General features: G+C 38.9%; 123 protein-coding genes (2 of these 123 cut by a window edge). 85 read left to right on the forward strand and 38 right to left on the reverse strand.

Features of this window, described 5'->3' with window-relative positions:
- The 4 genes from ACZ48W_RS10760 to ACZ48W_RS10775 all read left to right on the forward strand — a co-directional run.
- Positions 1-126, forward strand: the 3' end of a protein-coding gene (locus ACZ48W_RS10760; RefSeq protein WP_464827685.1) for an IS110 family RNA-guided transposase. 1125 nt of this gene lie to the left of the window's left edge; the window shows 126 of its 1251 coding nt (coding positions 1126-1251); its start codon lies beyond the left edge, outside the window; it ends in the stop codon at positions 124-126.
- Between the two features lie 289 nt (positions 127-415).
- Positions 416-1045 (forward strand): NAD(P)H-dependent oxidoreductase, encoded by a 630-nt coding sequence (locus ACZ48W_RS10765; protein ID WP_464828443.1) that lies wholly within the window; start codon positions 416-418, stop codon positions 1043-1045.
- Positions 1045-1644: a trimeric intracellular cation channel family protein gene (locus ACZ48W_RS10770; protein ID WP_464828445.1), complete on the forward strand. Its 600-nt coding sequence runs from the start codon at positions 1045-1047 to the stop codon at positions 1642-1644. The genes ACZ48W_RS10765 and ACZ48W_RS10770 overlap by 1 nt, the downstream gene beginning before the upstream one ends.
- A gap of 13 nt (positions 1645-1657) precedes the next feature.
- Positions 1658-2563 carry an alpha/beta fold hydrolase gene (locus ACZ48W_RS10775; RefSeq protein WP_464828446.1) on the forward strand — a complete coding sequence of 302 codons (906 nt, stop codon included), beginning with the start codon at positions 1658-1660 and terminating at the stop codon, positions 2561-2563.
- A gap of 4 nt (positions 2564-2567) precedes the next feature.
- Here the strand turns inward: ACZ48W_RS10775 and cutA are convergent, their stop codons facing one another.
- Positions 2568-2888 (reverse strand): divalent-cation tolerance protein CutA, encoded by a 321-nt coding sequence (cutA, locus tag ACZ48W_RS10780; protein WP_464828447.1) that lies wholly within the window; start codon positions 2886-2888, stop codon positions 2568-2570.
- A 32-nt stretch (positions 2889-2920) separates the two neighbouring features.
- Between cutA and ACZ48W_RS10785 the strand changes: the two genes are divergently transcribed.
- Entirely contained in the window at positions 2921-3475 is a 555-nt protein-coding gene (locus tag ACZ48W_RS10785; RefSeq protein ID WP_464828449.1) for a methylated-DNA--[protein]-cysteine S-methyltransferase, read from the forward strand.
- Here the strand turns inward: ACZ48W_RS10785 and ACZ48W_RS10790 are convergent.
- A complete protein-coding gene (locus tag ACZ48W_RS10790) occupies positions 3465-4178 on the reverse strand; it encodes a hypothetical protein (RefSeq protein ID WP_464828450.1) in 714 nt (237 codons plus the stop codon). The two genes, ACZ48W_RS10785 and ACZ48W_RS10790, sit on opposite strands and share 11 nt — an antisense overlap.
- A gap of 16 nt (positions 4179-4194) precedes the next feature.
- Positions 4195-4518: a hypothetical protein gene (locus ACZ48W_RS10795; RefSeq protein ID WP_464828452.1), complete on the reverse strand. Its 324-nt coding sequence runs from the start codon at positions 4516-4518 to the stop codon at positions 4195-4197.
- A 134-nt stretch (positions 4519-4652) separates the two neighbouring features.
- Between ACZ48W_RS10795 and ACZ48W_RS10800 the strand changes: the two genes are divergently transcribed.
- The 7 genes from ACZ48W_RS10800 to ACZ48W_RS10830 all read left to right on the forward strand — a co-directional run bounded on the left by ACZ48W_RS10800 (position 4653) and on the right by ACZ48W_RS10830 (position 10506).
- Complete coding sequence (locus tag ACZ48W_RS10800) at positions 4653-5114, forward strand: 23S rRNA (pseudouridine(1915)-N(3))-methyltransferase RlmH (RefSeq protein WP_464828453.1); 462 nt, start codon at positions 4653-4655, stop codon at positions 5112-5114.
- A gap of 10 nt (positions 5115-5124) precedes the next feature.
- Positions 5125-5481, forward strand: a complete 357-nt coding sequence (gene dksA, locus ACZ48W_RS10805) for an RNA polymerase-binding protein DksA (RefSeq protein ID WP_464828454.1) — start codon at positions 5125-5127, stop codon at positions 5479-5481.
- A gap of 10 nt (positions 5482-5491) precedes the next feature.
- Entirely contained in the window at positions 5492-6523 is a 1032-nt protein-coding gene (locus ACZ48W_RS10810; RefSeq protein ID WP_464828456.1) for a hypothetical protein, read from the forward strand.
- The gene (locus ACZ48W_RS10815) at positions 6520-7473 is read left to right on the forward strand and encodes a tRNA dihydrouridine synthase (protein WP_464828459.1); all 954 of its coding nucleotides are present in this window, start codon (positions 6520-6522) and stop codon (positions 7471-7473) included. Before ACZ48W_RS10810 ends, ACZ48W_RS10815 begins: the two co-directional genes overlap by 4 nt.
- Before the next feature lie 64 nt (positions 7474-7537).
- On the forward strand, positions 7538-7954 hold the full coding sequence (locus tag ACZ48W_RS10820; RefSeq protein WP_464828460.1) for a hypothetical protein: 417 nt from the start codon (positions 7538-7540) through the stop codon (positions 7952-7954).
- Between the two features lie 235 nt (positions 7955-8189).
- Positions 8190-9236, forward strand: coding sequence for a ribonuclease T2 family protein (locus ACZ48W_RS10825; RefSeq protein ID WP_464828463.1), 1047 nt, complete (start codon positions 8190-8192; stop codon positions 9234-9236).
- The gene (locus tag ACZ48W_RS10830) at positions 9226-10506 is read left to right on the forward strand and encodes an ATP-dependent DNA helicase (RefSeq protein WP_464828465.1); all 1281 of its coding nucleotides are present in this window, start codon (positions 9226-9228) and stop codon (positions 10504-10506) included. The genes ACZ48W_RS10825 and ACZ48W_RS10830 overlap by 11 nt, the downstream gene beginning before the upstream one ends.
- An 86-nt stretch (positions 10507-10592) precedes the next feature.
- Here ACZ48W_RS10830 and ppsA read toward each other — a convergent pair whose 3' ends face one another.
- The 5 genes from ppsA to ACZ48W_RS10855 form a co-directional block, all read right to left on the reverse strand.
- Positions 10593-13013, reverse strand: a complete 2421-nt coding sequence (gene ppsA, locus ACZ48W_RS10835; protein WP_464828467.1) for a phosphoenolpyruvate synthase — start codon at positions 13011-13013, stop codon at positions 10593-10595.
- A 17-nt stretch (positions 13014-13030) separates the two neighbouring features.
- Positions 13031-14428, reverse strand: coding sequence for an MBL fold metallo-hydrolase RNA specificity domain-containing protein (locus tag ACZ48W_RS10840; protein ID WP_464828469.1), 1398 nt, complete (start codon positions 14426-14428; stop codon positions 13031-13033).
- Positions 14429-14584: 156 nt separating this feature from the next.
- A complete protein-coding gene (locus ACZ48W_RS10845; protein WP_464828470.1) occupies positions 14585-15112 on the reverse strand; it encodes a methyltransferase family protein in 528 nt (175 codons plus the stop codon).
- 86 nt (positions 15113-15198) lie between these two features.
- Positions 15199-15381, reverse strand: coding sequence for a hypothetical protein (locus ACZ48W_RS10850; protein ID WP_464828471.1), 183 nt, complete (start codon positions 15379-15381; stop codon positions 15199-15201).
- Positions 15382-15460: 79 nt separating this feature from the next.
- Positions 15461-16141, reverse strand: coding sequence for a diacylglycerol kinase family protein (locus ACZ48W_RS10855; RefSeq protein WP_464828472.1), 681 nt, complete (start codon positions 16139-16141; stop codon positions 15461-15463).
- Between the two features lie 99 nt (positions 16142-16240).
- On the opposite strand from ACZ48W_RS10855, the gene ACZ48W_RS10860 reads away from it, so the two are divergent.
- From ACZ48W_RS10860 to ACZ48W_RS10880, 5 genes are all read left to right on the forward strand, one after another.
- Positions 16241-16885: a paraquat-inducible protein A gene (locus ACZ48W_RS10860; RefSeq protein WP_464828474.1), complete on the forward strand. Its 645-nt coding sequence runs from the start codon at positions 16241-16243 to the stop codon at positions 16883-16885.
- Complete coding sequence (locus tag ACZ48W_RS10865) at positions 16882-17481, forward strand: paraquat-inducible protein A (RefSeq protein WP_464828476.1); 600 nt, start codon at positions 16882-16884, stop codon at positions 17479-17481. Before ACZ48W_RS10860 ends, ACZ48W_RS10865 begins: the two co-directional genes overlap by 4 nt.
- Complete coding sequence (locus tag ACZ48W_RS10870; RefSeq protein WP_464828477.1) at positions 17482-19122, forward strand: PqiB family protein; 1641 nt, start codon at positions 17482-17484, stop codon at positions 19120-19122.
- A complete protein-coding gene (locus ACZ48W_RS10875) occupies positions 19122-19685 on the forward strand; it encodes a PqiC family protein (protein WP_464828479.1) in 564 nt (187 codons plus the stop codon). The genes ACZ48W_RS10870 and ACZ48W_RS10875 overlap by 1 nt, the downstream gene beginning before the upstream one ends.
- Positions 19686-19921: 236 nt before the next feature.
- Entirely contained in the window at positions 19922-20545 is a 624-nt protein-coding gene (locus ACZ48W_RS10880; RefSeq protein ID WP_464828481.1) for a porin family protein, read from the forward strand.
- Between the two features lie 111 nt (positions 20546-20656).
- Here ACZ48W_RS10880 and ACZ48W_RS10885 read toward each other — a convergent pair whose 3' ends face one another.
- Positions 20657-21361: a response regulator gene (locus tag ACZ48W_RS10885; protein WP_464828483.1), complete on the reverse strand. Its 705-nt coding sequence runs from the start codon at positions 21359-21361 to the stop codon at positions 20657-20659.
- Positions 21358-23214 (reverse strand): 7TM diverse intracellular signaling domain-containing protein, encoded by a 1857-nt coding sequence (locus tag ACZ48W_RS10890; protein WP_464828486.1) that lies wholly within the window; start codon positions 23212-23214, stop codon positions 21358-21360. The genes ACZ48W_RS10885 and ACZ48W_RS10890 overlap by 4 nt, the downstream gene beginning before the upstream one ends.
- 156 nt (positions 23215-23370) lie before the next feature.
- On the opposite strand from ACZ48W_RS10890, the gene ACZ48W_RS10895 reads away from it, so the two are divergent.
- Positions 23371-24438: a hypothetical protein gene (locus ACZ48W_RS10895; RefSeq protein ID WP_464828488.1), complete on the forward strand. Its 1068-nt coding sequence runs from the start codon at positions 23371-23373 to the stop codon at positions 24436-24438.
- Positions 24439-24445: 7 nt separating this feature from the next.
- The gene (locus ACZ48W_RS10900) at positions 24446-25318 is read left to right on the forward strand and encodes a radical SAM/SPASM domain-containing protein (RefSeq protein ID WP_464828490.1); all 873 of its coding nucleotides are present in this window, start codon (positions 24446-24448) and stop codon (positions 25316-25318) included.
- A gap of 3 nt (positions 25319-25321) precedes the next feature.
- Here the strand turns inward: ACZ48W_RS10900 and ACZ48W_RS10905 are convergent, their stop codons facing one another.
- Positions 25322-25873 (reverse strand): lipid-binding SYLF domain-containing protein, encoded by a 552-nt coding sequence (locus tag ACZ48W_RS10905; RefSeq protein WP_464828491.1) that lies wholly within the window; start codon positions 25871-25873, stop codon positions 25322-25324.
- An 82-nt stretch (positions 25874-25955) separates the two neighbouring features.
- On the opposite strand from ACZ48W_RS10905, the gene ACZ48W_RS10910 reads away from it, so the two are divergent.
- Both ACZ48W_RS10910 and ACZ48W_RS10915 read left to right on the forward strand, forming a co-directional pair.
- Complete coding sequence (locus ACZ48W_RS10910; RefSeq protein WP_464828493.1) at positions 25956-26240, forward strand: hypothetical protein; 285 nt, start codon at positions 25956-25958, stop codon at positions 26238-26240.
- Between the two features lie 31 nt (positions 26241-26271).
- Entirely contained in the window at positions 26272-27186 is a 915-nt protein-coding gene (locus ACZ48W_RS10915) for a histone deacetylase family protein (protein ID WP_464828495.1), read from the forward strand.
- Positions 27187-27256: 70 nt separating this feature from the next.
- On the opposite strand, the gene ACZ48W_RS10920 is transcribed toward ACZ48W_RS10915, so the two are convergent.
- The gene (locus tag ACZ48W_RS10920) at positions 27257-28504 is read right to left on the reverse strand and encodes an OmpP1/FadL family transporter (protein WP_464828496.1); all 1248 of its coding nucleotides are present in this window, start codon (positions 28502-28504) and stop codon (positions 27257-27259) included.
- 125 nt (positions 28505-28629) lie between these two features.
- Here ACZ48W_RS10920 and ACZ48W_RS10925 point away from each other — a divergent pair, with 125 nt between their 5' ends.
- A complete protein-coding gene (locus ACZ48W_RS10925; protein ID WP_464828498.1) occupies positions 28630-28950 on the forward strand; it encodes a putative quinol monooxygenase in 321 nt (106 codons plus the stop codon).
- A gap of 33 nt (positions 28951-28983) precedes the next feature.
- Here ACZ48W_RS10925 and ACZ48W_RS10930 read toward each other — a convergent pair whose 3' ends face one another.
- Positions 28984-29577, reverse strand: a complete 594-nt coding sequence (locus tag ACZ48W_RS10930) for an adenylate kinase (RefSeq protein ID WP_464828499.1) — start codon at positions 29575-29577, stop codon at positions 28984-28986.
- 88 nt (positions 29578-29665) lie between these two features.
- Positions 29666-31420: an aspartate--tRNA ligase gene (gene aspS, locus ACZ48W_RS10935; RefSeq protein WP_464828501.1), complete on the reverse strand. Its 1755-nt coding sequence runs from the start codon at positions 31418-31420 to the stop codon at positions 29666-29668.
- 228 nt (positions 31421-31648) lie between these two features.
- Between aspS and ACZ48W_RS10940 the strand changes: the two genes are divergently transcribed.
- On the forward strand, positions 31649-32521 hold the full coding sequence (locus ACZ48W_RS10940; RefSeq protein ID WP_464828503.1) for an NAD(+)/NADH kinase: 873 nt from the start codon (positions 31649-31651) through the stop codon (positions 32519-32521).
- On the forward strand, positions 32518-34047 hold the full coding sequence (locus tag ACZ48W_RS10945) for a DNA repair protein RecN (protein ID WP_464828505.1): 1530 nt from the start codon (positions 32518-32520) through the stop codon (positions 34045-34047). The genes ACZ48W_RS10940 and ACZ48W_RS10945 overlap by 4 nt, the downstream gene beginning before the upstream one ends.
- Before the next feature lie 24 nt (positions 34048-34071).
- Here ACZ48W_RS10945 and ACZ48W_RS10950 read toward each other — a convergent pair whose 3' ends face one another.
- Positions 34072-34704 (reverse strand): Hpt domain-containing protein, encoded by a 633-nt coding sequence (locus ACZ48W_RS10950; protein WP_464828507.1) that lies wholly within the window; start codon positions 34702-34704, stop codon positions 34072-34074.
- Positions 34705-34828: 124 nt separating this feature from the next.
- On the opposite strand from ACZ48W_RS10950, the gene ACZ48W_RS10955 reads away from it, so the two are divergent.
- The 11 genes from ACZ48W_RS10955 to mrdA all read left to right on the forward strand — a co-directional run bounded on the left by ACZ48W_RS10955 (position 34829) and on the right by mrdA (position 43116).
- Complete coding sequence (locus ACZ48W_RS10955) at positions 34829-35599, forward strand: TatD family hydrolase (RefSeq protein WP_464828509.1); 771 nt, start codon at positions 34829-34831, stop codon at positions 35597-35599.
- 12 nt (positions 35600-35611) lie between these two features.
- A complete protein-coding gene (locus tag ACZ48W_RS10960; RefSeq protein WP_464828511.1) occupies positions 35612-36712 on the forward strand; it encodes a lytic transglycosylase domain-containing protein in 1101 nt (366 codons plus the stop codon).
- Positions 36713-36812: 100 nt separating this feature from the next.
- Positions 36813-37598: a septal ring lytic transglycosylase RlpA family protein gene (locus ACZ48W_RS10965; protein ID WP_464828513.1), complete on the forward strand. Its 786-nt coding sequence runs from the start codon at positions 36813-36815 to the stop codon at positions 37596-37598.
- A 27-nt stretch (positions 37599-37625) separates the two neighbouring features.
- Positions 37626-38198, forward strand: a complete 573-nt coding sequence (gene hisB, locus ACZ48W_RS10970) for an imidazoleglycerol-phosphate dehydratase HisB (RefSeq protein ID WP_464828515.1) — start codon at positions 37626-37628, stop codon at positions 38196-38198.
- Positions 38195-38692 (forward strand): KdsC family phosphatase, encoded by a 498-nt coding sequence (locus ACZ48W_RS10975; protein WP_464828516.1) that lies wholly within the window; start codon positions 38195-38197, stop codon positions 38690-38692. The genes hisB and ACZ48W_RS10975 overlap by 4 nt, the downstream gene beginning before the upstream one ends.
- Positions 38683-39195 (forward strand): hypothetical protein, encoded by a 513-nt coding sequence (locus ACZ48W_RS10980; protein WP_464828517.1) that lies wholly within the window; start codon positions 38683-38685, stop codon positions 39193-39195. The genes ACZ48W_RS10975 and ACZ48W_RS10980 overlap by 10 nt, the downstream gene beginning before the upstream one ends.
- A 44-nt stretch (positions 39196-39239) precedes the next feature.
- Positions 39240-39704, forward strand: coding sequence for a lipopolysaccharide transport periplasmic protein LptA (gene lptA / locus ACZ48W_RS10985; RefSeq protein ID WP_464828518.1), 465 nt, complete (start codon positions 39240-39242; stop codon positions 39702-39704).
- On the forward strand, positions 39701-40342 hold the full coding sequence (gene yihA / locus ACZ48W_RS10990) for a ribosome biogenesis GTP-binding protein YihA/YsxC (RefSeq protein ID WP_464828519.1): 642 nt from the start codon (positions 39701-39703) through the stop codon (positions 40340-40342). Before lptA ends, yihA begins: the two co-directional genes overlap by 4 nt.
- Positions 40339-40803 carry an N-acetyltransferase gene (locus ACZ48W_RS10995; protein ID WP_464828521.1) on the forward strand — a complete coding sequence of 155 codons (465 nt, stop codon included), beginning with the start codon at positions 40339-40341 and terminating at the stop codon, positions 40801-40803. The genes yihA and ACZ48W_RS10995 overlap by 4 nt, the downstream gene beginning before the upstream one ends.
- A 16-nt stretch (positions 40804-40819) precedes the next feature.
- A complete protein-coding gene (locus tag ACZ48W_RS11000; protein WP_464828523.1) occupies positions 40820-41275 on the forward strand; it encodes a hypothetical protein in 456 nt (151 codons plus the stop codon).
- On the forward strand, positions 41272-43116 hold the full coding sequence (mrdA, locus tag ACZ48W_RS11005; RefSeq protein WP_464828525.1) for a penicillin-binding protein 2: 1845 nt from the start codon (positions 41272-41274) through the stop codon (positions 43114-43116). Before ACZ48W_RS11000 ends, mrdA begins: the two co-directional genes overlap by 4 nt.
- Before the next feature lie 5 nt (positions 43117-43121).
- Here mrdA and ACZ48W_RS11010 read toward each other — a convergent pair whose 3' ends face one another.
- Both ACZ48W_RS11010 and ybeY read right to left on the reverse strand, forming a co-directional pair.
- Positions 43122-44054: a calcium/sodium antiporter gene (locus tag ACZ48W_RS11010; RefSeq protein WP_464828527.1), complete on the reverse strand. Its 933-nt coding sequence runs from the start codon at positions 44052-44054 to the stop codon at positions 43122-43124.
- Between the two features lie 37 nt (positions 44055-44091).
- On the reverse strand, positions 44092-44538 hold the full coding sequence (gene ybeY / locus ACZ48W_RS11015; protein ID WP_464830506.1) for an rRNA maturation RNase YbeY: 447 nt from the start codon (positions 44536-44538) through the stop codon (positions 44092-44094).
- Between the two features lie 59 nt (positions 44539-44597).
- Between ybeY and queC the strand changes: the two genes are divergently transcribed.
- Positions 44598-45269 (forward strand): 7-cyano-7-deazaguanine synthase QueC, encoded by a 672-nt coding sequence (gene queC / locus ACZ48W_RS11020; protein WP_464828529.1) that lies wholly within the window; start codon positions 44598-44600, stop codon positions 45267-45269.
- Between the two features lie 65 nt (positions 45270-45334).
- On the opposite strand, the gene ACZ48W_RS11025 is transcribed toward queC, so the two are convergent.
- The 3 genes from ACZ48W_RS11025 to ACZ48W_RS11035 all read right to left on the reverse strand — a co-directional run bounded on the left by ACZ48W_RS11025 (position 45335) and on the right by ACZ48W_RS11035 (position 46839).
- The gene (locus ACZ48W_RS11025) at positions 45335-45784 is read right to left on the reverse strand and encodes a hypothetical protein (protein WP_464828531.1); all 450 of its coding nucleotides are present in this window, start codon (positions 45782-45784) and stop codon (positions 45335-45337) included.
- 80 nt (positions 45785-45864) lie between these two features.
- On the reverse strand, positions 45865-46227 hold the full coding sequence (locus ACZ48W_RS11030) for a hypothetical protein (RefSeq protein WP_464828533.1): 363 nt from the start codon (positions 46225-46227) through the stop codon (positions 45865-45867).
- Between the two features lie 120 nt (positions 46228-46347).
- Positions 46348-46839: an asparaginase domain-containing protein gene (locus tag ACZ48W_RS11035; protein WP_464828535.1), complete on the reverse strand. Its 492-nt coding sequence runs from the start codon at positions 46837-46839 to the stop codon at positions 46348-46350.
- Positions 46840-46922: 83 nt separating this feature from the next.
- Here ACZ48W_RS11035 and fabI point away from each other — a divergent pair, with 83 nt between their 5' ends.
- The 6 genes from fabI to ACZ48W_RS11065 all read left to right on the forward strand — a co-directional run bounded on the left by fabI (position 46923) and on the right by ACZ48W_RS11065 (position 51909).
- Positions 46923-47750 (forward strand): enoyl-ACP reductase FabI, encoded by an 828-nt coding sequence (gene fabI, locus ACZ48W_RS11040; RefSeq protein WP_464828537.1) that lies wholly within the window; start codon positions 46923-46925, stop codon positions 47748-47750.
- 96 nt (positions 47751-47846) lie between these two features.
- Complete coding sequence (locus tag ACZ48W_RS11045; RefSeq protein WP_464828539.1) at positions 47847-48626, forward strand: TrmH family RNA methyltransferase; 780 nt, start codon at positions 47847-47849, stop codon at positions 48624-48626.
- Between the two features lie 162 nt (positions 48627-48788).
- A complete protein-coding gene (locus ACZ48W_RS11050; RefSeq protein WP_464828541.1) occupies positions 48789-50072 on the forward strand; it encodes a DUF2130 domain-containing protein in 1284 nt (427 codons plus the stop codon).
- 39 nt (positions 50073-50111) lie between these two features.
- Positions 50112-50267, forward strand: coding sequence for a hypothetical protein (locus ACZ48W_RS11055; protein ID WP_464828542.1), 156 nt, complete (start codon positions 50112-50114; stop codon positions 50265-50267).
- Positions 50268-50269: 2 nt separating this feature from the next.
- On the forward strand, positions 50270-50686 hold the full coding sequence (arfB, locus tag ACZ48W_RS11060) for an alternative ribosome rescue aminoacyl-tRNA hydrolase ArfB (RefSeq protein ID WP_464828544.1): 417 nt from the start codon (positions 50270-50272) through the stop codon (positions 50684-50686).
- Positions 50687-50778: 92 nt separating this feature from the next.
- Complete coding sequence (locus ACZ48W_RS11065) at positions 50779-51909, forward strand: DUF3800 domain-containing protein (RefSeq protein WP_464828545.1); 1131 nt, start codon at positions 50779-50781, stop codon at positions 51907-51909.
- Positions 51910-52234: 325 nt separating this feature from the next.
- Here the strand turns inward: ACZ48W_RS11065 and ACZ48W_RS11070 are convergent, their stop codons facing one another.
- Both ACZ48W_RS11070 and ACZ48W_RS11075 read right to left on the reverse strand, forming a co-directional pair.
- Entirely contained in the window at positions 52235-53830 is a 1596-nt protein-coding gene (locus ACZ48W_RS11070; protein WP_464828216.1) for an IS1182 family transposase, read from the reverse strand.
- Between the two features lie 123 nt (positions 53831-53953).
- On the reverse strand, positions 53954-54301 hold the full coding sequence (locus ACZ48W_RS11075; RefSeq protein ID WP_464828547.1) for a NifB/NifX family molybdenum-iron cluster-binding protein: 348 nt from the start codon (positions 54299-54301) through the stop codon (positions 53954-53956).
- Between the two features lie 129 nt (positions 54302-54430).
- Here ACZ48W_RS11075 and ACZ48W_RS11080 point away from each other — a divergent pair, with 129 nt between their 5' ends.
- The 6 genes from ACZ48W_RS11080 (at position 54431) to ACZ48W_RS11105 (ending at position 63820) form a co-directional block, all read left to right on the forward strand.
- Positions 54431-54733: a hypothetical protein gene (locus ACZ48W_RS11080; protein WP_464828548.1), complete on the forward strand. Its 303-nt coding sequence runs from the start codon at positions 54431-54433 to the stop codon at positions 54731-54733.
- Positions 54734-54904: 171 nt separating this feature from the next.
- Positions 54905-55186 carry a DUF4389 domain-containing protein gene (locus tag ACZ48W_RS11085; protein ID WP_464828549.1) on the forward strand — a complete coding sequence of 94 codons (282 nt, stop codon included), beginning with the start codon at positions 54905-54907 and terminating at the stop codon, positions 55184-55186.
- A 258-nt stretch (positions 55187-55444) separates the two neighbouring features.
- Positions 55445-56716, forward strand: coding sequence for a CAP domain-containing protein (locus ACZ48W_RS11090; protein WP_464828550.1), 1272 nt, complete (start codon positions 55445-55447; stop codon positions 56714-56716).
- A gap of 321 nt (positions 56717-57037) precedes the next feature.
- A complete protein-coding gene (locus tag ACZ48W_RS11095) occupies positions 57038-61405 on the forward strand; it encodes a PAS domain S-box protein (RefSeq protein ID WP_464828551.1) in 4368 nt (1455 codons plus the stop codon).
- Positions 61405-62925 (forward strand): HD domain-containing phosphohydrolase, encoded by a 1521-nt coding sequence (locus ACZ48W_RS11100; protein WP_464828552.1) that lies wholly within the window; start codon positions 61405-61407, stop codon positions 62923-62925. Before ACZ48W_RS11095 ends, ACZ48W_RS11100 begins: the two co-directional genes overlap by 1 nt.
- Positions 62926-63040: 115 nt before the next feature.
- Entirely contained in the window at positions 63041-63820 is a 780-nt protein-coding gene (locus ACZ48W_RS11105; protein ID WP_464828553.1) for a Spy/CpxP family protein refolding chaperone, read from the forward strand.
- Positions 63821-63834: 14 nt separating this feature from the next.
- Here the strand turns inward: ACZ48W_RS11105 and ACZ48W_RS11110 are convergent, their stop codons facing one another.
- Entirely contained in the window at positions 63835-64932 is a 1098-nt protein-coding gene (locus ACZ48W_RS11110; RefSeq protein ID WP_464828555.1) for a TRAP transporter substrate-binding protein, read from the reverse strand.
- A gap of 64 nt (positions 64933-64996) precedes the next feature.
- Here ACZ48W_RS11110 and ACZ48W_RS11115 point away from each other — a divergent pair, with 64 nt between their 5' ends.
- The 3 genes from ACZ48W_RS11115 (at position 64997) to ACZ48W_RS11125 (ending at position 67552) form a co-directional block, all read left to right on the forward strand.
- Positions 64997-65647, forward strand: a complete 651-nt coding sequence (locus ACZ48W_RS11115) for a class I SAM-dependent methyltransferase (RefSeq protein ID WP_464828557.1) — start codon at positions 64997-64999, stop codon at positions 65645-65647.
- A gap of 207 nt (positions 65648-65854) precedes the next feature.
- The gene (locus tag ACZ48W_RS11120) at positions 65855-66400 is read left to right on the forward strand and encodes a hypothetical protein (protein ID WP_464828559.1); all 546 of its coding nucleotides are present in this window, start codon (positions 65855-65857) and stop codon (positions 66398-66400) included.
- Between the two features lie 333 nt (positions 66401-66733).
- The gene (locus ACZ48W_RS11125; RefSeq protein ID WP_464828562.1) at positions 66734-67552 is read left to right on the forward strand and encodes an SIR2 family NAD-dependent protein deacylase; all 819 of its coding nucleotides are present in this window, start codon (positions 66734-66736) and stop codon (positions 67550-67552) included.
- 15 nt (positions 67553-67567) lie between these two features.
- On the opposite strand, the gene ACZ48W_RS11130 is transcribed toward ACZ48W_RS11125, so the two are convergent.
- Positions 67568-69199, reverse strand: a complete 1632-nt coding sequence (locus tag ACZ48W_RS11130) for a phosphoethanolamine transferase (protein WP_464828564.1) — start codon at positions 69197-69199, stop codon at positions 67568-67570.
- Between the two features lie 216 nt (positions 69200-69415).
- On the opposite strand from ACZ48W_RS11130, the gene ACZ48W_RS11135 reads away from it, so the two are divergent.
- Entirely contained in the window at positions 69416-69991 is a 576-nt protein-coding gene (locus ACZ48W_RS11135) for a ComF family protein (protein ID WP_464828566.1), read from the forward strand.
- A 13-nt stretch (positions 69992-70004) separates the two neighbouring features.
- Here the strand turns inward: ACZ48W_RS11135 and ACZ48W_RS11140 are convergent, their stop codons facing one another.
- A complete protein-coding gene (locus ACZ48W_RS11140) occupies positions 70005-70154 on the reverse strand; it encodes a hypothetical protein (protein WP_464828567.1) in 150 nt (49 codons plus the stop codon).
- Between the two features lie 642 nt (positions 70155-70796).
- Here ACZ48W_RS11140 and ACZ48W_RS11145 point away from each other — a divergent pair.
- Together ACZ48W_RS11145 and ACZ48W_RS11150 are read left to right on the forward strand one after the other, a co-directional pair.
- Positions 70797-71123: a hypothetical protein gene (locus ACZ48W_RS11145; RefSeq protein ID WP_464828568.1), complete on the forward strand. Its 327-nt coding sequence runs from the start codon at positions 70797-70799 to the stop codon at positions 71121-71123.
- Between the two features lie 15 nt (positions 71124-71138).
- Positions 71139-72248, forward strand: coding sequence for a hypothetical protein (locus ACZ48W_RS11150; protein WP_464828570.1), 1110 nt, complete (start codon positions 71139-71141; stop codon positions 72246-72248).
- 148 nt (positions 72249-72396) lie between these two features.
- Here the strand turns inward: ACZ48W_RS11150 and ACZ48W_RS11155 are convergent, their stop codons facing one another.
- On the reverse strand, positions 72397-73500 hold the full coding sequence (locus ACZ48W_RS11155) for a M20 family metallopeptidase (protein WP_464828572.1): 1104 nt from the start codon (positions 73498-73500) through the stop codon (positions 72397-72399).
- 100 nt (positions 73501-73600) lie between these two features.
- On the opposite strand from ACZ48W_RS11155, the gene ACZ48W_RS11160 reads away from it, so the two are divergent.
- The 6 genes from ACZ48W_RS11160 (at position 73601) to ACZ48W_RS11185 (ending at position 82220) form a co-directional block, all read left to right on the forward strand.
- On the forward strand, positions 73601-74503 hold the full coding sequence (locus tag ACZ48W_RS11160) for an ATP-grasp domain-containing protein (protein ID WP_464828574.1): 903 nt from the start codon (positions 73601-73603) through the stop codon (positions 74501-74503).
- 12 nt (positions 74504-74515) lie between these two features.
- Complete coding sequence (locus tag ACZ48W_RS11165) at positions 74516-75949, forward strand: ATP-grasp domain-containing protein (protein WP_464828576.1); 1434 nt, start codon at positions 74516-74518, stop codon at positions 75947-75949.
- Between the two features lie 129 nt (positions 75950-76078).
- Positions 76079-78655, forward strand: coding sequence for a M14 family zinc carboxypeptidase (locus tag ACZ48W_RS11170; RefSeq protein ID WP_464828578.1), 2577 nt, complete (start codon positions 76079-76081; stop codon positions 78653-78655).
- A 47-nt stretch (positions 78656-78702) separates the two neighbouring features.
- On the forward strand, positions 78703-80088 hold the full coding sequence (locus ACZ48W_RS11175) for a hypothetical protein (RefSeq protein WP_464828580.1): 1386 nt from the start codon (positions 78703-78705) through the stop codon (positions 80086-80088).
- Between the two features lie 182 nt (positions 80089-80270).
- Positions 80271-81275 (forward strand): AAA family ATPase, encoded by a 1005-nt coding sequence (locus tag ACZ48W_RS11180; protein ID WP_464828581.1) that lies wholly within the window; start codon positions 80271-80273, stop codon positions 81273-81275.
- A gap of 72 nt (positions 81276-81347) precedes the next feature.
- Positions 81348-82220, forward strand: coding sequence for a hypothetical protein (locus ACZ48W_RS11185; RefSeq protein WP_464828582.1), 873 nt, complete (start codon positions 81348-81350; stop codon positions 82218-82220).
- Between the two features lie 155 nt (positions 82221-82375).
- Here the strand turns inward: ACZ48W_RS11185 and ACZ48W_RS11190 are convergent, their stop codons facing one another.
- Positions 82376-82633: a hypothetical protein gene (locus ACZ48W_RS11190; RefSeq protein ID WP_464828584.1), complete on the reverse strand. Its 258-nt coding sequence runs from the start codon at positions 82631-82633 to the stop codon at positions 82376-82378.
- Positions 82634-82761: 128 nt separating this feature from the next.
- On the opposite strand from ACZ48W_RS11190, the gene ACZ48W_RS11195 reads away from it, so the two are divergent.
- Positions 82762-83301 carry a putative iron-sulfur cluster-binding metallochaperone gene (locus tag ACZ48W_RS11195; RefSeq protein WP_464828585.1) on the forward strand — a complete coding sequence of 180 codons (540 nt, stop codon included), beginning with the start codon at positions 82762-82764 and terminating at the stop codon, positions 83299-83301.
- Here the strand turns inward: ACZ48W_RS11195 and ACZ48W_RS11200 are convergent.
- From ACZ48W_RS11200 to ACZ48W_RS11215, 4 genes are read right to left on the reverse strand one after another with little or no spacing between them, the layout of a single operon-like run.
- Positions 83291-83473, reverse strand: a complete 183-nt coding sequence (locus ACZ48W_RS11200; protein WP_464828587.1) for a hypothetical protein — start codon at positions 83471-83473, stop codon at positions 83291-83293. The genes ACZ48W_RS11195 and ACZ48W_RS11200 overlap by 11 nt on opposite strands.
- Positions 83474-83497: 24 nt before the next feature.
- Entirely contained in the window at positions 83498-84298 is an 801-nt protein-coding gene (locus tag ACZ48W_RS11205; protein ID WP_464828589.1) for a metal ABC transporter permease, read from the reverse strand.
- Entirely contained in the window at positions 84295-85098 is an 804-nt protein-coding gene (locus tag ACZ48W_RS11210; RefSeq protein ID WP_464828590.1) for a metal ABC transporter ATP-binding protein, read from the reverse strand. The genes ACZ48W_RS11205 and ACZ48W_RS11210 overlap by 4 nt, the downstream gene beginning before the upstream one ends.
- A gap of 1 nt (position 85099) precedes the next feature.
- The gene (locus ACZ48W_RS11215) at positions 85100-86002 is read right to left on the reverse strand and encodes a metal ABC transporter solute-binding protein, Zn/Mn family (protein ID WP_464828591.1); all 903 of its coding nucleotides are present in this window, start codon (positions 86000-86002) and stop codon (positions 85100-85102) included.
- A gap of 36 nt (positions 86003-86038) precedes the next feature.
- Here ACZ48W_RS11215 and ACZ48W_RS11220 point away from each other — a divergent pair, with 36 nt between their 5' ends.
- On the forward strand, positions 86039-87292 hold the full coding sequence (locus ACZ48W_RS11220; RefSeq protein ID WP_464828593.1) for a vWA domain-containing protein: 1254 nt from the start codon (positions 86039-86041) through the stop codon (positions 87290-87292).
- 65 nt (positions 87293-87357) lie between these two features.
- On the opposite strand, the gene ACZ48W_RS11225 is transcribed toward ACZ48W_RS11220, so the two are convergent.
- Positions 87358-88209: a cation diffusion facilitator family transporter gene (locus ACZ48W_RS11225; protein ID WP_464828594.1), complete on the reverse strand. Its 852-nt coding sequence runs from the start codon at positions 88207-88209 to the stop codon at positions 87358-87360.
- Between the two features lie 280 nt (positions 88210-88489).
- On the opposite strand from ACZ48W_RS11225, the gene ACZ48W_RS11230 reads away from it, so the two are divergent.
- The 4 genes from ACZ48W_RS11230 to radC all read left to right on the forward strand — a co-directional run bounded on the left by ACZ48W_RS11230 (position 88490) and on the right by radC (position 91684).
- On the forward strand, positions 88490-89596 hold the full coding sequence (locus ACZ48W_RS11230) for a MotA/TolQ/ExbB proton channel family protein (protein WP_464828595.1): 1107 nt from the start codon (positions 88490-88492) through the stop codon (positions 89594-89596).
- 4 nt (positions 89597-89600) lie between these two features.
- Positions 89601-90776, forward strand: a complete 1176-nt coding sequence (locus ACZ48W_RS11235; RefSeq protein WP_464828596.1) for an OmpA family protein — start codon at positions 89601-89603, stop codon at positions 90774-90776.
- Positions 90766-90939 carry a hypothetical protein gene (locus tag ACZ48W_RS11240; RefSeq protein WP_464828598.1) on the forward strand — a complete coding sequence of 58 codons (174 nt, stop codon included), beginning with the start codon at positions 90766-90768 and terminating at the stop codon, positions 90937-90939. The genes ACZ48W_RS11235 and ACZ48W_RS11240 overlap by 11 nt, the downstream gene beginning before the upstream one ends.
- A gap of 85 nt (positions 90940-91024) precedes the next feature.
- On the forward strand, positions 91025-91684 hold the full coding sequence (gene radC / locus ACZ48W_RS11245; protein ID WP_464828599.1) for a RadC family protein: 660 nt from the start codon (positions 91025-91027) through the stop codon (positions 91682-91684).
- Here radC and mltG read toward each other — a convergent pair.
- Positions 91632-92732: an endolytic transglycosylase MltG gene (mltG, locus tag ACZ48W_RS11250; protein WP_464828601.1), complete on the reverse strand. Its 1101-nt coding sequence runs from the start codon at positions 92730-92732 to the stop codon at positions 91632-91634. The genes radC and mltG overlap by 53 nt on opposite strands.
- Positions 92733-92990: 258 nt before the next feature.
- Here mltG and ACZ48W_RS11255 point away from each other — a divergent pair, with 258 nt between their 5' ends.
- The 13 genes from ACZ48W_RS11255 to ACZ48W_RS11315 all read left to right on the forward strand — a co-directional run bounded on the left by ACZ48W_RS11255 (position 92991) and on the right by ACZ48W_RS11315 (position 106872).
- Positions 92991-93578, forward strand: coding sequence for a restriction endonuclease subunit S (locus ACZ48W_RS11255; RefSeq protein WP_464828603.1), 588 nt, complete (start codon positions 92991-92993; stop codon positions 93576-93578).
- A 4-nt stretch (positions 93579-93582) separates the two neighbouring features.
- On the forward strand, positions 93583-95070 hold the full coding sequence (locus ACZ48W_RS11260; RefSeq protein WP_464828604.1) for a type I restriction-modification system subunit M: 1488 nt from the start codon (positions 93583-93585) through the stop codon (positions 95068-95070).
- A complete protein-coding gene (locus tag ACZ48W_RS11265; protein ID WP_464828606.1) occupies positions 95067-96074 on the forward strand; it encodes a virulence RhuM family protein in 1008 nt (335 codons plus the stop codon). Before ACZ48W_RS11260 ends, ACZ48W_RS11265 begins: the two co-directional genes overlap by 4 nt.
- Positions 96071-97291 (forward strand): restriction endonuclease subunit S, encoded by a 1221-nt coding sequence (locus ACZ48W_RS11270; RefSeq protein ID WP_464828607.1) that lies wholly within the window; start codon positions 96071-96073, stop codon positions 97289-97291. The genes ACZ48W_RS11265 and ACZ48W_RS11270 overlap by 4 nt, the downstream gene beginning before the upstream one ends.
- On the forward strand, positions 97288-98331 hold the full coding sequence (locus ACZ48W_RS11275) for an ATP-binding protein (protein WP_464828609.1): 1044 nt from the start codon (positions 97288-97290) through the stop codon (positions 98329-98331). The genes ACZ48W_RS11270 and ACZ48W_RS11275 overlap by 4 nt, the downstream gene beginning before the upstream one ends.
- A gap of 107 nt (positions 98332-98438) precedes the next feature.
- Entirely contained in the window at positions 98439-98663 is a 225-nt protein-coding gene (locus tag ACZ48W_RS11280; protein ID WP_464828611.1) for a hypothetical protein, read from the forward strand.
- A complete protein-coding gene (locus tag ACZ48W_RS11285) occupies positions 98660-99337 on the forward strand; it encodes a transposase (protein ID WP_464828613.1) in 678 nt (225 codons plus the stop codon). Before ACZ48W_RS11280 ends, ACZ48W_RS11285 begins: the two co-directional genes overlap by 4 nt.
- A 116-nt stretch (positions 99338-99453) precedes the next feature.
- On the forward strand, positions 99454-100164 hold the full coding sequence (locus ACZ48W_RS11290; protein WP_464828616.1) for a DUF3800 domain-containing protein: 711 nt from the start codon (positions 99454-99456) through the stop codon (positions 100162-100164).
- Positions 100165-100272: 108 nt separating this feature from the next.
- Positions 100273-100497 (forward strand): hypothetical protein, encoded by a 225-nt coding sequence (locus tag ACZ48W_RS11295; RefSeq protein WP_464828618.1) that lies wholly within the window; start codon positions 100273-100275, stop codon positions 100495-100497.
- Positions 100494-101891: a hypothetical protein gene (locus ACZ48W_RS11300; protein WP_464828620.1), complete on the forward strand. Its 1398-nt coding sequence runs from the start codon at positions 100494-100496 to the stop codon at positions 101889-101891. Before ACZ48W_RS11295 ends, ACZ48W_RS11300 begins: the two co-directional genes overlap by 4 nt.
- A 201-nt stretch (positions 101892-102092) precedes the next feature.
- Positions 102093-102803: a DUF3800 domain-containing protein gene (locus tag ACZ48W_RS11305; protein ID WP_464828616.1), complete on the forward strand. Its 711-nt coding sequence runs from the start codon at positions 102093-102095 to the stop codon at positions 102801-102803.
- A 108-nt stretch (positions 102804-102911) separates the two neighbouring features.
- Complete coding sequence (locus tag ACZ48W_RS11310; RefSeq protein WP_464828622.1) at positions 102912-106151, forward strand: type I restriction endonuclease subunit R; 3240 nt, start codon at positions 102912-102914, stop codon at positions 106149-106151.
- Positions 106144-106872 (forward strand): M48 family metallopeptidase, encoded by a 729-nt coding sequence (locus ACZ48W_RS11315; RefSeq protein WP_464828624.1) that lies wholly within the window; start codon positions 106144-106146, stop codon positions 106870-106872. Before ACZ48W_RS11310 ends, ACZ48W_RS11315 begins: the two co-directional genes overlap by 8 nt.
- On the opposite strand, the gene rraA is transcribed toward ACZ48W_RS11315, so the two are convergent.
- On the reverse strand, positions 106873-107355 hold the full coding sequence (rraA, locus tag ACZ48W_RS11320; RefSeq protein WP_464828626.1) for a ribonuclease E activity regulator RraA: 483 nt from the start codon (positions 107353-107355) through the stop codon (positions 106873-106875). It lies immediately after the preceding gene.
- A gap of 97 nt (positions 107356-107452) precedes the next feature.
- Here rraA and glmS point away from each other — a divergent pair, with 97 nt between their 5' ends.
- Genes glmS through ACZ48W_RS11345 form a run of 5 tightly spaced genes read left to right on the forward strand, consistent with a single transcriptional unit; the run spans position 107453 to position 112581 of the window.
- A complete protein-coding gene (gene glmS / locus ACZ48W_RS11325) occupies positions 107453-107857 on the forward strand; it encodes a methylaspartate mutase subunit S (protein WP_464828628.1) in 405 nt (134 codons plus the stop codon).
- Positions 107854-109215, forward strand: coding sequence for a methylaspartate mutase (locus ACZ48W_RS11330; protein WP_464828630.1), 1362 nt, complete (start codon positions 107854-107856; stop codon positions 109213-109215). Before glmS ends, ACZ48W_RS11330 begins: the two co-directional genes overlap by 4 nt.
- Positions 109212-110381: a glutamate mutase L gene (locus ACZ48W_RS11335; RefSeq protein ID WP_464828631.1), complete on the forward strand. Its 1170-nt coding sequence runs from the start codon at positions 109212-109214 to the stop codon at positions 110379-110381. The genes ACZ48W_RS11330 and ACZ48W_RS11335 overlap by 4 nt, the downstream gene beginning before the upstream one ends.
- Positions 110382-110390: 9 nt before the next feature.
- Positions 110391-111959, forward strand: a complete 1569-nt coding sequence (locus ACZ48W_RS11340; protein ID WP_464828632.1) for an AMP-binding protein — start codon at positions 110391-110393, stop codon at positions 111957-111959.
- A gap of 10 nt (positions 111960-111969) precedes the next feature.
- Positions 111970-112581 carry a class I SAM-dependent methyltransferase gene (locus ACZ48W_RS11345; protein ID WP_464828633.1) on the forward strand — a complete coding sequence of 204 codons (612 nt, stop codon included), beginning with the start codon at positions 111970-111972 and terminating at the stop codon, positions 112579-112581.
- Positions 112582-112638: 57 nt separating this feature from the next.
- Here the strand turns inward: ACZ48W_RS11345 and ACZ48W_RS11350 are convergent, their stop codons facing one another.
- From ACZ48W_RS11350 to ACZ48W_RS11365, 4 genes are all read right to left on the reverse strand, one after another.
- Positions 112639-112887: a hypothetical protein gene (locus ACZ48W_RS11350; RefSeq protein ID WP_464828634.1), complete on the reverse strand. Its 249-nt coding sequence runs from the start codon at positions 112885-112887 to the stop codon at positions 112639-112641.
- A gap of 109 nt (positions 112888-112996) precedes the next feature.
- Positions 112997-113446: a YaiI/YqxD family protein gene (locus tag ACZ48W_RS11355; protein WP_464828635.1), complete on the reverse strand. Its 450-nt coding sequence runs from the start codon at positions 113444-113446 to the stop codon at positions 112997-112999.
- On the reverse strand, positions 113443-113637 hold the full coding sequence (locus tag ACZ48W_RS11360; protein ID WP_464830507.1) for a YwbE family protein: 195 nt from the start codon (positions 113635-113637) through the stop codon (positions 113443-113445). The genes ACZ48W_RS11355 and ACZ48W_RS11360 overlap by 4 nt, the downstream gene beginning before the upstream one ends.
- A 7-nt stretch (positions 113638-113644) precedes the next feature.
- Positions 113645-114142, reverse strand: coding sequence for a hypothetical protein (locus tag ACZ48W_RS11365; protein ID WP_464828636.1), 498 nt, complete (start codon positions 114140-114142; stop codon positions 113645-113647).
- Positions 114143-114262: 120 nt separating this feature from the next.
- Between ACZ48W_RS11365 and ACZ48W_RS11370 the strand changes: the two genes are divergently transcribed.
- Positions 114263-114629: the start of a fatty acid desaturase family protein gene (locus ACZ48W_RS11370; RefSeq protein WP_464828637.1), read on the forward strand. 890 nt of this gene lie beyond the right edge of the window; 367 of the gene's 1257 nt are visible here — the first part of the coding sequence; its start codon is at positions 114263-114265; its stop codon lies beyond the right edge, outside the window.

Genomic DNA, 114629 nt, shown 5'->3' on the forward strand with positions numbered 1-114629 from the left:
TCTTCGGGTAAATCCAAGAAAGAAGCTTTAATCATTATCTCCAAGAAAATAGCAGCGATCATGTATTCCATAGTCAAACACAATGAACCTTATCAAGCCCATAGAGTATTTATCCCCAACAGGTAAATATTCCCGTTAGTTTTAGCACTTGTGAAAACAATGAGTTTTTAATGAACATTGACCAAATATTGTTTTAGTATCTATTTGATCATTTGAATATTCTTTTCAAATACTCAAATAATCCAACAGGATACCTCTGTCTATAAAAAACAGCTATTGGTTTAAGCTATTCTTTATAGGATGGTTTATTGAATATGGAGAGTATTTTAGTATAATTTGTTATAAAAGAGGAAAATTTTCTTATAAATGAAAAATGAACTTTTTAATGCCAGTATATTAAATTAAAGGATACGCAATGACCAATGATTTTACAAAAGCGATGGATTTCAGACATGCCTGCAAAGTGTTTGATGAGAGTAAAAAGATAGATGATGAAACGATGCACTATATTCTGGAAGCAGGACGAAAGTCACCTTCTTCTTTCGGGATGGAAGGATGGAAGTTTTTAGTCATTACAAATGAAGCGTTGAAAGAGAAGTTGCGTCCAGAATGTTGGAACCAGATACAGATAACTTCCTGTTCCCACCTGGTCGTTATTTTAGCAGCCATAGAAAATGTGAAGCCAGAGAGTGGCATACCTGCTAAACGATTTGCCAGACGCCCATTATCAAAAGAACAATTAGACGGCTACATCGACCTCTATTCAAAACATCTCAAAGAGACGCTCAGTACAGATAAGAATATTTATGCATGGACAGCCAGACAGACCTATATCGCACTGGGCAATATGATGACAGCAGCAGCTTTTGCAGGGGTAGACTCCTGTCCTATAGAAGGGTTTGAAAAAGAGAAGGTCGAAGATATTCTGGGCCTGGACAGAAGCAAGTATCGGGTTTCTGTACTGCTGCCTTTCGGATACAGACTGAAGGAACAGTCAGAACAGCTCAGACTGCCGTTCGATGAAGTGGTAGAGTTCATCTCCTAATGTTTGAAATAGCAGAATACATCGGTATCATCGCTTTTGCGATCTCCGGATTTTTTGTTGCAGTAAGAAGTAAACTGGATTTTCTAGGTATACTGATATCGGTTTTTTTAACCGCACTCGGCGGTGGTATTCTTAGAGATATTGTTGTAGATAAAACACCTTACACTTTTACACATAATGTCCCGGCTGTCATTATCATCATCGTTATGGTGTTGCTTATACTCTTTAAATTTCACAGAAGAGACAGCATAGAGAACAGACCTCTGTTTATACTCAGCGACTCCATAGGACTGATCTCTTTCAGTATCACAGGAGCGCTTATAGCCATAGAACAGGCATTGAACCTTACAGGAGTACTGGTCCTCTCTTTTGTAACGGCTGTAGGCGGGGGGATCATCAGAGATGTGATCATCAATGAAATACCCTTTGTATTCAAAACAGGGTTTTACGGTACGATATCACTGTTGGTAGGGGCTAGTTTGTATCTGTTGAACTCTCTGGAAATGATGTACTTTTATCCTATCACTGTTATTTTTATACTGGGTGTCCTGCTTAGGATCGTAGCGTATTATAAAAAATGGTCCATACCATTGATATAAAAAAGGTGAGGTAATGATAGAAGAGTGTTTAGATCAAAGGGTAACACTGCCTGACGGAAGAGTATTGGGGTATGCTGAAGTAGGTGATCCAAAGGGAAGGCCTCTTTTTCTTTTTCACGGGTTGAACTCTTCCCGCCTGGAAGTGCATATTGCACATGAGAAAATGAAAAAAGCAGGAATACGGGTCATAGGGACGGACAGGCCGGGTATAGGGCTGTCTACTTTTCAGGATGAGCGTCAGATATTGGACTTTGTAGATGATATCATATATCTGGCAGACAAACTTCATATAGATGATTTTGCTGTGATGGGTATTTCGGCAGGTACACCGTATGCTTTGGCTTGTGCATACAAAATACCCCAGCGGATATTGTTTTGCAGTATTATTTCCGGTATAGCCCCTGTTTTTGAATTTGGTACTGAAAAGATGCTCAGAGAGAACCGTATTTTCATTTTCATCGCACAGACAATCCCATGGTTCGTGAGACCGGTATTCTGGTATCTGGAAGGACGCTTCAGTCAGGATGATGCAAAAGCGGACCAATTCCTGGAAAATATTCTTGTCTCTTTGGATGATGTAGATAAAAAACTCGTAGAGAATGAAAGCAGTAGAAAAATGTTACTTGATACTTTCAGAGAGTCTTACAGACAGGGTAGTAAAGGTGTAGCTTGTGACGGGATACTTACATTTGGCAAACCATGGGGTTTTTTGCCTGAAGAGATAAACAGTTCTCCTATATTCCTATGGCACGGAGAAAAAGATCTGGCTGTACCGGTTTCTATGTCGAAAGCAATGGCAGAAAAAATTTCAGGTGCAGTATTTAAAGTATATCCGAATGAAGGACATCTCTCCATTGTCTTTGATCAGATGGATGAAATTATCGATGAGCTTTTAAAATCATACAACAGGATTGAATAAGATCTTATTCTATCTCTTTTTCTATCCACTCAAGGTACTCAGGATTTGCATCGAGGATGGGTGTCATAATGATCTCCGGTACATCATAAGCGTGTAATGCCTCTATCTCTGCTTTGATCTCTCCAAATAAAGAGACTTTGCTTTTCATCTGTAACACGGTTTCATGACTTTTTTCCAGAACACCTTGCCAGTGATATTGACTCTGGATCGTGTGACTTTGCACACAGGCGACCAGATGTTTTTGAAGCAGTGTATCAGCGATGAGGTTTGCAATGTTCTCATCATCTGTTGTTGTACTGATAATGCAGAATGTATTTGTTTTCATAGGTTATTCTATCAGATTTAGTATAATGTCTTATGAAAGAAAGATCTTCACTCAAAAATGAGCCTTTGAAACCTGCTGAAATACATATCCAATATTTCAAAACACCGGTTGGTGAACTTGTCCTGGGGGAACATGAAGGCAGATTATGCATGGCAGACTGGCGATATCGAAAAATGAGAGAAAGGATAGATGCCCGACTGGGAAAAGGGCTCAATGCCACTTTTTCAGAGAAAGAGAGTGCTCTTTTGCAACAAGTCAAAGATGAACTTTCCGAGTATTTTCAAGGCAGCCGAAAAACCTTTGGTGTACCTCTGCTTTTTGTCGGTACGGAGTTCCAAAAGTCTGTATGGAATACACTTATCCGGATCCCTTACGGTGAAACATCTTCTTATTCTGATTTGGCAAAAAAGATAGAAAATGAAAAAGCAGTTCGGGCGGTAGCCAATGCCAATGGTGCCAATGCTATCTCCATCTTTGTACCTTGTCATCGTATCATCGGAAGTGATGGAAAACTGACGGGATATGCCGGTGGGTTGGAAGTAAAGAAGAAGTTACTTGAACTTGAGAAGAGTTTATTTACGATGTAGAGGGTCTTGTCGCTTCAAACCAGCGCTTTAAAAATGCCTGTCGTTCATAGACTTTGGCACCAAGTGCAAGTTTATAGGACATATAGGGTTGTCCCAAATTCCAAAAAGCAAAATGATTCTTTTCCAAATACTTTGCAAGCAGGACAAGCTGGACTGTCCCATAGTTATGGTATTTTTTCTCTCTACTGCTGAATCCACTTAAACTTGTATAGGTCTTTCCTATGATATAGCCTATTTCTCCTGCGATAACTTTCTCTTCATTTCTGATACAAGCCGAAATCATTTTGAAGTTTTCATCTATATCCTGTGTGGCTTTAAGGGTATCAAAATAACGAGGTGTGAGCCAGTTGTTTTTATGCGACTTGTTGATGCCGGCAACTACTTCATCCAAGTTCTGACTTATCTCAAGTTGTAGTTCCTTTTTATTTAACAGCTTTTTTGCTTTCCTGCTGATATGCAAGTCCCTGAAATCCAAAAGAGCATAGCTGAACTGTATTTCCGGGAGAAGTAACTCTTTCTCTTCATAGTAATCCGTCACTGCAATAAAGCCGGCTTTAGCCTGCGCAATGTAATACTCAGGGGAAAAGTCATCACTCCAGTAGTAATTCTTTAACATATCCGGATAAATGAATCTATGAAGTATTTCAGGATTTGTAATCTCATCATAAGGGAGGTGATGGATACCTAGTTGTATGTTATTCATGGGGTTTGATCTTTTGTTACCGGGGTTGACCTATGACTACATCAATGTTTTTCTTTATATCAATATCCTGTTCTTTGTACCATTGTGTTGTTTCTAACTTCGGAAATACTTCTACCATGATATCAAGAGGGGAATTATCCCAGTTTTCTGAGTTCTGGGACATGGACCAGTTACACTCTTTAAGAACATAGGAAAATATTTGATTCATAAGGTTGTATTGTTGTTTGACAGCTTCATTGTCTTGATCTTTCTCATTGTTTAATATTGTTTTGACCAACTGTTTTCGTAAGTCTCTTGAGTATTGCATTTTGAGTGTGGTGATAATTTCTTCTTTTTGCATGATAAACCTTTTTTAGTATAGTATTGTATTGAAAATAGTTTAGAGTAAAAAGAATAGATGTAATAAAGTCATTTTCTTTAACGATACTAAAAACGATTTATAGATACAATAACAAAATTTTTTAGGGTATTGATATGAAAATAAATGTCATCATTATTGATAAAAAGGGTAAAGATCAGCTTTATGCTCCACTGATAGAACATTATAAGAAGATAGCAAAACCTTTTGCAAAGGTTGAAGTTATTGAACTTTTCGATAAAGAGATCGCCAAAGCTCAGGATATTTCACCTGAGGCAGCTCAAAAATCCTATACAAAAGCATTGGAAAAATATTTAAGTTCTGGTGTAAATATCGCTTTGGATCCTTCGTCAAAAGAGGTAGATAGTTTTGATTTTGCAAAATTGCTTAAGGATAGCGTTACTGTAAATTTCTATATTGGCGGTGCATACGGCTTTGAGAGGGATTTTTTAGATAAATGTAATAATGCCATATCATTTGGTAAAATAACGCTTTCACATAAACTGGTGAAAGTTGTTTTATTGGAGCAGATCTTTAGAGGGCTTACAATTAATAACAATCACCCATATCATAAATAGGGAAATATAGATGTTAACAAAAGCAGAGTTGGAAGAATTTCAGAACAAGTTACTGGACAGAAGAGTTCAAATAGAAAAGAATCTTACGGGAACAGCACTTGAATTAGACGAAATGAGAGATCTTGACCTTAGTGATGAGGGTGATTATGCAGCTGCATCTGCAGAAACTATCATTGATAGCGCTATTTTGGTACAACAGCGTAAAGAATTAAACGAAATTGAACTTGCTTTAGATAAAATAAAGAATGGAACTTACGGAATTTGTGAAATGTGTGAAGAGCCTATAGGCAAAGCACGGTTGGACGTAAAGAACTTTGCACGTTTTTGTATCACATGCCGGGAGATCAACGAAAAAGAAGAAAAGTAAGGGGTAGAATATGAGACTTGGTTTATATATTTTTGCAGCACTCACACTTGGAGCTATTATCGGTGCGTTGACATATACGATCAATCCGAATAATTATCTGGTGGAGATCATGGGGATAAATTTCAATTTCCCTGTAGCAGTATGGGTGATCCTGCCTATGTTTGTTTTGCTTGTATTTACTGTGTTTCATATGATCTTTCATGGTTTGAAAAGTTATTTTAAACTTAAAAAATGGCAGAGAGATACAACCACTCTGGATGATGCACTTTATTGGTCATTGGTAAATGAACCGAAAGAACAGAAATATGCAATAGATGAATTCAAGCACTCAGCAGTACTTCTGGGAAAATCCTCTTTAACACTTTTGGACAGTGTTGAAGGGCTTAACCCCAGACTGTCAAAAGTTGTTAATGTCATTAATAAAATCAAAAACGGTGAATATGTTGATCTGAAAGAGAATAAGATGGCCAAAGTATTTAACGAAGGCAATCCCCATTTGATACAGAATAGACTGAACCGTTTGGAAACGGATCATGAATTTGTCGAAGAAGTGATGAAATCCTCATCAAAGTACTCCACACTGGTACAAAAACAAGCTCTGCAGATATTTGCACGCAAAGAGACATTTTATAAAGCACGAAAATATGCCAAGATATTTGATTCTGAAAATTTCCATGTTATGCTTAACAGAGTAGATCATGAGGAAGATATGGGACTCAGCAGTGAGATTCTGAATGACTTTGTTGAATCATTGAAACTTACATGTACGGATTTCGTACAGATAGCGAATATTACAAAAAAACATTTTGCACCGGATGAGAACCTGTCGCTTTTTAAAAAGTATCAACTTGAAAACCCTAAAGCACAGAATGCCTATCTTTATCTGCTTTTTGATTATGAACTTTTAGATGAGGTTAATGCTTATCTGGAAGAGCAGGAAGAGAATGAATTTATAAAATTCAGAGCACTTTATGAACTTAAAAAAGAGCATAAAAACTATAAACTTGAAGATCTCATCGAGATAGATTCCATTTGTAAATGAAGTTAGATTTTTCTCAACCTCTTTATGCTTTAGCCCCGCTTGCGGGCTTTACTGACCTCCCTTTCCGTTCTGTTGTCAAGAAGTTCGGTGTAGACCTTACGGTCAGTGAGATGATAAGCTCCAATGCACTAGCCCATGACAGTAAAAAAACCCATAAAATGTTAGAAAAAAGTGCTTTGGAAACACCATACTCCATACAGATAGCAGGCTCGGATTTGAATGTTATAAAGCGCGCCGTAGAGATCATCAATACCAAAGAGGGTGTGGATATCATAGATCTGAACTGTGGCTGTCCTGCACCTAAAGTGGTGAATAATCTTCAGGGAAGTTCACTGCTTACCGATCTTGTTCAGATGGGGAAAGTGATAGAAACGATCAAAAAATACTCCAATAAAGAGCAGACATCGGTGAAGATCAGATTGGGCTTTGATGAGAAAAACCATATAGAGATCGTCAGAGTATGTCAGGAAAGTGGAGCGGACTTTATTGCAGTGCATGGCAGAACGAGAGCAGGCAGATATAAAGCTGCGGTAGATTATGATGCGATCGCAGAGATAAAGTCAATGCTCTCCATCCCTGTTATTGCAAATGGCGATATTGATTCGCCGGCCAAAGCAAAATGGGTACTTGAGCATACAGGGGTAGACGGCATTATGATAGGACGTGCCGCAGTAGGCAACCCATGGATATTTCATCAGATAAAAACAGGGAAAGAAAATGTCGGGAGTACACTTGTCCAGGAAGTCGTACTGGAACATTTTGACCAGATGATAGCTCATTACGGCAAGTATGGTGCTGTGATGTTCCGTAAGCATCTTCATACGTATTCAAAAGCAGGGTATCAGGGGGCTTCCGCCTTCAGAGATCTTGTGAACCGTATAGATGATCCTTTAGAGATGAGAACAGTGGTAGAAGAATTTTTTTCACAGGATTTTTTTAGAAACAGTTGATATATCAAAGGTTTCAAATCATCATTATACTATAATCCCATCAAATTATTTCCAAGGCTTTATTATGACTTTTGTATTAATTAAGACGATTCATATTTTTGCAGCATTCATTTATGGTGGTTTTTTGATCACAGACAACCTTTTTCTTACAAAGATCAAAAGATCTTTTGATGAAGAAACACATGCAAAGATCAGAGAATCTTTTATGAAATATGTGCGTAAAGTGGTACCGCCCAGTCTGATCGTTGCTGTATTGACAGGACTTTATCTCATAACCCAGGTCTACGGTCCAATAGGGGAAGAGGGACTGACAAGATTTCAAATACTGCTTTCTTTGAAAGCTTTTTTGGGTATCTGGCTCGGGTTAAGAGGATTCCTGCAAGTTTATCTGAAGATACAGCCTTTGGTTTTTAAAAGCCATATATTGCCGTTTGCATTTGTTCTTACCATTATTTTTCTCTCACAGTTCATGTATATCTGAAACAGGCCGGCTACAACTCTTTCATTTCAGGGCTTGGCAGTTTCTCTTAATGTATATACCTGGTCTCCTGGAATAAGGCCTGATCATGGTTCACAATGCACTTCCGGAGTTTATTCTTATTATGAGTGATACAGACTGATGGGATCTATTTATATTTTATTGTCTGATCCGTTACCGGATGGTGTTTGGAATATTATTACAGTATAATATTCAAAAAATATTGAGGCATGATAGAATGAATAAACACATTATCATACTTATGGTTTTTATCGTTTCATTAATGGCAAGAGAAGAAGCTTTTGCCGTCAAAGAGTGTCCTGCATTCAACAACATGAAACACAGCAAAAACACCCATCAGGTTATGTTGGATACGTCTAAAAAATATACGATCCTGGAACACAACAAAGGACAGATCCTTATTCTTATCAAAGGTGAACAGCCTGCACAGCGATGGGTAGATAACAGTTGTTTCCCAAAACACAGTAAAACTTCCAATCCCCTTAATGTCGAAAAAGTCCAGAGTGAGGTTATCGGTATCGGGGATGGATCCGGTAAAGCTTCTTCCGGAAGAGAAACGTATAAAAAGCATTCATATCTCCGATCTAGATCCGAAACTGCGGCTCTTGTGAGCTCAGAACAAAATATTTTAGTACTGAGTTGGCATAATGCTTTTTGTGAAACACACCGCAATAAAAAAGAGTGTAAAAGAAGATTATTTTCCATGTTCAAGCCGCATTACAATGAAAGTCATTTCGTACTGCATGGACTTTGGCCTCAACCTAAAAGCAAAATATACTGTAATGTAGACAGAAAAATCATCACTATGGACAGATACAAATATTGGAACAAACTACCTTCTTTGGATCTGACAGTCGAGACGCAAAAAGCTTTGGCTGAAGTCATGCCCGGGTTCAGCTCCAGTCTCCATAAGCATGAGTGGTTCAAACACGGTTCCTGCTACGGTACGGATGCAGAGCAGTATTACAAAGAGGCCATTTCATTGGTAAAACAGTTGAATGAATCAGATGTTGGTATATTCTTTACCAAGCATATAGGGAAAAAAGTCTCTTTGTCGCAGATACAAAAGCATTTTGATAAAAGTTTCGGTGCAGGAACAGGCAAGAGAGTAGAGTTAAAATGTAAAGATGGGCTTATTACGGAACTTTGGCTGCATCTGGGAAGCGGAGACAATGTCAGTTTGAATATACTGCTTAAAAGAGGCAAGCAGACACGCAGTCATTGTCAAAGAGGACTTATAGACAGGGCTGGTTTTGGCAGATAAAGTAGATGTGCTTGAAGCACTTAAACACTCCAATGTCTTTTTAACAGGCGGTGCTGGTGTAGGGAAAAGTTATATTACCAATGAGGTGATCTCTGATTACCGTAAAAGAGGAAAGCAGGTTGTCTCTTTGGGTTCAACAGGTGTGAGTGCAGTAAATATAGGTGGATTTACTGTGCATAGCTTTTTTGTCTTTGGCATAGCGTCCAACTTTGATGAACTCGCAGCAGGGGATAAACGAGCAAAGAAAAGGCTTACTGATCTTAAAAAAGTACTTAAAGCTACAGACCTCATTATCATCGATGAGATATCTATGGTGAGTACAAACTTGTTGGACATGATAGCATACAGACTGAACAACTATGGTTACCTTGGTAAGGTACTTTTTGTGGGAGATTTCTTTCAGCTGCCACCTGTACAAAAACAAAACGGTAGAAACGATATCTTTGGAGATAAACTTTATGCCTTTGAGAGCATGGCATGGGAACGTTTTGACCTGATGGTGATAGAATTGACTGAAATGAAGCGTACCACAGATGCAGAGTTTACGCATATCCTTTCAAAAGTCCGAAAAGGTATCTGTGATGAAGAAGTGGTAAGTTACATGACAAAACTTTGGAACACAGAAGGGATGGGGAAAGACCCGACATACCTGTATGGACGTAACCTGGAAGTGGAACAGACCAACAGAGCCAAGATAAACGAACTCGATACGGAAGAGACCATTCTCTTCGCAAATATAGAGATGTTCGGAAAAGTACATGAAAAGAAATTGGCAGGTTGGAAAAATATGTTGCCTATTTCAGAACAACTCACACTTAAAGAGGGGGTGCCCATACTTTTTACCGTGAATAAGTGGGGTAAATTTGTCAATGGAGAGAGGGGTATCCTTCATAAGATCGAAGATGATTATCTCATCGTAGAAAAAGAGGATGAGTTTGTCAGGGTAGAACGCCATGACTTTGACCTACTGGATATGATAGTCAAAGATGATGGTACTGTAGAGACGATGTCTCTTGCCACACTTTCACAGTTCCCTCTTAAATTGGCTTATGCTGTTACCATACACAAGTCTCAAGGTATGAGCATAGACAATCTTGTCTGTAATGTAGATAATATCTTTGCTCCGAGCCAGTTCTATGTGGCTATCTCAAGAGCCATAGACCCTAAAAAGCTGCGCATTGATTTCAATCGGGGAGACCTGACGCAGTATTTACATAAGGTAATTCATGTAGATGAGAGGGTAGTAGCCTATTATCAAAAACTTCTGTAAGGATAAAAATACCTTGAACTCCTTTTTTCAGGGAAACTGCCTCCCTTAGCTAGAGAAGAAGGAGAGTATCGGCAGATAAATAAGCTTCATGATACATTGTGTTCAAGCTTTTTTTCTAATTTAACCACATCCTGAATGGTTTTGAGGACACTATCGGGATTGAGGCTTATAGAGTCGATCCCCAGTTTGACCAGATACTCTGCTACATCAGGATAATCTGAAGGTGCCTGCCCGCAGATACCGCTGTGACGTTTGTTCCGTTGTGCACCCTGTACCGCCATCTCGATCATCTTCATTACACCCGGATCACGTTCATCATAATCAAATGCAACGATCTCGCTGTCACGGTCAACACCAAGGGTCAGCTGGGTAAGATCGTTGCTTCCGATACTGAAGCCGTCGAAAATCTCACTGAAAGCATCTATGGAGATGACATTGTTCGGAATTTCACACATCACATAGACCTTTAGTCCGTTTTTACCGCGTTTCAAACCATATTTAGCCATTGTATCGATAACTTTTCTACCCTCATTGACCCGTCGGCAGAATGGGATCATCAGGATGACATTCGTAAAGCCCATCTCATCACGTACCCGCTTCATCGCCGTACACTCCAGAGCAAATCCTTCCTCGTAGGCTGGATGAGCATAGCGTGCTGCTCCACGGAAACCGATCATCGGATTGGCTTCATCAGGCTCGAAGAATTTTCCACCTAACAGTGTTGCATATTCATTGCTTTTAAAATCGCTCATGCGCACGACACATGGATTTGGATAGACTGTAGCCGCGATCGTCGCCACTCCTTCGGAAAGTGTTTTAATAAAAAACTCTTCCATATTCTTATAGGCTTTGCTCAATGATTCAAGCTGTATTTTGGTTGCTTCATCAACTTTTTCAGGATGTACAAGTGCCATTGGATGTGCTTTGATATACTCATTGATAATAAATTCCATACGTGCCAGACCGATACCGTCTACCGGAAGAGAAGAGAGCGAAAAAGCGATATCGGGGTTGCCGAGGTTCATCATGATCTGTGTCTTTGTTTTCGGAAGGTGGCTCAGGTCTGTCTTGATAATCTCAAAATCAAGCAGACCTTCATACACATGACCGTTTTCGCCATCGGCACAGCTGACTGTTACTTCCTGCCCATCCTGCAGTACTTCTGTTGCATTGTCAGTCCCTACAATAGCCGGTATACCAAGCTCCCGGCTTACTATTGCTGCATGACAGGTTCTCCCGCCACGTGTAGTAACGATAGCTGCTGCTGTTTTCAGTACAGGTTCCCAGTCCGGTGTTGTGGTATCAGTGACCAATACTTCACCCGGTTTGAAATCACTGAGATGTGCCACGTCGGTAATATAATGTACTTTTCCCTGTCCGATCTTCGTACCGACGGCACGACCGCTCACCAGTAACTTTCCTGTCTCTTTAAGATGATACATTTCAAGGATATTGCCCTTTTTCTGTGATTCTACTGTCTCCGGACGTGCCTGTACCATATAGATGAACCCGTCTATGCCATCTTTGGCCCATTCCATATCCATGGGTTTACGATACCCTGCTTCTTGGGAATAGTGATCTTCAACTTTGATGGCGTAATCCGCCAGGATCATGACATCATCATCCGTGATACAGAACTGTTTTCGGGCTTCTTCCGGTGTTTGGATATTTTTTGTGTATTCTACGGCAATATTGTCCGTATTAAGTGTATCTGTAAAGACCATCGTAAGCTCTTTTTTTCCAAGCCGCCGTTTTAATACTGTACGATGTCCACTTTTGTATGTTGGTTTATGAACGTAAAAACTGTCTGGGTCTATGGTACCCTGAACGACATTTTCACCCAAGCCATAGGTTGCGTTGATAAAGACAACATCTTTAAAACCTGTCTCTGTATCAATACTGAACATTACACCGCTGGCACCGATATCGCTGCGTACCATTTTCATGACGACAACGCAAAGCTCTACCTTGAAGTAGTCAAAGCTGTTATCGAATTTATAGTGTATGGAGCGGTCGGTAAAGTTTGAAGCAAGGCAGCGCTTGTAAGCATCCAGTAATGCTTCGGGTGAAGTAACGTTGAGATAGGTATCGTTCTGACCGGCAAAAGAGGCTTCTGGAGAATCTTCTGCAGTGGCAGAAGAGCGTACGGCTAATGAAACGTTTTCGCCATACTCTTTTTTCAGTGCGTCATATCCCTGTAATATCTCAGATTTGAGATCGTCAGGCAGTGTACAGTTATAAACGATGTCACGGCAGACTTTACCGCGTACCTGCAGCTGTTCTACATCATCAGGATCAAGATCATCAAGCTGTGCATGCAGTTTTGCCAAAGCACCATTGGTATCGAGTACTTTGTTATAGGCTGTTGCGGTGATCGCAAATCCGTTGGGAACGCGTACCTGTTCAGCCGTAAGATTCTGGTACATTTCTCCTAATGAAGCATTTTTACCGCCTACTTCCAGGACATCCTCAATGCCGATCTCACTAAACCATTTAATATAACGCATCTTTTCTCCTTATATGTTTAGAGGTAGATCACCTCTTCCGGTTCAACAATATGAGCTCTTTGCTGCAGTGCATTCTCAAGTACACTGCGTAAGATCACCTGCTTGTCCTCTTCTCCATGGATCAGGTAGATCTGTTTCAGGTCTTCTATCTGCGAGATCCATTTTAAAATACCCTTCTGATCTGCGTGTGCAGAGAAACCATTGATAGTATGTATACTGGCTTTGATCAGGATATCTTCATGATAGATCTTCAGCCATCGTGCGCCATCCACGATATGACGGCCAAGTGTTCCGACAGCCTGATAGCCGACAAAGATCACAGCATTTTTCTTGTTCCATAAACGATGTTTGAAATGATGCAGGATCCTGCCTCCCGTACACATACCGCTGCCGGCAATGATAATGGCACGGCGGTCGATCTCATTGATCGCTTTTGATCCTTCAACATCCGGAGTATAAACAAGTTCCTCAAAATTAAAAATAGTCCCATCTTTTTCTTTGTTGCGTTGACATTCCAGGCTTAAGAGATCGGAATATTTCCGATATACATCCGTTGCTCTTGTTGCCATAGGGCTGTCCAAGAAGATATGGCATTCCGGAAGCTCTTTATGTTCATGCATCTCTTTTAAAAGACAGAGTATCTCCTGGGTACGTTCAATCGCAAATGAAGGTATCAGGACATTTCCCCAGTTGTGCAGTGTATCGATGATCACTCGTTTGAATTCGGTGATACTTGCATCCATATCCTGATGGTTTCGATCGCCATAGGTTGATTCGACATAAAGATAATCAGCATGTGTACAGTTTTCCAGGTCTGGAAGGACCATATTGTTGTTATTTCCAATATCACCCGAGAAGACAATGGTATATTTGTTTTCATGTTCAGTGTAGGTGATCTCAATAAATGCTGCCCCCAGAATATGTCCGGCATTTCTGTAGGTGACAGAGATACCCTTACCCAGTTCAAATGCAGTACCATATTCGGGATAGTGCCATTCAAGCATAAAAGTGTTTTCTACATCTTCTTCTGTGTATAATGGAGTACGTACTTTGTTTTCTTCTCCGCGCCGAAGTGCTTTTTTGTAGTGTGTTTCATAGTCCTCTTTCATGATCTTTGCACTGTCGAGCAATATGACTTCTGCAAGATCCCTTGTTGCAGCTGTGGCATGGATCATACCGGAGAAACCCTCTTTGACAAGTTTTGGTATGCGACCCACATGGTCAAGGTGTGCATGTGTGATAAACAGATAATCGATCTCTGAAGGATCAAAATCAAACCTGTTATAGTTGCGCTTTTCTTCCTGACCCTGGAACATCCCACAGTCAATAAGAATACGCGGGCCACCCTCGATGGCAAGCAGGTGACAGGACCCCGTCACGACTTTTGCCGCTCCGTAAGAGGTAACAGTTGCCATTCTCACTCCTTGATTTTAACTTTTCTGAGAGCATCATCAAAAAATCTTTTTATACATTATACACTAATACTTTGCCCAATATTCCTATTTGCCAAGATATGATTCTTTTATAAAAGTGTTCTGCCTCAAAAAAGAGATCAGTTCAATAGACTTTCTTTATTTGTGTACCTTGGCAAAAAGTATCTTCAGGCATTCCCATTGAAAGGAGACCATAGGTACTTTCTTTTTATAGGCTTGATAGGCTTTACCGAATTTTTGGTTTACTTCTCTTTCTTCAAAAAGTATGACCATGATGATGATAAAAAGCATCTCAAGAGGGGCAAGAATAAAGATAAAAGTAGGAGAACCTGTTAAAAGAGCCCATCCCAATGGCAAAAGTGTCAGTCCAAAGAGCATAGGATGACGCATACAGCTATAGAGTCCGCTTGTCACCAAACGGTTGGTTTCAAGACGGGGGATATCACCCGTACGGCCTTTTGCCAATTCTTTTCCACCATTTGCCGCAGCACGAAAAGCCAAAACAAGTATTAGATATCCCAAAAGAGCTGTTATCAAATGAAAAGGGAGATCATGAAAGAGAGGAGTATGCCAATCTCTGATAAGAGAAAAGGCAGTACCTCCGGCTATCATGGCCAACCATAATATCATTCGAATGACTACGGATACAGAGGTCTTCATCTTCATATTTAATCTTTTATTATTATTTTAATAATTATACCTTATTTTATCAGGTCGTAATTCAAGATGGATATAATCCTTGTTTTTGAGTCCTAAAGTGCCGGATGCATTAGGAACATACCGAAGATCCCATTGAAAAAGACTCCGAGTAATGCAAAAATAAAATAGATCACAATGATCGCCGGTATTGAAGCAAATGCCAATTTTACCATGAGTATCACCAGATCGATGAAAGGGATCTCCAATCCTGTGATCTTTACTTTTTTATCATCCATATTTCATTCCTTTAAATAGTATAATTAGATCATACATGAAATGGTTTAATAGTTTTTAAATGGATCCGGATCTTATTGTCTATGCAGTAACAACAGCTACATTTCCTGCTTGCCTGATTTTCAGATATCTTCCATGAACAGTAACAATGTCTCCATCAAGTTCTAACATATTGTACTCATTCTCCAGGTCGATGTTGATCTCTTGAACCTCTCCGTAAAAACTGCCGAATTTTTTAATGAAACGTGCGGGAGTAAAAATAAAAAATCTTGTGGAACTCAGAAGCATAAAAGGTGTCATGATAACATGTAGGGGGAGAAGAAACAGTACAGAAAGAATATATTTGAGTATACCTTGTTTAAGAAGACCAAAGCGCAGGGTCTCAGAGAGAAAAATATGTTGAAGGTCTCCCATGTTCCCTGCTGAGAAAAGGAAGATCTCATCATTGAGTTTAAAAAGGTGGTGTTTTTGGGTTTTAGGGGTTTCGCCGTTTGCAAGAGCATCCAAAACTTTCTCTATCTTGGGTGCACGGTGGATCTTGGCGACGACATTAAAAGAGCCTGTAGGATTAAGGATAAATGTAGGAATGTGCTTTAAGTCATGCAGTTGTTTCAGTACTCTTCTTATGGTACCGTCTCCGCCATTGATGATGATATAGGAATAGAGCTCTATGTCATCATGCCCAGGTAAAGAGGAAGCGTCTATAGAAGTGATATCCAGTCTATCATGATGCAAGGTTTTACCAATAGAAAGTATCTTCATCCATATCCTTTAACCCGAATTATACAATAGAATTTACTCCGGGTTTAAATTTTTATTTATCATACACTTATATTGATTATATTAGGTATAATCCGTGTTATGAAAATAGAAAGTGAAGATGTTTTAGATAACCTGGTTATCTGTCAAAAATGCCATACTCTCCATAAAGAGATAACGATCCAGGATGGCTCAAAAGCATGTTGCCGTGCATGTAATACTGTTTTGTACAGATATGACAGCAGACTTGCAGAGCATGGACTGGCCCTGAGTATATCGGCACTTATCTTTTTTGCCATTGCCAACTTTTTCCCACTCGTCAAGATAGAGCTGCTTGGACATGAACAGTTCATTACCATCCCTAAAACATTTGTGAGCCTTTTCAATAACGGTTTTTATGTTGTAGGCTTGATCTGTTCTTTCCTCATCTTTATTTTCCCTCTGATGATATTTTCCATTTACAGTATGGTATTCCTCCTTTTGAAACTGAAGGCAGGAGAGAAATTAAGCAAAGAACTGCTGATATTGCTTTCTCATATCACACCATGGAGTATGAGTGATATTTTTCTGATCAGTATTTTGGTGGCGTTGGTAAAACTCATAGGATATGCACAGATACATATGGGTATTGCTTTTTGGGCATTGATAGCATTTGTCCTGCTTGATCTGTATGTGACCAGAACCATACATGTTTCTGAAATATGGATGTTGAGAAAAAGAGTCTTTTTGCAAGAGAAGTCAAAATGATCGAAATAAAAGAAGATGAACTGATCCGTTGTCCTGTCTGTGAAGCTGTGAATATAGACAAGGGGAAAGAAAACAGATGTCGCCGTTGCGGTTCTGCTATTTATAAACATCAAACATTTCAAACAGAAAAGAGCTGGGCATATCTGATCACAGCGATCATCGCTTATATCCCTGCAAATCTTTATCCTATGCTCATTACCAGACAATTCGGGGCTGTTGAGGGCAGTACGATACTCGGAGGTGTGATCATGTTATGGGAACATGGTTCTTATCCTATCGCTGCAGTGATCTTTATTGCATCCATAGTGATCCCTATTCTGAAATTCCTTATCTTGCTTTATCTGTTAATTAGTGTAAAATACCCTTTGGGAAAAGACAGGAAGATCAATAAACATAAATTGTATTATATAACAGAAGTCATAGGTCCATGGTCTATGATAGATGTATTTGTCGTGGCCATACTTGCCGCACTCATACATTTGGCGAACATAGAAATAGTCGCAGGTACAGCCGCAACGGCTTTTGCTCTTTCTGTGTTCTTTACACTTTTGGCAGCACATGCATTCGATATGCGACTTATCAAGGAGAATAGATAAATGCCCGAACAGATACCGGAGATAAAAGAATCAACCAAATTTAATTTTATTACTTCTATATGGATCGTGCCTTTTATCGCACTTTTGATCGCAGGATGGCTGGCATATCAGTATTATGCCCAGTTAGGTCCGGAGATCAAAATAGTCTTTCCGAGAAATGAAGGATTGCAAGCCGGACAGAGTCAGATCAAATACAGGGATGTCCCTATAGGTACGGTAAAGAAAATCGTATTGCAGGAAGACGGAGAGGGGGTGACTATTGTTGCAAGAATGGACAAATCGGCTGTTCCGTATATCAATAAAAATGCAAAATTCTGGATAGTAAAACCGGAAGTGGGCATATCCGGTGTCAGCGGCCTTGATACACTCCTCTCCGGAACATATATCAATATGTACAGCAAGAAGGACAATACGGACTTTAAAGATACTTTTATCGGATTGGACAGTGCATATTATGTTACGGAAGAGGGAGCATACTTCCATCTGAATGCATCTGACGGGTATAATATTAAAAAAGGTACACCGGTTTACTATAAGAATATTCTAGTGGGACAGGTGGAATATATGAATATAGCCCTTGACAGCAAAAGTGTGGATATTATTATTTTTGTGAATAAAGCCTATGTTCCTTATATTCATACAGATTCAAAGTTTTGGCTGAACAGTGCAGTGGATGTTGATTTTTCCAATGGCAGGCTGGATGTAAATGTGGCACCGATCTCATATCTGATACAGGGAGGAATATCCTTTTCCTCTTCAGGTGAGGATCTCAAGGCAGTAGTTCCTGATCAGCATATTTTCTATTTGTATAAGAATGCCGGTACTGCAGAGAGTAAAAAAATAGGCAATGCAGGAAATGCTGTGAAGCAATACCTTTTGTATACGGAAGACTCTATTGCAAAACTCAAGACAGGTGCTGCTGTGCATTATGCCGGTTTTGATGTAGGACATGTAAAGGATATAAAGCTTTCTTATGAAAAAAGTACACATCATATGAAAGGAGAGATCCTTGTGGAGATAGATACTTCCGTATTTGAGGATAGAAATGATCCGGATCATACAGGTGAAGAGAACTTTTATCAGGCTGTAGAAGAGGGTTTGCGTGCGAAGATCACATCTACCGATATTATTACAGGTATGCTGTTCATTGATCTTGTATTTGATGAAAATGCTACAAAACAGACTATATCAAAAGGGAAACACTATGCTGTGTTGCCCACTGTCAAAAATGACGGTACAGGTATCATGCATGAAGTTGAAAAAGTTTTGGTCAAACTCAACAAACTCCCGCTTAAAAAACTGATCACTTCTATAGACAAGGTAGTGAATGAGAGTTCTGAGCCTATTGCCAATGCGAACAAGGTACTTCTTAAGCTTCAAAAGACAGTTGAAAATATCAATACACTGACCGGTAAAAAATCATTTTCAGCATTACCTGATGAGGTAAACAAAGCACTGAAAGAGCTTACTAAAACACTTAAAGTAACCAAAAAAGTGGTTAAAGGGTATGATAAGAACTCACTTTTGACACATCAAATAGCACAAACACTTAGAGTGGTGACTGAGACTTCCAAAGAGATGCAGCACTTCTTGGAGATGCTTAACCGTAAACCAAATTCACTTATCTTTGGAGATAAATAATGTTTAGAATAAAAATACTTTTACTACTTATTGTACTGATTGGTTTAAGCGGTTGTGTATCATCCAACTATTATATACTTTCAACCGCTTCACAACCAAATGTAATCTATAGAGATAAAAACCGGGTTATAGGGGTAGAGAAGATCAGTGTGCCTGAGTACCTTTTCAAAAGGGAGATCGCTGTAGCCAGATCAGCAAGTCAGATCATGTTTTTAGATGGTGCTGTATGGGCTGAAGATCTGGATGCAGGATTAACCCATAGACTGATAAGCTTTTTACAAAAAAAGTTTAATCAACCTGATGTCTATGCCTATCCGTGGGGTACAGATAAACAGCCGGGCCTAAAAGTCAAGGTACAGATAGCACGTTTCATAGCCCAGGGGAACAGAGTCTATCTTGATGCCAATTGGGAAGTGGAAAATATGCGGACACATAAGAGAAAGGCAAAACTTTTCAGTATAAGCCTACCTGCTAAAAGCAATGCAGGAAGTATTGTAAATGCTATGGACAGAGCTTTCGGAAAGCTTGAAGAAGATATTGCCAGGGGAATTGATTCCTATTAGTTTCTGTGGGGCAATGTGTAACCAAGAGAAGAATCTGTTGTAGAGAACTATTGACAAATATAATATAAATTTTTAAATAAAAGTTTATTCTGATGTCTAAAACAATAAACTTTCTAACCATTTTAGAGGATTGTTCAAAACTTTCCCCTCTTTTTTATCAAACAGGCTGTTTTGCCACACTTTTGGCACATTTTATTGTTAAACTTCTTTTGTATTTAAAACAAAAAGGAAGTAAAATGAAAAAAATAACAATGTCGATCATATCGGTTCTGGCGTTAAGCCAAATGGCTTTTGCAGGTGGGGATATCGGTAAGAATGTCGTAGAATCTGAAGCAGAAGTTGTAGTGATTCCGGAAACAGCGGATGAGAGTGCATTCTATGTCGGTCTGGGGTATTCGTATATGAACCTGGATTTTGACGGTGGGAAAGAGTCTGGAGATATAGACGGGAATGGCATGCTGGTACTTGCAGGGTATAATTTCAATAAATACATCGCAGTAGAAGCCAGATATTCTAAGACATTCGGTGATCTAAGTTATGAGAGTGATTACGGTTATAATGAAGATTTTGACGGTGAAATATCAAATTACGGGCTCTACCTCAAGCCTATGTATCCGGTAGGCGGGGTCACACTTTATGGTCTGCTTGGCTACGGGAAAGTCACCTATGAAGAGGGAAGTAGTAAAGATTCGGAGAGCGGCTTCCAGTGGGGGATCGGTGCGAGTTATGCTGTCAATGACAACTGGGGACTCTTCGTGGACTATACAAGACTGTATGATGATCAAGGTTTTGATGATATCCCGACGTATTATGATATTATGATTGATTCTGTCAATGTGGGTGTGACTTATACATTCTAGATATAGCTTTTTTACCAGGGTGATGTGCCCTGGTAAAAACTTCTACATATATTTTTTCTTTTCTTTATTAAAATTTTAAATGTAAAATAACAGGATATACAGGGATTATCCTTAAAGGCCGTTTTTCGGTATGACCAGTTTATATCCCATTGAAGATACCGTTTCAATAAATTTATATTTCAGTTTTTGGCGTAATCTTTTTACAAGGGTTCTGATAGTATTCGGATTGGTTTCTTTGTCTGACCATATTTCTCTTTCTATGGCATCCAGGTAGACAATATTGTTTCTGTTCCGTATCAGTAGATCAAGAAGCATATGTTCTTTCTTTGTAAGATGAATATGCTCACCGCAGCAGTAGAGAAGCCCATTGAGAGTATCGTAATAAAATTCTTGATCAAAAATAACTTTATTCGGATCGTTTTGAATACATGTAAATTCCTGTTTTATTTTTTTTGTAGCAATTTTCAGAAATATTTGCAGTTCATCTCTTTTAAATGGTTTGGAAAGGTAGGCTATGGGATCAAGAGTGATAGCCCTGTCCACATTATATTCATCTGTATGTGCAGTAAGAAAAATGATTTTAATTGCCGGATATCTTTTCAGAACTTCCATAGCAGTCTCTATACCGTCTTTCTCCCCATCGATGCAGATATCCATAAGAATGATATCAACGTGATGTTTTGAAATAATGGCAAGTGCTTCTTCTCCCGAAGAGCAGACATCTACAACAGTGTATCCCAGTTTGAGTACATAGCTCTCTATTTCCATTGCCACGATACTTTCGTCTTCTACGATGAGAATATGTATTTCTTTCATAGTGTAAATCTTATAACATATTGAATATGATCGGTTGTATGCATTTTTATACTGCCTTTTAATTGATTGTGTATTAATCTATGGATAAGCTTTAACCCTAATGAATTGCTTGTTTCCTTAAGATCAAATCCTTTACCGTCATCCTGGTAAATGAGTGTGATCTTGTTTCCATGCTTTCGTAATGATATATCTATATGCCCTCTATGGTCATTAAAGGCATATTTATAGGTATTTGTCACCATTTCATTAATGATGAGACCTATGTAGATAGACTCACGTAAAGGCAGAGTTGCACGTATATCCGCTTCAATTCGGATCTGATATTTTTCTTTCGGATAGGATTCCTGGATATCATCTATCAGTGATTCAATGTATTCAGCAATATCTATCTCTTCCAGATTGTCTTTGATAATAAGCATATCATAGGTTTTTGCTATCGCATTGATCCTGCTCTCCAGACTGTTAAGATTTTGTTTGTATGTATGCTGTTCTGTAGAATCATTCTCTAATCGTACCATAGATAGGATAACTTGCAGATTGTTTTTGACTCGGTGGTGTATTTCCTTAATAAGCAGTTCTCTGTGCTCTACCATACTTTTAAGCTCTTCGGTTTTTTTAACCACTTCCTGTTTAATGATATCTGTTCTGTTCTTCAGCTCATTAAGTATCTGTGCTTCTATTTCTTCCTTTTCTTTTTGCAGGATGGCATATTTGTCTACAAAAGCCAAAGAGAGGATGAAGGCTTCAAGTGCAGTACCTATCATGAGAATATTCTGGACCTTTTGCATGACAGATGTCAGGCCTATGGCATTCAATATGATCAAAATATAAGAGATAAATACAATTCCGAATCCTACAATAAACAGTCTGGCTTGTTTGTTGCCTTTTTTATAGGAGAGATAGCCGGCATAAAGATTATATACAATAAAGATTGTTCCTGTAAGTATCACAATGTTAAGGTTGTAAAATTTCGGAATACTTAAAACTATCATTTCTATAAAAGAAATAGTGATCAGCAGTTTATATCCTTTATGTATGAAGGGCATATTTTTTGTTTTTAGAAAGTGCATACTGAAAAGAGCAGCAGTGATGATAAGAAGAGTGATCTTAAAGACGGTAATCTGCAGATCTATAGCAACAAATTCTGCCGGAAAATATATTTGTGTCAATCCAAGATATGTGAGCTGTTGAGTGATAAGGGCAAAGAGGTAAAAACTATAATAGAAATAACTTCTGTCTTTAGTATAAAAAGAAAGTATGAAACTATACAACATAAGTACAAGTACCATACCTACAAGTAAAATGTTGATAAACTGCCGCGACTGGTCTTCTGCTATATACTGTTTTTTATTATAGATCATTATTCCGAAATCTATAGGGTTGATCACAGATTTTATTTTAAGATAATATGTTTTTGAACTCTGTGGAGCCAGTTTTATATTGAAGTAGGGAAAAATCGTAGAATGCTTATTGCATGTATCCAATACCCCTTGTTTTAAGGGTTTTGCAATGATGTCCTGCGTATAAAGCGCGATGTGTTCTAGCAGCGGAGAACTGAGGACCAGTATTTTTTCAATATCCTGCATTGAATCATTTTTAAGTGAGAAAGAGATCCAAATGGTTTCTGAAGATACTCCTCTGTTGATATAAGGTTTAGTATAAGCAGTGAATTTTTTTTTCTTTATGATTTCTTTAAGTGTCAGATCCTCTTGATCAAAATAAACTTTGGCATGTTCCAAAAGTGAATAGGCGGTTTTTGTAGATATTTCAATTACCGAAGCATGTAACGTGCTTAACGTAATGATGCATATAAAAAATAAAAGCTTATAATATTTTTGGTAATTGATAAACATAAAAAATTTTAGCCAATTATCTCTGAAGGGTACATTTTTAACCTTTTGTTTCTTCAAGATCAGGGGGAACATGCAGGATGTTTACGCTGTAAATAATATTATGTTACAATGACATCACCTAAATATGGCCTCTGCTAAGAGGAAGTAAGGAAGTGTATGTCACATATAAAGAAGATCAAAATAGTTTTTTTATTTCTCTGGCTGGGGACTGCCACACTTTTATCAGCACAAATGATTCAAAAAAAGTATGATGTCCCCTCAGGTATGATACTTTACAGTATCAGTGGTGGGGGACAACTTACACAAGAGGTCAATCTGACGATCAACGGCAAAGGAAAATTATACTTTAAAGATTGGGGTGCTGTGGAACTTATTGAGGAGAATATAGAAGAAATAACCTCTGGTGCCCTGAAGAATATAGAAGTGATAAACAAATGTGAAAAACATAAAAAAGAGCAAGAATTAAATGTTGATTTTAAGACTAAGAAAATTTTAGAACGTCCTATACCTAAAGGCAATGTGGTAGAAAACATCACAGAAGGCTTAGTAAAAAAAGGGAAGGAGACCATTGCAGGAATCACCTGTGATGTATGGGAGGGTAATGGTGTACGTAAGTGTATCTACAAAGGGATCCCGCTTCTTAATGAAATGAATGTTTTGGGAATGCAGTATCAGAAAAAAGCAGTCAGTGTTATTTTTGATATCAATATTTCAGAAGAAAACTGTCAAATACCAAACTTTCCTGTACAGAAAATCGCACTCTTTAAAACAAATTTAAAAACAAAAAGTAAAAAAGTACCTAAAGAATTTTCTAAAGTGTTAAGTGATATCTCCAGAGAGGTATACAAACAGTTAAATGATAACAATATCACAGAGGCAGATCTTACAGAAAAGCAAAAAAAAGTCTGGATGCAGAAGTTGGCTCAAAATATTTTTGAAAAACAGAAAAAGTTGTTACCCCAAATGTTACTCAGTATGCAAAAAGCACGGGAATGCCTTCAAAGGGCAGAGGAGTGGATCGCTGCAAATGATTGTCTAAAAGATGTTACATTTTTAAAGAGTCAATTCACTAAAGACAAAGAGAGTAATATTGAAAGATGGAAAGGTGATGAAAAAAGAAAGGTTCTAAATACATTTGATGAGAATATCTCACTTTTAAAGTCAAGGATGCATTGTATCAGGAGTGCACAGAATATTAATGATCTCTCCAGTTGTATGAAGTAATATTTTTGTGAGATTTTATCGTATCTATATAGAACTTACCAACGTATGCGGTTTAAAATGCAGCTTTTGTCCAACAAAAGAACTGCCTTCAGAGCAGATGGATCCGGATTTTTTTGAATCTATTGTGATCCAGGCAAAAGGGTATACCAAGGAGATTGCCTGTCATGTTATGGGGGATCCGCTTACATTATCCAGCCTCTCGGAATATCTGGATATTATTCATAGACACGGATTAAAAGCACTGCTTACCACAAGTGGGTATTTTCTTAAAAAACATAATTATGATACATTGTTCCATCCCTGTGTGAAGCAGATAAATATTTCACTGAACAGTTTTAACAAGAATGATACCGCTTTGACTTTTGAACAGTATATTACACCGGTATTGGATCTGTGTAAAGCTAAACTGGAACGTGATGTTGGACTTTTCATCAACCTTCGTATATGGAATCTGGACGAAATGATGAGTGAACACAGTTTTAATGAGACACTGTTTTTAAAACTTAGCCATGCATTTGATGTAGTATTAGATCCTGATACTATCTATAAAGAACGGCCGAAATCCATACGTTTAGCCAATAAAGTTCTGGTTCATTTTGATAATTATTTTGAGTGGCCTTCTTTAAAGAACAGAAATTACGGCCATGGGACATGTCAGGGATTGCAGTCACATATCGCTGTTCTTGTAAGTGGAAAAGTTGTGCCTTGCTGTCTGGACAGTGATGGTGTGATCGAACTGGGTGATCTGCATAAAGAGAGCCTGGATCATATAGTATCCAATTCCCGTGCTGCTTATATGATAAAAGGTTTTAAAGAGGGAAAAGCTGTTGAAGCACTTTGTCAGAAATGTTCTTATAAAGAGAGGTTCAACCTCTCTTGATCATCATTTAGGGATGATTCTTGTGAATTTTGTACCTTCAAGTGTAAGGTTGTACATCAATCCTTTTGCTCCGAATACAAAAGCATAGATAGGTTTTTCGTAACTGATGGAACTGATGTCTTTTCCTACACCCCATTTAACAACCGTAACGGCACCGTCTACACCGGCTTCCCAACCGTCACTTTTAACAAAGTTGTCCAAAGCCGACTTTGAAACGAAAGCAATGATATAAGAAGTCTGCTGCAGTCCCATTTGAAAGCCGACCGAACCTGATGCAATACTATAGTAATGTCTGGTTTTTCCATTGATACGCAAGACACCCTCTCCGTATTCACCGCCTACAACAAAACCGCCTTTGACAACAGAAGGAAACACAAGGTACCCTTCAACTTTTGAGAGAAATTCCCTGCCTCCTTTGACTTCTTTGTTGAACTGTTTGATCGCTTCATTTGCTTTGGCTTCGATTACAGATGCCGGTTCTGCCATAGAGTAAGTGTTTAAAAGCAGTAAAAAAGATGCAATAAGTATGAATGGGTTGAATGTACTATGTTTCATGAATATCCTTTTGGTTTATTTACAGATTATAACAAATAAATGTAAATCAATTGTGTATAATATTCTAATTTAAAGGATAGAAATGCAAAAAGTAACCATAAAAACATATGCGGTCAAACATAAATTAAGTATATTCAATGTAATGAAGATGGTAAAGTCAGGTAAGCTGAAGAGTGAAATTGTTGAAGAAAACGGAAAAGAGACAACTTATATCCTGCTGGATGAAGATATAGAAAAAGAAATAAAAGAGGGGATCGTACCTATAGAAGGGAAGGTTGAAGCTGCATTGAGAGAAGAGATGAAAAGTTTACGAAAAGAGATACAACTTTTACGGGAAGAGATAGAGGTACTTAAAAAGAGGCTATAATGAAAAAAATCACTTTCTAAGGAGCAGAGGGATGAGAACCGCATATATTACAGATAATGTATATCTTGAACATGACACAGGCATCACTCATCCGGAGTCAAAGCAACGGCTTGTAGCGATCAATAAAGCTGTAGAACCATTACAGGATGTATTGATATCAAAAACACCTGTTTGGATCTCGAAAGAGATACTTCAAACCGTGCATTCACCTGAACATGTTCAAAGGGTTATAGAAGCGAGTCAATATGCAGCAGCTATTGACTCAGATACAATATGCAGTACTGACTCCTATAAAGCTGCTGTCAAAGCGGTAGGAGCTGGTATTGCAGCGATAGACGGTATAAAATCAGGGGAGTTTGAGAGAGCTTTTTGTGCAGTACGTCCTCCCGGGCATCATGCTACACCGACGCAGGCAATGGGATTCTGTCTTTTTAACAATATTGCGGTTACTGCAAAATATGCACAGGATGCAGGATATGAAAAAGTAATGATCATAGATTTTGATGTACATCATGGAAACGGTACTCAAGATACATTTTATGAGGATAATACAGTCTTTTACTTCTCTTCATATCAGGCTTTTGCTTATCCCGGTACGGGTGCAGAAGAGGATAGAGGTGCAGGAGAAGGGGAAGGTTTTATCGCAAATTTTTTGATCATGCCTGACAGTGGAGATGAGGAAGTGCTGGATATCTATGAGAATGATCTGCCGCCTCTGGTTCAGCATTTTGAACCGGATATCATTCTTGTCTCAGCAGGTTATGATCTTCACGAAAGTGATCCTTTGGCACAGTTGAATGTGACAACAGAAGGTATTCAGAAGATCGTAAGGCTTATTTTGGATAGTGCTGATGTTCCGTTTGTTTTCTTTTTAGAGGGTGGGTATGATGTAGATGCATTGGGAGAGAATGTAAAGGTAACCTTGGATGAAATGCTGTTGTACTGATCCTGTTAGAGAGTAGAAGAGCAGGGAGCTTGATCCTTGCCCTGTTAGAGGAAAGGCAGGGATATCAAGATCAGAATTTATAGGTTAACTGAAAAGATACACTTGATTCTGAGTGATCGGTAGTGATATACGGAATACCCATACCGAGAGCACCTATGTCAAATGTCTTACTTGATTCAGGTGAGTAGACATAAGCCAGGTCAAGTGAAAAGGTCTTGCTGAATTCATAGGTCCCTCCAAGGGTATAGTGTTCTTCTGCTGTTGCAGGAAAGCCCAGCAGATTAAAAAAGTTAAGTGCTGCAGAAGAGGGTATTGTTGCTCCTCCTGGTATGGCAACTACGGCACTTGAACTGTAGTTATATCCTGCTCTGAGTGCCCAGGTATCTTTGGCGAACTGATAACCAAATGCATAGATATCCTGATCTTCCCATCCAAAATCCTTATATCCTCTGGCATCAGACCACTTTACTCTTTTATAGTCAAATGCAATTGTATGCTGATCTATTGTATATGCAAGACCTACACCTATTTCTGCAGGTTGTTCCAGATGGTCTGACATAGCTGCCGGAAAGATACCTGCATCTACAAAAGGTTGTGTTGCAGTTGAGAGCTGACCCTCATATTCCATATCGATCTTTGATTTATATACAGCACCCAGAACAAGCTCTTTTATACCTGATGAAGTAAGGTCATATGTTGCACCGATACTGTAACCGAAACCAAAATCCTGGGCCAATCCGGCTCCGTTGCTGTTCCCTGCAAAATCATTATAATTAATATCCAGGTTCCCGTATTGCAGTATAGGTGTTACTGCAAGACTCAAACCGTTTGCTCTGTATGCAACAGGTACACCGAATTGTAAAAGTTGCAGGTTGGTGACCATATGCTGATTCCCTCCAAACGGTGTAAGAGGTGCGTCACTATAGTCAGTTCCCATACCGGCTGTTCCCCAGATACCTACACCTGTAAACCAGTTTTCATTGATCCTGTGTGCGATAGAGACTTCAGGGATAATGTTCGTATCGGCATCACTTTTGTATGATGTAGCTCCCGGAAACCCGGAATAACCTGATGTGATATCAGGCATAAAGAGTGTACCTCCAAATGAGATCTCAGTATTTTCTATACTTGTGATCAATGCAGGATTGACCAGAGTAGATTCTGCTCCATGGCTAATAGCGATACCGGTTCCTCCCATCCCTCTTGCTTTTGTACCTACTGCTATAAGATTGTCTCCATTGGTCGCATATAAAAGTGTTGAAGTCAACAGCGACAGTGTAATAGTCTTTCCCAGTAAGCCGAGTGTCTTAATTTTCATCATTTTCCTTGAAGTATTTTTTGAATAAAAGCAGTATAGTTGAATTAATTTTTAAAGTCAAGTAAATCTATAGATTTTATTATATTATAATCTTATGTCATAATACGTATAAAAAAGGGATATAGATGTCTAAGATACTTTATTGCATTGCACAATTCACACCCAAAGAGGGGAAATTCAATGAGCTTTTTGAAACACTTAAAGGTTTGGAAGCAGATACATTAAGAGAAGAGGGATGTTTGGCTTACCGTGTCACCAAACAGATAGAAAGTCCGTTTGCCACAGGGAAGAGTATGCCTATTGTATTTAATGAAAGCTGGGCAAATGTTGAAGCATTTGAAAAACATTGTCAGAGAAAAGAGATCGTTGAGTTTTTTGAAAGGGAGTGTTTGTCTGAGGATGGTTTGGTTGAAGCTTATAATGTAACAGCGTATATGGATGAGTAAGAAGGCAGATACGCTGCCTTCCTTAGGAAGGATCTAGATTTTTCCTAAAACAAAAGATTCCATATCGGCAACTACTTCTTCAAGAGTTCTTTCACCGTTGATCACAGTTAAAAGATCTTTATCTTCATAGAATTTTTGGATATCTGCCAGTGGATCGGTATAGATTTTCATTCTATCATTAAATACCTCTTCTGAGTCATCACTTCTCTCTTCACCGGGAGCAGCCTCAGCACGACGACCAAGGATTCTTTCTTTGGCCACAGCTTCACTTACTCTTACTTCAATTACTGAAGCAAGTTCAATGTTGTCTTCTTTTTCTACAAGCTCGTCAAACGCTGTCATTTGTTCTGTACTTCTTGGATAACCATCAATAAGTACATTATCTACTGGAGCATTGTTAATAGCAGATACAATGGTATTCACAATGATATTTAGTGGTACCAAGGCACCTTTGGAGATGTAGCTCTCGATCTCTTGACCTAGCTTACTTCCGCTTGCTACTTCTTCTCTGAGCATGTCACCTGTTGAGTAGTGTACGATCTTGTCTGAATGTTTTTCAGCGATGATACTTGCATCTGTTGTTTTACCGGAACCTGGTGCTCCTATGATAAGAAATAGTTTTTTCATTTTATTTTCCTTTTTATGTAGAGTGCATGTGTTAAAGCACCAATTTTTTTTATTTGATAAAAGGTGCGTTAACAAACGCACCCTAGAGTTATACAGACGGTGCCTGCTGTCTGATCCTGAGGCTTAAGTCTTTAAGCTGTTCATTGTCTACCGGGCTTGGTGCCTGGGTAAGAAGACACTGTGCTCTTTGTGTTTTAGGGAAGGCAATGACATCACGGATGCTGTCAGCTCCTGTCATAAGCATGATCATTCTGTCAAGACCCATAGCAAACCCGCCGTGTGGCGGTGCTCCGAATTTCAATGCATCAAGCAGGAATCCAAACTTCTCCTGTGCTTCCTCTTCAGAGATACCAAGAAGCTTGAAGATCTCGGCCTGTATCTCTTCTTTATGGATACGGATAGACCCGCCGCCGAGTTCTGTACCGTTAAGTACGATATCATACGCGATGGACTCGATATCTTCAATATCTTCATAATCCAGTGTTTTAGGCTGTGTGAACGGATGGTGCAGTGCTTTAACCCTTCCGTCTTCCACTTCGAACATAGGGAAATCAACGACCCAGAGGAATTCAAATACATTTTCAGGAATGATCTCCATGATCTCTGCAAGATAGATACGGAAACGGCCCATATAGTCAAGTACGGTTTTCTTTTCCCCTGCACCGAAGAATACAACGTCACCGACTTCAAGTCCGCATCTGTCAATGATCGCCTGTATATCATCTTCTGTGAAAAATTTGGTCAACGGTCCTTTAAGTCCGTCCTCTTTCATTTGGAAGTATCCAAGGCCCTGTGCACCGAATTTACGTACATAGTCTTCAAAGCCTTTCATCTGGCGTTTTGAGAAAATATTGTCTCCGTTCGGTACTTTAAGTGCTTTGATACGGTTCTTCTTAGGTGTTTTTGCAATGCTTGAGAATATTTCATTGTCACATCTTTCAAAGATGTCGATGACATCTACCATTGCCATATCGTAACGCATATCCGGTTTGTCTGAACCGTATTTTTCCATAGCGTCATTGTGTGTCATACGCTTAAAAGTACTTGGGATGCTAAAACCACATTGTGTAAAGATGTCATTAATGAGTTTTTCTGCTACTTTGATGACATCTTCTTGAGTACAGAAACTCATCTCGACGTCTATTTGTGTGAACTCCGGCTGTCTGTCAGCCCTTAAGTCCTCATCACGGAAACATTTTGCGATCTGGAAATATCTGTCAAATCCACTGACCATCAAAAGCTGTTTGAAAAGCTGCGGGGATTGTGGAAGCGCATAGAACTCACCACCATGTACACGACTTGGTACCAGGTAATCTCTTGCACCCTCTGGTGTAGACTTAGTTAAGATAGGTGTTTCTACTTCAAGGAAATCAAGCGCATCAAGGGAGTTTCTTGCTGCAATAGTCGCTTTAGAACGAAGTTTGAAGATATCATATGATTTTTGACTTCTAAGTTCGAGGTATCTGTATTTGAGTCTGATCTCTTCATTTACTTTTTCGTCACCGATGTCAAAAGGCATAGGCAGTGAACGGTTTTCAATGATGAGCTCATCAACTACGATCTCCACTTTACCTGTCTTAAGGTTAGGGTTCTCGAGACCTTCACCTCTGGCTCTTACCTTACCCGTAGCGATAAGTACGAACTGATCTCTTACCTCTTCAGCCTGTTTGTGTGCTTCAGCATTGTCTGCCGGGTCACATACAAGTTGGAGTACCTGATCTTTGTCTCTAAGGTCAATGAATATCACCCCGCCATGATCTCTACGGCTAGCTACCCAACCACTAATGGTAATGGTCTGACCGATATGTTCTTCGTTCACTTCAGCACAATAATGTGTTCTCACGTGCAATCCTCGTATTGAACCCTCCGGAAAGCAGTATTGCTTGGCAGGGTTCATTATTATTTTAGACGCGATTATAGCTAAAAAATGTTTAGGATTAAATTCAGACCTGAAAAGCGGATCCTTCTTTTTTGATTTTGGCAAAAGTATGTCAATGTGTCATATTTCCAAACCACAAAGCAATATTATGATACTCTAACAATTATATTTCTTAAAACATATAGGGAAACAATGGGTAATCAAAAGTTAGATCAGATCAGAACAGCAGGGTTCGTGCTTAAACCGAATGATCCGGAGATAAAGTCTCTTTATGAACAGATCAGGGTGAAATTCGAGATGAAAGGTATTTCCGTACTTTTGGCAGAACACTCTGCGGCGATGATAGGGGAAGAAGGTACAGCCTTTGGAGAGATGTGCGGAGAAGCGGATTTTCTGGTCTCTTTGGGAGGGGACGGTACTTTGCTTTCTCTTGTACGCCGCAGTTACAGCTATCATAAACCTGTTGTAGGGATTAATGCCGGCAATCTTGGCTTTTTGGCTGATATCACCATTAATGAAGTAGATAATTTTTTAGAATTGCTGCTATCGGGTGAGTATCGCATAGACGACAGGATGATGATAGAAGGGTATATCAGGACAAAAGAGGGGAATAAACGGCCGTTCTTTGCTTTTAATGATGTGGTGATCACCAGACCGATCATTTCAAAAATGGTCAAGATAGATGCTTATATTGACGGTGAATGGTTCAATACCTATAGAGGAGACGGACTGATCATTTCGACACCCACCGGTTCTACCGCTTACAATCTGGCTGCAGGAGGACCGGTGATATATCCTCTGACCGAAGCATTTACCATGACACCGATCTGTCCGCATTCACTGAGACAAAGACCCCTGGTGGTTCCGGCAGATATGACCATTGAACTTACCTCCCCGGACAACAGGGTTATAGCGATGATAGACGGACAGGATGATTATCAGATGCAAATAGGGGATGTACTTGTGATAGAAGGAGCAAAAATAGGTGCCAAACTTCTTCACAGAGAACAACAGAGTTATTTCGGTGTGCTGCGTGAAAAGTTATCATGGGGTGATGAGAATTGATAGAAAGATTATATCTGCGTGACCTGGTCACTTTTAAAGAAGTGGAATTGGGATTTGATAAAGGTTTGGTGGTCTTTACCGGTCCAAGTGGTGCAGGAAAGTCTGTTCTGATGTCTGCCATACTTTCGAGTTTCGGTCATGTTTCACAAGGAGCTGCAACCCTCTGTGAAGTCAATCTTGCCAAACCGTTGAGACTGCAGAGTGAAGCATATGAGCTGGAAGATGAACTGACCATAAAAACACTGAAAAAAGAGAAGCTCCGCTATTTTATAGATGGACAGAATATTTCAAAAAAAATGTTAAAGGAAATGTTCGATCCTTATGTCAAATACCTCTCAGTCCGGGATAAAGGAGATTTTGACTCGGAAACGCTTCTGGAAATGCTGGACAGGCAACTCAGCCTTAAAGACAAAACTTTCAAAAAGTCTCTTAAAGAGTATAGAAAACGCTATGCAAACTATAAGGCAAAGGCCAATGAACTTGCCAAAATAAAAGAGGATGAAGCAAAACTTGCAGAATTGATAGAATTTACTACCTATGAGATCGAGAAGATCAAGAGTATCGATCCCCGGATAGCCGAAGAGGAAGAGTTGCTTAAGATCAAACAGCAGCTTTCCCGTATTGACAAGATCAAAGATGCTTTGGCCGCTGCTTCAGAGATATTTTCCTATGAAAGGAGTGTAGAAGAAGTATATCGTCTTCTTGACAAGGATGTCTCCGCTTTTTCAGAAATGATGAATCAGCTTCGTGCAGACTTTGAAGAGACAGAAACCCTGGCAGATGAACTGGAAGAGGTCAATGTAGAAGATGTCCTGGACAGACTGAGTGATCTGACCACGCTTAAAAACCGTTATGGTTCCATAGAAGCAGCTTTGGAGTATAAAGAAGCAAAAGAAGAAGAGCTTAAAGGATACAGGAACATAGAGCAGGATAAAAGTATGCTGGAAGCATTTTTGGCTTTGGAATTCAGTGAACTGGGTATTATTGCTTCCCAACTTTCTGCTTTAAGACAAAAAGAGGCAAGGAATCTGGAAAAAGTATTAAAAGGCTATCTTGAGACACTGAAACTTCCTGCATTAACATTCAGGTTTGAGACAACAGTATTGGGTGCATTGGGCATAGACAGTGTAGAGGTAATGCTTGGCAACACTAAAACAGCTACACTCAGCGGTGGAGAATTCAACCGTGTGCGTCTGGCACTTATGGCGGCAACGATAGATGAGAAGAGTACAAACCAGGGCATTCTGATACTTGATGAAATAGATGCCAATGTCAGCGGGGATGAGTCTATTGCCATAGCGAAGATGATCGCAAAGATTTCCAGTGTATATCAGATATTTGCTATTTCCCATCAGCCGCATCTTTCAGCACAGGCGGATCAGCATATTGTAGTCACAAAAGAAGGAACAATAAGCAGGGCTGAAATACTCACTGATGAAGGCAGGATAGGAGAGATTGCCCGTATCATCGGTGGTGAGAATCCGACCGTACAGGCTATGGAATTTGCAAAAAAACTCAGGACCTGAGTATTTCTGATCGATATTGGATCATTAGGAATATTGTTTTTTCAACAGGCTGCAGTAATGTTGCAGATGTTTAAAATAGGCTTCTGCTATAGCCGGTTCCTTACCACTTTTCAAATAAGTGTTATAGTCGACGAGGAGGTCTGAAATACCACCTGTCCCGATCGTCATTGATGAGCCTTTGATACTGTGGGTCAAGCGTTCCATAGTGTGAAAATCAGCACTATCCATGGCTTTTTTTATCAGGGGTATCTGTGTTTCTATCTGTGGTATGAGTTCGCTCACGAACTCCTTTGCTTCTTCTTCCGAAAGACCCATTTTAAGCAGACGTGAATGATCGAATTCAGGGTAGTTCCCCTCAGGGAGATCGATCTTTATCTTGATCTCTGGAGCAGGAGACGGTTTGGGCTCCGGCTTGGATACAGGTTCCGGTTTTTTCTCTTCGGATTTCTTTCTGTCCAAGTTTTTTCGTACAGGTATGTTTTCAGCTGTTCCTGAAGGTTTTTTCAGAGGTTCTGTTTTAGGTTTTTTAGCAGGTTTTTTGACATCCTGATACTTTTTACGTCTTTCTTCCTGGTATTTTTTTTCATTTTTATATTCAATATATATAAAGAGAAGAAGTATTAAAACAAAGACAGCAATAACGGTATATGCGATCATAAGTATGCTCCAGCAGTTCATATCATACATAAACTATATCTTATTTAATATTAGAGAAAGGTTCATAATGACGTTAAAAATGGTATATTTTGTTATAATTAAAATAAAAAGAAGTAGGACATAAATGATAGTAGATACACATTGTCACTTGGATGATGAACGTTATAATAATGATCTTGAAAAGGTTTTGAAGCATGCCGAGGAAAAAGGAGTAAAGAAATTCATTATTCCCGGAGCAGACCCTGAAAGTCTGGAAAAGGCAGTAAAAATAGCAGAAGAATATACCTCAGTCTATTTTGCTGTAGGTGTACATCCTTATGATGCAGAAAACTATGACAGAGCCTATTTGGAACAGTTTGCAGATCATCCCAAATGTATTGCTGTAGGAGAGTGCGGACTGGATTATTTCAGGCTGCCGGAGAGTCAGGAAGAGATAGATGCTGAGAAAAAACGGCAAAAAGAAGTTTTTACAGATCAGATCCTCTTGGCAAAAGTATTGAAAAAACCGCTTATTGTACATATAAGGGAATCGAGTGCGGACTGTTTGGAACTATTGGAGAAATATGCAGGAGAAGAAGGAGGTGTTCTGCATTGCTATAATGCAGATGAATCACTCCTGAAGCTGGCAGAGCGTAATTTCTATTATGGGATCGGCGGGGTTCTGACATTTAAAAATGCAAGGAAATTGATCAATGTGTATCCAAAGATCCCTCAGAACAGACTTCTTATAGAGACGGATGCCCCCTATCTTACACCACATCCTCATCGCGGTGAGCGTAATGAACCCTCATTTACGACATTCATTGCAGATAAAATGTCGGAATTAAGCGGTATTTCAAGATCTGAAATAGAATCATTGACAACACAGAATTGCATGAGACTTTTCGGTATATAAAAGTATAACAGTATGAAGAAGAATCCCGGACAGATCATGATATATATCCTGCTGCTGATACCGATATACTCTTTTTCACTTTCCCTTGCAGATAAATATCCTGATTATACCTATGTCTTTTCAGAATTCGGTGTGAATGAAACATATATCCATAATGATGATTTTGAACAGTTTGTATTATACAATGAAACGAGGATCAAAGCATTTTGCAGGCGTTCTCTTCACAGAGGTGAAGAACTTTTACCTATGATGAGAGGATCTCTGATGGAGGATGGACTGTCAGACCTTTTTGTCTATCTTTCCATGGTGGAATCAGGTTTTTCCTCTGTCGTTGTCTCATCCAAAAAAGCGGCAGGTTTATGGCAGTTCATGCCTGCAACAGCAAAGCATTATGATCTTTCCGTATGTAACAGTTTTGATGAACGCTTTGATCCTGTCAGTTCAACAAATGCCGCGATAGCCTACTTACAGAAACTTCACCGACAATTCGGAAAATGGTATCTTGCAGCGATGGCATACAACTGTGGAGAAGGTCGTCTGGCAAAAGCCATTGAAAAAGCGGGAAGCGATGAACTTTCCGTACTTTTGGATGAAAAAGAGAAATATCTGCCTCTGGAAACAAGAGAATATATCAAGAAAATACTGCTTGCGGCCATGATAGGGGAAAAGAGTATGCTGGATTTTGCATCGGTACAGGAGACTTCGGAAAAAGGGCTCATTCAGGTAGAAGTACTGGGTGGTACGGATATGAAAACAATTGCACAAATGATAGAAATGAAAATACCGCGTCTCTTACGTCTGAATAAGCAGTTTAAAAAGGGTGTCATTCCCAAAGAAAAACGGACCTATAGGATTACGATACCTGTAGAGAAAATGATCCTTTTTTATCTGCGGTATGAACTTCCGGAAGAAAAAAAGCCTGTAAAACCCCATTTGATTTCACACTATGTAAGTTTGGGAGAAACCCTTGAAAGTATTGCCAGAGAGTACAACAGCAGTACAGAAGAGATCAAAGCTGCAAACCAACTCAATGATGATTTTCTTCTGCTTGATATGTTCCTTCTGATTCCCGTGAGCCAAGCATTGTTTGAAAAAACATTATTATCACACTGATGGAATATTTGATATTTTAAAAGTACAGGAAGCAGTGATCTGCAAGCAAAAATAAAGTCAAATAAAGTGATAATCTTAGCAATATAAGAATAGGGGTTCTATGAAAAGGCTTATCACTCTCTTTTTATTTGTTTTTGTTTTATTTTCAGTACTTTTTGTGACAGGATGTTCCCAAAAGAGTGAAGGTGTTATCAAACCCACCAAATATACGAGTGCAGCACGACACAGAGCTACCATGCGCTCCTATAAAGTACTGGGGAAACGTTATCATCCGACCTTTGTGGAAGTCGGACAGGTGATGAAGGGTATTTCAAGCTGGTATGGTCCTGATTTTCATGGGAAATACACCAGTAATGGAGAAGTGTACAATATGTATGCCCGGACGGCTGCACATAAAACATGGCCTATGGATACGATGGTAAAGGTAAAAAACCTCCAAAACGGCAAAAGCACCATTGTACGTATCAATGACAGAGGGCCTTTTGTAAGAGGCCGTATCATAGACTGCAGTTATAAAGCAGGCAAAGAGATAGGCCTTGACAGAATGGGTATTGCCAAAGTTTCCATAGAGGTCGTCGGTTTTGCAGGAAAAGTACAATCAGCTGCCACTATTGCCAGAAATAAAAAATTGAATATCCAAACACGTGTTCACCTTTCCAACTTTGGTGTACAGGTGGGTGCCTTTAGACGCTATGAAGGAGCACAAATATATAAACGCAGATATACAGGAGTGTACGGTCACTATAAACCTGTTATCAAGCGTTTTTCAGATGTGGACGGTGCACCGCTCTACAGAGTATGGCTTATGGGATTCGGTTCTGAACAGGAAGCAAGGGACTTCAAGAACAGTCATGATCTTGAAGGCGCGTTCATAGTGAGAAACTAAACAATAGAAAAAACAATAGGAAGAAAGATGATAGAAGTAACAAGAGAGACAAAAGAGACACAAATTTCAGTCAAACTCAACCTTTATGGAAAAGGAGAGGCAAAGATACATACCGGAGTAGGTTTCTTTGACCATATGCTGGAAGCCTTTACCAAGCATGCCCATATCGACCTGGAAGTACATTGTACCGGAGATACCCATATTGATGACCATCATACGGTGGAAGATGTGGGTATCGTGATCGGACAGGCACTTCGTAAAGCGATCTATCCGGTGAAAAGTATAGAGCGTTTCGGAAATGCAACCGTTGTCATGGATGAAGCGAGTATCAGTTGTGATATCGATCTGTCCAACCGTGGTTTTCTTGTCTATGAGCTTCCTATAGGAGGGAAAGTAGGAGATTTCGATGTTGAACTTGTAGAAGAGTTCTTCAGAGCATTTGCATTCAATCTGCCGTTGACACTCCATCTTATCTATAACCGCGGAAAGAATAAACATCATATCATAGAAGCTGCTTTTAAAGCACTGGCAGTATCATTACGCAGAGCGGTTGTCATCAATGAAAATGCCGGAATACCGAGTACAAAGGGTGTACTATGAGTATAGAACTGATCGTACTGGATGTTGATGGTACGATGACGGATAGCCGGATCACTTACAGTGAGGATGGAGATGAGATCAAGTCTTTCAATGTCAAAGACGGACTGGCGATCGCAAGCTGGAGAAAGCTTGGCAAACAGGTGGCCATTATCACAGGCAGAAGTTCAAGTATCGTAGCACGCCGTGCGAAAGAGCTGCGTATAGAACATTTTTATCAGGGAATAGACAATAAAAGAGAAGTGCTGGAAGATCTTTTGCGTAAACTTGAACTGACGATGGAGAATGTCGCAGCTATAGGTGATGATCTGAATGATATGCAAATGCTGAAAGCAGCCAAGATCTCATTTGTCCCAAGGGATGCAAGTGCCTATGTGGATAAGATAGCGACAGTGGTTCTTTCTAAAAGAGGCGGAGATGGAGCAGTAAGAGAGATGATAGAGCATCTCATCATCAAAGAAGGGCTTGAAGAAAAGTATCTGGAGCTATGGGATTAAAATTAGAAACAGTGATCACTATAGTGATCATAGCAATATTGACAGTGGCATTCATGGTAAAGTTCGTCGATAGTACTTCTGATGAAAAACGCTTTACAAAAGAACTTGAATTCACAGATACTACATTTACAGAAGTAGATACAAGAGCGATGCAGGGAAGGGTTTTCAGTACATACGGAATCAGGGATCAGGGTGTCCTGACCCTGTATGATCTTATGTATCATACGAACAGAATAGAACTGCTCAGTGCAGCACAGGGCACCTATAAAGGTGACAAGATCTATTTAGACGGCAATATCACACTGAATCAGAAAGAAGGTTTTGATTACAGTGCAGAGCATGCTGTGTATGATAAGAAAACAAAAATCCTTGATATTACTTCAGTGTTTACAGGGAGAATGGACAAAAACATTATTCACGGCAATACTTTACGCTATGATACACAGCTAAAAGAAGCTTACGGAGAGAGGATCGAAGCAGTTGTTTATACGACTGAAAAGTAATATGATGATATAATCATATTGATGATAAAAGAAAAAGGTTTATATTGAAATTTCTAAAAATGATACTGTTTATTTCTGTCTCCATAGTTCTTTTTGCTGAAAAAGTAGAGATCACTTCAGATTCCATGAAAGCACAGAATTTGCAAAAGCAGGTACACTTTATCGGGAATGTAAAGGTCAAACAGTTGAAGAACTGGCTGCATGGAGATAAAGTCATTGTCTATTTTGATGAAAACAATGAAACTAAAATGTATGAAGCCATAGGCAGTGTTACCTTTGAAGTCAAGAAAGAAAAGAATTTTTACAAGGGAGAAGCAGACAAAGTGATCTATTATCCCCAAAAATCACAATATATCCTAATAGGAAAAGCAGTGATCGATGACCTGGTGAACAAGCGTCATGTAAAAGGAGATACTATTACGCTGGATATGGTAACCGGTAATGCCGAAGTCAAAGGGAACAAGAAAAAACCTGTGAAGTTCATCTTCGATATGGAGAAGTCAAAATGAGTACACCCCGCGTTGTAGAAGCTACATTTATAAAATCAGCACAAAGCATTGCAGATTCACTGCCCGAAGATATGAGTGAAGTGGTTTTCCTGGGCCGTTCCAATGTCGGTAAAAGTTCTACGCTTAATTCACTTACGCAAAGAAAAAACCTGGCTAAGAGTTCAGCAACTCCGGGTAAAACGCAGCTTATCAATTTTTTTGAAACACGGTATGTATATAATGAAGAAAGTTATCCTGTCCGTTTTGTGGATCTTCCGGGGTTCGGATATGCAAAGGTCTCCAAGTCATTGAAGGAAGTATGGCAGAAAAATCTGGTAGAGTTCATACAGCATCGTGTGTCTATCCGCCTTTTTATCCATCTTCGTGATGCACGTCATCCCCATGCCAAAATTGATGATGATGTAGCAGACTATATTGCAGAGTTCATTCGTCCGGATCAACGTTATTTAACGGTTTTTACCAAAATAGACAAACTGAATCAAAAAGAGCGTGCAAAACTCAAACGGGAATTTCCGGGTTCGATCACCGTTTCAAATCTTAAAAAGAACGGGCATGACAGAGTGCACCATGAAATACTCCAGACTATCTTCGGCGTAGATGATAAAGAAGAGATCCCAGTCAAGGAGAATACACATTGATCTCTCTTGTAAAAGCCAAACTGAGTGATATACCTGCAATGCAGGCTCTTGTCTCTTCAGAGGTAAAAGAAGGTATCATACTGAACCGAAGTGAAGACGAAGTTGCAACAAATATACGTTCCTATGTTCTTGCCAAAGAGGGAGAGAAATTAGTAGGATATACTGCACTTCATGTACATTCCAAAAGACTTGCAGAGATAAGGAGTCTTATTGTGGATGAAAAATATCGTGGACAAAAGATCGGACAGAGAATGGTTGAGTTCACACTTGCAGAAGCAAAAGCATTGAGGGTAGAAGAAGATGTGCTTGTATTGACATACTTACCTGATTTTTTTAAAAAACTCGGTTTTAAAGAGATCAATAAAGAGGTGATACCTGAACATAAGATCTGGGCTGACTGCATCAAGTGTATCCACTTTCCAGTATGTAATGAAATAGCATTAGTCTATAAATTGTCTTAGGGGACTTATATCATTCATGGGTAAGTTTCATAAATCCTTAACACTTTCTTTCATTTGGCTCTCAGTTTTTCTTTTTATACTATTCTATCCGATGCTGATCTCCATTTATGTCTTTCTTCCCCTTTTTATCGGTGTCATGGGATATATTCTGATACAAGGCATTGAACAGGGAAAAACAGTTTATATCTTTACAGCAGTTATTTATTTCATCAATCTTGAGATAAACCTTTCTCTTCCTTTTTTTCTGATCTTTATTTCAGCACTGCTTGTATATGTTCTTTTTTATCATTCTCTGATCTATTTCAGTAAATGCAGGATATGCGGACCGTTGTTGAGTGTATTGCTCATAGATGCAGTCTATCTGGGGAATTTGCTGGCATATGATTTTATTTTTCAGAGTAACAGTATTGTACTGGACAATATTTTGCTCTATTCACTGATCGTAGATCTGCTGGTTGTGGTGATATTATGAGATATAAGATCGTTATAGTAATATTCCTGCTTTTCTGGGGTGTAATGATAGCCAGACTTTACCATGTGAGTATAAAATCCAATTTCTACTATGAAGGCCTGGCAAAAGACAATATAGAAAGAAAACAGTATATTAAACCGGTCAGGGGGGAGATCACTGATATTAACGGTAATCTGCTTGCTATGAATCAGATAGGCTTCTCTATTTCCATCATGCCGCATCTTAAACAGAAAGACAAACGTTTGAATGGTGTCGTGGATCTTCTGGTAGATACATTTCCCGATCTGAATAAAACAGTTATGATGAAAGTGTATAAAAAATACAATTCACCCTATAACCATAAATATATCAAAGTAGTGGATTTTATTCATTATCCCAAGATGATGGGGGCCTATCCGAAACTCAGTTTATATAAAGAGATAAAGATAGATGCAGAGACGAAACGCTATTATCCTTATGGAAAATATGCTGCCCATATTGTGGGATATACAGGCAGATCAAATAAGAAAGAAAACAAAAAAGACCCTGTGGTCAATGAAGTAGGCAAAGTAGGGAAAAGTGGTCTGGAGAGATACTACAACAAGGTTCTGGAGGGAGAACTCGGGCATGTCGTAAACAAGGTCACAGCAACCAATAAAGCCATAAAAATACTTGAAAAAGAGCTGCCTAAAGACAATAGGAATATTCAACTTAATGTTGATATCAATTTGCAAAAAATGATCTATGAACGTTTTAAAGAGTCAAAAGAGGTAGGGGTAGCCGTTGTAATGCGTACAAACGGAGAGATACTTTCTGCTGTAAGTTATCCGTCCTATGATCCGAATCTTTTTGTAGGGGGTATCAGCAGTAAAGACTGGAAGGTTCTGCAGGATGATCTGGCTAAACCGTTCACCAATAAATTCATACATGGTACGTACCCTCCGGGTTCGACCATTAAAATGGGTATGGCTTTGGCCTTTTCCAAATCTTTGAAGGGTATTCTGGATACCAATGAGTTCTGTAACGGGTATATTACTCTGGGTAAGAGCAAGCATAAGTTCAGATGTTGGTCAAGATGGGGACATGGTACAGTCGGTCTGCGTAAAGCCATAAGAGAAAGCTGTGATGTCTATTTTTACAATAAAAGTCTAAAAGTGGGAATTGATGCGATGGCCAGGAATCTTCGTTCTTTTGGTCTGGGAGTAAAAACAGGTGTTGATCTTCCGCGTGAATATAATGGTGTCATCCCCGATAAAGCATGGAAGATGAAACGGTATAAACAGCCATGGTACAGGGGAGAAACGGTGATCGCAGCGATCGGACAGGGCTATGACCTTGTGACACCTTTACAGGTTGCACGGTATACAGCTTTAGTTGCTACTTCCAAGCTGGTCACCCCCCGCATTGCCAGAAGTGTCGATAGCAATATAACAAAAAAGATCGTAAAACCTATACATTTTAATTCATACTATCTAAGTGAGATACGTAAAGGGATGTATGATGTTTGTAATATCAGAGGAGGAACAGCCTATAGAACTATGAGTGATCTTCCTATTGTTGTAGCAGGGAAAACAGGTACTTCACAGGTGACATCCATTCCCCAATCAACGAAAAAACGTATCAAAGAAGCAGATCTGGCATATTATCATCGTTCACATGCATGGATCACAACCTATGCACCCTATGAAGATCCGAAATATGTGGTGACAGTTCTTGTAGAACATGGCGGCCATGGAGGAAGCACGGCAGGACCGATCGCTGCAGATATATATAAATGGCTTTTTCAGCACAGATATTTTAAAGAAAAACCGGAAAAAGGTCTGAAGAGCGGAAAGAAAAAAAGGATGAAGAAGGGGGTTTAAGACCCTTACATACTTTGTAAAGTATTATTTAGGAACAACCCTAAAATAATGATCAGGCTTATCCCTGCAGATTTATTATACAGTTTATTCGCAGTGATAAATACAAGCAGTAATGTAGCAACGATCATTGTAGCGATATCAAAAAGGTATGCAGGTGCATTGATAGGCATGGGGTTTGTAAGGGCTGCTGTACCAAGGACCACGGTTGTGTTTGCCATATTTGAACCGATAATGTTTCCTATAGCCATATCTACTTTCCCTTTCATTGCTGCAGAGATACTGACAACCAATTCCGGAAGAGAAGTACCCAGGGAGATCATGATAATACCGATGATCCATTCACTGATACCAAAACTTTTTGCAATTTCAGATGCACTCTCTATGGTGAAGTGTGCACCGATGATCACCAAAATAAAACCGACAAAGAGAACAGTAATGGTACTTGGCCATGTAAAATAGCTTACATCCACATCATCCAGGTCCTCTTTCGGAATATTTTTTGCATCCTGAAGTAAAAAGATCAAATAGGCTCCCATCAGCAGTAGCAGGAGAGCGGCATCAAATCTGGAGATGATACCGTCAAGTATCATCAGAATGAAAACAAGTACCGGGACCAGGGCCCATGTACTGTCTTTTGCAAAAAAATCTCTTGAAGGGTTGATCTTTTTTGAAATAAGGAAAACCGTTGCAAGTACCAGGGTGATATTCAGAATATTGCTTCCTATGACGTTTGCTATAGCAATATCTGCTTTGCCATTAAAACTTGCTGCTACACTGGCAGCCATTTCAGGCAGAGATGTTCCCAGTGCTATAAGGGTTGCTCCAATGATGAATTCCGGTATCTTGAATTTTAAAGCAATACGCTCACTTTGATTGATAAGCAACTCTGCACCCCAGATCAAAACGCCCATGGCGATAACAAAAATGACAAAATTCATTACTATCCTTAAATCCGTATCTTTTGAATGACCGGGGTTATTCAGAAGATCCGGTGGTTCTTACTATAAGACTGGAAGGAAGATTAAAAGCTTCTATGATCTCTTTTTCTCTGGCTCTCATCTCACCATCATCTGTTTCATGATCAAAGCCCAGAAGGTGGAGTATTCCGTGAATAAAGAGCAAAGAGAGTTCATCCTGTATTGTATGTCCGAATTCATCTGCTTTTTCTCTTACAAAATCTGCAGAGATGACGATCGATCCCAAAGGCATGCCAAATATGGATTGTTCCGTAAAAGGAGTATCCATAGGAAAACTGAGTACATCTGTGGGTTTGTCTTTTTCTCTATGTTCCTGGTTCAGCTCCCGGATCGTTTGATTGTCAGTGATAACAAGCTCTATCTCTTTGGTTGTCAGACTCTGTGCTATTTTTTCAAGAGCATCGATATCTACGGGCAGGTCAGTTTGATTTTCCAAGTCTATAATCTTCATGCTCGAAGTTTACCCAAATCTTGGTAAAATGGCAGTAAATTAAAGGGAGCATTATGAAAAAAGCAGTTTGTATCATCTCCGGAGGTATGGATAGTGCCTTAAGTGCAAAAATAGCACAACATGAAGGTTATGAGATCATTGCCTTGCATTTTAATTATGGTCAGCGTACCCAGAATAAAGAGTTGGAGTGTTTTCGAAAGATCGCAGGGGAGTTGGAAGCCAGTAAAATTTATGAGATAGACCTGCCCTTTTTTGAGCAGATCGGGGCATCAGCCTTGACAGATAAAAATATAGAAGTACCTACAGGCGGACTTGAAGAAGGGGTGCCTGTAACGTATGTTCCGTTTCGAAACGGTATTTTTCTTTCCATTGCAGCAGCCCTTGCTGAAAAACATGGAGCAGCAGCCCTTTTTATCGGTGTAGTGGAAGAAGACAGCTCCGGATATCCGGATTGCAGAGAGAGTTACATTCTACAAATGCAAAAAGCGATCAATATGGGAACAAAAGAAGAGACGAATTTGGAGATAAAAATGCCTCTTGTAACATTAAAAAAGAGTGAAATTGTACAAAAATCTCTGGAATTGGGTGTTCCATTAAAAGATACATGGAGCTGCTATAAGGCTGAAGAGAAAGCATGTGGAGTATGTGACAGTTGCAGGTTACGTTTACGTGGTTTTGAACAGGCAGGTGTGAAAGACCCTGTTAAATATGAACAGGTATTATAAAACGTTCTGAATGCCTAGAGTTATAAACTATATCGGAGTTACTCCGATATAGTCTTAGAGACTTATTAGTATCTTCTACGGCAATTTCTATATCCTCTGTTCCAACCCCTTCTATAACTACGGTTGTTACGGAATAAACTTCTATTCTTTCTTATGCCACGGTGACGTTTGGACCAACATCCGTCATTATAGCCTCTGTTATAATAATTTCTGGTATAGTGTCTTCTGCACTGATTGTAACCGGCATTCCAACCATTCCTGTAGCTATAATTATGTCTATAGGCATAACGGTCTTTTCTCCATGTACCTCGTTTTGAACGGCAACCGTCTCTTACACCTCTCTGATAGGAAGTATTCCTGTTATATCCATAGTTATAACCGTCATAATAATACGGACTGCCCTGATTACCGACAATCGTATCTGCTACAAGAGCCTGCTCATATTGTGTACACCCACTAAATGCAAATACAGCGATCAAAGATGCAAGCATCATTTTCAATTTTAACAATCTCATTTTCTCTCCTTTTTGAATAAGATAATTTATTATATCACCTTTTAGTCTATAAAATCTACCATAGTAATAATCAAAAAAATTTATGAAGAAAAACCATTTACAACAAATTGAAATTCATATTTATGTGTCGGATATTTTTTGAGACCTTCAGAAATAAATTGATCTTTTGAGATCTGTCTATCCCATAGTCTGTAAGTCAAGTCTCTAAACCATGCTTTTTTTTCAGGAGTGTCAAGTGTGATTTTGTTATAGTTCGGATCATCCTTGATGCTGGATGCCACTTTTCTCATAGTCTCCTGATAGGCGGCCAGCTTTGCTGCTGTAGGTTTTTTATAAGTTTTTTTTAGGGGTTGGGAAGTTGATGGTGTGAGTGAGTTTTGAGGCGTATTGCAGGCAGTAAAACTCAATCCGGCAAGTATTGCCATCATTGTTTTTAATCTCATTTCATTTCCTTTTCTGTATCTCTCTTTTAGCCATATTGTTAAAAGAGCTTGATTTCCTAATCCGATATTTGTTAAATAACCTGACTTTCATCCTTCCTATTTGATTATATCAAACTATCATTACCTGAAGATAAATCTGCCATTTTTCCTGTCTTTTGTAATGTAATGATAGGCACCGAATATACCGTTCATAGCGATATATACACCGTCATCGGTCAATGCCTGCAAATATCCGAAAGCAGAAGAGAGATTTGCTGCAGCTTCAACGGGATCTATGGAATAGGGCACCATGGAACCTGTCAGAACAATACGTTTATCCAGATCTCCGTCAGCCAGATATTTAGCAGTTATTTCCATAGTATCGGTACCATGTATCACAATGATATCATCATATTTTGAGAGGTTGACGGTAGCCAGAAGGAGCAGTCTGTCCTGATTGTTCATATCAAGGCTGTCTTTTCCTATCATATTGATGATCTCAAATTCACAGAGCCATTTGGAAGCTATCTCTTCCAGTGCTTTGGATGTTTCATCAATGATAAGTTCACCTTTTACAGGGTCATAGATCTTATTAAATGTACCACCTGTGCTAATAATAAGTATATTTCGCATTTATAACCTTGATTTATGTATAGTTGGTCTACATTTTACCTCAATGATGATAAAATATTGCAATTTATTTTAGGAGCAGTTGAATGATAATGAAAGGCAAAAAAGGTGTTATTTTAGGCATCGCCAACAAAAAATCTATCGCATACGGTATTGCGAAAGCATGTCAGGAACAGGGTGCCGAGATGGCGATTACTTTCCTCAATGAAAGATTTGAGCACAAGTTGGCCCCTATCGCAGAAGATCTGGACTGTGGAGCCAGACTCTATCCTTGTGATGTGAGTAAACCCGAAGAGATCAAAGCACTCAAAGAATCTTTGGAAAAAGATATGGGTCAGATAGACTTCATTGTACACTCTATTGCTTTTGCTCCCAAAGAGGGGTTGAGCGGACGTTTTGTCAATATCTCCAAAGAGGCATTTGATGTAGCGATGGATATTTCTGTCTATTCACTTATCGAGATCGTAAGAGAGTTGAAGCCTATCCTCTCAACCAGTTCTTCGGTATTGACACTCAGCTACTATGGCGGAGTAAAATATATCCCTAACTATAACCTTATGGGTGTGGCTAAAGCGGCACTGGAGATGACCGTCAAATACCTTGCTGAAGATCTTGGAAAAGACGGTATCAGGGTCAATGCCATCTCAGCAGGACCTATCAAAACACTTGCAGCTGCAGGTATAGGCGACTTTGCCTTTATGCTCAAATGGAATAAAGCCCATGCGCCGCTTAAAGAGAATGTCACCATCAACCAGGTAGGAAACTCCGGTATGTACCTCCTTTCAGACCTGAGTTCCGGTGTAACCGGTGAAGTCCACTATGTAGATGCCGGTTATAACATCATGGGTATGCCTGCTGTTAAGTTCGATGAGAACGGTAAACCGCATATTGCCTGGAACGGGGAGTCAAAATAAGCGTTTTACGCTTGTTTTGGAATGTTGAATTTTGAATGATGAATTTTGAATGTCGGTATGTATCGCTTTGCGATACTTTTATAAGGGAAACGCTAAATGCCTAAAACGTCTCAACGTTCTCAGCAGGATTCTGCTGAATACCTCGCCAAGAAAGCTTTTTTTGACAAAGTGCTGACTATCTACGGACGAAATGCCGTTCTTGAAGCACTTGAAGATGAGGCTGTTACCATACACAAACTTCATCTCTCCAAGTCCAACAAAGATGCTTCTGTGCTTGAGCAGATGAAAGCTATCGCTAAAAAAAGAGGTATAGAAGTAGCGTACCACGATAAAAATGCTCTCTCGCGTATCTCTAAAAATGCCAAGCAGGATCAAGGGGTGGCTCTTGACATTGTACTGGAGCATTTCGGAGACGAAGAGCATTTTAAAGCGAGTCATAAAGCCTATCGTATCATCGCACTGGATGGTGTGACAAATCCTCAGAACTTAGGGATGATCATCCGTTCCTGTGCTGCGGGAAATATTGATGCGATCTTACTCCCGACCAAAGGTGCAGCACAGATCTCACCACTGGTCATCAAAGCCAGTGTCGGGACACTTTTTAAAATGCCTATTATTAAAACTTCCGATCTCAAAAAGACACTGGAGTCATTTAAAAAAGAGGGTGCAGATATCTATACGCTCTCTTCCCATGCTTCGCAGAGTTACAAAGAACAAGACTATAGTGATAAAACCATTTTTGTACTCGGTAATGAGAGTGAAGGTGTAAGTAAAGAGGTAGAAGTCCTTTGTAACGAAAGCATAGCCATCCCTATGAAAAGAGGGGTTGAGTCACTTAATGTCGCAGTAACAGCCTCTCTTCTGGCATTTCTTTAATGTTCGGAAGTGGAGACTTTAGTCCCACCTGCACTTTATATTTTAATATATACAAGACTGCTTGAGATAGACAAGAAATAAAAATATGTCAATCTGTCATATTTTTACTTCTTTTGACACTTTTTAGATATGATTATATGAATCATAATTTAGGAAGTGTCTATGTCTTCAACCAACAGTATAAAATGCCCCAACTGCGGTACGCAGATTGATATCGATGAGATATTCTACCATCAGATAGAAGAGAAATTCAAACAGCAACATTTACTAGAACAGAAAAAACTTCAAGATGAAATAGAAGCCAAGCGTAAAGAGTACAAAGTACATCTTGATGCTCTCAAAGCCAAAGAAGATGCACTCAAAGAGGAGAAAGAGAAGTTCGATGAAGAGTTGCGTAAGGCGACCAGAGAACAGCTCAAGCTTGAGCGGGTGAAGCTCCTAGATGAGCTAAAAAAAGAGTTGACAGAAGAGCAGAGTGAGTCTATGGCTCTGCTTCAAAAGGAACTTGAAGAGAAGTCAAAAGAGCTTCAGGAGTACAATAAAGCCAAGGTTGAGATAGAAAAACTCAAACGGGAGAAAGAGGAGCTCGCTTCACGTGCCAAGGCTGAAGCAGAGATAGAGCTTAGCAAGCGGTTAGCAGAAGAGAAAGTAAAGCTTCAAAAAACCATTGAAGAGACCAATGCGCTTAAACTCAAAGAGAAAGATGAGCAAATGGAACAGCTCAAACGCAGCCTTAAAGATTCCAAACGAAAAGCAGAGCAGGGGTCTATGCAGGTGCAGGGGGAAGCCTTGGAACTTGCTATTGAGAGTTGGCTTGCTTCACAGTTTCCTTTTGACATGGTGGAAGAGGTGAAAAAAGGTGCATTCGGTGCAGATTGCATACATACTATTCATACCAGAGAACTGCAAAACTGTGGTGTCATCTGTTATGAGAGCAAGAACACGAAAGCATGGTCAGATGCTTGGGTAGCCAAGCTCAAGCAGGATATGCTCAAGGTCAATGCAGACTTGGGTGTGCTGGTCACTTCCGTGTACCCTAATGGCATGGACAGAATGGGCTTTGTAGACGGTATTTGGATCTGTAGTCTTGATGAGTTCAAAGGCTCGGTATCGCTCCTAAGAGAGAGCCTTATACGTGTACACAAGACTGTGCAACGTGAGGAGAACAGAGGCGATAAAATGGCACTGCTCTACAACTACCTTACAGGAAACGAGTTTCAACTTCAGCTTAAAAGCATCGTCGATGGCTTCATGACCATGCAAACAGAACTGGACAAAGAACGCCGCTCACTCATGGCAAGCTGGAAACGCCGACAGAAGCTTATAGATGGTGTACTCCAAAATACGACTGAGATGTATGGTTCGTTGCAGGGTATCGCTGGGGCTGCAGCGTTGGGGCATATTGAGGCATTAGAATTGCCTGATGGGTTGGATGAGGAAGAATAGTATATACTAAGAGAAAAAATATATTATAAGGAGTAGCCTATGTATGATAATGAAGAGCTAGAGATTGTTGAGTATATAGAAGAGTCAAAACCAAAATCTGTGCCAAATCTACATGATAAGATGGATAAGATAAAATCAGCAGTAAATACAAAATATACAAAGCGTAAAGCCATCAACATAAAAAAGAAAATATAGCAATGCTAAAGATATCAAATACCGTTACTCTAGATGAAAATGAGATAGAGATTTCTGCCATTAGAGCACAGGGTTCTGGTGGGCAGAAAGTCAATAAGGTCTCTGCGGCAATCCATCTTCGTTTTGATATCTCTGCCTCGTCACTCCCCGAGTTTTACAAAGAGCGGCTACTCTCACTCAAAGATAAGCGTATTACCAAGGACGGTATAGTCGTGATAAAGTCCCAACAGCACCGAAGCCAAGAACAAAACAGAGACGAGGCACTTGAACGTCTGATAGAACTCATAAAAAGTATCAATATCACTCAAAAAAAGCGAGTGCCGACCAAACCGACAAAAGGCTCTGTCAATAGACGATTACAATCAAAAAAGAAACATGCCAGCAAGAAACAACTACGAGGGAAAGTAGAGAGGGAATGATAACATGAGAGGGGTATGAATTTGCTAAGTTATTATTATCACCCTGACCTCTTATATTATGAATGATATTATGAAAGTGAGAAAATATAAATATGAAATATACAGCGTATGCAGATGAATTTGGGAATAATTCATTTAAGTTTGATACACAAGGTACACATTTTATTATTGCAACAGTTATTGTAAAACCAGATACTATTAAAATACTTGAAGAAGCAGTTGACGATATTAGAAAGAAACATAAATTTCAAACTGGAGAATTAAAATCAAATAAAGTTGGTCCAGATACTAGCCGAAGAATTAGAATACTCAATGATATTGTAAAACTAGATTTTTCAATATATGCTGTCGTGGTTGATAAACGGGAGTTAGAGGGGAAAGGATTTCATTATAAAAAATCCTTTTATAAATATTTAAATAATCTATTGTATAAAGAACTTTTTAGAACATTTCCTGAGTTAGAGTTATGTGTTGATGAACATGGTAGTAATGACTATATGTTAGAATTTAAAAAATACGTAACTAAAAACCATGTTAAACATTTATTCTCTGGAATTGAATTTGACATACAAGATAGTAAATCTAGTAATTTAATTCAATTAGCGGATTTTATTGCTGGCACTCTTGGGCACGTATATGATGCGACTAAAAAATCAAATGAGAGTAATACCTTTCTAAAAATACTACAGCCAAAAATAAGTAGTGTAAGAATGTTTCCTCAAAAATATAATTTTAAAAATTATGATTTTTCAGATATTGATGATAATTTTGATCCAACAATTGCTGAGGTTAGTCTAAGACGTATAAATGATTTTTTAGATACTGCAAAAGGGACAGAACAGAAAGATACTGACCAAATTAACTTTTTAAAATTATTACTAATTTACCAAGAAGCAGTCTATAAACCTCGTTATATTACAACACATGAAATATTTAATCATTTAAATCAAACACGAGATTCAAATATTAAAGAAGAATATTTTAGGACAAAAGTAATAGGAAATTTAAGAGATATGGGAATACTTATTGCATCAAGTAGAAAAGGCTACAAGATACCAACATCAAAAACAGATTTAGAATCATTTATTAAACATGGTAATAAAATTGTTATGCCGATGTTATCTCGGATAAAAAATGCTAGAGAAACAATTAAACTAGCAACTAGAAATGAATTAGATTTACTTGATTCATTTCCAGAATTGAAAAACATTATTGATGGTTAGTGCCTAACGAATAGGGGGAGAATATGCCATATTTTATTCTCGTTCCCATCGTTCCTGCGTGGGAATATATATGATAAATATTAGTTGTATGTATAGCTTTGAGTATTCACTCCCACCAAGGACGGATTGGAACGAGTTTTTCTCGTTACACCTTTCCAAGGTGTAATGCCTACTTCGATTCAAACTCAAAATAAAATCTAATTCACCGTTGGGTGACCAGAGACTGTATTCCCATCTAGCGATGGATTCTTGCTTATATATTAAATTGCAGATGCATTACGCCTCGGGAGAGACTGTGAAAGAACCTCTCTTTCAGACTTCTCAATCAAGCCAATATTTTCAAGCCTTTCGGCTTTAACCAATCTAATCCTCTAAAATTTAAAAAATAGACCAATTTAAGCCTAAAATGAGCGATATACTCTTCTATTTCTGCTCTTATAGCTGCTATATTTCTTTCTTTTATGGCAATAATAAGTTTTTTAAACAGAGTTATCCCTATGAGATTGAGTAATCTTTTAAAGTTATAGGTAAACATGATCAGAGCATTCTCACTAGAAACTTTCTCTTGACCTCTTAGAAGATAGTGACTCCAACCCAATGTTTGTTTGATAGTGCCAAAGGGATGCTCTGCTAATGAAGCTCTTAGCTTCATCTGCTCTTTGGCTTTGTTGGTTTGCATCATCTGTTTATGCTCATGTATGATTTTAAAATACTCAGAGGCAGAAACCCTTTTATATGCTGTTTTTGGTGGGATACAGTTATCTCTTAGTGGACAGCTATTACATGTTTTACTTCCTGCTCTATAGAAGTAGTATTTAGTGCCATCTTTTTTAGTATTGAATGATGGGCTTTTGTGTAACTCTCTATTGTTTGGACAGATAAAGCAATCTTTGGCTTCATTGTATGTAAAATCATCTTGAGTAAAGTAACCATCCTTTTTAGCTTTGCTTTGTTTGTTTGGGATAGCTACACATGTTTTTATCTTATCATCTTTACATTTAGATAACTCTTTAGCACTGTAGTATCCTGTATCTGCAATAATAGTAAGATCATCTTGTTGGGTTATCTCTTTTGTTTGCAGTGCCATAGCGTGTAGCTTTCCATAGTCATTATTTTCTGAACTTACATCTGTAGCAACAATAAATTTAAAACTGTTATCTACTACGATCTGAGAATTGTATGCCATTAGGTTATGGGCTGGTTTTCTCATGAGTCTTGCATCAGGGTCTGTTCTATTGTATTGTGTAACTCCCATCTCTTCAAGCAGAGCCAAATCTTTATCAAGTTTAGATTTTTTCTCTCTCATTGTCTGAAGTTTATCTTTGGAGAGAGGTTTGAGTATTTGCTCTCTCTTCTCTTTTGCATCTTCAAACTCCAAATTTTTTAAATAGCTCTCTATTTTACTATCTATTGCTTCAATATCTTTTTGCAGATTCTTTTTTAGTAGAAGTTGATTTTTAGATGCATTGGCTCTAAGAAATGCTCCATCTACAGCTACAACTTTACCTGTAATAAGGTCTAACTCTTTAAGCAGTAGTACAAATTCTCTAAAGACTTTTTTTAATGCTTTAGCATTCTCTTTTCTGAAATCAGCTATAGTCTTATAACTTGGAGTAAGCCCTGCACACAGCCACATTATCTCTATATTTCTTTTTATCTCACTCTCTAGTTTTCTGGAGCTTCTTATTTTATTGAGGTAACCATAGATATAGATTTTTAGAAGGAGTTTTGGATGATAGGCTGGTTGCCCATCAGCACTACCAAGTGCAGCTTTGGTAAATCCAAGCTCTACCATATCCAATAGCTCTACATAATCCTCTATCGCTCTTACTGGATTATCTTGGCTGACATACTCATCGATGCTTGGTGGAAAAAATTGTTGTTGTTTACGGTTAAGACCTTGTTTATAGATATTGCTCATAGATATACCCAATTTATGCTTCTTGTGTATATCTATTATACTGTTTTAGGGGTTTGAGACGGGTGAATTTTAGGTTCTTTCACAGTCTCGGGAGAGACGTAACGAGAAAAGAAATCATTATACTTAATGAAACTGCTGAAAATTCTCAGCAGTGATCTGGGGATATTTTCCTTCCTGGAACTCTTTGACTGCTTCTAAAAGCAGTTTTCTCTCATCACTGCAATAGAACAGCTTGATACCAAACTGAGTGGCGGCATTCACCGCTCCGGGACCTGCATGAGGTGTAAGAACGACATCTACATCAGCTTTCTTGAGTTCAGTAAATATGGCCGGACCACCAGTCTCTTTGTTTTCTATGACTTCGAGTTGATTGGTAGCATCATCGTAGATGCCGAAATATTTGGCTTTTCCTAAAACTTTGGTAATTGCACTGTCTTCTTTGTTCATCTTAAAAGGTGCAGCATATTTCATGATAAAATCTCCTTATGAATTTTATAAAGTAGCATTATAGAATGATTTTATTAATACATAGTTATTTTTGTGCAAAGCTTTAAAATATTTATCTGCTTTCATACGTTAAAATATGGGAAAGGATAACAGATGCTCATACGAAGTGGTAAAATACAGTTTTTATTTTGGACAGCTTTCTTTTCAGTATTGATCTACCTTTGGATCGTAGCCATAGGACTGCAGACTTTTGTACTCCCAGATGAAAAACCGATGGAGCTTCCGCAGAATGTCGTTACCTTGATGTTCATACTTTACGGCTTTTTGATTATTGCTGTATTGGCAGGAACTATTATATCCACTATGATCAATAACAAATTTTACAGAAACTTTTTTGGTGCATTTATCATTATTGCATTTGCAACGCTACTGCTAGCTAAAAGCATGTTTGGTTGACACGTTACTCGTTACCACACTGTATGTGCCAATAGATCAAGAGTCTAAACCTTTCCCAATTTCTCAAACATATCCGGATACATATCGGCCAATGTTATAGGATATTGATATACTTGAACTGCCATATTTGGATGAAATCTGATATAATCAACTAAAAAGGAGATCATAGTTATGGAAGAAGTAAAAATAGACCAGTATCCTAAAGCAGGTTGGGAAAGAGTACTTTATACTATTTTGTATCTGATCATAGGCCGGTTCATCTCCATGGTGTTATTTATTATTGCATTTACGCAGTTTATCTACAGTTGGCTGATTGGTGAGCCAAATAAGAAGCTGTTGCATTTTACAGAGGATATGGCAGAATATGCCAAACAACTGGTAGCGTATGTAGGTTTCAATACAAATGAAAGACCATGGCCGGTGGATGATTGGCCAAATGTACAAGGAAGATGATATAACTACTGGCTTCCGTTGGCTTCCGTACAAGATCATCAAACTTCTCTCTTTACACCTTTCCAAGGTGTAATGCCTATTTCAATCCAAACTCAAAATAAAATCTAATTTACCGTTGGATGACCCGAGACTCTCTTACCATTCAGCGATCTGTTTTAAGGGTTGGAGAGAATATAACGGTTGTGCAGATGTCATACTGAACGGCCATGCCATTAAGCATACTTCCGATATGATAATTTCTCAGAGAAGGAGAATCAGATGCGTTTAAGTTTTATGGTCATTGTCCTGTTTGCAGCAATGTTGTTCTGGAAATTTGCAGAACATCAAGTCAACAGCACTCCCAAAGAAGTGATCGTAAAACAGGCACTGCCTATGGATATACCTTATGAGAAAATGGAAGCGCGTTCATACCTGAACAGCATACGTGAATCCATGCAGATGCAGAGGCTTGAAGAGGATGACAGACTGCAGGCTGCTGCACAGGCACATGCCGACTATCTTGTGTCCAACAATGCATTCGGACATGAAGAGAGAGAAGGAGCAAAATATTTTACAGGCAGGACTCCTGCAGAACGGGCTTTTCATGCAGGGTATCACTCTTCACAGGTCATTGAAAACCTTTCTACCAAGAATAACAGTGCACACAGTTCGGTAGATGGTCTCTTCTCTGCGATCTATCATAGATTCGGTTTTTTAAATCCCGGTATAGATGAAATAGGTGTCGGAGTCACACAGGATGCAAAAGAGACTGACAAGAGTGCTTTTGTCTATGTCATGGGCAACAGTCAGATAGACAGACTCTGTTCAGGCAAGAGTTTCAGGGGAAGCGGAAAATATATTTACAAAGTCTGTAAAGAGAGTGATAAACGTATAAAAGAGAGAGAGTTCTATGGTGCATTGAACTATAACAAACGAAACAATCCCAGGATCATTCTTTATCCTTATGACGGACAAAAAGAGATTCCGCCTGCATTCTACGCTGAAGTGCCTGACCCTCTTCCGGACTATGAAGTAAGCGGGTTTCCCATCAGCGTCGAGTTCAATGACCATTTTTTCCATGGTGTAAGAATGGACTCTTTCAAACTCTATACAGAAAGGGGAGAAGAAGTTACGGATGTCCGTTTAATGGACAGCAGCAATGATCCGCATAAACAATTCACAAATAAACAGTATGCACTGTTCCCTCTGCATAGACTTGAATATGATACTGAGTATCGTGTAGAGGTCAAGTATATTCTAAAAGCGAAACAGGAAACACTCATATGGCATTTTCATACGCAGAAACCTATAGAGACATTGCATACTGTTACCCAAAAAGAAGGGAGTCTGCATCTTGCATCAGGTAAAAGCCATGTGATCTATTTCCGTCCCCTTGACCCTCATGATATTTTAAAGGATATACGATTTCCATACAGCATGGACATCCGCTTCATCGACAATAACACCATCATACTTACCCTCCCGTCTGAGGGGATCGACAGATTTGACATTGTAAGTGATACAAGAATTCTGCATGTTGAAGTGGAATAGTCCACATAAAATCAACATTAAAACATTTTTTCTAGTTACACCTTTCTGAGACTGGAAATGGAAGTTCTTTCACAGTTTCTTCAAGCTGTAATACATAGAGTAATTTGAACATAAACCAATCTTAAAACTATTGTTAGATAGAAAGTATGTCAGTTATTTTGATGTGGATATCGCACTGTGTAATATCATTCTGAAACAGGCGAATGAATATAGAAATTGATTTTCGACAAACTTTGCTAAAGTTGAAATATTGTTAAGGATAATAAAGATATACTAATCGTTATTGATGTGCATGTCGGTCATGCTTTAAAGGGTGTTAAAATGCAGGGGACTATTTACATAGGTATTGGTGCTAGTGCCGGAGGCCTTCATGCCTTGGAACAACTGGTTGGTAAACTTCCTACTGATATGGGTTATGTTTATATCATAGCTCAACATCTGGATTCAAGCAAAAAAAGTTCTTTGGCAGAAATTCTCTCCCGTTTTACAACTATCCCTGTCTTGCAAGCAACTCAAGAGTGTAAATTCTCAGGCAATCACATTTATATCCTTCCGTCAGGCTGCAATCTTGTTTATAAAGATCATCATCTGCATTTGGAAAATATATCTAAAGCACCTGGTATGTTAACCCCTTCAATTGATACGATGTTTGAGTCTTTGGCTCTTTATAAAAAAGACCATTGTGTTGGTATCATTCTGACAGGTACAGGAGATGATGGAACAGTTGGAATTAAAAAGATCAAAGAATACGGTGGTGTAACGATAGCACAATCTCCCAATGAGGCACACTATAAAAGTATGCCTCAAAATGCAATCGATTCCCAACAGATTGATCATGTGCTGGATATTGAACAGATAGCGGAATTTCTTTTTTCTTTTGTTGTTGATAAGCAATATGACCAAAACTCTATTAGAGTAAATCCACTTAAGTCAATTAGAAAAATTTTACAAGAATACAGAAACTTAGATATAGACAAATATAAAAATGACACGATAATGCGTCGTATAAATAAAAGAATGTTGCTTGTAAACACTAAAACACCGGAAGAGTATCTTGAATATATTAACACGTGTCCTGAAGAAGTTACTCTGCTATATCAAGATATTCTCATTGGAGTTACAGCTTTTTTTAGAGATAAAGAGTCATTTGATGCACTGGAAAATGAACTTTTTTCATACTTAAAAGATAAACCACAGAACTATGAACTGAGAATTTGGTCAATTGCTTGTTCAAGTGGTGAAGAAGCTTACTCATTAGGTATTTTAATCTCAAAAATTTCTAAGCGATTAAAAAGAAGTTTTAATGTCCGTATATTTGCTACAGATATTGATGATGAAGCGTTAGAGGTTGCCCGCAAAGCTTGTTATTCTAAAAACGCTTTAAAAAATATGAACAAAGATCTGCTTGATGCGTATTTTGTAGAAACACATGAGGGCTATAAAGTCATACAATCTATAAGAGAACAGATTGTTTTTACACATCACAACTTGTTAAGTGATCCACCATTTATAAATCAAGACATTATCAGTTGCAGAAATCTTTTGATATATATTTTACCTGAAACCCAACAGGAGATATTTACTCTCTTTCACTATTCACTTAAAGAGCATGGAGTCCTGTTTCTAGGCTCATCTGAATCAACTTTGCTTAGTATCAAATATTTTTTAGTAGTTGATGCTGAACATAAAATCTATAAAAAAGAGAAACTGAAAAATCCACCTAAAATCTCTAGTCACTATTTTTCAAAGCATCTTGAACAAAACGATAAAATTAAACCGCTTCAAGTAAATAAAACGCAAACTTTGACTATTGAGGATCAAATCTCTAAAAAGATTTTTGATTTTTTTGCACCAGAGTGTATATTGGTCGATAAAGATTACTCTATAGTTTACAAAAAAGGGGAACTTCCATTTGTACATCTTTCAGATGGATTTGTAACGCTTAATATCTTGGAAAATCTTGATGAATCACTTCGTTATGATGTCACACTCCTGCTTGCCCGTGCATTTGAATCTAATAAAACAGAGAGTACAAAATTCATAGAAGTAACATTAAACTCTTCCAATAATATATTTGTAAGAGTGATTGCTCATCCTTTCAATGATACAAGCGATAACTCTCTGTTGTTATTATATTTCCAGACATTAAGTGCTGCAGAGTTGGAATTTAATTCAGATAAGACAATATTAGCAGATGAATCGTTAATGGTTCAGAGTTTAACTACACAACTTCAAGAGATAAAAAAAGAAAATTATTTACTTTTGGATCAGGAAAAAATAAATAGAGAAAATATGCAACTGTTATATGAGGAGCTGCAAAGTTCAAATGAAGAGTTGCAAAGTTCAAATGAGGAGCTTGAAACTTCAAATGAGGAGCTTGAAACTTCAAATGAGGAGCTTCAAAGCTCAAATGAGGAGCTTCAGACATCTATACTGAATATCAAAAAACTAAAACAACAACTATCTCTTATATTAAACTCTACACTAGATGGAATGATGGGTTTGGATTTAGATGGAAATCACACCTTTGTCAATGATGTTGCTGTTAAAATGCTTGGTTTTTCTCGAGATGAACTCATAGGTAAGAACGGACATCAACTTTGGCATCACACTAAAACTGATGGAAGTTACTGTCCTTTTGAAGAGTGCAGCTTGCATCGTGCACTGAAAAATGGTAAATCATCTAGAAGCGAAGATCTGTTCTGGAGAAAAGACGGAACATCATTTGAAGTTGAAGTAGCACAAAATCCTATCATTGAAAATGGAAGAATCACTGGTGCCGTTTTATCTTTTCATGATATTACAGAGCAAAATAGATTTAAAAGAACAGCAGATCATGAGCATCAACTCTCTGATATTTTTATGAAAACACTCGGAACTATAGTTATGACATTGGATTTGGATGGAAATATAACTATGATCAATGAACAGGGGGCCAAACTACTAGGGGTAGAACATGATTCTATCATAGGCAAAAATTGGTTTGATAACTTTATTCCGGAAAATATTAAAGATGAGGTTAAAAATGTGTTTAACAACATTGTTAACAGAAAAGTAGCATCTGTTTCTCACTATAAGAACATTATCATAGACAACTCCAAACATGAACACCTCATATCCTGGACAAACAGTCTTATAAAAGATTTAGATGGAAATATAACAGGGGTTGTAGCATCAGGTATAGATATAAGTAATGAAGAGGAGTTGTCAAAAAAACTTTTTGAACAGGAAAATTTATATAGATTAACATTTGAGGAAGCAAATATAGGGATCGCCCATGTCTCACTTGAAGGGATGTGGATAGATACAAATGAGTACTTATCAAATCTATTGGGATACACAAAAGAAGAGTTTCAAAAACTATCTATCGCTGATGTAACCTATAAAGATGATATAAATAACGAAACGAAGATGTTAAAATTTCTTTTAAATGATGAGTTGAACAGCTATCATTTAGAAAAAAGATATGTTCATAAAAATGGCTCAATAGTATGGGTCAATGTTGGAGTGGTTTTACTTAAAAACGACCTTGGAAAACCAATGTATATTTTAAAAGTTATTCGGGATATTACTGAGAAAAAACTTTTGATGTACCAAATAGAGCTTGAACGATCGGAACTTAGAGATATTATAGAGTTTACCCCTATCCCTATTATGTTATATGATGAAGATTGTAAAATAATCATGGTAAACAAAGTCCTTAGTGAAACTATAGGTTATGCAAAAGAGGAGATTTTAGATATAGACTTTTTAATAAAGCATCTTTATTCTCCTACAGACAAAAAAGAAGCACAAAAGTTTTTTGAAAAGCCATTTAAAAGTAGACAAATAGAAAAAATAGAACATACTATTGTTACTAGTTCCGGGGAAAAAAGAGTTGGTATCTTAAACTCGATTATGCTTCATAAAACGAATGAAAAGAATAAAAGAGTTGTTTTAACCGCTATAGTTGATATAACAGAATTACAAAATAAAGAGGAGCTTATGATAGCACAGTCTCGCCAAGCCGCTATGGGAGACATGCTTGCGATGATAGCACATCAGTGGAGACAACCCCTAAGTGTCATATCGATGACTGCAAACAATATGCATGCACAGTTGGAGTTAGATGGAGAGGTGAAACCTGAAGATATTGAAGAGTACATAAAAACACTTGATAAACAAACAAGTTATCTATCCCAAACTATAGATGACTTTAGGAACTTTTTTAAGCCGGATAAAACAAAAAAGAAGATTTCTTTTGATGCAATATTTAATCAAATACTGACACTTATGCAAAAGTCACTCCAAAACAACAATATAAGTCTACAATTACCGCAAAATAGAAATATAGAGATTCTTATCTATCCAAATCAGCTTATTCAAGTACTTATCAATATAATAAATAATGCAAAAGACGCCATCAAAGAACACAATCCTGAACATGGAGTTATTAATATAAATCTAGATGAGAAAAAAAATAAAATTATACTTGGAATCTGTGATAACGGTGGTGGGATAGCCCCATCTGTAAAAGATAAACTTGGACAACCCTATGTTAGCACAAAATCTAAAAATGGAACGGGACTGGGGGTATATATGTCAAGCATTATAGTTTCAAAGTATTTAGATGGAAAACTGTACTGGGATAGCGATGAGGAAAATGCCTGTTTTTATATTGAACTTCCAAAGATAAAAGAAAATAGATAATGTCAATACTTAAACAATTAAAAACAATTAGTTCAAATATTTCTATTTTATATGTAGAGGATGATAAAGCGCTTCTTGAGAGTTTATCTGCCTATTTAAAACTTATATTTGTACATGTAGATACAGCAGAAGACGGGAAATCAGGTTTAGAAAAATTTCATAAAAACAAGTATGATATCATTATAACAGATATCCAAATGCCAAATATGAACGGCTTGGAGATGATAAAAGCGATAAGAGAGAAAGATCCAGGTCAGGAGATCCTGATCACAACAGCATTTTCAGAAGTTTCTTACCTAATGAAAGCAATTGAATTGGAGGTTAACGGCTATATTGTAAAACCAATAAACTTCGATAAGATCAACAGTGTTCTGTACAAAGTGGTAAGTCGAATTAATATGCTGCATGAAAATGAAAGATATAAAACAAAACTTGAGGAGATGGTTGAGCAGAGAACTGCTCAAAATCTTGTACTTCAGAGAGAAAAAATAGATAATTATGAACAAACTCTCCTCTCGTTAGTAGAATTAGTCGAAAAAAGAGATACATATACAGGTGGTCACTCTTTAAGAGTGGCAAAATATTCCAAACTCATAGCAGAGCATATGAATTACTCAAAAGAGGAGTGTGATCTTATCTACAGAGCAGGTATCTTGCACGATATTGGCAAAATAGAAACTCCAGATGCAGTGCTGTTAAATCCCGGGAAATTGGATGAGCTTCAATTTTCTATTATCAAAGAGCATGTGATCACCGGAACAAAAATGCTTAGTAAGATCCCCATGTACAAAGAACATTCAAAAATCATAGCTCAACATCATGAACGATATGACGGGAAAGGTTATCCCAATGGTCTAAAAGAGGATGAAATTATACTATTGGCTCGTATTATGATCATATCAGATGCCTTTGATGCCATGACGACCAATCGTATATATAAGCCTAAAATGAGCCTTACAAGTGCTCTTGAAGAGTTAGATAGATTTTCTGGTATTCAGTTTCATCCTGAAGTAGCAAAAGTCGCTATTGAAGTTTTCAAAGACTTGACTTTAGATGAAAATATTGTTCAACTCCCTGCAACAGAAATGGAAAAGAAAAAATTTGCTTTCTATTTTGAAGACCAGATCACAAGTGTTTATAATAAAACCTATCTGGATCTATTTTTAATTCAAAATAATAACAGTAAAAAAGCAAAATTTATAAATGTTCTTTTTATTCATAATTTTGGAGTATATAACGATAAATACGGATGGGATAAAGGAGCCCTGCTTTTAAAAGCAGTGGCTAACTTACTTCGTAAGCGTTATAAAGATAGTTTTATTTTTAGGTTACACGGAGATGACTTTGTTATAGTGACAAATAAGAAGATATCGATAGATCTTTCTCTCTTTAAAGAGTTACTATCAGAGTCAAACGATCTGATAATATTAGACTATATAGAGCTGAATATTAAAAAAGAGCATATTACCTCATTATTAGAATTAGAAAAGTTATTATTGGTACATAAGATAAATGTTTAAACAATTTTTATCTTATGTAGCATTGAGAGAATTATACTTAAAGAATAATAGTTCACATAAAATTAACATTAAACTATTATAATAATTTATATTTTTATTTTAAGGAAACAAATTAATGAAGAAAATAGTACTACTTCTGACTGCAGCAGGAACAATGGTCTTTGCAAGCAGCGGAGCTGAACTCATAAAGACCCATTGTGCCTCATGCCATATGCTGACATCTCCTACACCGGAGATGATCCCGGAACTTAAAGCACCTGCGATGGATGCAGTGATGTTCCATATGAAAGATACGATGAGAGATGAAAAGAAGATGAAAGCATTCATCGTAGATTATGTACAGAACCCTTCAGCATCGAAGTCTGTATGTGAGTCCAATAAAGTACAAAAGTTCGGGGTGATGCCGTCTCTTAAAGGAAAAGTCTCTCCTGAAGATCTGGAGAGCATAGCTGAGTATATGATAGCTGCTTACCCGAATGCAGGGTTTGTAAAGATGATCAAAGAGATCCTGACAAACGGCAAGATGAATGCACTGCAAAACTCACCGTTCCTCATAAACAATGAAGCACTGCCTCACTTGACCAAACTGCTTCTGGTCACTTGGGACAAGGCTGCACTCGGTTTGACGGATGAGCAGAAAGAGAAGCTTCTCGTTGTTAGAAAAGAGACACTTTCCAAGGTGAAGAAGATCAAACAAAAGCTTCAGGTTCTGGAAGCGGAGATCATTGAAGCAATGGTGGATGAAGAATCACTTGAGAAGATCAAGCCTAAAGTAGAAGAAGCTGCCGAACTCAAGGTGAAGGCTACGATGGTACAGCTTAAATGCCTTAAAGAGAGTATGGCTGTTCTTACTGAAGAACAGTTGGAGTTCCTGCTTCCTTTCTGGGATACGTAAAAAAGTACAGAGGGCTACCCTCTGATCTCTAAGAAATTTTTTGTACTGATATCATCCCAAGGCTTGTTGATCTTTACAAACGCTTCATAACTTTCCAATACACGTTTAAAGTCACTGCTTTTGGCACTCTCATCCGATAAGACCTCTCTGAGTGCAATTTTAGCCGCATCCATCATCTCTTTCGGGAAAGTCTTTATCTGTACATTTTTAGGAAGCTCCTGCAGGGCTTTGGCATTTTTATAGCGGAATTCCTGTAGCATATTGCCTGTCATCTCCTCAGAAGCTGCTGTGATGATGGCTTGGTGTTCCTTGCTTAGCTTTTCCCATCTGGCTTTGTTGAAAGTGATCTCAAGGATGGAACCTGGTTCATGCCAGCCCGTATAGTAGTAGGGTGCTGCTTTTGCAAAGCCCATCATACTGTCAAGAGCAGGACCGACCCATTCGGTAGCATCTATGGTTCCACGCTCCAGGGAAGTGTATATCTCTCCGGCAGGAAGCAGTACAGGGTTCACACCCAGTTTTTTCATGACCTCTCCGCCCAGACCGGGAATACGCATTTTAAGTCCTTTTAGGTCAGCTAGTGAGTTGATCTCTTTTTTGAACCAACCACCCATTTGGGGCCCGGTCGTCCCGCCGATGAGAGGATAGAGGTTGAACTTACCGTACATCTCACGCCAGAGTTCATACCCTCCGCCAAACTTCATCCAGGTGATCATCTCTTCACTGGTCAGTCCCAGAGGCATCCCACCGAAGATGGAAAATGCAGGGTTTTTACCTTTCCAGTAGTAAACACCTGAATGAAATGCATCTATCTGTGCTGCAGAAGTGGCATCAAAGACCTGCATTGCCGGGACAAGGATGTTTTTAGCGAAGACTTTGATCTCAAGGCTTCCTCCGCTGAGTTCGGAACAACGCCTGGCAAAGGTATCGACTCCTGTTCCCATGATGGGGAAATGTGCCGGCCAGGAGGTTGCCAGTTTAAGTGTGACTTTTTTCCCTCGGTTGATGTTCACTGAGCCAGTTTCACTCTTCTCTTCGGCCCTATGGCAGGCACTGAGGGCTAAAGCTGAAGCACCCAGTGCTGTTGATGTTATGAAATCTCTTCTTTTCATCTTAAAATCGTCCTTGCATTAATTGATTAAATAGTAACATAACATTAGTTTTAAAGGGGTAAAAATGAACTGTCATATTTGTGATAAACCGACACTGTCATTTGTGCATGAAAAGACAAATATTACTTATTATCGCTGTAAACCGTGCCAATACATTTTCAAGTCACCGGAATGTTATCAAGATTTCACAGCACAAAAAGAACGCTATAACCTTCATGAGAATAATGAAGAAGATGCAGGATACCAGGCGTATTTTCAGCGTTTTTTAGACTTTACTTTACCTTTGGTCGGAAAATCTGGAACAGCATTGGATTTTGGCTGTGGTGCCAGCTCTCTATTGGCTAATATGCTAGCTGACAAAGGGATGAAATGTGACTACTATGATCCTATATACCATCCTGATACCCTGAAGAATAATAAAAAATATGAACTGATTGTATCTACGGAAGTTTTTGAACACCTGCATCAACCTAAAGTTGTATTTGAGAGCTTATTGGAACGATTGGAAGAGGGTGGTTATTTGGCCCTTCAAACACAGTTCCATCCTAATGATACAGAGGCATTTAAAAAGTGGTACTATCACCAAGACCCCACACATATTGTATTTTTTACAGCTGAGACTTTTAGGGTGTTATGTGAGAAATTTGGTTGTGAATTTGTTGGAGACAACAGGAAGAATATGGTGGTTATGAAAAAGAGATTATTACCATCATGATAGCTTTTTTCAATAAATGTATTTTATATTGGTTTAATACAATTTGTATTATAGTCAAGAGAGGTGTGGATAGATAAAATTTATATGGCATACCAAGGTATAGGGTGTTTAGAAAACATGTATGATTGAATGGATCGTAGATGAGTAGAGCATTTTATAAAAAGCTTTTAGATTTATTCTTGAATCAAATGTAAAAGGAACACCGTAATGAAAAAGTTAATGATAGTGATGTTCATAGTTATGGGTCTTGGGGTGATGTCTACTGCAACTGCAGGAAATACTGTTGTAATCACACATCCTAAAGTAGGTGGAGTTGCGCTTGACTGGTGTAAAACCTGGGCTGCCGGGTGTGGTAAGCCTGCTGCAGATTATTTTTGTAAAGCAAGGGGCTATGGGAAAGCAGTATCTTTTAAAAAAGAAGCAGATATTGGCTATACGCGTATTATGAAAACAGGACAGATCTGTAACTCTCCAGGGTGTGATAGTTTTAAATTTATTAAATGTAGAAAATCAAATTATAAGCGTTTTGTAAGACCAAAATATCAAGGTGTAGCGTTGGATTGGTGCTATACATGGGCTAGTAATTGTGGTACTAAATCGGCAAATGAATTTTGTAGATCGAGAGGTTATCCTAAAGGAGCATTAGGATTTAAAAAGGAAAATAATGTAGGTTACACAAAGATCATGAGAACAGGACAGATATGTAACGCTCCAGGTTGTGATAGTTTCCGATATATTGACTGTAAAAAATAAAATGCTTCTTCTCTCAAGTGAAAGCTTGAGAGGATCGCTTAATTAAATAGACTATACTCTTCTTTATCAGTTCTAAGTTTTTTGATATCAGGTTTAATGAGTTGCATCAGTTCTTTGTCTGTACCAACAAAGAATGTTTATTCTTTCATCAGGATCCTACACATACTGTCTTTTTTTCGCCCTGTACCTTTGCTGTGTTGTATGAACAGTACGGGTGTGAATTCGTAGGAGACAACGGAAAGAATATGGTAGTGATTAGAAAGAACGGGGTTTAGATGGAGATCCTCAGACAGAGAAAGTCAGGAAGCTCTTCGGATATGTTATAATCTTTCTATGAATATTACAGAAAATCTTCAAAAAGCCAAACAACTTTTACAGGAAGCAGATGCTGTTTTTATCACTGCAGGAGCGGGGATGGGAGTGGATAGCGGCTTGCCTGACTTTCGGGGCACAGAAGGGTTCTGGAAGGCGTATCCCAAGGCAGAGGAACTGGGATTGAAGTTTGAAGAAATGGCAAATCCGGAATGGTTTGAATCAGACCCGGAACTTGCCTGGGCTTTTTATGGACACAGACTTCATCTTTACCGTGATACGGTACCTCATGAAGGATACAGAAAGCTCCTTGAACTCACTAATACTAAAAAATATGGAACTTTTGTCTTTACTTCAAATGTAGATGGACAGTTTCAAAAATCAGGATTTAAAGAGGAACAGGTGATGGAATGTCACGGTTCCATACATTTCCTGCAATGTATCGATAATTGTCAGGGGATACTCTGGAGTGCTGATGATACTTTCATTGAAATAGAAGAGGGCTTCAAGGCAAAAGAACCGTTGCCTTCCTGTCCTTACTGTACGGCGATGGCAAGACCGAATATACTGATGTTCGGGGATTTTGGCTGGGAGTATGCCCGCACCGATGGACAGAGGGAGAGACTGGTATCATGGATGGACAGGATACAGGAAGAGGGTGGCCGGTTGGCCATTGTTGAAATAGGTGCAGGGACTGCAGTACCGACAGTAAGGAATACTTCTGAACAGATAGCCAAAAGATTTGAAGTCCCTCTCATACGCATTAATCCCAGAGAGAGTTTCGGGGCAGAGATCGCATTGCCTATGGGAGCACTTGAAGCACTTGCTCAGATCACATAGCCAAATACAGCTCTCTTAAGGATGCAAGATATCCATCTTTCTCTTATAGATTTCTGTTTTTACATTGAATATTCCCAGGAGTGTATGAAAAAGATTGTCCTGTGAATACTTTTTGTCTTTAAGGTTCTTTACTCTGTCCAGATCGATCTCTTTTTTCATCTCATCATTGAACCACATTACAGAGCCAATATGAATTTGGGCATCAGGAGCCATAAAGTAGGGAAGGCCATGAAGATATACACCATTCTCCCCCAGACTTTCTCCGTGATCGCTCATATAGATCATGGCGGTTTTGTAGGATGTATCGTATTGCTTTAAAAATTTGATCACTTCAGATAAAAAATAATCGGTATAGAGAAGGGCATTGTCATAGGTATTGGATATCTCTTCCTGTGTACACTCTTCCACTTGATTTGTTGCGCATATCGGTGTGAATTTTTCAAATGCTTTTGGATACCTTTTGTAATAGGCCGGTCCGTGATTTCCCATTTGATGAAGCACGATCAGAATATTTTTATCTTTATGCTCTTCTATGTAGCTGTCAAGTCCGACCAGCATTCCTATATCCCGGCATTCACCTTCAATACAGATCGTATTGGTCTTTGCAGTTCTGTAATCTTCATAGGGTACCCTTAAAGCAACACCTTTGGAATCAGAATTATTGTCTCTCCATAAAATGGAAATATCATCTGTATGATTCAGAACATCCAGAACATTCTCATTTGTGATACCTTTTTTATAGCTGTAGTCCGACCGGTCAAAGACAGAGAACATACAAGGTACTGCATCTGCGGTGGATGTTCCGCAAGAGTACATATTCGGGAAGTTGATGATATCTTCTTTTTTGAGAAGAGGATTGGTCTCTTTTTTGTAACCATTTAAAGAAAAATGGTCAGCTCTTGCAGCTTCACCGACGATCATGATCACCAATTTTGTACGGTTGTCATCCGTTCTGATTACTTTTGCATCTGTTCCGAGAGGCTGGACAATGATCGGTCCGCTGTTGAATGTCTTATTGGTATATTTGCCTATGGAGTATATCCAATACGTCGGGTTGGTGGAGAATCTTAACGGCTTATGCTCTCTGAAAAATGAAGTGTAATGTTTGCTGAACATAAAGATACAACCTGCAATAATGACAAGAGAGATCAATATTACTTTTATTTTTGCAAAGAGCTCTGTTCTTATACCTCTGTATTGTATGTTTGACCGGTAGATCAGATAAGAGGGAAGGATACCGAGCAGGGAGAAATATAAAACCTGTTTAAGTGTAAAGAGGTCCATGGATTCATTCAGATTCGTCTGCAGCATATTTCTTATCATACTGTCATCGATCACGATCTGATAACTGTTCATAAAATAGTTGGTCAGTGAGGAGATAAGCAAAACAGTGATCAAAACAGGTTTTGTGGTCCATTTTGAATTTATCAGGGTCAGTAAAAGGGTTATGAATGCAGCCAAAACCAAGCCTAGAGAGATGAGAAAGCCTATATTATTGGGGTGGGCAGGGTAGACTTCAAGCGTATTTCTAAAAAAGGAGTAATTGTCAAAAAGTACCAGAAATATACTTGTAGCTATGATAAGTTTTGTTTGTGTTAAATGTTTGATCTTTGATCCTTGGATAATATGTTGTTTGAAATTGCACATTAGGCATAATTGTTTTTTGATAATATAAGTATATCAAATTAGGTATAATGGTTTTTTAATAATGTGAGTATATCAAAAATGTCTTGATATTGATATCATACATTACAGTGGAGAATACATTTTACTTTGTGTTATAATCTTTTGATGAAATACATTCAAAATCTGCAAAAAAACGGACCACTGCTTTACTGTATGCCAAAAAGGATGATTTGATCTATGCGTTGTTTCTTCTGTTCCAGACTGAGCTTTGAAATTATCTGCAAGAACTGTAAAGCTCAGCTGTTTGTACCGACAATGAGTACGCGTACTGTAGGTACACTGGATGTGATCAGTTTCTTCAGATATTCTACACTGGAAGCACTTCTTCATACCAAACATAAACCGGAAGGGTACCGTATCTACAAAACTTTAGGCAAAATGATCATGAGGCCGTTCATTGAAGAATTCGTAGAGGCGGATGACAGAGAAGTGTATATTGTCGGTATAGATGAGTATGTCAAAAATGGTTATGCGCATACGGCACTGCTTACACGGGCAATGAAAACCAGATATTCAATACCGCAGCATAGTGTACTGATGGCAAGGAACAGAGTGAACTATTCGGGAAGATCTCTACAATACCGTCTGGAACATCCACGTGACTTTGTTTACACAGGCAAGAGGAATATAGATGTAATACTTGTAGATGATATCATTACTACCGGTATTACACTCCAAGAGGCTCAAAAGGTTTTAATGGACCATGATGTCAATGTACTTTTTGCTTTGACATTGGCAAATGTGGAAGAATAAAGCCCTTTTTCTTCTATTTGACTTTCCCAGGAGGCTCAGGCTGAGGATTGATCATCCTGCTTTTCACTTTATCAGATATATCAGTTTCTGCTGCTAACATAGCGGATAAAGCAATACCTATCGCTGATATAACACCTATTTTGTAAAATATACCAAAAATCATCTTCCAACCATCCTTTCTATACGTTTTCTGTTTTGATGAACAGTTCCCTGTCCTTCTTTTTATTATAGCACTATGTATGGAATGATATCAAGTATCTGTAAAGGCGGATCTGTATATCTGTCACTGTTATGAGATCAGATATTCCCCTCTAAAAAGTGTTCAAATATTTCAGTGAGCAGATCGATCCGTTCAGAAACGCTTTTCTTGGAAGCTCTCTCATGTACGGTATGGTTTGAAAAGGTTTTGATGGATTATTTCCAGAAGTGACAGATTATTATTGGAAATATAGATATTGGATCGTTCCAAAATAGAGATGGCATCTTTTTGGAAAATATCTGTATACCCTGTATTGAATAAATGATATAAAAAGGATCATAATGATGATAAATATTTTTACAGGGGCATGAAAGATAGAAATTGTATCAAAAATTGTTCAAGATACTGTTTTGACATACTTTTGGCACATTTTCATTGTAAAATCAATGTATATTGATTTTATAGAAGGGAGGGGGAGAAGAAATGAAAAAGTTTGAACAAAAAGGTTATATATTAAAAAAAGATACCTATTAAAGAGAGACACAACGATTTGCCGGTATTTCTTTTGGAAGAGATCATGATAAAAAGCAAGATGAAGCAGCTTTAGTGGTTTTAGAGAATATTCCGCTTGGAAAGAAAGAAAACTGTCAGGTAAGATCAGTGCATGATGGATTTACAGGAGAAGGCAGTAGCCAATTTGACTTAAGTTTTGAATATAAAATTGAACTTGAGCTGGCAAGTGCAGATAATATTGATATTTTTAAATCATCAAATGGAAGTGTTCAGTGGGAATATAGAGCTGTAGAAATGGCTGTTACAGGTGTTTCAGATGGTATCCTGAATATACCGACAGAGGAAGAAATAGATCTGGGTCCAGATGATGAAGAACTTGATCCGTCTGTGATGGAAGATCTTGATATGTTTATAAAATAAAAAAAGGAAAAGAGAATGACGACAATAGTAAAAGCAGGTTTATCGGTAGTTGTAGGAAGCAGTATATTGGCAGCCGGTGCCAACCAGATGAAACTTTATGAGGTTAAAAGCGGTAAGATCACTTATGAGATAAAAGGTTCAGGTGAGATCATGGGGTCAAAAATACAGACCATTGGTAAAAAAAGAGTTGTTTTTGACAGTAATGGTGCCAAAAATCTTACAGAAGAGAACAAGATAGAAAAACAAACTATTATGGGACAGAAAAAAATCACTAAAACACATACTATGACCTATATGAAAAAGGGGATGGTTTATAACGTTTCTTTTGATAAGAGACGAATTATGCGTATGGGAAATATGAGTATGGCTATGGGTGTACTTATGGGTGGCGGACAGAATATGACGCAATCCGGTGAAGAGATAATGAAAAAAATGGGTGCTAAAAAGATCGGTACAGACAAAGTATTGGGGTATACCTGTGATGTATGGGATATGATGGGAACCAAGCAGTGTATGTATAAAGGTATTCCGCTTAGGGTCGAGATGGATGTAATGGGAATCAAAAATACAGAAGTAGCGACCAAAGCAGAATTTGATATTTCCCTCTCAAATGATGATTTTAAACTCCCTGAGTTTCCCATTTATGATATGGAGGGTAACAGGTTGGACAGAAGCAAACTTGATGCTATGGATGAACGGGCTGGACTGAAAGCTGAACAGATAGGAAAAGAAGTCTCAGAGATGCGAAGTGCAATGGCTGTAGCTGCCAAAGATGCAGGCATTAAAGAGGGACAGCGTCCAAATAAAACACAGGAAAAAGAAATGGCTGATTCCATGATGGAAGCAATGTTGCCCCGTATTAAACAAAAGGCATTGGCTGAAGGAAAGGCATTGCGTTTTGGTAAAGAGTGTTTTAGTAATGCGGATATACTTAAAGAAGCAAATGAATGTAGTCACAAAATGGATGCAATGGCTGGAGAAATAAGTGATCCGGAAGATGATTTTAGAGAGTGGAATATAAAAACAAAAAATGAGACATTAAAATTTATAGAGCAGGGCCTAAAAGGGATAGTGTGTGTACAAAAAGCACAGAGCATGCAAGATATGAAGCAGTGTATGCAATAAAAATAAAACGGGTGTAGAAAATAGTGTGTAATTATGATTTTGTAATCATATAATAAACGGAAATGATCGAGAGAAGCAGCCTGAAAACATATTATCTTCTATATTATGGCTGTTTCAGTAATACATCTTAATATTTTTGATAAGAAGGCTATATATTCCCCTCTAAAAAGTGTTCAAATATTTCTGTGACCAGATCGATCCGTTCAGAAAAGCTTTTCTTGGAAGCTCTCTCATGTATGGTGTGGTCACCGTCACCGTAAGGACCCCATCCGTCCAGGGTAGCTACACCCTGGGATGAAATGATGTTGGCATCACTGACACCGCCTCGCTTTTCAGTAGGCAGTTCAATGTTGCAAAGTGTATTGATATGGTCTATGAAGGTCTGCTGTGCAGGGGAGGGTTGCATGACATCTCTTTGGATACCTCCTGAGAGTACGGATTCTGTACCTTCCACATGTGAATGGGAAACGATCTCATCTACAGCTTTAAGGACCCTGTCTCTTTCATCGGTTTTAGTGTATCTCAATTCAAAAGTAAGTTGGGCATGGGGGGAGATGGTGTTGGCACCGATTCCTCCGGTGATCTTGCCTACATTGACGGTAGTCTCTTTCTCCAGATCGGTTAATGCAACAAGCTGTAAGAGTTTGTGTGCCGCTTCAAGATTGGCATCGGCTCCTTTGCTGTAATTGTTTCCGGCATGGGCAGCTATACCTTCGATATCTATGAAGAATGTACCTACCCCTTTTCTTCCTGTAACCACTTCATCATGTATCCCTGCTGCTTCAAAGACCATGCAGTAGTCATAGTCGTGTGCCAGTCTGGCAGAGAGATGTTTACTGTCATCACTGCCTGTCTCTTCATCACTGACGAGAAGGAAATCGATGTTATGTATCTCACCATATTTTTCATACGCATTTCTAAGTGCCTGAAGGGCTACATAATTACCCCCTTTCATGTCACATACTCCCGGTCCGTAGATCCACTCTTCATCCTCTCTGAAGGCTTCAAAGGTATCCGGAGGAAAAACTGTATCGAGATGACCCAGAAGCAGTAGCTTTTTTCCTTCCTTCTGTGATGAGACAAAGTGCAGATGGTCACCTATCTCTTCCCTGGGATAGCGTGTAAGAGAGTATCCCAGTGCCTGCATCCAGTAAGCGAAGATCTCACCATTTCTGTCTACCCCTTCTTTGTTGTTTGTCCAGGAGTTTATCTCTATGATCTGTTTTAGTTCGTTAAAATTCTGCTTACTCATTTTGACTCCGTAAATGCTTGTCGTTTTGTGATTATCTCTGAAGATATTTTAGTAAATTATTGTAAAATAAGAGATTAATTATAGGAAGGGAGAATAAGGGATGTCAAGAAAAATAGGTATGTGGCTCTACGGTAATGGTGGCGGTGACAAGATTCAGGAGAGGATCGTCAGAAAGCTTAAGGAGAGGGGTATAGAGACTATAACAGATATCAATCTTCGACATGCTGTAGCAAAGAATGGACATATCATTCATAATAAATTCAAACTAGATAAACTGGATCTCTTTTTCTCTTATAATGCAGGAGAACAGACACAGTACCAAATGTTTCTTTACCAGGCACTCAACCGTGTGATGCCAATGATCAATTCCTATGATGCTTTTGCTCTGACGGAAGACAAGTTCCAGACATCCTTTCTGCTTAGACAGTATGGTGTTGCAACACCAAGTTTTAAACTTTGTCACAGAGATGACTCCCAACACTTGAAAAGTATTATGAAAAAATGGAATAAAATGGTCTATAAGCCGACAGACGGCTGGGGCGGGGTAGGACTTACAAAGATCGAGAGTGAAGCAACACTTGATACCCTTTTGCCATTTCTTAACCAGATGGACTTGAGATTTTTCTATGTTGAAAAGTTCATAACCTATGACAATACCGATTACCGTATTGATATCGTAGATGGAGAATTCGTCGGTTGTTACGGAAGAAAAGCAAGCGGTACGGACTGGCGTACCAATGTGACCAGCGGCGGTTCGGTCTTTTTAAGAGAACCTGATGACGAAGTGATTGCTTTGGCAAAAAAAGCATCGGAGGTATGTGGTACGGATATTGCAGGAGTGGATATCATTTATGATATGGAAAAAGAGGAGTATGTAGTACTTGAAGTTAATGGTATACCGGCTTTTGCAACACCGGAGCAAGAGAAAATGGGATTGGATTTCAATAAAAAGAAGATCAACCTGATCGTAGATATGATCGACAGAAAAACAACTAAAAAATAAAAGGGGATTAAAATGGCAAAAAAGAAGAACAAAGAAAAACTACCGAAAATAGGGATGCTCTATCTTGATCATGTATTGAGATTTTTTGATAAATCGAATTTCAGAGGGTGGCCGGACAAGATAGAGACTGTAGTGTACCACTGGAAAAATGATAAAGACCGTTTTATAAAGGAAGTGAAGCGCAAGAAGATCGATATTCTTATCGGTAATATCCCTGCAACAGCCTATGAGACATTCAGAGAGATCGCAAGAGAACTTCCACATGTACAGTTCATTCCTTCGATGGATACACAATTCTCCAACAAGTCTAAAGAGAATGTCACACGTTTTGCCTGGAAATATGATATACCTATTCCCAAGACCTATATTTTTTATGATAAAAGCAAAGCAGAAGCCTTTATAGACAAAACAGAGTTTCCAAAGATCGTTAAAAAAAGTTACGGTCCTTCAAATTACGGCGGCTATTTCGTACATAAAGTAGACAGTGCACAGGAAGCACATAACCTTCTGGCACAAAAGAAATACCATCCTGTCTATATGCAGGATTTTGTTCCTATGGAAGCAGATGTCAGAGTCATGCTTATCGGACATAAACCTGTGTGTGCATTCTGGAGAAGACCGCCTGAGGGTGAGTGGTTGACAAATACTTCCCAGGGAGGAAGTATGGACTATATGGATGTGCCTAAAGAGCTGCTTGACCTTGCAGTAAAAGTCTCAAAAGCTGCCAATGCAGAATACTGGGCATGTGATATTGCTGTAGGTGAAGACGGAAAATACCGTATCCTTGAGTGTGCAACAGCATTTGCTGCTTTCCCGTATATCAGGGACTGGATAGGACAGTACCTTATGTGGAAATTCTCGAACGGCAGATTCCCTTTACCGAATATTCCTCTTTACAACTGGGAAGAGCTTGGCAAAATGGATGCCTCTGTGCTTAGAACACTGCGTTATATTACCTTCGGAAAGTATACACCAAGTTATGACGGTGCCTATTTCCTTGATAAAAAAACCAAAGAGACCCAGGAAGGAGAGATGTATCTGCATGAGTTGGATGCATTCTATCCTATGCTTCCTACAGAAGATAGAAGCAAAGAAGAGTGGCCGAGTGAGAAATGGAATTTCCAGGACAATTATGGAAAAACAGTAAGAAAAGTACATGCACAGAGTAATCCAAAGTATAGAGATGAAGATGAAGCCACTGAGAGTGCTGAGCAGAAGAATATCATTGAACTTTCTGAGAAAAAAGTAAAAAAACTTTTAACTTCTGTTGAAGGGATCGGTAAGAAAAAAGCTGAAGATATCATGAATACGTTTGATACGACAGAACTCGTACATGCACTTGAAACGGCTCCTGAAAAGCTGGTTGAAGAGATCTTCTGGTTCAAGAAGAAATTTCTTAACAGATTGACAAAAGAGTGGGAAGCATTTAAAAGTAAATTAAAATAAGAGTTTTTTTTGTTCCCGCGTATAACGCGGGAATGCATATCTGAGCTTATGACCGTAAGTTGATATATGTACTTGAAGGAAGATCCTTCAAGGTTAATAATAAATAAATTTTAGAAAGAACAAACCAATATGAAAAATCAATATATGTCTTATCAGGAAAGCCTGGATTTTCTTTATAAGATGGAAAAAAGTCATTCTGATCTTATAGAGATCATAAAAATAGGAGTGACCTATGAAGGGCGGGATATTGTCCTTGCCAAAATATCTAAAAATGTAGAAACGGCTGACAGTAAACCTGCAATGCTTTATACCGGAAGTATCCATGCACGTGAATGGGTAGGGCATGAGTTGGCTCTGAAGTTCATTGACTATGTTGCCCAAAATCAGAATATTGATCCTCAGCTTGAGAAAAGTTTGGATGAGTCAATCATCTACATGGTACCCTGTCTTAACCCTGACGGATATGAATATTCACGGAAACACTTCTCCTTCTGGCGTAAGAACAGACGTAAGAACCATGATGGGACCATAGGGGTTGACCTTAACAGAAACTTTTCTATAGGTTTTGTCAAACAGTTGAATACCAGCTCTAACGTTTACGGTGGAGAAGAGCCTTTTTCTGAAGCAGAGACCAGAGCCATTAAAGATTTTGTAGATGCACATGACAATATTACCATAGCACTTGACTACCACTCCCAGGGAAATGTATTTTTTCCTGCCCATAAATTCATGCATGAAGCTGAGATAGACGGTACGGACATGAATGCACTATGTGCCAATATGAATGATGAATTTGCCAAGGTAACGGGCAGAAAATACGGTATTCACAGAGGAAAGCCGCCAGCGGGACTTATTTCTGGTAGTGGGCGTGAGTATTATTACTCTAAAGGTATCATCTCTGTTGTTGTTGAAGTAGGAACAAAAAATATTCCTGACTATATGAAGAGTATGAGCGGGAGTATTCATGAGAATATTCCCGCTTTGAAATATGTATTCTCAGAGGTAATCAACTACTCACCTGCTGCACCCATAAGGGTAGAGGAGTTCACTCTGGAAGCACGTGATGCAAACTCGGTTACTTTAGTGTGGAAGTATGAACAAAGAGATGATATCTTCTTTGAGATATACCGCAGTACCAAAGACAAAGATGCCTGTAATGAACATACAAAAGTAGGGATCGCGGGAGAGAACCGTTTTGTAGATACAGACTTGGAGAGTTCTACGAATTATCACTATACGATCAGAGCGGTCAATAAAAATACAGGATATAAATCTCCATTCGCACCGGTGGTTAAAGTACGTACCGGGCTTGAGGATGATGAATTCTTCAAACTTATTTTTGCAAATAAAAACGGTACAGGATATGTCGGGCAGTATACGCAGGAGCAGAACAGGTCACATTTCGGACTTAATTCACTTTTTGTAGGGATCAATAAATCAAAAGGTATCTGCGATGCTGTAATGAGTTTTGATTTCAGCTCCATTCCTGACAATGCCATTATCAAGTCAGCACGTTTCTATATCTATCCTATGAATCGTGTTGCTGCCAAAATAGAAAAGTTCGGTGAATGGAATCTTTCTTTGCTTGAACCGGAAAGCTTTAGTGAAGTAACAGATTTCAACGAAATAGAAAATGCCAAAGCCAAGGGGGTCATAGGCCGTGCGATCAAGTCAAACCAACTCACTCAGGGGATCTGGAACTTTTGGGAATTCAGCAGCCATGAATGTGAACTTCTTCAAGAGGAGATAGCCAATAAGAAAGCAGTATTCCGTTTAGATGGACCAAAAACCCTGCCGGAGGGTGAAGATTCCCAGATGATGCAGTTTGATATTGGTTATGGGCAGTATGGCGGGGGGATCCACTACAGACCTATACTGGATGTGAAATATACGCTCAAAGAAGAGAAGATCAAGCTTCCTGCCCAAACCCTCTCTACGATTTCTATTGACTCTGTGGAAGAGGGCTTGAAGAGTGGATTCGATGCAGAGGGGCACCGTGTATACAGTTATCTGGATTTTGATCTTTCACAACTTCCGGACCCCAAAAACACGATGATCACCAAATGTGCACTGCGTATACGCAATAAAAATATATTTAAAAAGAGATCTGATGTACGTTTTTATGTTGAACTTGTTGAACTTGATGAAGTAGGTACCTATGAGGATATTAAGAACAGAGAGAAGATCGAGTACATCGGGTATGAAGTAGCAGAATCTGACCTTACCGGAAAGGAGTGTCAATATTTCAATTTTGATACCCTTTCGAAAAAAGCACTTGATGCAATGCATCAGGAGGGCAAAACACTCAAACTGGTGATCAAACCGACTTCTGCACTGGGAATTACAAATAGAATCACTGAATGGAATCCGGATACGGAACTTGTAGTCAAATACATAGAGAAACGTCGTACAGCACTGCCTGCAGTAGAAAATCTCAAGATATCAAAAGAGAACAAGATGATCAAACTTACCTGGGACAAAGTACAGGATGATGCGCTGAACGGCTACTATGTGGTAAGAAACAGCTTCCACCCGCCACGCCATTTTATGGACGGTGTGAAGATATACGGTGGTAAAGACTCTTATACCTACGACAACTTCGCCTCTTTTGACAAAGAGAAGTATTATGCTGTCTTTACCTATGATGATGTACCGAATTTTTCAGAACCTGCAAGTGTGAAGTATAATCCATTGGAAAAATATTAATCGGAGTATTTAACTCCTATTTAAAATCCTCTATGCTATACTAAAGCATGATAAAAGAGAAACCGACACTGAAAACATTATTGGAAACCTCAAAAGGAAAGAAGATCCTCTTTCTTGGAAGAGAAGGAATCTTTACGGAAAAAGAGGTAGAACGCTTTTTAAAGAAGTTTGATCTGGGTATGACCTCTCACTATGAAGAGGGTGTTGCAGGGGTGGTGGAGCATCACTCTTTGAACCCTGTGGAGGAAGATATTTCCTGTTTGGCGTATGATGACGGTATCCCTCTCTTTAAACTCCTTGATTTTGAAAAACTGCTCTCCGAGGGCCTCAATGATGATGAACTGCTCATGGGTGTGAAGCTTGGGAATGACCAGGAGCGTATTTTCAGGCTGTTGGGTAATGCGCACATAAGTGATGCACTTTTTGTAAAACTTCTGGGAATGTATGAGTGGCATGAAGAGGATGAGGACAATACCCGGGACCGTGATGTTATTATGTACACTTTACGACGCTACATCGAGATAAAGCCAAATGAAGAGGACTTGCTTTACTCCTCTTTAACGCTCAAACGCCTGGCACGTGAAGCCGAAGACCCGAGACTCCTGCAGGTTCTCATAAAATTCCCCAATATCACTTTTTTGCAAAAAGGAAAACAGAAGATCACTTTAAGAGAGTCTATCGCGACCAATCCTCATATAGACAAAGAGGTGATCGATCGTCTCATGAGCCTTCGTGACTCCGGGGTAGATATGTATCTGGCTGCCAATACCTCTACACCTTTGGAATTACTGCAAAAGTATGCAAGCAGAGATGAGGAAGAGATCAACCAGTCTTTAGCTTCAAATCCGAATATTGATGAAGCGCTCTTTAGTGCTTTACTGACTAAGAGTGATACGGTGATACAGTTGATACTTTGGTATCATCCTGTTACAATGCAAAGATATGAACAGTTAACAAAAGCCATTGAAGATGAAGCACTCTTTGCTTATATTGGAGAAAATAAGAGTATAGATGAGGATGTATTGGAAAAATTGGTAAAGTCATCCAATAGAACATTGCTTGTGAATCTTGCAGGCAATGACAGTTTGGATGAAAAGTTGTTGGAGTCCATATATGAGAGATCTCTTCCCGAGACATACCAATACCTGGCTATCAATAGATCTACTCCTGTAGAGGTACTGGAGAAGCTTTACAGGGATCACAATGATGAGTTGGATATCTTGACAGGACTCTCTTATAATACTTCCACACCGATAGAGATACTTAAAGAACTCTATGAGAGAGAGGTATTTGAGATCACCAAAGGGATAGCAGCCAATGCCTCTGTACCTTTGGAGATACTCAATATTTTAAAGATCGATACGAGATTGCGTAATGAACTTACGGCTAATGAGACGTTTGTTGCCAGTATTACGCAGAAGTTGGGGTTATGATAATTTTTTATAATATTTATTTTAAATGGAAGAATTACCTCTCATTGAATATGTGGCGGTACTACTCTCTTCATTTTTTTAGAAAAAACGAAGCAAAAAAGCGTCACTGCTCTCAAATCGCTTCGCTTTCAAGGGTGTTCGCAGTGACAGGGCATACGTTGTGTGATTAAAAAGGAGAATGAATGAAAGCAAGCAATATAACAAAAGTCATAAAGAAACTCATAGATAGAAAACTCCCCGTGTTTATCTGGGGGGCTCCCGGGATAGGGAAGTCTTCCATAGTGAAACAGATCGCTTTAGAGCAGGGGTTGGAATTCCTGGATTTGCGTTTGTCTCTGCTTGACCCTACAGACTTGAAGGGTATTCCATTCTTTAATGCTGAGACGAATGAAGGTGTATGGGCAAAGCCGAGCTTTTTACCCTCTGAGCCTGACTCAAAAGGGATCTTGTTCCTGGATGAGATCAATACAGCTCCGCCAGCTGTACAGGCTTCAGCCTATCAGCTTATACTGGACAGGAAAGTAGGGGAGTATGCGCTTCCTGAAGGATGGAGTATTATAGCAGCGGGTAACCGTGAAAATGACAGAGGTGTTGTCTATAAAATGCCGCCACCCCTTGCCAACCGATTTGTGCATTTTGAGATGGAAGTGGATTTTTCTGACTGGAAAACCTGGGCATACAGAGCAGGAATTGAGAGTAGTCTTATCGCCTATCTGGCGTATGACAAATCGATGCTTTTTACTTTTGATGCAACATCAAATGAAAAAAGTTTCGCTACACCAAGATCATGGGAATATGTTGACAGTATTATCAAGTCAGGTATGGACAATGATCTGATATTGGATAGTATCAGCGGGGCTGTGGGGCGTGAAGCAGCTGTGGGCTATATCAGCTTCAGGAAAGTGATGAATACCTTACCGGATCTAAATATAATTTTGGATGGTACACTTAAAGAGCTTGAAGAGGAAGATCCGAAAGTTATTATAGCGCTTGCTATTGGATTAGTGAATGCACTTATAGAAAATCCTGCTGATGAAGCTGTAGACAATGTACTGAAATTTTCATTACAGTTACCCGGTGAGTTCTCCATCATGCTGGTGAAAGATATGCAGCAGAATGGGCTGGATGTAGAAGGATCTGCTGTCTGGACTGAATGGGTGAGAAAGTTTGCGTATCTGCTGTCATAAACTTGAATGGATAAAGACTATCTCCAAAGTTTAATTTAAGTATAATCTTTCATTAAAAATAAAAGGGAAGAGATGAAACTTAAAACTTTGGGGATAGTATTTTTGGCGGGTTTAACACTTACAGGCTGTATGAGTACCATGCAACGTCCTGCACCACTGAAAAGCAAAACACCTATTTATACAATAAAATATAAACCTGATTCAATGAATTTTCCAGTAGGGTCTTTAGTTGTAGATGACAGCAGTGTAGTAATTAGAAGCAGTATGACGGATGGTCAGGCCAATGGTGTAATGGTCTCAACAGTGTTATTCGGAGTAGTTGGAGCTTTGGTTGCAAACAGTGCAATGCAAAGTAATACCGAAAAGCATATTACCAATGCCGGAATACTTAAAAAGATAAACTTGCCTCAAATTACATTCACGACTTTAAGACAAATGAAAAAACAAAAAAAACTACTGCCTATACTTCAGCCAGTCAATCATATGGTTAAAGGTAAAAGATATGAATTAAGACCTTTTCTTTACTTTGAAGCAAATGCAAAAAAACAAAAAGAGTTATTGGTATTTCTGCGTGTAGTACAGTATGATAATGCAAATAAAAAGAGATGGTTAGGGCAATATGTAAAGCATATAAATATGAGAAATACAAAATTACTGCTTGATGAAAAAATCTTAAATCATAAGATAGGTACTGCCTTGCAGGAAACGATCAATGTATTTAACCAAGATCTGAAAGGAAAATTGAAAAAGAATGAAAATAAAAAAGTTACGATCAAAGTAAAAGATTCGTTAACCTATGGTGATGGACTGTTTTGGGGATGGATATTGCCTTCAAAAAATAAAAAAGAAATTATATTCCAGGCAAGAATGTATCCTGAATCGGTACATGGCGGCATACATATTTTTGAAAAAAAAGATGTAAAAGAAATTAGAGTCTTTAAATAAAGAGTCTATATCTTCTCATCTTTTTTATGAGAAGATAGTAGATAAAAAGAATAAATATATAAATTTTTTATAAATCTATGGAGAATAAAATTTGAAACCCAGGTTATTTTATAGGGTTTCTAAACTTTATAGAGAATTGATGCAGTTTCAAAAGATTATGTGTTAAGCACTTTTGATTTAGCCAGAGCTGCTTCTATCTCCTCTTTGGCTACGTCACCGGAGAGGTTCAGTTCTACACTGCCGTCTTCACCTGTAACTTGCATATCTGTGATCTTCTTTTTTGTTTCATCTGTCATACATTCACATGAACCTGTAGCACAATTCTCTACCATTCTGATGATATTCTGTTTCTCTACGGCGCCTGTAAATGAGATCTTTACACCACTATTTGTTTTGCTTACGTTTTTATACATCTGTTGTTTCCTTTGGATGATCTGTCAATGCAAGTATAACCAAATAATGATTATATATCAAGATATATTGATGCATATATATTGCACAGGATATAAATATAATATGATGATATAAAAAGGAGCTGAATATGTTTGGAACAACCGCAGTATCAGACAGTAAGAGTTCTTCTGCTGAAGGAAACAATTGTTGTACTCCGCAACCGAAAAGGAAAGCGTTATGTCCCGAATGCGGGAAAAATGCCAAAATCGTTCCAGGTAAAACAGTAGAACATTTACTGACAGGCAAGGCCAAATCAGATCTATATGATTTTGATGGATTCCATTATTGTAAAACACCTTCCTGCAGAGTAGTATATTTCAGAAAGGAAACCATTCTTACACAACAAGATATCTCGGTAACAGTAGGATTTAAAGAAGATGCAGAACCTGCAACGGTCTGTTACTGTTTCGGCTGGACAAAAGAGAAGATAAAAAATGAGTTGCAGAGAAACGTGATAACAACAGCTCTTGATGATATTAAAGCCAAGATGAAAGATCCCGGATGCTCCTGTGAGATACTCAATCCAGGCGGAGGATGCTGTCTTGGTGATGTAGGTAAAGCCATTAAAACAATAGAAAATGAGTTGGGTGCTTCAGCTACTGCTCAAAATGTAAATATTAAAGAGTAATATCTGTTCCTACGCCTACACTGCCGTGCACACCGCTTTCACTGTCAACATGTACTTCGGAAGCAGTCATTGTATTACCGGAAATAGCAGCACCACCGATTCCTACTCCGATTCGTGGAGAACATCCGGATAAAAGTAACATTGCTAAAAAAGATAAAATAATGGTTTTCATATAGATCCCTTTTTTCCAATTATATCATTTTGAACGGAATATAAGTAAAAAAATGCCTAAAAAGGCTGCTGAGACCAAAATAATGGATGCACCTGAAGTAAGATTATAGGTGTAGGAGAACCATAGTCCTGCAAGGGTGAAAAATGTTGCAATGGTTCCGGAAATGAACATCATGGAAAGCAGGCTTCCGGAAAGTTTTTCTGCAATGTACACCGGGATGGTCAGCATGGCAATGACAAGGATCAGTCCGACCACTTTTATAGCTACCACGACGGTAAGGGCAGAGAGGATAAGTATAAGTGTGTAAAAGAATTTTACATTGACACCCCGAAGGGCAGCATATTCACTGTCATAGGAAACCGCCAGGATATTCCTGTACCCGAATGTGACAACGGTAAGGATCACGGCAAGCAAGCTAGTCATAAAGTAAAGGTCCTGTGTATTCACTGCCAGAATAGAACCAAAGAGATAGCTCATAAGATCAACATTATATCCTGGAGTCAGGTCAACAAAAATGACACCTATTGCCATACCGACCGCCCAGATGAGTCCTATGAATGTATCAATACGGTGACGGCTTTTCAGTGTAAGTAATGCAATGAGTATGGCAGCCCCTACAGCAAAGAGGGAAGCTCCAAGAAAAATCGGCAATCCGAAATAGACTGCAAGCCCGATACCCCCGTATGAAGTATGGGCTATGCCTCCTGCAAGAAAGACCATACGGTTCACTACGATAAGGGAACCGATGATACCTGCAGCGAAACTTACCAATATACCTGCAAGAAGAGCATGCTGTACGAAGTCAAAAGAGAGAGCTTCTATCATTTTTCTTCCCTCCATTTTTTTTCTTGAGATACAGGCTCTGTCGCAGTGTTACAGTTGCTACAGCCGTCCGAGCCCAGCATTTGCAAAAGTTCGATCTCGCAGAAATGTTCTTTATTGCCATGGGTATGAAAAGTCTGTTTCTTATCGCTGATATCATGGTATGCGAGCCGTCTGTTGATATGTGCTGCTTTGTTGGCATACTCCAGGATAACGGAAATATCATGACTGACAACCATGATAGTGATACTTTCATTCAGTACTCTGAGAAGTTCATATATCTCTCTTTGTCCTGTAATATCTATACTGGAAGTAGGCTCATCCAGCATAAGTATCTGCGGGTGTGCACAGAGTGCACGGGCTATCATGACCCTTTGACGCTGTCCTCCTGAAAGTGCACCTATTTTACTTTGGGCAAAATCTTCCATTCCAACCTGTGTCAAGGCACCCATTGCGCAGGCTATCTCATCTTTGCCGTATCCGAAGAGAGGACGCTTTCCTCCGACATGCCCTATGAGCACTACTTCAATGACTTTAATGGGAAAATCAGTGTTGATATTGGTGTTCTGCGGGACATAGCCTATATGTGTAAGACTTTTGGAAGGCGCTTTACCCAGGACTTTTATACTGCCTTCCTGTAAAGGGTTGATACCCAGAATAAGTTTAAGAAGTGTTGATTTACCTCCACCGTTTGGACCTATGACAGCAAGAAAATCCTTCTCTTCCACTTTAAGGTTTATATCTTCCAGGATGACCTGTTTGTCATAGGCAAATGTCACATGTGATACATCGATGACGGTCATGCTATTTTTTACCGCTTTTGGAAGCAGAGGCTGCAATAGCATTGCTGATCTTAATCAGGTTCTCAGACCAGTTCTCTGCAAGAGGACTGACCTTTATGACCTTGATATGCAGTTCTTTTGCCATGACCTGTGCAATGCTGTCTGAGAACTCCGGCTGAGTAAAGATGGCTTTGACATTCTCTTTTCGGGCTTCTTTGATCAGTTCGATCAACTCTCTGGGCTTAGGCTCTTTACCTGCGACCTCTACAGGAAGCTGTATCAGGTCATAGGCTTGTGCAAAATAGCCCCAGGAAGGATGGAATACCATGAACTTCGTACCTTTGGAAACAGTGCTGAGACTCTTCTTGATCCGGGCATCGGTCTTTTCAACAAGATCGATAAAGGCATGATAATTCTTTTTATAATAGGCAGCATTTTCCGGATCAGCTTTCTGCAAAGCATCGTAAATATGTTTGGCAATGATCTTGACATTGGCAGGTGTTGTCCAAATGTGAGGATCTGTTCCCTGGTGTTCATGATCATGATCTGTATCTTCATGATGTACCTTTTGAGTCTCATGATGTTCTTCGTCATGTGTTTCAGCCATCATTCTTTTACGGATACTCTGTGAGAGATCAATGATCTGCATTTGAGGATTGAGATCTTTGAATTTGGCAAGCCATACTTTTTCAAACTCTACACCTATGGCAAAATAGAGCTGTGCCCGGGCAATGTTTTTCATCTGTGATGGTTTGGGTTCATAGGTGTGGGGTGAGTTACCGGGAAGTACCATAAGGGAAACATTGATCCTGTCTCCGCCGATGGCTTTGACGAAAGTCTTTTCGGGTAAAATGCTGACCACAGCATTAATATTAGCAAATATAAGAGTTGTGAACAGTGAGGTGATAATTAATAATTTTTTCATAAAATGGATTATAGCGAAATCTGCTATAATCTTCTTATGACACATTTAGATAAAATAGAAAAAGCCAAAGCCAGACTGATGTTGGAGCATCCCTATTTTGGGACGATCGCTTCAGCATTGAAACTGCAGCAGAGTGATAACATAGAGTCTTTTTTATCAGACGGCATCCATCTGCAGTATAATGATGAGTATTTTGATGCAGCTTCTCTTGAAGAGGTTGAATTTGCCCTGGCCAATGGAGCTATGCATACTGTACTGAAGCATCAGAGCCGGGCAGGTGAACGGTATGAATGGCTCTGGCAGCTTGCTACGGACTACACTATCAATGCGATGCTGGTGAAAAACGGCTTACAACTCCCGGACCGTGCCAATTTCCAGGAACGTTTTGAAGGGATGTATGCCGAAGAGGTGTATGAGATGCTTCGTGCAGATATCATGAATGAAGAGTTGAGTAGGGATGAATCACTCAAGGAACAGGTACATGATGAGCAGGGTAAATCAAATAACGACAGAGTCTCACAAGAGGGAATAGAAGCTCCTGAAGATTGGAATGAAGAGGGGAATAGACCCAGACAGAGTGCCAAAAGTGATGGCAGAAGCTCTGACAATGCAAACAGAAATGAAGTCCAGCATAAAGAGGATGCAGAGCCTTCTGAATCATTGGAAGCCCTGCAAGAGGAACTGAAAGAACATTTTGAACAGATATTTCAAAAGCTCAACCGACAAGGCACTTTGCCTAAAGACCTGAAGTTTGTTGTACCCCAATACTTTTCTCATAAAGTAGACTGGCGTGAGTTGTTGTATGGATACATCGCTTCGTATGCCAAAAGTACCTACTCTTTTGTCCCACCCAACATGAAGTACCTTTATCGTGGTATCTATCTGCCCAGTTTGAGCTCTGACCTTCTGCGTATCGTCATTGCTGTAGATACTTCAGGTTCAGTAGATGAGACACTTCTATCTACCTTTTTGGGAGAAGTAGGCTCCATTATGCAGAGTTATCCCAATTATGAAATAGACCTGCTTACAGCAGATGCAAAAATACAATCCCATACTGTTTTTTTACCTGGAGAAGCACTTGAATATGAAGTAAGCGGAGGAGGGGGGACAGACTTCCGTCCTGTCTTTGAGTATATAGACCAACAGATAAACTACCCGACACTTTTACTCTATTTTACAGACGGTATGGGAACATTCCCTGAGATGGAACCTGCTTATGATGTTATGTGGGTCATGCCTGAAGAGGTGGATGTGCCTTTTGGAGAGGTGATGGTTTTGGAAAAGCTATAGAGCCCCGTTACCTTTTATAATCTGTTTCATTGGTCATGTATCATGGGGATATTTGATCCGGAAAATCAGGAGCAGGGGGAAGCGCAATGAGAAGTCTCAAATTCAAGCATTGAATGGGTAATGGAAAATTTTTCTGCAAGTCTGTTTTTTACAGTATATTTGATGGACTCCATCTGATTGATATCGTCTATAAGTATATGTGCCTCCAGGGCATTTTTATATTCATCAAGTTGCCAGATGTGAACATGATGGACATTTGAAACACCCTCGATACGTTCCATGACCTTGATCACTTCTTCAATGGAGATATTGTCTGGTGTGCCTTCCATAAGGATATGGATGGTCTTTGGCAACAGCGTTGCGGCCTGATAGAGTACATAAGCGGAGATGATCAGAGTGATCACAGTATCTGTCCAGTGCCAGCCGTAGAGCAAAATAAGGCTGCCGGCGATGATCACCCCGACGGAGGCCATGGCATCAGAGACGTTGTGCAAAAAGGCGGCGCGGATGTTCATGCTGTGCCTAGACATCGTATAGGTCAGTATCGCGGTGGCTATATCGATCACCAGTGCAATACCGGCCACAATAACTACTGTCCATCCTTCAATGACTTGCGGCTCATAAATTCGCCACAGTGCCTCATAGATCAGATAGAACCCCACGATCACCAGCATAACGAGATTGATTAGCGCGGCAATGACCTCAGCCCGTTTGTAGCCAAATGTCATGAAGTAATCAGGTGGCTGCCTGCCGACCCTGCGTGCCACCCAGGCAATCAGCAGCGAAGCGGCATCACTGAAGTTGTGCAGGGCATCAGCGATCAGTGCCAGACTGCCGGAGACGATGCCGCCGATTACCTGAGCCAGTGTCAGCAGCATATTGATAGCAATAGCCCAACCCAGACGTTGGTCACCCATTGCTTCTGTATCGTGGTGATGCTTATGTTCCAGAGTCTCTCCCTTTCATTCTTCTTTTCAGTTTCATTAGAATAGGTTGTCCGTTATTGCTTCTATTCCAGAATATATAAAGTATATAAAAAATATCTTACTATTATAACAAGAAATATATCTTCCTGTGAAAATACTTTCAAGATACAGATTCATGAAGATGATGGATGATTGAAAAGTTTAATTAATACTCTGTTTATGCACTTTTGCTATAATCCACTATTGATTATTTACAACTTAGGATATTTTTATGTTACCACTCGACAATCACAGTGCAAGATCATGCTTTTCCAATGCTTTTGTCATTGTTCTTCTTCCTTTATTTTTTCTCATAGGTCTTGTTTTGGGATATGTAGGTATTATACCTTTGAAAGTAGAGATACATACGTTACTGATCGTTGCGTTCATCTTCATTGTTTTTATGTTCTTTGTACGGCATAATGCCAATTATGCAGCCTGCCATATGAGAGGCTCATTCTCTAAAATGGAAGCAAAGCTCCAACATGAACTGAGATCCAATGCATTGACCATTATGGGCAAGACGAAATCCACCTTGCATGTCAGTGATTTTATGGCTGAGTATTATAAGGATATTCGTAATGACAATTTTGCAAAAGTCGCACCTTCGGTCTTCCCGATGCTGGGGATATTGGGAACATTTATTGCTATTGCTTTATCGATGCCTGACTTTACAGTGAAGGATCTCAGTGCGCTTGACCGTGAGATATCGGTACTTCTTTCCGGAATAGGTACAGCTTTTTATGCCTCCATCTACGGGATCATGCTTTCGCTTATCTGGACCTACTTTGAAAAAAGAGGAACTACCAAAGTAGATAAAAATCTTTATGATCTGGAAAAACTCTATGATTCCCGTGTATGGAAAAAAGCCGAACTGATCAAACATGAACATATGCAGAATGAACTGAAGGATCAGCAGATCGTTCAAACGCTTAAAGAGACATTCAATATGGATTTCATCAAAGAGTTGAATGAACAGTACATTAAAAATTTCACAACGATCATTAACGATACGACCAGCAGTTTCAGCCAGTTGACCGATCATATGCAAAAGGCTTCCAATGAATTGCGGATGACACTGGATAAAATACATGACAGACAAGAGAGTGTAAATGCTGTTGAGACCATCAAAAAGAATATTGAAGGGTTTAACAGCAATGCCAGGAATCTTCAAAGTTCCATGGAACGTTTTGACCAGACAGTTGAACATACTTTTGACAATATTGATGCGGAGGTAGGGAAGATCGTTGAGAAACTTTCAACATTTGCACGTATCATCTCGGAACAGAATCAAATGATACTGGAGAGAACAGCTTCATTCAAAGAGGATGAAAAGTAACCCGATGTTTAGAAAAAACAGTACCGATACAGGGAGTAACTTCTGGATATCCTATGCAGACTTGATGGCAGGTTTGCTTTTTGTCTTTATTTTGCTTATAGGAGCGATCGTATCCAAGTCCATTATCCTTAAGAGCAATCTGCATGAGAAGGAAGATCGTCTGACACTGATCTCCCAGACGCTTAAAACAAAAGAATCCAGGTTGGATGAACTGAGTGTTACATTGGCTAAGAACAAAGCACTTCTGGAAGAGAAGAACAGGTCTCTTGTGAAAAATGATAAACGTATCAAAGCACAGGATCAGCAGTTAAAGGAAAAACTGCATATACTTAAACTGAAAAATGACGAGATCAGAAAACTCAATCAGATGCTGCTTGAAACCAATACACAAAAAGATCTGCTGAGTAAAAAAATAGTGATTGTACAAAATCTTCTCAATGATACCAATACTTCACTGCATAAAACAGAAATGACCCTGGCAGAACGCAATAAAATGCTTAAAGAGTATGAAGGAAAAGTGATAGTACTTTCAGACCAGCTTACCGAAGTGAACAAAACGGTTCAAGACAAAGAGAAAAAACTGTTGGAACTGCTGAATGCACTGGATGAGAAAGCGACCAAATATGACAAACTGGTAGAGAACCTGCAAAAACAGAAAGCCAAGATCAAATCGCTTACCGGTATCAAGCTCAAAGTAGTCTCCGCACTCAAAGAGGCATTGGGTGACAAGATAGATATAGATAAAAAGAGCGGTTCACTCAGGCTTGCATCAAATATCCTGTTCGATAAAGGAAGCGCTACACTCAAAGAAGAAGCAAAAGTACAACTTAAAGAGGCATTTGAAGAGTACATCGGTACACTGGTGAGCAACCCTAGGATCAGGCCTCATTTGGATAAGATCATCATAGAAGGCCATACCGACAGTGACGGCGGTTATCTTTACAATCTGGATCTTTCGCAAAAACGTGCTTTTGCAGTGATGCATTTTCTGCTTACTCTGGACTTTGCAAAAGAGTATAATATCAAACCTCTCATGATCGCATCGGGACGTGCCTATCTTGATGCCATTAAGATCAATGGAGTGGAAGACAAAGATGCATCGCGACGTATTGAGATCAAGTTCAGACTCAAAAATGAAGATGCCATGCATGAGATCGAAAAGGTTCTGGATGCAGAATAACTTCAAACCGGTATCTCTTGAAAAGGCTTATGAAAAACTCTCCAGAGATCTTAATGCTGCAGAAAAGCGTATGGATGAAAGTTCTAAAATGGAGAAAAAATCACTTCCCGAAAAGAACACTTTCTGGTCAAAGCTTTTAGATATCTGTAACCGATATTTCTAAAAAATATGTCAATTTGACATATTTTTATATTTAAGATGTTTTTTGTTTTATACTCTTCCCATAAAGCTATGGGAGCAGGAAACATATGAAAACGATCAAAGAACTTCATAAAGATGAGATGCCAAGAGAAAAACTGCTCCATAAAGGAGTCCAGGCACTTAAAAACGAAGAGCTTCTTTCGGTACTGCTTGGTTCAGGTATACAGGGCAAAGATGTACGTAAACTTTCAAGAGAGATCGTCTTGCTTCTGGAAGATGATTTTGAGGGGTTGTCACTGGAAAAGCTCTGTAATATCCATGGACTTGGTATGGCCAAAGCTTCACAGATACTTGCTTCCATCGAACTCTCCAAACGTTATCTTATACGTACGAACAGGCGTATTACTTCTGCGAAAGAGGTATATGAAGAGTTAAGTGCCTTTTCTGTGAAGAACCGGGAACATTTCCTGACCATTACACTTGATGGAGCCTCTCATATTATTAATACACGCACAGTATTCATAGGTACACTGAATCAAAGTATTGTACATCCCAGAGAAATTTTTTCAGATGCGATCGCTGACAGAGCAGCAGGTATTATTATCGCACATAATCACCCCTCCGGAACATTGGCTGCCAGCAGGGCAGATATGCAGATAACAGCACGTTTAAAAGAGGTTTCAAAACTGGTGGGAATAGAGTTGTTGGACCATGTCATACTGGCGAAGGATGGATATTACAGTTTTTCGGATGAAGGTTTGTTGTAATAATGGAATAGGATATACAGATCAGTTTTGTTCTGTTTTGATCTTTTTCTTTTTCTCTTTCTCTTTCTTTCTTTTTTTTCTCTTTCTGATATATTCTGAAAGCTCGGATGTTTTCTAAATGTTCATTATATGTAGATGTAAAATTATGTTCTCCTTCTTTGTTCAGCATAAAAAAGAGATAGTCACTCTTCTGAGGTGACATCGCTGCTTTCAGTGCATCCAGAGTGACTGTACCCAGAGGATATGGCGGCAAACCTTTATATTTATAGGTATTGTAGTAGCTCTTATCACTTTTAATACGCTCCGGACTCACTATTGTATGAGAATATTTTCCGTAGTTCAGTGTACTGTCCATCTGCAGTTTCATGCCTTTGTCCAGCCGGTTATGGATAACTGAAGAGATCGCAGGCATCTCTTTGGCCGAATTGCTCTCTTTCTGGATGATCGAGGCGATGGTAAGGAGAACTTTCAGTGTAAAAGTATCTGCCTTTTTGCTGAAATATTCTTTTTCAAAATGTACCAACTCTTCTGAAGAGAGATGGAAAAGATATTTCATCGTAGTATTTTCATCTGCTTTACGTGCAATACTATAGCGCCGGGCAAAGATATCTGCTTCTTTGAATCGTGTAAGTGCATGATAGGCTTGAAGTAATTTCTCCTTGTCCAGTTTCATATCGTTTGCCAGACGTGCAGTAAGTTCTTCCGCTGTTTCACCTGCATAGATGACTATATCCATAGTCTCGGCCTTTTTACGGTAGAGATGTTCAAAAAACAGTAATCTTCCCTGTTGTCCAGGTTCAACACTGTACCATCCTTGTTCCGGAGTATGTATGAGTTTTAACATAAATCTGTCTATCAAGGTTACTGTATACCCGTTCTCCTTCAATGTATGGACAACAACATCTATGTCGGAAGAGGGAATATAGAAGACCTTGGTACCCTTATTGAGAGGAACAAAGTTATAGATGACAGGAAGCAGTAAAATGACCGTAAAGATCTCAAAGTAGAGTACAAAACGTCTGTATTTGGCTGAGATGATCTGTTTCATTGCCAAAGATTATAGCATAGAAGTATGGGTATATTTAAAAAGTATAAGAAAATGACATTTTTTTATTTTCAAATAGCTTGATATTATATACCTATAACGAATTCATAGCAAAATAAAAAGGAGTGGTCATGCCTAAAGATATAAAAAAGATATAAAAAATAAATAATAGTTTATTCTGTGAATAATACAAATATAAACTTGACATTAAAATAATTTTACTGTACTATTTTTATAATAACCACTTAAAGGGGATAGGTTTTGAGACTAAAGGAGATCGCTACAATCAGAACTGGATTGGTACTTTCCCGTAAAAAAGCTGCTGTGTATGATGATGTGGAAAAATATCATTATAAGCAGATCACACTCAAATCATTTTCCGATTCCATTACCCTTCAATCCCAATATTTTGATGATTTTATCTCTGTAGAGAAGATAGATGATACGTATATCAGTCAGATCGGCGATATCGTAGTACGTTTGCGTGAGCCAAACACTGCTGTCCATATTGATGGAGCAAGTGCAGGGCTTGTGATCCCCTCTTTGATGGCAGTTGTCAGAGCAAAGGATATCAGGGTAAATAATGCTTTTCTGGCGTACTATCTTAATTCTAAAGTGGCAAGAAAAGCATTAGAGCGTGAGTTGAAAGGTACAACTATTCCTATGATCAAGACAAAAGATCTTGAGGATCTTACTATTGTTCTGCCTCCGATTGAGGAGCAGAAAAGGGTAGTGGAGTTCATGAAGCTTTCTCAAAAAGAACTACAGCTGCTTGACAAACTAAAACAGGAAAAAGCACAATTCTCACAAGCTATTTTAGATACCATAATACAACAAAACAAGGAATAAACGAATGCAAAAGACTACACAAGAGACCATCAACAACATTGTATGGAGAGCGTGCGATACTTTTAGGGGTACGATGGACAGTAATGAGTACAAAGACTATGTACTTACAATGCTTTTTGTGAAGTATTTGTCTGACTTTTATAAAGAGAAGTTGGAGGAGTTGCATGAGAAGTACAAGGGTAATGAAGAGCGAATTGCCAAGAGTTTGAAGCGTGAGAAGTTTGTACTTGATGAGATGTGTACGTTTGACTACCTGTTAAAGCATAAAGAAGCTTCCAATGTCGGAGAGGTCATCAATAAAGCCCTGGAGCGCATTGAAGAGGACAATAAAGAGAAGCTTGAAGGTATTTTCCGTAATGTGGACTTTAACTCTGATACCAAGCTGGGTAATACCAAAGAGCGTAACAGCATACTCAAACACCTACTAGAGGACTTTGCCAATGAGAAGCTAAATTTACGTCCTTCGATGTTAGAGGGTAATGATGTCATTGGGGATGCGTATGAGTATCTCATAGCCCATTTTGCCTCTGATGCAGGGAAGAAAGGGGGAGAGTTCTTTACGCCTAGTGCTGTTTCAACTTTGCTATCTAAACTGGTACAAGCCAAGGAGGGAGACCGCATTTATGACCCTACCTGCGGTTCTGGCTCTCTGCTCATCAAAGCGAGTAAAGAGGTGGGTAATGAAAACTTCGCCATCTACGGACAGGAGAAGAACGGACAGACCCATGCCCTGTGTAAGATGAATATGTTCCTCCATGAGATCAACGATGCCAACATCGCATGGGGCGATACCCTGCGCAATCCACTGCATATCGAGAACGACCACCTGATGAAGTTCGATGTCGTCGTAGCCAATCCGCCGTTTTCACTCGACAAATGGGGAGCAGATGTGCTAGCAGATGACCTCTATCGCCGTTTTGAGTATGGTTTGCCTCCCAAGAGTAAGGGGGACTATGCTTTTGTGGAACATATGCTTGCTTCTCTTAATGCAGAGGGGCGTATGGGTGTGGTGCTTCCTCATGGGGTGCTCTTTAGGGGTGCGAGTGAAGGGAAGATACGTAAAGCCATCATTGATGACAACTTGCTAGATGCCGTCATAGGGCTACCTGCCAATCTCTTCTTCGGTACAGGGATACCCGCGACGATACTCATCTTTAAAAAGGGCAGAACTGACACGGATGTGCTCTTCATAGATGCCTCTCGTGAGTTTGACAAAGACAAAAACCAGAACGCTTTAAACGATGAGCATATAGAGAAGATACTCCAAACCTATAAAGCCAGAAAAGAGATAGAGAAGTATGCTCATGTAGCCTCTCTAGCAGAGATACAAGAGAATGACTATAACCTGAATATCCCTCGTTATGTCGATACCTTCGAAGAGGAAGAGCCTGTAGATATAGAGGCTACCAAAGAGAAGATAGTCAAGATAGAGAGTGAGCTTGCAGAGGTGAAAAAGCAGATGCAAGGGTATTTAGAGGAGCTTGGGTTATGAGTGAGATACTGCTATACAAAACCCCTAGCGAAGAGATAAAACTAGAAGTTTTGATCCAAAATGAGACTATTTGGCTTACACAAAAGCAGATAGCAGAGTTGTTTGCCGTGAAAGTGCCTGCCATCTCAAAGCATATCAAAAACATATTTGAAAGTGGAGAGCTGGTAGAAGAAGTGGTTGTTTCCAAAATGGAAATAACCACCCAACATGGAGCTATAGTGGAGAAGCAACAGAGTAAAGATGTAAATATTTATAACCTTGATATGATTATCTCTATAGGTTACCGTGTCAATTCCAAGCAAGCTACGCAATTTCGCATATGGGCGACGCAAGTGCTTAAAGAGTACATCATCAAAGGTTTTGCGATGGATGATGAGAGGCTCAAAAACCCCAACCAAGCCTTTGGCAAAGACTACTTTGATGAGCAGTTAGAGCGAATAAGAGATATACGAAGCTCTGAGAGAAGGTTTTACCAAAAGATTACCGATATCTATGCACAGTGTAGCATAGACTATGACCCAAACTCTCAAATGACGCAAGATTTTTATGCTACGGTGCAAAACAAACTTCATTTTGCCATTACTGGTATGACAGGTGCAGAGATAGTCAAACGACGAGCCGACAGCAGTCTGCCAAACATGGGGCTGACCTCTTGGAAAAATGCTCCACAAGGCAAGATAAGACAAAGCGATGTCAGCATAGCTAAAAATTATCTCAGTGAAGATGAGTTAGATATGTATAACCGTATCGTTGAGATGTATTTGAACTTTGCAGAATTCCAAGCCAAAAACAAAAAGGCAATGACCCAACAAGAGTGGATCACAAAGCTCAACAGCTTTTTGAGTGTAAACGATATGCAGATACTTCAAGACAAAGGTAAAGTAACTGCAAAACTGGCAAAAGAGTTGGCTTTAGGTGAGTTTGAGAAGTACAAGGTCGCAAGAGATGCAGATGAGATATCTGATTTTGACAGGTATGTAGCCAGACTGGAAACAAAGCGATGAGTGAGCTAAGAGAGGGGTATAAGCAGACTAAGGTTGGGGTTATTCCTGAGGATTGGGGGGTTGTGAAGTTGGGGGATGTATTAACTATTGGTAGTGGTAAGGATTATAAACATTTGGGTGAAGGAAATATACCTGTATATGGAACAGGTGGATATATGTTATCCGTTGATAAGTACCTATATGATGGTGAAAGTGTATGTATCGGTCGTAAAGGAACTATTGATAAACCAATGTTCTTAACTGGCAAGTTTTGGACAGTTGATACATTATTTTATACACATTCATATAAAGATTTAAATCCAAAGTTTTTATATTCTTCTTTTTTGAGAATAGATTGGAAAAGATATAATGAAGCTTCAGGTGTTCCAAGTTTATCAAAAAGTACAATAGAAGCAATAAAAATCCCCCTCCCACCCCTAAAAGAACAACAAAAAATAGCCCAAATCCTCAGCACTTGGGATGATGCCATCAGCAAACAAGAACAACTCATAGTTACCAAAGAGACACTCAAAAAAGGGTTGATGCAGAGGTTACTTAGTGGGGAGGTTCGCTTCGGGGGTGGTGCTTCAGCTCCACAAAGTAGCATGACAATAAGTGGGACTAAAGTCCCACCCCCTGAGTGGGAAGAGGTATTGTTGGAGGAATTATTTAATAATATTGGAGGAACAGCCTTAGAAAAATATACCAATAAGAGTAGTAAATATAAATTTATATCTATAGGAAATTATTCAATAGATGGCAGGTATATAGATAACGGGCAAAGAATTCAATTAAATGATAAAACAAACACTAAATTATTATCAAAAAATAATTTAGTAATGGTACTGAATGATAAAACAGCTAGTGGGGATTTGATAGGATCAACAATTTTAATTAATGAAGATGATTTATATATCTACAATCAAAGAAGTGAACGCTTATTATGTAAAAATAATATAGTGCCTTTATTTGCATGGTTTATTTTAAACTCTAAAGTATTTAGAAAAAAGATTTTTTCAATTGCACAAGGTGGAACTCAGATATACGTAAACTATCCATCAGTAAAAAAATTGAAAATCAAACTCCCACCTCTAAAGGAACAACAAAAAATAGCCCAAGTCCTCACCACAGCTGACAAAGAGATAGAGCTACTCAAAAAAGAGTTTGAAACACTCAAGGAGCAGAAGCGTGGCTTGATGCAGAGGTTGTTGACGGGGGAAGTGAGGGTGAAGGTATGAGTTTAAAAATAGATACTGAAAATCCATTATCAACTGATATGATAGCAGAACTGCTAAGATTAGATACCTCAGGAAGATATATTTTTCACAGAGAAAGTAAAAATATAGAATATAAAGAGGGATTTAATTATGCGGGATGGGATACATATCTGAGAAATTTTGCTGCTTTTGCCAATAATGATGGTGGTTATATGATTTTTGGTGTAAAAGATAGACCAAAAGAACCGATTGGACTAGGTGAGAGAGCAGCAGAAATGTTTGATAGTATTGATGAAGAGTATATCAGTGGAGAAATCAATAAGCTTTTCTCTCCTGCTATTAATTGGGAAAAACAGTTAATAGAAGCTTTTGGTAAGCCTTTTGGTATTATTTATATTTATAAGGGGAATGTGAAACCTGTTATTGCTAAGCAGGATGATGGTGTGATAAAAAATGGAGAAGTATATTATCGCTACTCAGGACGTGTTCAAAAAATAGAATATGGTGAATTGAATGAGATTATTGAAAATCGAATAAAAGAGAATACAGAACAAATAAAATCTTTACTTTTGAAAATTTCAGAAATTGGACCTGCTAATGCAGCAATTCTTGATGCTGAAAGGGGTATAGTCGAAAAAGATAAAGATAATATATTGGTTTTAGATGAAGAACTTATACCAAAAATAAAGTTTATTAAAGAAGGAGAATTCTCTGAAAAGAGTGGGGCTCAAACACTTAAACTTGTTGGTGAGGTGCATCCTGTGGATCAAGTAGAAATTATTAAAATAAAAAAGCAAAATTTGACACAGCAGTATCCATATTCATTTACTGAGATGAAAAGCAAAATATTGGCACAGGCTTCAGATATAAATCAGAATCATATACATACTGTAATTTCTGATAATAATTTAAAAGATAATCCTAAATACTCTGCATATAACTTTAGAACAAAGACCCATGAAGATAACTATAAAGAATTAGGTGAGATTCCAAACGGTACACCAAGTTTATATAATGATGAAGCTATAGAATTTATTGTTAGGAGATTAAAAAGTGACTAAAAGCAAAAAAGCCCCCGCGATTCCGCAGAAACTTAGTGCCGACCGCGACTCCGCAATCCAAGTAGTATTATACAAAAGTAAGTATATGTATGTCAAGGAAATATAGCATGACCCCAAACACAAATGAAACCCAAATCCAAAACAACACCATAGACCTCCTAAAAAACATGGGCTACATCTATATCTCTCCAGAGGAGATGGCAGAGCATAGAAGCAGCACCAGACAAGTTGTGCTTAAAGATGTACTGCTAAAGCAACTCCAAAAGCTCAAAAAGAAGAATCTTGTGTTGATGCAGAGGTTGTTGATGGGGGAAGTGAGGGTGAGGGGATGAAGACTCTAGGGGGTGGTGCTTCAGCTCCACAAAGTAACATGACAACAAGTAGGACTGAAGTCCCACCCCCAAAGTGCTGTGATGTTAAAGGGGATGGTGCTTCAGCTCCACAAAGTAACATGGCAATAAGTGGGACTAAAGTCCCACCCCCTGGTAAGCATGCTAATCTTCCACATATAGATTTGAAAGGCTATTATCAGTTCATTACATTTAGAACACATGATAGCATTGATGACTTTTTAAAACGATTGTCTTCACAAAATAATATGTCAAGTAATATGAAACAGTATAAAATAGATACTTATCTTGATACATCTAAAAAAGGTTGCTATCTTAATAATGATATACTTCAATTTCTCAAGGAATTTTTTCTTAAATACGATAAAAAACTGTATGAACTTATTGCTCTTTCCGTTATGCCAAACCATATACATATACTTTTTAAACAAAAAGTGGAATTGTCAAAAATACTACAGCAAATTAAAGGTTCAAGTTCATTTCAAATCAATAAAATATTGGGGATAAAAGGTCAGTTTTGGGAAGATGGATATTATGACAAGCTTATTCGAGATGAGAATCATTTTTCTACAACTTATGAGTACATAAAGTTTAATGCTGTAAAAGCAGGTCTAGATGATGCAAAAGAGAGATTTTATGGTATTTATGAAGTGTGACCCAAACTACCTATCTCAAGCATTTGCTTGGGAAGCCTCCCTTGGAGCCTTGTCAGTAGATGGGAACTTTTGTACGGGAATTATAGCAAGAAATGACAAGTCAAGCAAGGAGAAATATGTATCTGATTTATTTTGATGAAACAAAGTTTGAGACACTCAATCCTTATTTTTTTATTGGGGGTATATTGGTAGAAGAGGAAAAGCTTTCCAAATTAGAAAGTGCTCTTATGCAGATACAGTATAACTTTTTTCAAACGAACATACTTAGTGTTGATACAGAGTTGCATGGATCTTTTATATTTCAAGGAAAAGGGATATATAAAAAGAGAAAACTTCCTGAAAGGTTAAAACTGTTTGAAGATGTAACACAGTTATTGATAGATCATAAAATACCTATTCGACTTGTGTGTATTGATGTGAATAGACATAGAATAAAATATAAATATCCTCAACCAGAGTATAATCTCGGACTTATGCTTATTCTTGAAAGATTTTGTGATTTTCTTGAAGAAAAAGATGATATTGGTGTTGTTTTTGGTGATTATGAGAAAGATGAAATTACAACTTCCATTCTTGATTTTTCCCAATTTAAATTTAGCGGTAAAACACCAATGTCATTTGGACGACCCCTAGGACAGTTGAAAGATACGATCTATTTCACGCATAGCCACCATAGTAGATTTTTGCAGGCAGCCGATATGGTACTGTTTATGGCAAACCGTTTTGGAAATGGACATCAACCAGTTAAATGGCATGATATCAAGCTTAAAGAAATATGGGACAAGCTGAAAGATAATTGTGATATTCAAATACAGAGATGGCCATAATGAAGGAGCGACTGTCTCATAAGAGTGGCTCAATGAAGTGGACCGAACCATACAGTCGCGATATGACAATTATACACTATCTGGTGCACCTAAGTCAAGGAGAGTAAAATGACCCCAAACACAAACGAAACCCAAATTCAAAACAACACTATAGACCTCTTAAAAAACATGGGCTACATCTACATCTCTCCAGAGGAGATGGCAGAGCATAGAAGCAGTACCAGACAAGTAGTGCTGAAAGATATACTGTTAAAGCAACTCCAAAAGCTTAAAAAGAAGAATTTTGGGTTGATGAAGAGGTTGTTGATGGGGGAAGTGAGGGTGGAGGTATGAAAGATCAACTTTATAGTGAATATTTTAGAATAAAATCATCAGATTTAAAAAAATATGATGTGTTCAATGGCTTTGTAAACAGAGATGCACTCTATTATATTTTGCCATATAAACTTGAGCATATTGCCATTGATGAACTAAAGAAATCATATGATAAGTACAAAGGATACTTCTCTAAAATTATTAAACTTTTAGAACATTCTAATGGCGATGATCGCTTTTATAGAAAAGCAGAAAAGATGTTCCATTTTCATGAAGTTGGTCATATTGGCTTGGGGTATTCAAAAAGTGGAAAAAATGGTTCGGGAATTGGTAAAAAATTTGCCAAACAGTTATCTCAAACTGCATACCAACTTGTAAAGGTCGGCATCAAAGACCCTGAGATTTTTCAATTGGTTGGATTGCTTGAAGAGGGTATCGGGGCGGATAGAATTAGTGATATGACAATCGCAATAATTAGAGAAGATTTTTTACTCTATACACAAAGCGTGTCAAAAAGTTTAAAGATTAAAACAAAAGATTTTCAATTTGATGGTAAATCTTATCAACTACCTTTTAATCCACACAATGAACCAATCGTTTTTTGTCCAAGATCGATTTTAACGGATTTACCGGTTGCCTTTGATAGTGAGGATATTGATTGTGTATGTTCGCATAACAGTACATTAAGAGATAAGGTCAATGAAATTATAGGAGATATTTTTGATAAAAAAACAAGATCATTGATAAAAAGAAATTTAAAGAACTTTATTTTGAATAATCCTTCTATTCTGGATATAACTATCAAAACTTATAAAGATAAGGGTTTAGTATATGATTTTGACAACGATCCTAAGGGTGACTTTATTTGGAAAGAAATAGCTTTTGATGTAATTCGAAATTTTCCTCTTACTTTAAAAAAAGAAAAATCTATTGATATAGTAGATAAGATTTGTGAGAAGTATCAAGATTTAATTGAAAATAATGGTTTGTGGAAAACTTTTCATAATAGTGATGGAACACATAAGAAAGAAAGTTTTGCACAAATGTTATTTTTTGCAATTGCACACTCTTATTGTGAAGCCAATGACTTGGATATTAGTCCAGAGGTGGATTCTGGTAATGGACCAATTGATTTTAAAATTGGAAAAGGATTTCATGATAAAATAAATATCGAAATGAAACTCTCTACAAATACGAAGCTTTTGCATGGATATAAATCGCAGCTTGCTATATACAATAAAGCAGAAAAAACCAATCAGAGTAAATTTGTTATCATTCAATTGTATGAAGAAGATGATAAAAAAATAGAGAAAGTTTTGAAGTACAAAAGTGAAAATGAAACTTTAGACAATAAGCTACCTGAAATTATTGTCATTGATGCTACAAAGAAAAAGTCAGCGAGTAAAAGATGAATAAGTCAGTATCCCGACCAGCATCGTTGAGAGGCAAGCCCTACTTAAATCTTCGGGTGATATCGGGATCTGTTATGAAAAATGACCCATCCTACCTATCTCAAGTATTGACCCAAGAAGCCTCCCTTGGAGTCTTGTCAGCAGGCGGGAACTTTTGTACCAGAATTATAGCAAGAAATGACAAGTCAAGCAAGGAGAAATATGTATCTGATTTATTTTGATGAAACAAAGTTTGAGACACTCAATCCTTATTTTTTTATTGGGGGTATATTGGTAGAAGAGGAAAAGCTTTCCAAATTAGAAAGTGCTCTTATGCAGATACAGTATAACTTTTTTCAAACGAACATACTTAGTGTTGATACAGAGTTGCATGGATCTTTTATATTTCAAGGAAAAGGGATATATAAAAAGAGAAAACTTCCTGAAAGGTTAAAACTGTTTGAAGATGTAACACAGTTATTGATAGATCATAAAATACCTATTCGACTTGTGTGTATTGATGTGAATAGACATAGAATAAAATATAAATATCCTCAACCAGAGTATAATCTCGGACTTATGCTTATTCTTGAAAGATTTTGTGATTTTCTTGAAGAAAAAGATGATATTGGTGTTGTTTTTGGTGATTATGAGAAAGATGAAATTACAACTTCCATTCTTGATTTTTCCCAATTTAAATTTAGCGGTAAAACACCAATGTCATTTGGACGACCCCTAGGACAGTTGAAAGATACGATCTATTTCACGCATAGCCACCATAGTAGATTTTTGCAGGCAGCCGATATGGTACTGTTTATGGCAAACCGTTTTGGAAATGGACATCAACCAGTTAAATGGCATGATATCAAGCTTAAAGAAATATGGGACAAACTGAAAGATAATTGTGATATTCAAATACAGAGATGGCCATAATGAAGGAGCGACTGTCTCATAAGAGTGGCTCAATGAAGTGGACCGAACCATACAGTCGCGATATGACAATTATACACTATCTGGTGCACCTAAGTCAAGGAGAGTAAAATGACCCCAAACACAAACGAAACCCAAATTCAAAACAACACTATAGACCTCTTAAAAAACATGGGCTACATCTACATCTCTCCAGAGGAGATGGCAGAGCATAGAAGCAGCACCAGACAAGTTGTGCTTAAAGATATACTGCTAAAGCAACTCCAAAAGCTCAATGGCTTTGAGTACAAGGGTACAGACTACAAGTTCTCTGCCAAGAACATAGCCAGAGCCATAGATGACCTCAATGTACTTCTAAACGAAGGGCTGATAACTGCCAACCAGAAGATCAGCGATCAGCTACTACTGGGGAACTCATATAGTGAAGAGCTGATAGATGGGGTGAAGAAGAGCTTTTCTTTGCACTATATAGACTACCAAAATCCTGAAAATCCTGAAAATAATGTCTTTCATGTCACAGAAGAGTTTGTGGTAGACAGGGTAAACCAACAGGAACAGACCAAGACCAGACGGCCTGACCTCGTGCTGTTCATCAACGGTATACCGTTTGGGGTGATAGAGTTAAAACGCTCTAGTCGAGCTACAGAAGAGGGCATCTCTCAGATGTTGCGTAACCAAAGTACCGATGAGATACCCACACTCTTTAAGTATGTGCAGATGACACTGGCAGGGAACAATCACTCTCCACAGTATGGAACTACTGGCACACCTAAAAAGTTTTATGCGGTGTGGAAAGAGCCAAAAGAGAGTAGGTTTTTAACAGGGTTTATTAAACTATTTGGGGGTGAGGCTTTAGCCTTACACAATAGTGGGACTGAAGTCCCAGCCCCTTTGAGAAGAACACCTTCACCACTGGACAAAACGATTTATGCACTCTTCTCAAAAGATCGTGTCATAGAGCTATTGCACTCTTTCATAATCTTTGACGGCAAGGTCAAAAAGATCGCCCGTTATCAGCAGTTTTTTGCCATAGAGAAGATCATGGAGCGTATAGGCAAACTGAACAACACAGGCAGACGACAGGGTGGACTCATCTGGCATACGCAGGGCTCCGGTAAGTCACTGACTATGGTGATGTTGGCAAAGGTCATCAAGCGAAGTATCGTAGGTTCTAAAGTTATCATCGTTACCGATAGAAAAGACTTGGACAAGCAGATACACGATACATTTAACAACTCAGAAGTCAAAGCTGTCAGAGCGAAGTCTGGTAGAGACTTGGTGGCACTGTTACAGTCTGGTAAGTCTGTCATCACCACACTCATACATAAGTTTGAGAAGGTCAAAAATGAGAACGTCACCTTTGATGACCCCAATACGTTTATACTCGTAGATGAGTCTCACCGTACACAGGGTGGAGACATGCATAAGGCTATGAAAAAAGTCTTTCCTGAAGCCTGTTACCTTGGGTTTACAGGTACACCACTCATGCGAAGAGAGAAGAACTCTTTTGCGAAGTTTGGGGGAGAGATACACCGTTATACCATTAACCAAGCAGTAGAAGACAAAGCCGTCTTGCCACTACTCTATGAAGGACGCCTCGTAGACCAATGGGTAAACGATGAAAAAGGACTGGACAGACGCTTTGAGCAGATAGCCAGACACCTGAATGAAGAGCAGGTTTTAGACCTAAAAAAGAAATGGGCAAGATTTCAAAAGGTAGCCTCTAGTGAACGACGGCTTGAGATGATCATGCTGGACATCAACGAAGATGTACGAAAACGCTTACAGGGTACAAAGTTTAAAGCAATGCTTGCGACCAGTTCCAAGTATGAAGCCATTAAGTACCACAAACTCTTTGAAGAGATGGGTGACATACGCACGGCATTTGTCATTTCTGCACCTGACAGTAGAGAAGGACATTCTGAAGTGGATGATGAAAATAAAGCTTTCATCCAGGAAGAGTGGAGCAGGATCATCAAAAAGTATGGTGATGAAGAGAAGTATCTGGACAAGGTTAAAGATGAGTTTATTAACGGTGATGAGATAGAACTGCTCATCGTGGTGGACAAATTGCTTACCGGTTTTGATGCACCCAGAGCATCGGTACTCTACATAGATAAACTGCTTAAAGAGCATAACCTTTTGCAAGCCATAGCAAGGGTAAATCGTCTCTATGAAGGGAAAGACTTTGGGTTCATTGTAGATTACCGTGGATTGCTGGGCGATTTGGACAAAGCACTCAACGACTACTCAGGACTGGCTGACTTTGATGAAGAGGATATTGCAGGGGCAGTCTTTGACATCAAAGAGGAGATAGCTAGAGTCAAGACCTATTATGAGCATTTGGAAGAGCTGTTTGGGGGTAGGACTTCAGTCCTACAAAATGGGACTGAAGTCCCATCCCCTGAGGTTTTGTATTTGAACGACCAAGAGAGCTATGAAGTCTACTTGGCAGACGAAGAGAAAAGAAAACTCTTTTATGACTACCTTTCACACTATGCAAGAGCCTTGAAGCTGGCACTCTCCAGTGATAAGATAGAAGAGGTATTTAACCCCAAAGAGATAGCCAACTACAAAGAGAAGATGAAATTCTATGCAGAACTACGTAAAGCTGTACGCATACGCTATCATGAACAAGTAGACTTTGGAAAGTATGAGAAGCAGATGCAGAAACTGCTTGATACGTTTATCTCTGCTGATGAAGTTAATCAGCTGACCAAACTGGTAAATATCTTTGATGAGGAGTTTGAGGCAGAGATAGAGAGGGTCGTGGGTGACAATGCCAGAGCCGATGCTATACTCAGTGCTACTACAGCAGTCATCACTGAAAAGCGAGAGAGTAACCCAGCGTACTATGACAAACTCTCTAAACGCATTCAAGAAATAATCGAAGAGTACAAAGAGAAACGACTCACAGAAGAAGAAAAACTCAAACACGCTAAAGAGATACGAGATTTACTTCTGAAAGGTGAAGCTGAGGAAGAGTCTAGTTATCCTGAGAGTATTAAGCATAGCAGCCATGCAAAAGCCTTTTATGATAACTTGGAAGAGCGTTTCAGCGAAGCGATAAACAATGTAGATGAGCGTATCTTGGTGGCAGAAGCACCACTGGGGTATGGTGCTAAAAAAGAAGAGGACTTGCTGACCCAAACAGTACTGAAGATCACCGAGATATTTAAAGAAGCCTCCAAAAAACCTGACTGGAAGAACAACAGTGATATGCGTAACAAGATAGAAGGACAGATAGATGATCTTTTCTGGGAGATGGAAGATAAGTATGGTCTAAAGTTTACTAATACTGATGAACTACTAGCAACCATACAGCAGATAGGTATAAATAACTATGACTAAGCATGGAGTAGGGACTTTAGTCCCGTCAAATGATATGTACGGGACTAAAGTCCCTGCTCCAGGAGTGATCATAATCAAAAAAGATGTCAAACACATCAACCTCAAAGTCAAACCAAGTGGAGAGGTAATACTTACAGCTCCTACTGATAGTAACGAAAGAGATATAGAGTACGTACTTAAAAAAAGAGCAGAGTGGATAGATAAGAAGATTGCTTTTTTTAAAAAACGTCAGCAGATAGTACCCAAAGAGTATGTAAGTGGTGAGAACTTCTGCTATTTGGGGCGAAATTACCGTTTAAAGGTGATAGAGAGTAGTAGAGAGGAAGGCGTGAAGCTTCAGAGAGGGTATTTGCAGGTCTTTGTGAAGGATACAGCTAACTATAAAAAGAAGCAAAGACTTATCAAGGCTTGGTACATCCAAAAAGCAAAGATACACTTTCAAAAAGCGATAGAGAAGTATAAGCCTATAGTAAAACAAGAGATAGAAACAGTACGCATACGAGAGATGAAAACAAGATGGGGAAGCTGTAATCCTGCAAAGGGATATATCAACCTCAATTTAAAACTGATAGAAAAACCTACAGAATGTATAGAATATGTAGTGTTTCATGAACTCGCTCACTTGGTACATGCGGATCATAGTGTGAAGTTTTATAATTACCTGAACCTTTTTATGTCAGACTGGAAGAGGAGGAAGGAGAGGTTGGAGAAGCTGTCTTAACTACTCCTCCAAACTCTCTTCATCGATCACGATGATACCGTCATGATCTGCCAGGAGATGTTCACCGTTTTTAAAGTGGACACCCCCAAAAGTAAATTCCACATCACGTTCTCCCGCCTGTTTGTCATGGCTTTTTCGCGGACATGTCCCCAGTGCCCAGAGACCTACAGGGATGGTTTTTGTAATAGCTGTATCACGGACATAGCCGTTGATGAGTATACCTGCCCAGTTGTTCTCATGGGCGAACCTCATGAGATTCTCGCCTACAACAGCATAGTGTGCACGGTTTACATCCACAACTGCTATACGTCCTTCTCCGGGTTCTTTGAGCATTTTGATAAGATCGGAATTTTCATCATACAGTCTGATAGTAGCAATAGGACCACGGCACTTCTCAATACCTCCGTAAGAGTGATATTCAGGAGAGAGTACCTGTACCTTTTCGTGGTGTTCATCAGAGATATCAGCAGTAAAAAAACCCATTTATATTCCTTCATATATTACTTTATGGAGAAGATTATACTAAAAAAAATCTATAATTGGATAGAATTATAAAAATACAATACAGTAAAGCAGATAGATGAAAGTAGTAACTGGGGTAGTTGGCAACGATATTCATGTTGTTGCCAACAGATTGATAGATATTTCACTTGAAGAACGAGGTTTTGAAGTCTTTAATTTAGGGGTTAATACCTATCTTGAAGAATTTATGGATGCAGTCATAGAGACAGATGCAGATGTATTGCTGATCTCCTCACTTAACGGTGAAGCGGAAGGATGGTGCCGTGATCTTCAGATACTGAAAGAGCAGTATGATTTCAGGGATGTGGTTTTTATGATCGGCGGTAACCTGGGTGTAGGTGAGATGGATCCGGAAGCATTGGTGCCTAAGTTCCGGAATTACGGTTTTGACCTGGTCTTTCATCAGATAGATCTGAACGAAGGACTTGACCGTCTTGAAGCATTTTTGGAGGAACGCCGATGAGTCTGCTGCAACGGGAACGTGAGATCATTGTTAAGAATGAGTACATGGACAGGTTTGATTTTGATGAAGTGGAAACATTCATTAAAGGGGCAAGCAAAGATCTTTTTATCTCCCATAAGTTCAAAACATCCAATGAAATGCTGGTCCAGCCCCGCGGAGGTTTTCCGACATACGATAAAGTCTTTCAACTCTATAAAGAGTTCAAAGAGGCCAATGTTGATGTTCTTCCTCTGACCATTGATTCGAATACCCGTCTGAATGATTATGCCTCTGCCAAAAAGATGCTGGCACTTTCTGAAGAGAATGATGTTGATATGCTCAACGGTTATCCGCTGGTCAATCACGGCTACCGGACTACACGAAAGATGATCACGCATTACAATACTCCGGTGAGTCTGCGCCACGGTACACCGGATGCCAGACTGCTTGTAGAGACTGCACTTGCTTCAGGTATCTTTGAGATCGAAGGCGGTCCGATCACCTATCTGTTACCGTATTCGAAGAACTTTCCGTTGGATAAAGCATTTCTGTACTGGAAATATGTAGAACGTGTCTGTGCCAAATACTCCGAATTGAATGAACCGATCAACCGTGAATCTTTTGGACCGCTTTCTGCAACACTTCAGGCACCGGCGATCGTGATCGTGATCCAGATACTTGAGATGCTGCTCTCACTTGAAGAGGGAGTAAAATCCTTCTCCGTGAGTTTCTCCCAGACCGGTTCCATGCTGCAGGATATTGTTTCTTCCAATGTCATTAAAAAGCTTTCAAGAAAATATGCCGATATGTTCGGTCATACGGATGCAATGATCAACCTTGTCTATCATCAGTGGATGGGTGCGTTCCCGAGGAACAAAGAGTATTCTGATTCACTGATCAATACTTCAACAGTGATCGCTGCAATGGTCGGAGCTGACAAGATCATTACCAAAACACGTAACGAAGCATTCGGTATTCCAACCAAAGAAGCAAATGCGATGGCAGTAGCCAATGTCAAATATACACTGGGTATGCTCAAAGGATTACCGAAAGTAGGGGACGAAGAAGAGGAGGAAAATCTTTCCAATGAAGTCGATGAGATCCTTGAAGCAGTCTTCAATGACGGTGCAGATACGCTCTGGAGACAGGTATTCAACTCTATTAAAAAAGGGTATATCGATATTCCGTTCTCTCCGCATATCATTAATGCCAATGAAGTGATCACGATCCGTGATCCTCAAAGCAATATTCGTATTCTTAAAAGAGGTAATCTGCCTATTTCGGACAAAAGTTTTGCATTTGAGCAGTCAAAGATCAAACTGGCTGAAGGAGAACGTGTAGTGGACAAGATCATTCAGGATATAGGGATTATGCTATGAATAAACTGTATATAGATATAGGAAGTACCTACTTTAAAGTTGCCCAGGAAGGCAGCATCCAGCAGTATTTCAGAGATTTCAATAAAAATATCTTTGATGATCTCAGCAGTAAGTGTGCCGATGTGATCGATCGGTATGCCAAAGAAGATATCTATGTCTGTTCTTCCGCAAACGGGGGACTGAGTACTCTGATCATCGGGCTTACCGACTCTTTCAGTCTGAAATATGCGATCAATATTGCTTTTAATTCGGGGATCAATATCATTGATACAGTACTGTACCCGAAAATAGAGGGTGAAACCGCACCGCTTGAAATGATCGACGTGGTTATCATTGTAGGTGGAATAGACAGTGTGGAAAAGGTTTTTGATGAGAAACTTCTGAAGTACCTTGAAACGGTGCATTATCAGAACATTGTTTATGTGGGAACCCGAAAGAACCGTGATTTTCTGAAAGAACATATTGAGAATATTGTAGTACTTGAAAATATCATCTCTGATAAACTCAAGATACAGGAAGAAGCACTGAAAGGATATTTGACAGATCTCTATCAGGCAGATATCATGGGGAAAGAAGATATTAAACAGCTTTATGAGATCACCTCCAATCAGATATTCTCTACACCGTACATTGTGAACCGGTCTCTGCCCAAGATCAATGAGAAACTTGATGTTGCCGATCCGTTCATTGTAGTGGATATCGGCGGGGCGACAACAGATATCCATTACAGCCGTGATCTGGTCAATGATAATATTCTTACGGAAAGCGGATACGATCGTCTGGTATTCAAGAAGCTGGGTGTCTACAAATCGCGTGAGAGCCTGGTGCATACGGCAAAGAACAATGAATTCGTCTATGAACTGCTGGAACATTTGAATGTGACGGAGAATATTCTTGAGGAACAGAGTGAAAAGGCGACACGTATCCTGATGCAGCTGGCGATCTTCCTTGTACTTTACAAGGTTTCAAAACACCACGGTGATTATATTGAGCTTAATCTTGATATTCTCAACAGTATTGTACTGACCGGTGGGATCACCAAAGTGTTAAGTCAGGAAGAGGTAGATGATATCGTGCTTTTCTTTTATAAGAAGATCCTGCATTTTCATCATGCACCAACGATCCTTCTTGATCGCAATTATGAGATATGGACCTATGGTATATAAGGAGTAATCATGTCTGTGAATAGTATTCGGAATATATTGGAAATGGCGGTACAGGCGGAGCCTGAAAAGATCGGACTGAAGCATGGGAATGAAGAGTATACCTACAGTCAACTCATTACAAAAGTAGATCAGATCGCCCATTATTTGACAACGCTGGATCTGAAGAAAGGGAGCAGGATAGGTATTTACTCCAATAAAAGCTGTCAGCAGGTTATTGCCATTTTGGCAGTGCTTTCAACGGAGTATGTCTTTGTACCTATTACAAGATTGTTAAAACCTGAACAGGTCAAACATATTATTGATGACAGCAGTATCAGCTGTCTGATCACAGATAGAACGAAGATTGAAAATATCAAAGCGATCGATTTTGAAGGCAAGATCATCTCTTATGAGGCAAGCAGTGAAAGTGATGTATCGTTTGAGGAGATATATAAATGTTATACCCCCGATATCCGGTGCGGGATCAAAGGACATGACAATGCAGCGATCACTTACAGTTTCGGTTCTTCCGGAAATCCCAGAGGGATCGTGATAGATCATCGTGCTTTGACTGACGGAGCACGTATTGTTTCAAAATATCTTGATATATGCAAAGAGGATATCATTTCGGGTATCCTCTCCTTCAACCTTGATTACGGGCTCAATCAGATCTTTACTTCACTCTATAAAAAAGCGACACTGGCGATCCACAAATTCGTGCTTCCGTCAGATTTTTTCACGCATCTCATCAATGACAAGATCACAGTATTGCCGCTGATGCCGATACATATTACGCAGATGTTCGATGATGATCCTCACCGTATTCCCCAGCCTGGGCATTTTAAGGACCTGAGGGCCATTACATCTTCCGGCGGGAATATCACACCGTTGATGGTCAAGAATATCACAACACATTTCCCTGACAGCAAGTTCTACTCTATGCATGGACTTACCGAAGCTTTCCGTTCTGCATATCTTGATCCGGCCCAGATACACATACGTCCCAACTCCATTGGGAAAGCAATCCCGGATGTAGAGCTTTACATCATCAACGAAGAAGGTAAAGCCTGTGAACCGCGGGAGGTGGGTGAACTGATCCACCGTGGTGCCTGTATCTATAAAGGATACTGGAATGCCCCTGAAGAAACAGCCCAGCGTTTTAAAAGTATTTCCATCCTTGACAAAGTACTTCATCCGGAGGGGCAGTTGACAGATGAGACCGTCATTGCCAGCGGTGATTATGTTTATGCTGATGAAGAGGGATATATCTATTTTGTTTCACGCAAAGATGATATGATCAAAACACAGGGTTACCGTGTCAGCCCCCATGAGATAGAAAGTGTTGTGTATGAACATATACCGGAGATCACAGTATGTGCTGTATTTTCTGTCCCGAATGTGGAGATAGAGGAGGAGATCGTAATGGTGTACGGCGGTAAAAGCGAACTTGCCAGAAACGAGATCCTTTTTGAACTGAAAAAGCATCTACCCAATTATATGCTTCCTGCACAGATCGTTTATAAAAAAAGTATGCCGCTTAAATCACTGCATGACAAAACTATAGACAAAGAGGTACTCAAAAAAGAGTTCCTGATCTAAAAGGCGAAAGGTGGAAGAGTATCAATATTCAGCCAGTATCTATGATTGGATTCTTTTTCCTTTTATCCGTCCCATACGAAACAGGGTGATATCTCTGGTCAAAAAGTACCAATACCGGTCCATTCTTGATGTATGCTGCGGTACGGGAGACCAGCTTAAACTTCTAAAGCAGCATGGATTTGACGGGAAAGGCATTGACCTTTCGGATGCGATGCTGAGTGTCGCGGGGAAAGGGAAATACCAGGCAGACTGTATACGGCAGGATGCCACGCAAATGCACTATGAAAATGCAAAGTTCGATCTGGTGATGACAGCTTTTTCACTGCATGAAAAGCCTTATGCTTCTGCACGTAAGATACTTAAAGAGATGGTACGTGTAACTTCTGAGAATGGAAATATTCTTATTGTTGATTATGAACTGACCAAAAAGACTTCTCTGCTCTCAAAGATGCTGATCTATTTTATAGAGTGGATAGCAGGTGGTGAACATTACCGGAATTTCAGATTCTACATTCAAAAAGGTGGACTCCCTGAACTTCTAACAGGTATCCCGCTTATTGAAGCAGAGCGATATTACTTTGGTCATCATGGTATTGTGTTGGTCTTATTTCATAAAATATGAGTGAATTTCATTTTTTGCTATCATATTCTATAGGTTTATATCTCTGCTCTGTTATATTCAGTCAGTTGGAGTTTCTTCTGCAGCAAGTGTCCACTCTGAAAGATTTGCCGGTACGTTTTCAAGCGTATTCTCCAGTTTGTCCCATTCTACATAGTCTGTATCAAACTGGGCAACATCTGCGGCAGCCATCTCAGGGGTTGCATATTCGCCAAGCAGTTCCTCTTCTATCCACAATTGATAAAGCAGATGACTTATCTGCCGGATACTAAATGTTCCGATATCAGCATTATAAATATAGGTTTTCATCGTTTACCTCCATTTCCTGTCTCTGTAAAAGATATTTTTCATCTTTATTCTAACATAAAATCATTTTCCGTGCTCAATGGATTTCAGTAAAAATTCAAATTCTACTTTACTACCTGTAATACTTTGTTAAAAACCGATGTAACTGGTTTGCAAATTCATGGGCATCTTTTGGACCAAAAGCTTTTGGCCCTCCTGTCATCTCTCCGCTTTCACGGATACTCTCCATGAGATTTCTCATAGCCAGATACTGTTTGATATTATCTACACTGTAGAGTTCACCTCTGTGATCTATGGCATGGGCATGCTTACTTACGATCCTGTCAGCCAGAGGAATATCGGCTGTAATGACCAGATCGCCTTCGCTGCAGAGTTGAACAATATGATGATCCGCTTCATCTGCCCCCTGGTCTACAATGATGTATTCTATATATTTTGACTTGCCTATGGTTATTTTTTTATTGGCTATGACCCTGGTAGGAAGAGCCAGGCGTTCTATAGCACGCAGTACGATAGGTTTGAGAAGGTTGGGGAAGGCATCACCGTCTATAAAAAGTGTCACAGTATCTCTTTGACCCTGCCTACTTCACCTGTATTTAGACGTACTTTGATGCCATGGGGATGGGTAGGGGAGTTGGTAAGGATCTTTTGTACTTTTCCGTACGTGATGTAACCTGTAGACTGGTCTTCTTTAAGTACAACACCTACATCCAGACCATATTTGATATTGCTTCTTTTTTTACCATCTTTTATAGACATTTTATGCCTTTGGTTCATAGTTCAGTACTTTTTTGACCGTATCCACCGAACAAAAGAAAAGTGCATCAAACACCGGGTTGAGTTTCGTTGTCTTCTCATCTATCACGTCAAAAGGCTGGAAGAAAAATCCGGGTCCGTTCTCTTTTTGGGCAGGACGGACATGAAATACAATGGGTTTGAGTGTACGTACGACATTAAGTATTTTCTTATAGTTCTTTTCATCTTTAGCTGGCAAAAGGTTGTTTTGTTTGCTTTCATTCACACGGGCTTTGAGCAGGAGTTGGAGTTTATCATTAAAGATGACTTTGTTCCACTTAATGGTTCCTAATCCGATGTTAAATTCACTGTTGCCTGCCATTAAAGGATGCGGCTTTGTCTCACGGATAGCTTCAAGGAGCTGTAAGAAGAAGTTCTTACCTCCAAAGTTGTTTGCGCATTGAAGTAGTTTTTCATGATGAAGCTTTTTTTCTTCATCTGTTAAGGCATTGAAGTCACACATAGTAGTTCTTTATATTGATTTGTGAAATTATACCCGAATTTATCCTTTATATATTTACGGTACCTTAGATTAATCAACTTTCTATATAATTATAATAATTATAATTTACAGAGGATATCAATGGGGAAGTTACCGGAAGAAAGAAAGATGCAGTCAGAAGAGACTGTCGTGCCTGAAGCAGTTCAAGAGGAAATTGCAAGTGAAGAGAAAGTAACTGGGTATGCACGATATGAAGATGTGGATAAAGAGCAGTTGCAAAAAGATATTGAAGAGGCTAGAGCATCATTGGGAAAAGTAGGAGAAGAGGATTTCCAACATTTACTCAAGTTGGAAAGATGGGGAAGAATAGCTACTTTCTCCGGATATGGGCTTATTGTTGTATTAAGTCTTTTAGAATTCTCCGGGGGAGGATTAAGTGCTTTTGTTTTTTGGCCTTTAGCTGTTGTAGCAGCATTTCTCATCAGTACAGGAAATGTAGCTCGTTGGG

The organism is Sulfurovum aggregans (assembly GCF_055385215.1).

What these genes read in the sequence shown, in the direction of transcription:
- ACZ48W_RS10770 (WP_464828445.1), top strand. Translation starts at nt 1,045, where the DNA reads ATGTTTGAAATAGCAGAATACATCGGTATCATCGCTTTTGCGATCTCC.
- queC (WP_464828529.1), top strand. Translation starts at nt 44,598, where the DNA reads ATGAAAAAAGCAGTTTGTATCATCTCCGGAGGTATGGATAGTGCCTTA.
- mrdA (WP_464828525.1), top strand. Translation starts at nt 41,272, where the DNA reads ATGAGATATAAGATCGTTATAGTAATATTCCTGCTTTTCTGGGGTGTA.
- ACZ48W_RS11340 (WP_464828632.1), top strand. Translation starts at nt 110,391, where the DNA reads ATGTCTGTGAATAGTATTCGGAATATATTGGAAATGGCGGTACAGGCG.
- ACZ48W_RS11210 (WP_464828590.1), bottom strand. Translation starts at nt 85,098, where the DNA reads ATGACCGTCATCGATGTATCACATGTGACATTTGCCTATGACAAACAG.
- radC (WP_464828599.1), top strand. Translation starts at nt 91,025, where the DNA reads ATGAAAACGATCAAAGAACTTCATAAAGATGAGATGCCAAGAGAAAAA.
- ACZ48W_RS11220 (WP_464828593.1), top strand. Translation starts at nt 86,039, where the DNA reads ATGACACATTTAGATAAAATAGAAAAAGCCAAAGCCAGACTGATGTTG.
- ACZ48W_RS11010 (WP_464828527.1), bottom strand. Translation starts at nt 44,054, where the DNA reads ATGAATTTTGTCATTTTTGTTATCGCCATGGGCGTTTTGATCTGGGGT.
- mltG (WP_464828601.1), bottom strand. Translation starts at nt 92,732, where the DNA reads ATGAAACAGATCATCTCAGCCAAATACAGACGTTTTGTACTCTACTTT.
- ACZ48W_RS11295 (WP_464828618.1), top strand. Translation starts at nt 100,273, where the DNA reads ATGACCCCAAACACAAACGAAACCCAAATTCAAAACAACACTATAGAC.
- ACZ48W_RS11285 (WP_464828613.1), top strand. Translation starts at nt 98,660, where the DNA reads ATGAAGACTCTAGGGGGTGGTGCTTCAGCTCCACAAAGTAACATGACA.
- glmS (WP_464828628.1), top strand. Translation starts at nt 107,453, where the DNA reads ATGAAAGTAGTAACTGGGGTAGTTGGCAACGATATTCATGTTGTTGCC.
- ACZ48W_RS10820 (WP_464828460.1), top strand. Translation starts at nt 7,538, where the DNA reads ATGACTTTTGTATTAATTAAGACGATTCATATTTTTGCAGCATTCATT.
- ACZ48W_RS11180 (WP_464828581.1), top strand. Translation starts at nt 80,271, where the DNA reads ATGAAAGCAAGCAATATAACAAAAGTCATAAAGAAACTCATAGATAGA.
- ACZ48W_RS11090 (WP_464828550.1), top strand. Translation starts at nt 55,445, where the DNA reads ATGCGTTTAAGTTTTATGGTCATTGTCCTGTTTGCAGCAATGTTGTTC.
- ACZ48W_RS10965 (WP_464828513.1), top strand. Translation starts at nt 36,813, where the DNA reads ATGAAAAGGCTTATCACTCTCTTTTTATTTGTTTTTGTTTTATTTTCA.
- dksA (WP_464828454.1), top strand. Translation starts at nt 5,125, where the DNA reads ATGTTAACAAAAGCAGAGTTGGAAGAATTTCAGAACAAGTTACTGGAC.
- ACZ48W_RS10850 (WP_464828471.1), bottom strand. Translation starts at nt 15,381, where the DNA reads ATGGATGATAAAAAAGTAAAGATCACAGGATTGGAGATCCCTTTCATC.
- ACZ48W_RS10785 (WP_464828449.1), top strand. Translation starts at nt 2,921, where the DNA reads ATGAAAGAAAGATCTTCACTCAAAAATGAGCCTTTGAAACCTGCTGAA.
- ACZ48W_RS10815 (WP_464828459.1), top strand. Translation starts at nt 6,520, where the DNA reads ATGAAGTTAGATTTTTCTCAACCTCTTTATGCTTTAGCCCCGCTTGCG.
- ACZ48W_RS11170 (WP_464828578.1), top strand. Translation starts at nt 76,079, where the DNA reads ATGAAAAATCAATATATGTCTTATCAGGAAAGCCTGGATTTTCTTTAT.
- ACZ48W_RS11365 (WP_464828636.1), bottom strand. Translation starts at nt 114,142, where the DNA reads ATGTGTGACTTCAATGCCTTAACAGATGAAGAAAAAAAGCTTCATCAT.
- ACZ48W_RS11265 (WP_464828606.1), top strand. Translation starts at nt 95,067, where the DNA reads ATGAGTGAGATACTGCTATACAAAACCCCTAGCGAAGAGATAAAACTA.
- ACZ48W_RS11150 (WP_464828570.1), top strand. Translation starts at nt 71,139, where the DNA reads ATGACGACAATAGTAAAAGCAGGTTTATCGGTAGTTGTAGGAAGCAGT.
- ACZ48W_RS10775 (WP_464828446.1), top strand. Translation starts at nt 1,658, where the DNA reads ATGATAGAAGAGTGTTTAGATCAAAGGGTAACACTGCCTGACGGAAGA.
- ACZ48W_RS10845 (WP_464828470.1), bottom strand. Translation starts at nt 15,112, where the DNA reads ATGAAGATGAAGACCTCTGTATCCGTAGTCATTCGAATGATATTATGG.
- ACZ48W_RS11330 (WP_464828630.1), top strand. Translation starts at nt 107,854, where the DNA reads ATGAGTCTGCTGCAACGGGAACGTGAGATCATTGTTAAGAATGAGTAC.
- ACZ48W_RS11045 (WP_464828539.1), top strand. Translation starts at nt 47,847, where the DNA reads ATGCCTAAAACGTCTCAACGTTCTCAGCAGGATTCTGCTGAATACCTC.
- ACZ48W_RS10880 (WP_464828481.1), top strand. Translation starts at nt 19,922, where the DNA reads ATGAAAAAAATAACAATGTCGATCATATCGGTTCTGGCGTTAAGCCAA.
- yihA (WP_464828519.1), top strand. Translation starts at nt 39,701, where the DNA reads ATGAGTACACCCCGCGTTGTAGAAGCTACATTTATAAAATCAGCACAA.
- ACZ48W_RS10875 (WP_464828479.1), top strand. Translation starts at nt 19,122, where the DNA reads ATGTTTAGAATAAAAATACTTTTACTACTTATTGTACTGATTGGTTTA.
- ACZ48W_RS10765 (WP_464828443.1), top strand. Translation starts at nt 416, where the DNA reads ATGACCAATGATTTTACAAAAGCGATGGATTTCAGACATGCCTGCAAA.
- ACZ48W_RS11350 (WP_464828634.1), bottom strand. Translation starts at nt 112,887, where the DNA reads ATGAAAACCTATATTTATAATGCTGATATCGGAACATTTAGTATCCGG.
- ACZ48W_RS10800 (WP_464828453.1), top strand. Translation starts at nt 4,653, where the DNA reads ATGAAAATAAATGTCATCATTATTGATAAAAAGGGTAAAGATCAGCTT.
- cutA (WP_464828447.1), bottom strand. Translation starts at nt 2,888, where the DNA reads ATGAAAACAAATACATTCTGCATTATCAGTACAACAACAGATGATGAG.
- arfB (WP_464828544.1), top strand. Translation starts at nt 50,270, where the DNA reads ATGCTAAAGATATCAAATACCGTTACTCTAGATGAAAATGAGATAGAG.
- ACZ48W_RS11270 (WP_464828607.1), top strand. Translation starts at nt 96,071, where the DNA reads ATGAGTGAGCTAAGAGAGGGGTATAAGCAGACTAAGGTTGGGGTTATT.
- ACZ48W_RS10915 (WP_464828495.1), top strand. Translation starts at nt 26,272, where the DNA reads ATGAGAACCGCATATATTACAGATAATGTATATCTTGAACATGACACA.
- ACZ48W_RS10885 (WP_464828483.1), bottom strand. Translation starts at nt 21,361, where the DNA reads ATGAAAGAAATACATATTCTCATCGTAGAAGACGAAAGTATCGTGGCA.
- ACZ48W_RS11235 (WP_464828596.1), top strand. Translation starts at nt 89,601, where the DNA reads ATGTTTAGAAAAAACAGTACCGATACAGGGAGTAACTTCTGGATATCC.
- ACZ48W_RS11085 (WP_464828549.1), top strand. Translation starts at nt 54,905, where the DNA reads ATGGAAGAAGTAAAAATAGACCAGTATCCTAAAGCAGGTTGGGAAAGA.
- ACZ48W_RS10790 (WP_464828450.1), bottom strand. Translation starts at nt 4,178, where the DNA reads ATGAATAACATACAACTAGGTATCCATCACCTCCCTTATGATGAGATT.
- ACZ48W_RS11305 (WP_464828616.1), top strand. Translation starts at nt 102,093, where the DNA reads ATGTATCTGATTTATTTTGATGAAACAAAGTTTGAGACACTCAATCCT.
- ACZ48W_RS11300 (WP_464828620.1), top strand. Translation starts at nt 100,494, where the DNA reads ATGAAAGATCAACTTTATAGTGAATATTTTAGAATAAAATCATCAGAT.
- ppsA (WP_464828467.1), bottom strand. Translation starts at nt 13,013, where the DNA reads ATGCGTTATATTAAATGGTTTAGTGAGATCGGCATTGAGGATGTCCTG.
- ACZ48W_RS10895 (WP_464828488.1), top strand. Translation starts at nt 23,371, where the DNA reads ATGTCACATATAAAGAAGATCAAAATAGTTTTTTTATTTCTCTGGCTG.
- ACZ48W_RS10975 (WP_464828516.1), top strand. Translation starts at nt 38,195, where the DNA reads ATGAGTATAGAACTGATCGTACTGGATGTTGATGGTACGATGACGGAT.
- ACZ48W_RS11310 (WP_464828622.1), top strand. Translation starts at nt 102,912, where the DNA reads ATGACCCCAAACACAAACGAAACCCAAATTCAAAACAACACTATAGAC.
- ACZ48W_RS10955 (WP_464828509.1), top strand. Translation starts at nt 34,829, where the DNA reads ATGATAGTAGATACACATTGTCACTTGGATGATGAACGTTATAATAAT.
- ACZ48W_RS11125 (WP_464828562.1), top strand. Translation starts at nt 66,734, where the DNA reads ATGAATATTACAGAAAATCTTCAAAAAGCCAAACAACTTTTACAGGAA.
- ACZ48W_RS11035 (WP_464828535.1), bottom strand. Translation starts at nt 46,839, where the DNA reads ATGCGAAATATACTTATTATTAGCACAGGTGGTACATTTAATAAGATC.
- ACZ48W_RS10910 (WP_464828493.1), top strand. Translation starts at nt 25,956, where the DNA reads ATGCAAAAAGTAACCATAAAAACATATGCGGTCAAACATAAATTAAGT.
- ACZ48W_RS10920 (WP_464828496.1), bottom strand. Translation starts at nt 28,504, where the DNA reads ATGAAAATTAAGACACTCGGCTTACTGGGAAAGACTATTACACTGTCG.
- ACZ48W_RS11065 (WP_464828545.1), top strand. Translation starts at nt 50,779, where the DNA reads ATGAAATATACAGCGTATGCAGATGAATTTGGGAATAATTCATTTAAG.
- ACZ48W_RS11100 (WP_464828552.1), top strand. Translation starts at nt 61,405, where the DNA reads ATGTCAATACTTAAACAATTAAAAACAATTAGTTCAAATATTTCTATT.
- ACZ48W_RS11130 (WP_464828564.1), bottom strand. Translation starts at nt 69,199, where the DNA reads ATGTGCAATTTCAAACAACATATTATCCAAGGATCAAAGATCAAACAT.
- ACZ48W_RS11315 (WP_464828624.1), top strand. Translation starts at nt 106,144, where the DNA reads ATGACTAAGCATGGAGTAGGGACTTTAGTCCCGTCAAATGATATGTAC.
- ACZ48W_RS10930 (WP_464828499.1), bottom strand. Translation starts at nt 29,577, where the DNA reads ATGAAAAAACTATTTCTTATCATAGGAGCACCAGGTTCCGGTAAAACA.
- ACZ48W_RS11190 (WP_464828584.1), bottom strand. Translation starts at nt 82,633, where the DNA reads ATGTATAAAAACGTAAGCAAAACAAATAGTGGTGTAAAGATCTCATTT.
- ACZ48W_RS10940 (WP_464828503.1), top strand. Translation starts at nt 31,649, where the DNA reads ATGGGTAATCAAAAGTTAGATCAGATCAGAACAGCAGGGTTCGTGCTT.
- ACZ48W_RS11155 (WP_464828572.1), bottom strand. Translation starts at nt 73,500, where the DNA reads ATGAGTAAGCAGAATTTTAACGAACTAAAACAGATCATAGAGATAAAC.
- ACZ48W_RS10950 (WP_464828507.1), bottom strand. Translation starts at nt 34,704, where the DNA reads ATGATCGCATATACCGTTATTGCTGTCTTTGTTTTAATACTTCTTCTC.
- ACZ48W_RS11195 (WP_464828585.1), top strand. Translation starts at nt 82,762, where the DNA reads ATGTTTGGAACAACCGCAGTATCAGACAGTAAGAGTTCTTCTGCTGAA.
- ACZ48W_RS11260 (WP_464828604.1), top strand. Translation starts at nt 93,583, where the DNA reads ATGCAAAAGACTACACAAGAGACCATCAACAACATTGTATGGAGAGCG.
- ACZ48W_RS10855 (WP_464828472.1), bottom strand. Translation starts at nt 16,141, where the DNA reads ATGAAGATACTTTCTATTGGTAAAACCTTGCATCATGATAGACTGGAT.
- ACZ48W_RS10865 (WP_464828476.1), top strand. Translation starts at nt 16,882, where the DNA reads ATGATCGAAATAAAAGAAGATGAACTGATCCGTTGTCCTGTCTGTGAA.
- ACZ48W_RS10860 (WP_464828474.1), top strand. Translation starts at nt 16,241, where the DNA reads ATGAAAATAGAAAGTGAAGATGTTTTAGATAACCTGGTTATCTGTCAA.
- ACZ48W_RS11200 (WP_464828587.1), bottom strand. Translation starts at nt 83,473, where the DNA reads ATGAAAACCATTATTTTATCTTTTTTAGCAATGTTACTTTTATCCGGA.
- ACZ48W_RS11000 (WP_464828523.1), top strand. Translation starts at nt 40,820, where the DNA reads ATGGGTAAGTTTCATAAATCCTTAACACTTTCTTTCATTTGGCTCTCA.
- ACZ48W_RS11140 (WP_464828567.1), bottom strand. Translation starts at nt 70,154, where the DNA reads ATGATTTTTGGTATATTTTACAAAATAGGTGTTATATCAGCGATAGGT.
- ACZ48W_RS11205 (WP_464828589.1), bottom strand. Translation starts at nt 84,298, where the DNA reads ATGATAGAAGCTCTCTCTTTTGACTTCGTACAGCATGCTCTTCTTGCA.
- ACZ48W_RS10905 (WP_464828491.1), bottom strand. Translation starts at nt 25,873, where the DNA reads ATGAAACATAGTACATTCAACCCATTCATACTTATTGCATCTTTTTTA.
- ACZ48W_RS11025 (WP_464828531.1), bottom strand. Translation starts at nt 45,784, where the DNA reads ATGAGATTGTTAAAATTGAAAATGATGCTTGCATCTTTGATCGCTGTA.
- ACZ48W_RS11050 (WP_464828541.1), top strand. Translation starts at nt 48,789, where the DNA reads ATGTCTTCAACCAACAGTATAAAATGCCCCAACTGCGGTACGCAGATT.
- ACZ48W_RS10960 (WP_464828511.1), top strand. Translation starts at nt 35,612, where the DNA reads ATGAAGAAGAATCCCGGACAGATCATGATATATATCCTGCTGCTGATA.
- ACZ48W_RS11120 (WP_464828559.1), top strand. Translation starts at nt 65,855, where the DNA reads ATGAAAAAGTTAATGATAGTGATGTTCATAGTTATGGGTCTTGGGGTG.
- ACZ48W_RS11185 (WP_464828582.1), top strand. Translation starts at nt 81,348, where the DNA reads ATGAAACTTAAAACTTTGGGGATAGTATTTTTGGCGGGTTTAACACTT.
- ACZ48W_RS11225 (WP_464828594.1), bottom strand. Translation starts at nt 88,209, where the DNA reads ATGGGTGACCAACGTCTGGGTTGGGCTATTGCTATCAATATGCTGCTG.
- ACZ48W_RS11075 (WP_464828547.1), bottom strand. Translation starts at nt 54,301, where the DNA reads ATGAAATATGCTGCACCTTTTAAGATGAACAAAGAAGACAGTGCAATT.
- ACZ48W_RS11110 (WP_464828555.1), bottom strand. Translation starts at nt 64,932, where the DNA reads ATGAAAAGAAGAGATTTCATAACATCAACAGCACTGGGTGCTTCAGCT.
- ACZ48W_RS11275 (WP_464828609.1), top strand. Translation starts at nt 97,288, where the DNA reads ATGAGTTTAAAAATAGATACTGAAAATCCATTATCAACTGATATGATA.
- ACZ48W_RS11240 (WP_464828598.1), top strand. Translation starts at nt 90,766, where the DNA reads ATGCAGAATAACTTCAAACCGGTATCTCTTGAAAAGGCTTATGAAAAA.
- ACZ48W_RS10980 (WP_464828517.1), top strand. Translation starts at nt 38,683, where the DNA reads ATGGGATTAAAATTAGAAACAGTGATCACTATAGTGATCATAGCAATA.
- fabI (WP_464828537.1), top strand. Translation starts at nt 46,923, where the DNA reads ATGATAATGAAAGGCAAAAAAGGTGTTATTTTAGGCATCGCCAACAAA.
- ACZ48W_RS11230 (WP_464828595.1), top strand. Translation starts at nt 88,490, where the DNA reads ATGTTACCACTCGACAATCACAGTGCAAGATCATGCTTTTCCAATGCT.
- ACZ48W_RS11135 (WP_464828566.1), top strand. Translation starts at nt 69,416, where the DNA reads ATGCGTTGTTTCTTCTGTTCCAGACTGAGCTTTGAAATTATCTGCAAG.
- rraA (WP_464828626.1), bottom strand. Translation starts at nt 107,355, where the DNA reads ATGGGTTTTTTTACTGCTGATATCTCTGATGAACACCACGAAAAGGTA.
- ACZ48W_RS11080 (WP_464828548.1), top strand. Translation starts at nt 54,431, where the DNA reads ATGCTCATACGAAGTGGTAAAATACAGTTTTTATTTTGGACAGCTTTC.
- ACZ48W_RS11290 (WP_464828616.1), top strand. Translation starts at nt 99,454, where the DNA reads ATGTATCTGATTTATTTTGATGAAACAAAGTTTGAGACACTCAATCCT.
- ACZ48W_RS10890 (WP_464828486.1), bottom strand. Translation starts at nt 23,214, where the DNA reads ATGTTTATCAATTACCAAAAATATTATAAGCTTTTATTTTTTATATGC.
- ACZ48W_RS11055 (WP_464828542.1), top strand. Translation starts at nt 50,112, where the DNA reads ATGTATGATAATGAAGAGCTAGAGATTGTTGAGTATATAGAAGAGTCA.
- ACZ48W_RS11335 (WP_464828631.1), top strand. Translation starts at nt 109,212, where the DNA reads ATGAATAAACTGTATATAGATATAGGAAGTACCTACTTTAAAGTTGCC.
- ACZ48W_RS11280 (WP_464828611.1), top strand. Translation starts at nt 98,439, where the DNA reads ATGACCCCAAACACAAATGAAACCCAAATCCAAAACAACACCATAGAC.
- ACZ48W_RS10825 (WP_464828463.1), top strand. Translation starts at nt 8,190, where the DNA reads ATGAATAAACACATTATCATACTTATGGTTTTTATCGTTTCATTAATG.
- ACZ48W_RS10870 (WP_464828477.1), top strand. Translation starts at nt 17,482, where the DNA reads ATGCCCGAACAGATACCGGAGATAAAAGAATCAACCAAATTTAATTTT.
- ACZ48W_RS11030 (WP_464828533.1), bottom strand. Translation starts at nt 46,227, where the DNA reads ATGAGATTAAAAACAATGATGGCAATACTTGCCGGATTGAGTTTTACT.
- hisB (WP_464828515.1), top strand. Translation starts at nt 37,626, where the DNA reads ATGATAGAAGTAACAAGAGAGACAAAAGAGACACAAATTTCAGTCAAA.
- ACZ48W_RS10840 (WP_464828469.1), bottom strand. Translation starts at nt 14,428, where the DNA reads ATGGCAACTGTTACCTCTTACGGAGCGGCAAAAGTCGTGACGGGGTCC.
- ACZ48W_RS11095 (WP_464828551.1), top strand. Translation starts at nt 57,038, where the DNA reads ATGCAGGGGACTATTTACATAGGTATTGGTGCTAGTGCCGGAGGCCTT.
- ACZ48W_RS11175 (WP_464828580.1), top strand. Translation starts at nt 78,703, where the DNA reads ATGATAAAAGAGAAACCGACACTGAAAACATTATTGGAAACCTCAAAA.
- ACZ48W_RS11215 (WP_464828591.1), bottom strand. Translation starts at nt 86,002, where the DNA reads ATGAAAAAATTATTAATTATCACCTCACTGTTCACAACTCTTATATTT.
- ACZ48W_RS11070 (WP_464828216.1), bottom strand. Translation starts at nt 53,830, where the DNA reads ATGAGCAATATCTATAAACAAGGTCTTAACCGTAAACAACAACAATTT.
- ACZ48W_RS11165 (WP_464828576.1), top strand. Translation starts at nt 74,516, where the DNA reads ATGGCAAAAAAGAAGAACAAAGAAAAACTACCGAAAATAGGGATGCTC.
- ACZ48W_RS11115 (WP_464828557.1), top strand. Translation starts at nt 64,997, where the DNA reads ATGAACTGTCATATTTGTGATAAACCGACACTGTCATTTGTGCATGAA.
- ACZ48W_RS11105 (WP_464828553.1), top strand. Translation starts at nt 63,041, where the DNA reads ATGAAGAAAATAGTACTACTTCTGACTGCAGCAGGAACAATGGTCTTT.
- ACZ48W_RS10795 (WP_464828452.1), bottom strand. Translation starts at nt 4,518, where the DNA reads ATGCAAAAAGAAGAAATTATCACCACACTCAAAATGCAATACTCAAGA.
- ACZ48W_RS10810 (WP_464828456.1), top strand. Translation starts at nt 5,492, where the DNA reads ATGAGACTTGGTTTATATATTTTTGCAGCACTCACACTTGGAGCTATT.
- ACZ48W_RS11160 (WP_464828574.1), top strand. Translation starts at nt 73,601, where the DNA reads ATGTCAAGAAAAATAGGTATGTGGCTCTACGGTAATGGTGGCGGTGAC.
- ACZ48W_RS10925 (WP_464828498.1), top strand. Translation starts at nt 28,630, where the DNA reads ATGTCTAAGATACTTTATTGCATTGCACAATTCACACCCAAAGAGGGG.